The following is a 115,343-nucleotide window of genomic DNA, read 5'->3' on the forward strand; positions in this document are numbered from 1 at the left end:
TATTTGAATATGCGGTAGTGGCTCAGTGGTAGAGCATCGCCTTGCCAAGGCGAGGGTCGAGGGTTCGAATCCCTTCTACCGCTCCAATAAATGGTATTGATAGAAGATAAAATTATTATTATGATTTCATTTTTGATATCATAAAAGAACTTGGGTAGAAAACCAAGTTTTTTTTATATTTTTGATAATGTTTTCTATTACTATAAATTAAATTGTATAATTACTTTTTAGAAAAACTAACTACTAAATCGTGTTCTAAAATTTTTAAAGCTATACCTTATATAATATGCAATTTACTCATATTTATATATAGAGTATGGAATAAAAATATTAATGAATAAAAGAAATAAAAAATCTAGTAAAATATTGTTTATACATACATCATGTGGTAAAATTATAGAGAAATTTGTCAATCAAAAGGAGACTTTCATATGAAAGATATAGTTGAAAATAAAAAAAGAGCTGAGATAACAATGAGTTTATCAGAATTTGAAATTCCTCCAATGCAAGATGCTTTGATAGTTGGTAAAAATGCTCCTATAGGACCTGAAGCTGCAAGAAGAATGGTTGATATATTATCACCTAATCAATATAATATTATAAGGGTGGAACATTCAACTATTGAAGCAATCGTTATTCGTAAGAATTTGATGAATATGTTAGAAAAAGAAAAATTGATAGAGATTATTTTAGATGAAGGAGAGAAGGTTGCTGACGATTCAACAATCATTAAAGCACAACTCAATGTTGTACTACATGTTAGCAAATCCGTAGAGCTATGATTAAAAGTGTATCAGATATTATGGTAAATAATTTTAAAAATGTAAATGTCCTTGATGGCGTAAAAAAAGCCCAAGATTTCGTAATAAATAAAGGCATAGATTTTTTTCCTGTAATGGAAGAAGGAAGATTAGTAGGCATGTTAACCTATAGAGATTTAATAAGAGTACATCCAAATAGAATTGTAGCAGATGCTATGGAAAATAAAGTTATTTCTATTTCTCCATGTACTTCTATTTGGGAGGCAAGAAGTGTATTTAATAGTGAAGATGTAGAAGTTTTATTAATAGTTGGCAATGAAAAAATCAAGGGTATTGTTACAAAAACTTTAGTAAATACTGAATTAGCTAAGTGTGAAGATCCATTGACTGGTTTATATAAGAGCGATTATATATATTATCGTACTAAAGAATTAATTAATAATAAAAAGAACCCAGCAGTTATATTTATTGACATAAATGATTTTGGTTATATTGATAAAAAATATGGGCATATTCAAGGAGATATTTTGCTTAAAGAAGTTGCACTAATTTTAAAAGAATGTATGACTTCAGAAACGTTCTTATGTAGGTTTGGAGGAGATGAATTTACTATTGTAGCCCCTTATTATTTAGAAAAATGTATTGAATTTACTAAAAAAATATTGAATGAAATTTCAGCCTTTCAATTTTCTAATAGAATAGAAATTAGAGCTTCTGCAGGAATTGCATTAGATAATAATAAAGATTGTTGTACAGATATTAATTCCAGAGTTTATGAGCTTATAAATAAAGCTAGCCTTGCTTCTACCAAAGCAAAAAACGAAAAAAATTCATATTATATTGCAGGTAATGATGATATTAATGAAGTATATCAAATTGGATAGGCGTTCTAAGTAGCGTATAGAAAAAGAGAAAAAGCGACTGCAGTCGCTTTTTCTAGGGTAATAATATTTTAGGGGACAATTTTTTAAAATTCTATTTTTTAAGGTTTTATAAACATTTGTGTCCAATATGTTCTTTCATCAGAGCTTTTTGCATATCCAACACCCATTTCAGTAAAATTTTTACTTAATATATTGGCTCTATGTCCTGATGAATTCATCCAGTCCCTAACGACATCCTGGGCAGACTTTTGTCCCATAGCAATATTTTCTCCAGCAGTTGAATAATTGATTTTGAAGTCACTCATCATTTCAAATGGAGATCCATAAGTTGATGATGTATGGTTAAAATATCCTCCATTTTTCATATCTTCAGACTTATACCTTCCCACCCTAGATAACTTATAATTATGATTAAGTGGTGATAAACCATATTTTTGTCTCTCAATATTAGTTAATTTAGCAACTTCTTTTTCCATAGCTTCAGCTGTATTAAATAAAGGTACATAGACTTTATCACCAGGATATATTAAATTAGGATTTTCAAATTGTGTATTTGCAGCTATAATTTCACTGATACTTACTTTGTATCTTACTGATATCTTCCCTAGAGAATCTCCACTTTTTACTATATAGACGTCGATATCGTTGTTTTTTGATTGAGCATTGGTATTATCTATATTAAATATTACTAATAAACAAAAAACAGTAAAAATAGTTAATAAGAATCTATTTTTTTTCAATGAAAACCCTCCTTTCACATATAGCTTTTGTCATAAAAATAAAAAAATTACAAGATAATAATGGTAGTGTCTATATTGAAAGTCTAGAGTTGGTTATTTTTATAAAGAATTTGAGCAAAAAGAAAGAAAAACTTCCATTTGAAGAATTAATGCAAATTTCAAAAAATAAATAAAACTCAAGTGTTTAAAATATTTGAGTTTTAAAATTAAATATTTGGTATTTAAAGTTTATAAAGAAATATTGTACTTTACAGCTTGGAGCTTAGGATTACAAAAGCATGTAAGGATATTTTTGCTTATGCTCCAAACTTATTAAGCCTTTTAGCATTTGCTAAAAGCAAAGTCATAAGATATTTGCTTTCAAAGAAGCCAAGGCCACCTATATTACAGGCATTTTCATGGAAGCATACAACATCATCTCTTCCTGAAACTTCACTATTTAGTAGTATAGGAACAGGATGAAAACTATGGGAACGCATTAAACAAGGAGAAGAATGATCCCCAGTTATGGCAATAACATCTGGCCTATTCTTTAAAAATATAGGAAGAGCCTTGTCTACTTTTTCAATACAGCTAACTTTAGATTCAAAATTCCCATCTTCTCCAGCTTGATCAGTTCCTTTTACATGGATAAAGAAAAAATCATATTTTTGCCTGTTATTCACATAAGTTTCAAATAAACCCTCTATTGAATCAGGAGGTGGAAGAAGCTTCATACCTAAAAGAGAAGCAATTCCCCTATACATGGGATAAGAAGCTATTGCAGCAGATTCTAAGCAATATTTTTCTCTTATGCTTGGAAGAATAGGTTTTTTAGAAAATCCCCTAATTAAAAATCCATTTGTTTTAGGGTAAGCGCTTAGTTTTTCAAATCCCTTATTAATGAATTTATTAACAACGGAAGCTAGAAATTTTGAAGCTTCATTTTTTCCTTTAGCTTCTAATGGAAGTTTACCTTCCAACTGTGGATCTGTATCATTTATCAGAGAATCAATTTTTTTATCTTTACTATTGAACAAAACTACAAAGCGATGACCTTTTCCGGGTCTAATAGTTATTTCTACATTATCAATCTCCTTGATTGATTTTAAAACATTAGAAAGTTCAATATTTTTTTCCGTAGAGATTCTACCAGCTCTTCTATCAATTATTTTTCCATCACCATCTAAAGTTGCAAAGTTACATCTAGCCGCAACAGTTTTTTCTTGTAAATGTAAACCTAAGCCAACGGCTTCTAGAACACCTCTTCCTATAGTTATATTCTTGGGATCATATCCAAAGAGACCAATATGGCCAGGGCCACTTCCAGGTGTAATTCCTGGCGAAACTGGGATCATTCTTCCTACAACTGACTCAAATGCAAGTTGGTCAAGGTTTGGAGTTTTTGCATATTCGAGGGGAGTTTTATAATTAAAATCTCTATGTCTAATATCTCCTACTCCATCTAAGACAATTAAAACTATCTTTGAATTATTGCATTTAATTATACTTTTAAGAATATCTTCGTTATTCATATAATCTCCTCCTATTAAGACTCAATATTCTAGCCAAATCATGTTCTATTATTTCAAAAAAATTTATAATTATCCTTTGTGAAAGTTTACTATTACATGTAATTATAGAATATAAAACATCATTTATAGATATTCCAGTAAAACAATTAATTTATACATATCAAAATTCCTTAGAAACACTGGATATTTTGATACGTATAAATTAAGTTTTACTATGGGAAATCTATATAGATAAACAAAATTAAAACTTAAGATAAATTTCAAAGAAAATAATGAAAGCTTCTGTATTTTTTCTTTGAAATTCATTAATCTTTAAAGTTATTTATCTTTATATATTATGCAATTGTTATATTTATAAATTATGTAATTGTGTGTCTAAATATTCTTCGACAAATTTAAAGGATATAGATGTTATTTGTCAAATAATATTATTATAAATAAATACAGCATTAAACGTAATATGATATACCAATTTTGTCGAATTAAAAATTATTGACATAAAAGAATTTATAAAAGATATTTCCCAGGAAATATGATGTAAAAGAGAAAATGCAATGAATTTTTAGGGAAAATTATATATAAGTGAAGTAACAAATGGTTACAAAAACAGATATAAAATTATATCTGTTTTTGATTGTCCTTTCGTATCTTAAGCTTATTTATAATTTTTTTAATACCTTCTACGCTCATTGAGATTTCCTTTGCAAGTTCAACCTCTTGCTTGTTGTTTACAAAGCCTGTCAATGTTAATTTGCCATTTTTTACTTTATGACCTATATCCATATAACTTAGATCAGTTGTACTAAGTGCTTGAGCGACTCTACTACTTATAGTTGAATCATCATATTCTCCATATGTATCAACTTTAATATTGTTTACTACATCTTTAATACCTCTAGATTGGGAGGCAAGATTGCATGCTTCTTTAGCTTCTTTTAGAGTATGTGTAGATCCAATTAAATTAGCTACACCATCATTGACTTTTGGGCTAACTCCATCTAAATTTTTGATTTTTCTTAATTTGTCTAAAACTTCCTTTTCCATATGTTTATCGGTAATATTACTATCCATGGCTATTGTTATTTTGTTTTCTATCTTCCTTACTCCATCTATACCTCTTGCTATATCTTCTGATTTGATTTTTTCAGATAATATATCTACAAAACCTGACAAATGGACATATCCATCTTTACAAAAAACATTAATATCCATAGCACTTTCTTGCATTTTTTCTTCCAATTGATCCTTAATCTTATCAACTATTAAATTATCTTTGGAAGGCCTTTGATCATCATAAATCCAATTGCTTCTTTTATCTTGCATATTAATCATCCTTTCAGAAAATCTATCTTTTAATGATATTGTCCCACAAAGAAGCAGAATTTATAAAATAAATTTGCAGCTTTGATTTGATTTTGATTTAATATAGAGAGTTCCGAGTGAATCTTAATTAATACATCTTAAAAATACTGATGTTTCTACAATCTTCTTATATGTATTGATTTCTCTTTTAATTTGTTTCATTATAAAACGACATTTTAGATATTTAGATTGTAATAAAAAATTAATATAATTTATTCAAAAAACGACACATCATTTGTATAAAAAAATATATAATAGAACTTAGTAATTATTGATCTATTAAGTGAGTAAATTGAATAATTACTTTAAGTTTGTAAAATTAGAATTATACAATTTCTTTAATTACAAAAGTTTTTGCTTAAATTTCTATATATAAAATATTAGAAAAATAGGCTTTAAAGTTTTACAAGAATATAATACAATAGTAATATTGAAGTAGTGTCTCAAAAACTGTAAAATATAAATAATAGCATTACAAATTTTTAACTATAAGAACAGTATTTAATAGAGATTATTATTAAAATTATAAAATTCTAAATTGTTTTTACGGAAAACGGAATATGCATTTATTAAGAGGTGTTTAAAGTGGAACAACTACTGGAGATGGTGTCAAACATTGGGATACGAGATATAATTGATATGACCATCGTGGCATTTGTATTTTATAAATTGTACATGCTTATTAGAGATACAAGGGCAGAGCAGCTTATTAAAGGTTTACTTATTTTATTGGTTGCCACAAAGTTAAGCGAATGGTCAAAGCTATTTGTTGTTAATTATATTTTAAATAAGACTATTACTGTAGGATTCATAGCATTATTAATAGTTTTTCAACCTGAACTTCGAAAGGCTTTGGAGCATTTAGGAAGAAGTCGATTATTACTTACAAAAAACATAGTTGAAATAGCCCATGAAGATCTAGATAGTAGAATAAAGGAGATAAGCGATGCTGTTGCTTCTTTATCTAGACAAAAGATTGGAGCATTAATTATTTTGGAAAGAGAAACAGGAATTAGCGAGGTAATAGAAACCGGAAATTCTATTGAAGGTAAAATATCAAGTAGTTTGCTTATAAATATATTTATACCAAATACACCTCTTCATGATGGTGCTGTAATTATAAGGAAAGATAAAATCATGGCCGCTGGATGTTTTTTACCTCTTTCTGAGAATCCTAACCTTAGCAAAAAACTTGGAACAAGACATAGAGCTGCTCTAGGAATAACAGAGACCAGTGATGCTTTGGCAATAGTAGTTTCTGAAGAAACAGGAGGAATATCAGTGGCAATGGCAGGCAAACTCTCAAGATTTTTAGATATTGACACTTTGAAAACAATAATTAAAGAAGCCTTCAGTCCAGAAAAACAAAATAAACTAATGAATTTGAAGTGGAGGCATAAAAATGATTAAGTTTCTTAGGGGATTATTTGAAAGCAGTAGATTGTCAAGAAACACAACTCCCAAATTGGTTTCGATTCTATTTGCCATAGTCCTTTATATATATGTTATGGGAGAAGTAAATCCGGAAATTGAAAAGGAGTTAAACAATATTAAAGTAAATATTTTAAATAAAGAGGAAGTAGAAAATTCTGGGCTGGTATTTATTGATCAAAATGAATTTACTGTTAATGTTAAAGTTTCTGGTAAAAAGAATGAGATATATAAAATATCACCAGATGATATAAAAGTGAGTGCAGATTTAAGTGGAGCTAAGCAGGGGGAAAATATCAAGACATTACAGGTGAGTAAGCCGGTAAATATTGAGATAAAAGAGATATCCCCTCAACAGATAAATGTAAGACTAGATAAAATCATTAAAACACAGAAAACAGTTGAAATTGTAGAAAATGGTACTCCAAAGCGAGGATATGAAACAGGTACTCCTCAGATAACCCCTGATGAGATTTTAATTGAAGGGCCTGAAACAAAGGTTCAAGCTGTTGCCAAGGTTATTGGTGAAATAAATGTTGATGGAATTGACGAAAATATTAGAAGAAATGTACCAGTAAAGGCTGTTGATAGTCAAGGAAAAGATATTATTGGTGTTAAAGTAGAAACTAAGAATGCAAATGTATTTTTGCCTGTATTAAAATTAAAGAATATTAATATTACTCCAACAATAGTAGGAAAACCTAAAGAAGGATATAAAATCACAAAAATAGAAGTTACCCCCAAAAATGTAACACTACGGGGAAAAGAAGCTTTCATTGATAGTGTTAAAGAAGTTATTACTAAACCAATAAATGTAGACGATCTAGATGCTACACTAGTAGCATCAGCAAATTTAGTTATAGATAGTAATATTGAAACTCCATATTTGAATGATTTACCTAAGATTCGTATTGAAGTAGAAAAAATAGAAACAAAGGAGTTTACCTTTAAAGCTAATCAAATATCTGTTAATAATCTTAAGGGTACATTAACTACAAATATTGGAGAATTAGAGGAAGATATAAAGATTAAGATAAGTGAAGTAAGAAGTGTTTTGGAAGAAGTTAAGAGAAGTGATTTAGAATTAATTATAGATGCAGGAGGTCTTGAAGAGGGAACCCATATTCTTGACTTAAAACTTAATAAAAATCGGAGCTATGAAAATATTGAAATAACTCCTAAAGACATTGAAATAGAGATATTTAAGAAAGAAGATGAAGAAGATATAGATGGGGTTTTAAATGAGACCATACCCATAGATAGAATAATAGATATGCCTGGAAGCTAATCCGGGCAATAATTTTATTCATATTAAAAAAGTAGCAAGACATAGTAATGTACTCTAAAGATTAATAAATTTCGCTGAAAGAATGTAGAAGAGCTCATTATTTTATGCAAAAATTATATTAAATTCTAATGTTGGTTATCCATAATTGTATAATTAAAATCGGGGACAATTGTGTAATATATAGCAGTACTTTAGAGATTTAGAAACTATATGTAATAATTATTAGTTTTTATTTTAAAAGAGGTGATTATGCAATTTCCTTGACAGCATCTTAGAATGAGGTGATTGAATGAAAAAGGAAATAGAAATAATATTAAATTCTACTCATGATGCTATGATAGCTGTTGACTCAAAAGGAATAATTACTATATTCAATAGGGCAGCTGAAAAATTGACAAAATTAAGTTCGGATAAAGCTATGGGAAGATATGTTTCAGATGTAATAGAAACTACTAGACTTCCCTATATATTAAAAACTGGTGAATCGGAATTAAATAGAAAACAACCCCTTGGAGATATCAATATTGTTACAAATAGAATGCCTGTAAAGAATGAGAAAGGAAACATAATAGGTGCTATTGCTGTATTTAGAGACATAACAGAAATATTGGAGCTTGCGGAAGAAATAACAGACCTTAAGGAAATACAGATTATGCTGGAGGCTATATTTAATTCTACCCAAGATGCTATATCTGTTGTAGACCAGCATGGGATAGGTGTTCTTGTTAATCCGGCATATACTAGAATAACAGGATTGTCTAAGGAGGATGTAATAGGTAAATCTTGCTTAGTTGATATATCTGAAGGAGAAAGTATACATCTGAAGGTATTGGAATCAAAAAAACCAATTAAAGGTGCAAGAATAAAGGTAGGTCCCAAGAAAAAAGATGTAATTATAGACGCAGCTCCAATGCTTGTTAATGGTGAATTAAGGGGGAGTGTTGGAGTTATCCATGATTTGAGTGAAATAAAGAGACTCACATCGGAACTGGATGAAGCAAAACAAATAATTAGAAAGTTAGAGGCAAAGTATACCTTTGATGATATTATTGGTTCAGATAAAAAGTTAGTTAATGCTATAGAAAAGGCAAAGATTGCAGCTGCAACCCCAGCAACAGTTATATTAAGAGGAGAGAGTGGAACAGGTAAAGAATTATTTGCCCATGCCATACACAATGCCAGTAATAGAAAGCATTGTCAATTTGTTAGAGTTAATTGTGCGGCTATAAGTGAGAGTATATTGGAAAGTGAACTATTTGGATATGAAGAAGGGGCATTTACTGGGGCATTAAAAGGGGGAAAGAAAGGACTTTTTGAAAGGGCACATGGTGGAACCATATTTTTAGATGAAATTGGTGAAATTAAGATGAGTACACAAGCTAAGCTTCTTAGAGTTTTGCAGGAAAAGGAAATAGTAAGAGTAGGAGGGACAAAATCAATATCTATCGATGTAAGGATTTTAGCTGCCACAAATATAGATCTTGAGAAGGCAGTGGAAAATGGAAGGTTCAGAGAAGATTTATATTATAGACTCAATGTGATTCCAATAAGAATCCCTTCTTTAAGAGAACATAAAAAAGATATATACGAGCTTACGAGACATTTTATTAGGAAGTATAATCAAGAATATGGAAGATATGTTACTGATATTTCAAAAGAAGCTTTGGAAATACTTATGGAAAATGAGTGGCAAGGAAATGTTAGGGAGCTAGAGAATTATATTGGAAGAGCAATCATAAATATGAAGTTCAATGAGACAACAATTAAATCCTATCATTTACCCCACAATGGAGAAAGATATAGAAAGAACAATATAGAAAGCGGTTTTAATATTGTAAAAAATAAAGAGAAAACTCTTTCCCTTGAGGAAGTTGTAGGTGAGGTTGAAAAAAAATATATAGAACAAATACTAAAAAATAATAACTATAATAGGACCAAAACTGCTAATGAATTAAAGATATCAGTTAGGAACCTATATTATAAAATAAAAAAATATGGAATCTATAAATAACTCTGCAAAAAATTGCGCATTTTAATAAAATACGCATTTTTTTGCATGAAAGAAATTGCGCAAAAGAAAAATTCTAAAAAACACAAAGAATACCTATTGCAGAAAATGGGAAAAATACAATAGTTCAGTCTCATAAAAATCATATATAGCTTTGGCATATAATTTGCTTAAATAATAATAGTATAGAGTGTGAAAAAAGGAGGTGCCAGTTAAAAGTGAATCGAGAATATGTGCTAGTGATTAATCCTGGTTCCACTTCGACGAAGGTTGCAATCTTCAAAAATTCGGAAAACGTTTTACAAAAGAATTTGAGTCATGACTTGAAAGAATTAGAAAATTATAAAAAAATTACTGACCAATTCAATTATAGAAAAGAAATTATATTAAATTGGTTAAAAAATGAAGGTTATGAAACATCACAGCTAAAAGCTGTAGTAGGTAGGGGTGGAATGCTTAGGCCTATACCAAGTGGTACATATAAAGTTACAGATGATATGATAAAAGATTTAAATATTGGAATACAAGGAGAACATGCTTCAAATTTAGGTGGTATTATAGCTAGGAGTATTGCAGATATAGAAAGAATACAGTCATATATAGTGGACCCTGTTGCAGTTGATGAATTTGAAGATGTTGCAAGAATATCAGGAATACCTGATATAAAAAGACGTTCATTACTGCATGCATTAAATATAAAGGCTGTAACCCATAATGTTGCTAAAGATATGAATAAAAAAATTGATGATCTAAATCTTATTGTGGCACATCTAGGGGGAGGTATTTCAGTAGTACCTCTTAAAAAGGGAAAAATGGTAGATGCAAATAATGCTAATGAAATGGGGCCATTTTCCCCTGAAAGAACTGGTGGACTTCCAGTTGGAGATATGGCAAAAATGTGTTTTTCAGGGAATTATACTTATTCAGAAATTAAAAAGAAAATACGAGGTAAAGGTGGATTAGTGGCATATCTTGGGACAAACGATACTAGAGAAGTTGTGAAAATGATTGAAAAGGGTAATCAGAGAGCCAAGCTAGTTTTTGAAGCTATGGGATATCAGATAGCTAAAGAAATTGGAGGGGCTGGTGTAGTGTTGGCTGGAGATATCGATGCAATAGTACTTACTGGTGGTATGGCTCATTCTAAGATATTGACTGATTATATTAGGGATATGGTAAAATTCATGGCTCCTGTAATTCTTCAGCCTGGAGAAGATGAAATGAGGGCTCTAAATGAAGGAGTACTTAGAGTGTTATCGGGAGAAGAAGAAGCAAAAATCTATGAATATGAGGTGCTGAGGTAATGATTAGGAACTTTGATGATGTTTTTAAATTTGCTAAGGAAAGAGGTCCAAAAACAATAGCAATAGCATGCGCTCAAGATGCTGAGGTTCTTAATGCTATAGATGAAGCTAATAAAATTGGTATTGCAGATGCTATACTGGTTGGAGATAAGAAAAAAATTCAAGAAATTGCAAAAGAAAATAAGATAGAAATAGAAAAATATGAAATAATTGACATACAGGATTTAAGTGAAGCTTCACTTAAGGCAGTTGAATTAGTTTCTACTGGAAAAGCTCATATTGTGATGAAGGGACTTGTAGATACTTCTATAATATTAAAGGCAGTTTTAAACAAAGAAATAGGTCTGAGAAGCGGAAATGTATTAAGCCATGTAGCAGTATTCGATGTTTTAGGTTATGATAGATTATTTTTTGTAACGGATGCGGCTATGAATATAGCACCTGATTTAAACACCAAAAAGCAAATAATTGAAAATGCTGCTATAGTGGCTCATTCGTTAGATATAGAAAAACCTAAGGTTGCAGCTATATGCGCTAAGGAAAAGGTGAATCCTAAAATGCCAGCAACAGTTGAAGCAGCTGAACTTGAAAGGATGAGCAAAGACGGCGAAATATCAGGGTGTGTAGTAGGTGGACCATTTGCCTTAGATAATGCAGTATCGGTAGAAGCTGCTAAACATAAGGGAATTGATCATCCGGTTGCAGGGTATGCAGATATATTATTGGTACCAACTATAGAAGCAGGAAATGTATTATATAAATCAATGGTATATTTCTCGGGTTCAAAAAATGCAGGGATTATTGTGGGAGCCAAGGCACCAATAGTCCTTACATCAAGGGCAGACAGTGAAGAAACAAAGCTTAACTCCATAGCACTTAGTGTATTAATGGCTGCTAAACAATCATAAGTATAAAATGCTAAAATACTTAAAGTTGAATGCTTTGAGGAGCTTTAATGGGACTAAAAATAGATAAGAGAATGATATAAAACTGTCGGCTATATTAGCTAATAATAAATAATACTATAAAGGTGAAAGGCGGTATAGAAATGACTAATGTTTATAGAGTATTAGCTATAAATCCAGGTTCTACTTCTACAAAAATAGCTGTATATGATAATGAAAAACCCATTTTAGAAATTACACTTAGACATCCCTCTGAGGAAATAAACAAATATGAAAAAATATATGATCAATATGAATTTAGAAGAAATGTAATACTAGATGCATTAAATGAAAAGGAAATAAATCTAACAAAGTTAAATGCAGTAGTAGGTAGAGGAGGGCTTTTAAAGCCTATAAAAGGTGGAACCTACAGTGTAAATGATAGAATGCTTGAAGATTTGAAGGTAGGAGTTTTAGGAGAGCATGCATCTAACTTAGGCGGAATATTGGCATATGAAATAGCATCAAAACTTAATATTCCTGCATTTATAGTAGATCCAGTTGTTGTTGATGAGATGCAAGATGTTGCTAGATTATCTGGAATGCCTGAAATAGATAGAAAAAGTATATTTCATGCATTGAATCAAAAAGCAGTTGCAAGACGAGCAGCTAAGGAAATGGACAAAAGATATGAGGAAATGAACTTTATAGTTGCACATCTAGGCGGAGGAGTTTCAGTTGGAGCCCATAAGCATGGTAGAGTTATAGAGGTTAATAATGCATTGGATGGTGAAGGACCATTTTCTCCAGAAAGATCGGGAGGCTTTCCTGTAGGAGATTTAGCTAAACTTTGTTTTTCGGGCAAATACAAATATGGAGAGATAAAAAAGCTTATAAAGGGTAAGGGTGGACTAGTTGCTTACCTTAGAACAAACGATGCGAGAGAAGTTGTAAAAATGATTGAGAATGGAGATAAAAAGGCTCAGCTTATTTATGAGGCTATGGCATATCAGGTTTCTAAAGAAATAGGAAGCTGTGCAGCAGTATTGAAAGGAAAAGTTGATGCAATAGTTATAACTGGTGGTATAGCATACGATAAAATGTTTGTAGACTGGATAAAAGAAAAAGTAGGATTCATATCAAAAATATTAGTATATCCTGGAGAAGATGAAATGATAGCATTAGCCCAAGGTGGATTAAGAGTGCTTAGAAAAGAAGAATTGGCTCAAGAATATAAATAGAGTTGTTGAAGGTGATAGTATGTTAAATGATAACAGAATAAGGGTTATAATCGGACATTATGGGAGTGGAAAAACTGAATTTGCTGTAAATTATGCTATAAAACTAGCTGAAAAGGGGAAAAAGGTGGCTTTAGCTGATCTTGATATAGTAAATCCATATTTTCGATCAAGAGAGAAGCATGATATTCTTCAGACGAAGGGTATTAAAGTCATAGGAAGTTCACTTGGAATGAAATCCGGTGCTGATCTTCCAGCTATTTCTTCAAGTGTACTTGCTCCAATACAGGATGAAAGTTATGATGTTATTTTAGATGTTGGTGGAGATGCAGCTGGAGCAAGGACATTAGTTAGATATTATACTTACTTTAAAAAAGATACTTACGATATGTTCTGTATCTTAAATGCAAATAGAGCCGAAACTCAGACAGTGGATGGAGCTATAAATCATATAAAAGAAATTGAGGCTGCATCAAGAACTAAGGTTACTGGAATTGTTAACAATACACATTTACTTAGGGATACTAGTGTAGATGATGTATTAAAAGGTCAAGAGCTTGCCATGAAGGTTTCAGACAAATTAAAAATTCCAATCACATATATCAGTGCTTTGGAGAAGGTTGCCCGACAGCTTCCTGAGAATATCCAGGGACAGATTTTTCCCATTAAAATGTATATGAGGGAGGATTGGATGTAAATTTTCTGAAACTTAACATAATAAAAAATAAAGTTTAATTCAGCAAGTTTCAATTTTAAATGAGGAGGGTTGTAACAATGGCGAAGGCAAGAGGAAAGGTTTCATTTAAAGAAGATTTATGTAAAGGCTGCGAGCTTTGTACAACAGTATGTCCAGTTAATATAATAGAAATGGATAAAGAAAGAATAAATATTAAAGGTTATCATCCTGCAGCAGTGAAGGAAATGGATAAGTGCATAGGATGTGGGAACTGTGCAACTATCTGTCCCGATGTTGTTATTACTGTAGAAAGAGAAATTGAAAAGTAAGATAATTAAAGTTATAGGAGGGAAATAAGTATATGGCTAAGATATTAATGAAAGGTAATGAAGCCATTGGTGCAGCAGCTATAAAGGCTGGATGTAAGTTTTTCTTTGGTTATCCAATAACACCACAAAATGAACTTCCAGAGTATATGGCAAGGGAGTTTGGAAAGCATGGTGGAACCTTTGTTCAAGCAGAGAGTGAAGTTGCGGCTATAAATATGGTTTATGGTGCAGCTGGTAGTGGAGCGAGAGTTATGACTTCTTCATCTTCACCGGGAATTGCATTAAAACAAGAGGGAATTTCATATATAGCAGGAGCAGAACTTCCATGTGTTATTGTAAATATAGTAAGGGGAGGTCCTGGCCTTGGTGGAATTCAGCCAGCTCAATCCGATTATTATCAATCAACTAGAGGTGGAGGAAATGGAGACTATAAATTAGTAGTATATGCTCCAGCAAATCTTCAAGAGGCTGTTGATCTTACAATGGAAGCTTTTGATGTTGCTGACCAATATAGAAATCCTGTTATGGTTCTTGGTGACGGGATGATTGGACAGATGATGGAACCCATAGAATTTAAAGAACCTAAAAAACGAGAGATTCCTAAGAAGGATTGGGCCACAATTGGAACTAAAGGAAAGAGAAAGCCCAATATTATAAATTCACTTAGACTTGATCCAGGAGAATTAGAAAAATTAAATTTGAGAATACAAGATAAACTTAAAGAAATAGAGAAAAATGAAGTTAGGTATGAAAAATATAATTTGGAAGATGCACAGCTAGTATTTTGTGCATATGGAACTACTTCAAGAATAGTTAAAAATGCTATAGAATTGTTAAAGGATGAAGGTATAAAGGCAGGACTAATAAGACCTATAACATTATGGCCATTTCCACATAAAGCCTTTGATGAAATACCTGAGAGTGCAAAGGGTATCTTAACTGTTGAAATGAGCTGTGGACAAATGGTAGATGATGTAAGAATCGCAAATAATGGTAGACTACCTGTAGATTTCTTTGGTAGGATGGGTGGAATAATTCCTACGCCACAAGAAATAGTAAGCAAGGCTAAAGAAATGTTAGGGGGTGCTAAGTAATGGCTGTTGTATTTAAGAGAACAGAAGGTTTAGCAGAGATTCCTTTCCATTACTGCCCAGGATGTACACATGGTATAATCCACAGATTGGTAGGGGAAGTTTTAGAAGAGCTAGGAGTATTGGGAGATACAATTGGCGTTGCACCTGTTGGATGTTCAGTTTTAGCATATGATTATTTTAATTGTGATATGCATGAAGCTGCTCATGGCCGTGCTCCAGCAGTTGCAACCGGTATAAAGAGAGTACATCCAAATAATGTTGTATTTACTTATCAAGGTGATGGAGACCTTGCATCAATAGGTACAGCTGAAATCGTACATGCGGCCCATAGAAGTGAAAATATTACAACAATATTTGTTAATAATGCTATATATGGTATGACTGGTGGACAAATGGCTCCAACAACATTAATAGGACAAAAAGCCACTACTTCACCATATGGTAGAGATCCAAAGCTTACAGGACAGCCTCTTAGAATAGCAGAGATGCTTGCTACTATTCCAGGTGCATCCTATGTAGAAAGAGCATCAGTACACAATCCTGCAAATATAAGAAAAACTAAAAAAGCTATTAAAAAGGCATTTGAATATCAATTAGCAGGTAAAGGATTTTCAATAGTGGAGGTATTATCTACATGTCCTACAAACTGGGGTTTAAGTCCTGCAGAGTCACTTAAGTGGTTAGAAGAAAATATGATTCCATACTATCCATTAGGAAATTTCCGTACCCCAGAGGAGGTGAAGTAAGATGACAAATGAAAGAATAATTTGTGCAGGCTTTGGTGGACAGGGAGTTATGTCAATGGGACAGCTTCTTTCCTACGCTGGAATGATTGAAGGAAAGCATGTATCATGGTTACCATCTTACGGACCAGAAATGCGTGGTGGTACTGCAAACTGCAATGTAACTGTATCTGATACCCCAATAGGGTCTCCAATAATAGCTAAGAATGCTACAGCAGCTGTAGTTATGAATTTGCCATCATTAATAAAGTTTGAATCTGAATTACAAAAAGATGGAATAATGCTTATAAATAGCTCACTAATAGAAAAAAAACCAGAAAGAGATGATATAAAGACTTACTATATACCTGCTAATGAAATAGCAGGAGAAGTAGGAAATGGAAAGGTTGCAAATATGGTAATGCTAGGAGCATATTTGGAGATTACAAACGTAGTTAAGTTTGAAACTATTTTAGAAGCCTTTAAAAAAGTATTTGGTCCTTCTAAGGAGCATTTAATACCATTAAATCAAGAGGCTCTTAAAAAGGGAGCAGAAGCAGTAAAAGCATAATATAAGTGGGTATTTTATTAAAAGAGTAGGCAGAAAAATTTGCTTGCTCTTTTGTTTTGTATAGTAAAATTATTCAACTTAGGAAATTCCATAATTACCCCTTGTAAAAAATATCTAGTATATATATTATGCAATTTTCTCAAATTCAAATTATTCAATTATATATAAACAATATTAAGACTTAAAATGAATTTGAAAGAAAGTAATCAACGCTTTTGCATTTTTTATTTCAAATTTATTAAACCTCAAAGCTGCTTATCTTTATACCAACTAATAGTCTATCGAAAACAGAGTAAGGGAATATAGAAAAATAATAAATTGGTAGAATTATAAAGCTCGGTTGTTTATAATATATTATAAAGTATTATGATTTTTGATGGTGATTATTTACATTAACAAGAATATATAGAAGGTGAGTTATTTGGATAAAAAGTTTTCTTTGGGTATTTCAAGTAAAATAGAAACATTATTTAATCAGCTTGTATCTATAAAAAGTGATACTGGTACTATATTGGAAGTGGATATAGAAAATTATATATGGCAATGGATTGGGAAAATAGATTATTTTAAGAAAAATCCTAGTATGTATGGTAAATATCTATTAAAAGGTGATCCTTTAGAAAGGTTTGTTGTTTGGGCATTACTAAAGGGAAAGGGCAAAAAAACTACTATCTTATTACATCATCATGATGTAGTTGATTCATTGGATTATGGTATTCTAAGGGAATATGCTTATAATCCTGATTTACTGCAAAAAAAATTACAAAAGTTCAATCTTTCTGAAGATGTGAAATATGACTTAAAAAGTGGAAAATGGATTTTTGGTAGAGGAACAGCGGATATGAAGGCGGGTGCTGCAATTCAGCTTGTGCTACTAGAAGAATATTCAAAATTAAAGGAATTTGATGGCAATTTAGTATTATTATCTGTTCCAGATGAAGAATCTTTATCCTTTGGTATGAGAGAAGGGATAAACTTATTAATGAAGCTTAAAAATGAATTTGAACTTGATTATAAAATAATCATAAATTCAGAGCCCCACGAAAGAGAAGAAGATAGCACTGGGAGCTTATACGTAGGTTCGGTGGGGAAAATTATGCCAACAATTTATGTGAGGGGAAGAAAAGCTCATATAAAAGATGCCTTTAGTGGATTTAACCCTATTATTTTATTATCAAAAATAGTGGAAAAAACTGATTTGAATCCCTATTTTTCAGATGTTGTAGGCGATGAAATTTCACCTCCACCTTCTTGGATTTATGCTAGAGACCGAAAGAAATATTATGATGTTTCTATACCGGAAGCTGCTGGGGGATATTTTAATATACTTACACTAAAAAGAACTCCTAAAAAAATTTTAAATGAATTGAAAGAAATATGTGAAGAAGCTTCTAAAGATATAATGGATTATATAGATAATAATTATAAAGACTTCAAAAGCAGGACTAATATAGAAGATAATGAGCTGGGATTAGATGTCAAAGTAAAAATATTTTCTGAGTTATATGATCAAGCAATAAAGGATTCAGGAAACAAATTTTTGGAAGAGTATAATAGTTTAATGGAAAAGATTAAAAAAGATATAGAATACAATAGAGCAAGTGTTCCTGAAAGTACATTTGTTATTATAGAAAAAACCCTTGAATATATAAAAGATTTGTCTCCTATGGTTATAATATCATTTTCGCCCCCTTATTATCCTCATATTTCCAACATTGATTTTAAAGAATTACCAATGTCAGTATTAACTTTGGCAGATAAAATAAATGACTTTTCAAAAGACTCTTGGAATGAGGAATATAAAAAATATAACTATTTCATGGGAATATCTGATATGAGTTATGGAGCATTAAATGCAAGTGAAGAAATAGCTCCATATATAGGACCTAATATGCCATTATGGGGAAATATATATAAAATACCCTTAGAAAATATGGAGAATTTATCTATTCCTTCAATAAATATTGGACCATGGGGAAAGGATTTACATAAGCTTAGTGAAAGAGTTCTTAAAAGAGATTTATTGGAAAGAACCTCAAAATTAATTCAGTTTGCCATTGATCATGTATTAAGATGTAATAAACAGTATTAATTTTGAATATAAAAATTAGGATTAAAGACCTAAAAATTATGAAGCCACTGCACTAAAAGGCATGAAAACATTGAGTTTTCTTGCTTTTTTTTATAATAATCATTTTTGAAAAAAAATGTAAAATAGTGTAGTATTATAGTATAGTAAAATTAACAAAATGTAGAAAAATATAGATAACATATCATTTCATATTTATTTAAAGTTCTATCTTAAATCTATAGAAATAAACAACTTTAAAGATTGATAAATTTCAAAGGAAAAGCACAGGATTTTCATTAGCTTTTTGAAATTTATCTGATATTTTTTTGTTGTTTATATAAAATTATTCATAATAATGCTTTACATTATAATAGTGACTAATTTTATAATTGACTTGTAGGGGGATAAATTTATGGACAAAGTAAAATTAAATGAAAACCAAAAAAAGAAAGGGATTAAAAAGAAAAGAAGCAAGGGAAGCAATATGGGAATTAAAACAAAATTAATAGTTTTTTTATTAGTAATAACTATAATACCAATTATGGTTATTAGCACATATTCTGTTCAAAGTTTCAAAAAATCAATTGAAGATAAGGTAGGTTTTTTAACTGAACATTTAGCCAAAAGGGATCTTGAGATACTAGATTCAAAGTTAGAGGAAATTGAAAAAGCTTCCACTTTAGTAATAACCGATCAAGACTTGATAAGATCCATCACAACAGATGAATTTAAAGATCAGTATGACAAGTTTACGAACACCTTAAAAATCAGGCAAAACTTTACTTCTATAATGGTATCTTATCCTGATATAAAATCCATAACCTTTTACGGGGACAGTGAAAAAATCATAGGTAATGGAGATACTAAAGATATAACCAAATTTATGAAATCGGGAGAATTTGAAAAGACTGAAATGTATAAAGAAGTTTTAGAATCAAAAGGAAGAGTGCATTGGGTTACTGGACTGATGGGGGATTTTAATAATATCTATTTAATGCGTACAATAGTAAGTAATCTGGAACCCCAGGGTATTTTAGTATATCAAATAGATATGGAAACAATAAAATCATTATATTATAATACAAAAATAAGTAATGGCTCCAATACTTTAATTATAGATGATGAGAATAACATAATTTATCATACTAATGAAGAAAATATTGGCAATAAGGTAAATGAATCCTACATAGTAAATATTTCAGAAGATAAAAATTCAGATAGCTATACCCTAGATAATGAGCTGGTGGTGTATAGTAAATGCGATAATGGATGGAAGCAAATAACTACTATTCCATCAAAATATCTTTTTCAGGAAATATACGATATTAGACAAATGACAATGGGAATAGGAATTGTATGTATAATTATTTCAATATTTTTATCAATATATCTGGCCCTTAATATATCTAAGCCATTGAATAAAATATTAGGACTAATGAAAAGGGTTGAAGATGGAGACCTAACTGTTTCTTGTAATATAAAGGGGAACAATGAAATTGGAAGATTAGCCAAAGGCTTTAATAGTATGGTAGATAGTATGAAGAAATTAATAAATAGTACAAAGATGACTGTTGACGGAGTAAAATATAGTACAAAAACAGTAAATGAGATAGCAGAGCAGTATTCAGCTGTATCTGAACAGGTAGCAGTTTCAATGGGAGAAATAGCAAATGGAGCTTCAGAGCAAGCAAAGGAAGCTGAGAATACAACAGATATAATGGGACAACTGTCTGATAGAATAGATAGTATGGAAAGTAATCTAAAGATTGTAAAGGAAACTACAGACAAGACCAAAGAAATAAGTAATCATGCTACAGAAACAGTAAGAACCCTTTATGAAAAAACTGAGGAATATGCAAAGAACTCTGCGACAACAAAGGAAACTATAATAAAACTTAAGGATAGAGTTTCAGAAATAATTAATATTGTTGAATTAATCCAAAATATAAGTGAACAAACAAATCTTTTAGCCTTAAATGCAGCTATAGAAGCTGCTAGATCCGGTGAAGCAGGTAGAGGTTTTGCAGTGGTGGCCGAGGAAATAAGAAAATTAGCTGAACAATCAAAGGATGCTTCAAATAAAATAACCAATTTAGCAAATAGTATAAATTCTGATGTTGTAAATACAGTCGAATCTGTAGATGAAGGTGAAAAGATATTTGGAGAGCAGCATCTTGCGGTTTTTGATACGGATACTGCATTTAAAGATATAGAAACCTCTGTAGGATCCATAATAAAGGAAGTAATCCAGGTAAAGAATGCTGTTGAAGATATAGTTGAGTATAGAAATACTACTATTGCTTCTATACAAAATATTTCAGCTGTTACAGAAGAGTCTGCAGCATCAACTGAGGAGATAATGGCCTCAACAGAAGAGCAAGCTAGTTCTGCAGAACAATTAAAGGATATATCAAGAGAGCTTATTTCATTAGTAAATGAATTAAATCAGTCAATGGATAAATTTAAATTAGATGATGAAAGCCTTAGCAGTAAAAAGAAAAATATCTATGAAACAAAAAATAATCTAAATATTGAAGGTATTAGAGAAAATGAATTAGAGAATAAAAAAATAGTAGATAAAAATTTCATAGATAGTAATTCAAAGAATGAAGAATATAAAGAAAAAGATGAGGAATTAATTGAAGATAATAAAGAACTAAATAATAAAAATTTATATGATGAGGATATACATGAGGAAGGCTTAGAAAATGAGGAGAATGATGAAGATAAGGATGGGGATAATTTAGCATAGTAAAAAACTATCATAACAGGGAAAATATTATGTTTTTCCTGTTGTTTTTTTATAATAGGAGAGATTCTTATATGAAAAATATAGAATATGTATTTTTAAAACTCAAGGAACTAACATTAAAAACAATTAAGGAAAAGAAAGAATTTTTAGGTGCTAGTACCCAGGACTTAGTAGAAAATACAGGCCTCCATAGGACATATATAAGCCACTGTTTAAATATCCTCAATAAAGAAAAAAAAGTAATAAAAATAAATACAAGACCTGTATATTTCATTGAACTTGAAAGCTTTGAAGAAAATTTTAAAATCCATTTAAATGGGGAAGTATCCTATCGTAACTTTAAAGAATTAATGGAGGAAAAAAATAAATATAATAGAAGAAATGATTTTACAAAGGAAGAAACATTTAAGGATTTAATAGGATATGATGGAAGTTTAGAATATCAAATAGATCAATGTATAGCTGGTGTTAAATATCCACCAAGTGGTTTATCTATATTAATTACTGGCCCTACGGGATGTGGGAAAAGCTTTTTAGGAAGTAAATTATATAAGTATGCTAAAAATGAAGGATATATAAAGAAGGATGCTAAGCTTACAGTTTTTAACTGTGCTAAATATTCTAATAATAAAGAACTTCTTTCATCAAGTATTTTTGGACATAAAAAGGGAGCTTTTACAGGGGCTGATGAAGATAGAAGTGGAATTATTGAAAGTTCAAATGGAGGTTTTGTTATTTTAGATGAAATACATAGACTACCTCCAGAGGGTCAGGAATTACTTTTCTATTTTATGGATACAGGTCTTTTTAAAAGGATTGGTGAAAGCGATAGGTATAGAAAATCTGAGGTAAGATTTGTATTTGCAACAACAGAAAAGCCTAATAGTGTTTTGCTTAGTACTTTTTTAAGAAGAATACCAATTGTCATAAAAGTTCCTGCCCTTAAAGATAGACCATTAAATGAAAAAATAAAGATGATTTGTTTATTTTTTAAGGAAGAAGCAAAGTCTATTGGATGTGATATTAAGCTAACCAAGCATTCTCTTAGAACCTTTTTATATGCTGATTTCAAAGGAAATATTGGTCAGCTTAAAAATGATATAAAATTCAGCTGCGCTAGAGCTTATAGTAATTATACTATGGATATTGAAGGGAAAAAAACAATAAATATTAATTTTATGTCTTTGCCTGAATATTTAATTAACGATGTTGTAAACAAAAACGGAAGGTATTTTGATGACTTATTAAGGGGGTATATGATTGAGGATATACTAATAACCTGTAATGAAAACCAAAATATAAATCTATGTTCTTTTAATAAATCTGAAGTGAAAATCCATGAAAGGTTTTGTGATGAATTATTAAAACTAATTTCTCAAATAAAAGAAAAAAATCAGGATGAAATATTACTGTTAAAAATTCGAAAGCTTATTGATGATTATTTTGGAAAACTGGTTCTTAATATTAATTCATATTGTAAGGATGATATGAGGCATACCAGGTTTGATACTTTATATAAATGCATTCAAGATATCTTTTTAGTATTAAAGGATAAGTATGATTTAAAATACTATGATAATAATATATATAAACTTGCATGTTTCATACAAAAATCAATTGAAAATTATTATAATTTAGCACTAAAGGATTATGAGAAAAAAATAGCTGGGCATTTCAGATTTTTAAGAGAATATTATATGGAAGAATATGAACTAGCCTATAAGGTTGTAAGCTTTATTAAATCTAGCTTAGATTTGTCCATTGGTAATCTAGAAATAATTATTATAATGCTATATTTAATTAGTTTAAATAATAATAGCATATCCTGTAAAATTAAAGCAATTATCGTTGCCCACGGCTATTCTACCGCTAGCAGTATTGCAAATGTTTCAAACCATCTTTTGGAAAGTAATGTTTTTGAATCCTTTGATATGCCTATAGAAACAAGTACTAAAGATATTATTAATAAGTTAGAGGAGTATTTTAGTGAGGTTAATACCTCTAGGGGAGTAATGATATTAGTGGATATGGGTTCATTAGAAGAAATATATAAGGGGTTAGAAGGAATACTTCATGGAACCATAGGAATTGTAAATAATATAACAACTAAGCTTGCATTAAAGGTAGGAAATTGTATATTAAAGGATTTAGAAGTTGAAGAAATAGTAAAGGATATAAAAACTCTGGATAATTTTAAGTGTAAAGTAATATTTCCTGTAGAAAAAAAGAAAAGAGCACTTATTGTAACTTGTATGACAGGTATAGGTACTGCAAAGAAAATTAAAAGCTTATTGGCAAAAAGTTTAGGGGGATATGCAAAGAGCATCGAAATTATACCCTACGGTTATCTTAAACTTTATAAAAATAAACATAAAGATATCATTTTTAATAATTATGATGTTCAAGCTATTATTGGTACAGAGGATCCAAATATATTAGAAGTTCCCTTTCTATATATTGATGATTTAATTTCATCATATGATACATATATTTTTAATGAAGTATTAAAAAATATTATTCCTAAAGAAAAAATATACAGGGTAAAACAATCTATACTAAAATATTTTACACTAGAAAGTGTATTAAGCTATATCACCATTTTAAATCCCAATCTTATAATAGACCAATTAGAAGTGGCTATAGAAGCATTACAATATGAGTTGAAGCGTAATTTTTCAAATGATACAAAAATATGTTTATATATTCATTTAAGCTGTTTAATTGAAAGATTAATTACTAAAACCCATTTAGAAGAAGAGCATATTGAAAATATTGATGAGTTTAAAATTGGTAATAAGGATTTTATTAGTGTTATAAAAAGAAGCTTTAGTGTTATAGAAAACTATTATAGTGTTAAATTACCTATAACAGAAATATATTATTTGTATGAAATTTTAAGTGTAAAACTTGAGAAAAAGGTGTAAATATCAATTTTAAATAGACCATGCCATAAAAAAGTATCACTTTATGGCATGGTCTTTGCTCTTATTAAGTAGTGAATAAACAAGAACTAATTTAGGAGGGGTTATCTTTGATAGGGATAATAATTGTTAGCCATTCAAATATGGCAAATGGAATAAAGGATGCAGTAGAAATGATAGTAGGAGAGCAGGAAAATCTATTTTCAGTTGGATATTATATAGAGGATTCCCTAGAGGATTTAAGCAATAATATTACTAATATAATTGACAATGGAGAATGTGATGAATGGATTATTTTTACGGATATGTTTGGAGATACGCCATCAAATGTATCAGCTGTAGTTACAACGCAAAAAAATGCAGATGTAATAACTGGAGTGAATTTAGTTATGATATTAGAAATTTTAAACATGAGAAAAAATCATAATAAAAATGAAATAATAGATCAAATAGTAAATATAGGTAAATCTGGAATAACAACTATAACTAAAGATGAGATTATGAAAAATATTAAATAGGATAAATTGGTCAAATAAAAAACTAAGGAGTAGATTTATAAGTCATATTTCTTAGAAGTGTTTTTACTAAAACAGCAATTTTTTGATATACATATTAATTTAAACCAATAGGATTATTCGAGGATTATATAAAATCTTTGATAATACTGAAGAAGGAAAGGTGGTGAAAATATGAGTATAAATATTTTTAGATGTGACGACAGATTAATTCATGGTCAATGTATAGTAAAGGTTTTAAATGATTTCCATGTAAAAAGGATTTTATTAGTAGACAAATTTACAGCATCCAATCCAGTAATAAAAAGTGTATATCAAATGGCTGTTCCTCCAAGTGTGAAGGTTGAAATTTACAGTCCAAATGAAGCACTTGATAAAATCAAAGAAGCTATAGGAAATGATGAAAGTACACTGCTATTAATAAAGGAACCTAAGGTTGCAGTTGAAATCTTTAATGATGTAGAAAATCTAAAAAAAGAACTAAATATTGGTCCTATGAGCAACAGAAAACAAACTGTTAAGGCAACATATTTTTCAAACTTATTAAAGGAAGAGGCTTTAGCAATAAAAGAGCTTCAAGACATGGGAGTAAGAATATATTTTCAACAGACAACAGATCAAAAAGCAATAGAATGGAATTCCATTAGCAAAAAAGTTTTATCAAGCTTTAAATAAAATATAAGGAGGAGGTATATATGAGCTTTTTTCAAGCTTTTCTAATTGCTCTTATAGGATATAGTGCTTCTATATATAGTCCATGGCTGTTAGGCCTAATGGGAGGCTGGTATACTATCGGAAGACCTTTAATAGCTGGGACTATTATTGGAGCTATTCTTGGAGATATAAAGACGGGCATATTAATTGGAGCTGCTATACAAGCATTATATGTAGGATTAGTTACTCCTGGACTTTCAATGCCTGGAGATGTGAATTTTGCTGCTTATATTGGAATACCTTTAGCTATTGTTAGTGGAGCCACTCCTGAATATGCAGTAAGTTTATCGGTTCCATTAAGCTTCCTTGGGGTAGCATTAGTTTATTTAGTTGTTACCGTAAATGTTCTATTTGTCCATAAGCAAGAAAAATGGATAGAAGAGGGTAAGCTCAGCTTGGCTAATAAAATACCAATTATAGGAAATACAACTCAATTTATTGTTAGATTTTTCCCAATATTTTTAGCTAACTATTTTGGAGCTTCCTATGTAACTAAATTAGTAAGTATAATTCCTGAGCCCGTAGGAAATGTATTTCTTGTATTAGGAGGAATATTGCCAGCAGTAGGTTTTGGATTATTACTTAAATTCATATTAAAAGAAAATATTGAAATAATCTATTTCTTATTTGGCTTTGTATTAATAGCTGTATTAAAAACATCTATAATACCAGCCACTATAATTGCTGTATTATTTGCATATATAGATGTTAAATATAATAAAAATTCTGATAGGAAGGAGGCAGCTTAATGACTAAGGGAAAATTATCAAAAAAGGATATAGTAAAAGTATATATAAATTGGCTTATGTATAGTTTATCTTGTCAGAATATGGAACGTATGGAAGCACCGGCATTTGCTAGGTCAATGGGGATAGTAGCTGATAAATTATATGATGATGAAGAAGATAAGAAAAATTTAATGAAAAGACATACACAATTTTTTAATACTGAACCCCTTATTGGGACTATAATTCCAGGTATTGTTTTAGGAATGGAAGAACAAAAAGCCTCTGGAGAAGAAATACCCGATGAATTAATAAATGGTATTAAAACTGCTTTAATGGGGCCTTTTGCTGGAATTGGAGATTCCCTTATGGCAGGAACTTTGGTTCCTATACTATTAAGCATAGCCCTTGGACTGTCTAAGGATTCTGGAAGTATAGCTGGGCCCATATTCTATGTGGTAGCATACCTAGGAATAATGATACCAACAACTTGGTTTTTATTTAAGAAAGGTTATACTACAGGAATTAAATCAGCGGAGACAGTACTTTCTGGTGGTACCAAGGACATGCTAACTCGGGCTGCTAATATTGTAGGATTAATAGTCTTAGGAGCAATTTCAGCCCAATATGTTGCTGCTAAAGTGGGGCTAAGCTATACATCAGGGGATTTATCAATAGAGCTTAAACCTATGCTTGACAATATTTTTCCATCCTTAGTTCCACTTATTCTTACAATTATGAGCTGGTATTTATTAGATAAGAAGAAAATAAATATAGGCTGGGTATTCTTAATATTTATAATTATAGCTGCTATTTGTTCTGTAACTGGTATATTAATACCTTAGGATAATATGCACCTCATATACCTCAGTATCTTGATACTGAGGTATAAAATTTAACTTTGGATCGACAAATTTTATTTGTTAAATATAGGAGGAATATAGTGAAGAAAATATTAAATAAATTGAGAAATGGATTAATAGTTTCCTGTCAAGCCTTTGAAAATGAGCCTTTATATGGTTCAGAAATTATGGCTAAAATGGCTAAGTCTGCTGATATTGGCGGTGCTGTAGGACTGAGAGCTTGCTGGCCCCAGGATATAAGGGCTATAAAAAAAGTTACCAATTTACCTATAGTGGGAATTAACAAGGTTGTGACAAAGGATACGGATTTAATAGAGGATATAATTATAACACCAACCTTTGAAGCGGCAAAATCAATTTATGAAGCTGGAGCTGATATTATTGCCCTAGATTGTACAAATAGAAAAAGAGAAGGACTTAGTGTCAAAGAGCTAATTTATAAAATAAAAAATGAATTAAATGTTTTAGTTATGGCTGATATTAGCAATTTGGAGGAAGGTATAAATGCTGCTAAATACGGTGCAGATATAATATCAACAACCTTGTCGGGTTACACAAAATATAGTCCACAAATAAAAAAACCCGATTATAGATTATTAGAAGAATTAGTTGATAAAATAGATAAGCCAATAAATGCCGAAGGGAGATATTGGTCCCCTGAAGAAATGATAAAGGCCTTTGAAAAAGGTGCTTGGATGATAACAATTGGAGGTGCTATTACTAGGCCCCATTTAATAACTAAGAGATTTTCTGACGCATTAAAATCATATAAAGAGAGTTTATAAAAAGGAGAAATTAGGATGCTAAGATGTGCAATTTTTGATATGGATGGAGTTATTGTAAATACAGAGCCCTTGTATGTCGAAGAAGGAAGAAAAATCTTTAATAAATTTAATCTTGATATTAGTGAAAAAGAACACTATTCATATTGTGGAGGTTCTATGGGTAATATGTGGAGTAGTATAAGAAAAAATCATGATTTCAATGAACTTTCAGTTGAAGAATTGTGCAATATTTTTCTTAAGCAGATAAAAGATAGAATAATTAATGAAAAAAATTTAAAGATTAGTACAGACCTAATTGATTTATTGAAGGATTTAAGAAAAAACAAGGTAAAAACTGCTTTAGCGTCATCTTCTTCAATGGATGTTATAAGAATGATTTTAAATAAATTTAAATTAGAAAAATTATTTGACTATGTAATTTCAGGGGAGATGATTGAAAAAAGCAAGCCTGAGCCTGACATTTTTTTAAATGTCATTAAGGTGTTAAAAGTAAGGGATAAAGAAGCTTTAGTCTTTGAGGATTCAAGTAATGGAATAATAGCTTCTAAAAAAGCAAATATAAAAGTCATAGGATATAAGAAATACACTTTAAATGCTAAGGGCATGGATTTAGCTGATTGGGTTATTGATGATTTTTCACAAGTCAGCTTTAAAAAATTAAATTATTTTATAAAGTTAAATTAATATTTTAATGGAGGGATAAAAATGTCAGTAACAAAATATGTAGGGGAAATACAAAAACTAATAATAAAAGTAGAAGAAACACAAATAGATAAAATAAAAAAGGCAGCAGAGATATTCGCAGAAACCATAAAAAATGATAAACTAATACATGTTTTTGGCACAGGTCATTCCCATATGATAGGAATAGAAATGTTTGTAAGGGCAGGGGGCCTTGCTCCAATAAATGCTATGTTAGATGATACTATTATAACTAATTTTGGAGCAAGAAAGGGAAGTAAGATGGAAAGACTGTCAGGACTTGCAGAAATCATATGGGATGAGTATTATATAAATAAGGGAGATATAATGCTAATAATATCAAACTCTGGTAGAAATAATGTACCAGTTGAAATGGCAAAATTAGCAAAGGAAAGGGGAATATATTTAATAGCTATTACATCATTAAATCATTCAAAAACATGTGAATCAAGACATTCAAGTGGCAGGAGACTTTTTGAAATAGCAGATTTAGTAATAGATAATTGTGTACCAAAGGGAGATAGCTTAATAGATTTTAATGGGATTACATCGGGCCCAGCATCAACAATATCAGGCTCATTAATTGTAAACAGTATAGTTGCAGAAACCCTAAGAATTTTATCAAAGGAAGGATATAAATTACCAGTTTATACTAGTCAAAATGTTGATGGATATAATAATGATGATTTATATGAAAAATATGAAGGTAGAATTAAGCATATATAAGTTTATATAAAATTCAAAGGGAAAAGAGAGAAATATTATTAAATGACTAGGATGTGAAAAAATGAGAACTTTAGTGAAGAATTCAAGGATAATAACCCCATATGAAATAAAGGTAGGATATTCTTTGGTTGTAGAGGATGATAAAATAGAAGATATGATTAAAAACGAGAATATAGATGAATCTGTATTTGACAAGGTTATTGATTTAAAAGGAAAATATCTATCTTCAGGTTTTATAGACATACATAATCACGGGAATTATGGTCATGATGCTATGGAAGGTACCTACGATGCACTAGAATCAATGGGCAATTATCATATAAAAAATGGAGTAACAGGATATTTAGCAACAACCATGACAAATTCTACAGAAAATACAATAAGAGCCATAAAAAATGTGGCAAGCTATATTCATGAAAAAAACAAAGAAGGTTCGAAGGTTTTAGGACTATACCTAGAAGGACCATACTTTTCCCAAGAAAAGAAAGGAGCGCAGCCTCCAGAATATATAAAAGCTCCCGATATAGAAGAATTAGAAATGCTTCTAAAAGAAGGAAAGGATACTGTGAAGGTAGTTGCCATAGCTCCAGAGCTAAAAAATGCAAAGGAAGCAATAAGGTATCTTAAAAAACAAGGTATTACAATTTCAGCAGGCCATACAAATGCAAACTACCAAGAAGCAATGAAAGGAATAGAAAGAGGTATTACCCAGGCAACCCATCTATATAATGGAATGAGAGGCTTTAGCCACAGGGAGCCAGGGGTTCTAGGAGCAGTTTTAACAGATGAAAGAGTTGCATGTGAAATGATATGTGATGGCATACATATTCATAAGGCAGCTATGAATATGGCTGTAAAGCTCAAGGGAAAAGATAAAATAATACTCATATCCGATGCAATGATGGCAGCGGGATTGAAGGATGGTAAATATCAGCTAGGGGGGCAGGATGTATTTGTCAAAGATAGGGAAGCCAGATTAGAAAGTGGAGCTTTAGCAGGATCTACGTTGACCCTAAACAAAGCTGTATATAATATGGTGCACTTAGTAGGAGTATCATTAAATGAAGCTGTACAAATGGCAAGCTTAAATCCAGCTAAAGCAATAGGTATAGATAATTACAAGGGAAGCATAGAAATAGGGAAGGATGCAGATATTATAGCCTTCAATGAGAATTTAGATGTTTCTTTTGTAATGGTGGAAGGACATGTTATAGATAGCCAACTCTAAAGTATTATAAATTCTAATTTTACTTATCCATAAGCAACTGAAATCTTTAAAGATAAAGTTTAAATTTACTTTATGGATTTATATTAATAAGGAAAAGTATGTAAGTTTTACCTTGTTGCCCACACATTTATATTGTGATAGAATATAATAGATTAACAGTCTTTTATTTTGGAGGTTTAATATGGGAAAACTTTTTGGAACAGATGGAGTTAGAGGAATAGCAAATACAGAGCTCACTTGTGAGTTGGCATATAAATTAGGTAGAATAGGCGCATATTTATTAACAGAAGGTAAGAAAAAAGCTAAGATAGTTGTGGGAAAGGATACAAGGGTATCAGGAGACATGTTAGAGGCCTCCCTTATAGCTGGAATATTATCAGTAGGCTCTGATGCCTTGTGCTTAGGAGTAATACCTACTCCTGCAGTTGCATATCTTACAAGAAAGTACAATGCCGATGCAGGAATAGTAATATCAGCATCTCACAATCCTGTTGAGTACAATGGTATAAAATTTTTTAATAGAGATGGATTTAAATTAGCTGATGAAGTAGAAGAAAAAATAGAAGATTACATATTAAATAATAAGGATATAGATTATAAACCAATTGGAAATGAAGTAGGGAAGAAAATAAATGTAGAAACTGCAATAGATGATTATTCACAATTTTTAAAATCAACTATAGATGTTAATTTAATGGGAATGAAAGTTGCTATTGATTGTTCCAATGGAGCATCCTATATGACGGCACCAAAAACCCTAAGAGAACTTGGCGCAGAAATAGATGTAATAAATCACAACCCCGATGGATATAACATAAACTATAATTGTGGATCTACCCACCCGGAAATTATACAGCAGCACGTTTTAGAAACTAAAGCGGATTTGGGATTGGCCTTTGATGGTGACGCAGATAGGCTTATTGCAGTTGATGAAAAGGGAAATATTGTAGACGGAGATAAAATAATGGCTGTATGCGGGGCATATTTATTAGAAGAAGGTAAACTAAAGGACAATACTCTTGTGGCAACGGTAATGAGTAATATAGGATTAGAAAAGGCATTAGATAAATACAATTGTAATATAGTTAAAACTAAAGTTGGAGATAGATATGTTCTTGAGGAAATGAAGAAAAGTGGATATGTTTTAGGTGGAGAACAATCAGGTCACATAATATTTTTAGAACATAATACAACAGGTGATGGCCTTTTATCGGCACTTCAGCTTATTTCTGTAGTCAAGAAGAAAAATAAACCATTGTCGGAACTAGCTTCAATCATGAAGGTTTATCCTCAAGTTTTAAAGAATGCTAGGGTAAGCAATGATAAAAAGAAAAAGTATCTTAAAGATGAAAAAATAGCTTCAAGAATACAGGAAATAGAAGAAATCTTTCATGGTGAAGGAAGGGTACTTATAAGACCTTCAGGAACAGAGCCTCTAGTAAGAGTAATGCTTGAAGGTAGTAATGAAGAAATGCTTGAAAGACATTCAAAGGAATTAGTTGAGCTTATAGAAGCAAGACTTGGATAGATGTTAGATGGCAGGTAACAGGGTTAAGGATATATTTATGAGAATGAAAATGATAGTGTATTTGTACCCTGTTATCTGGAATCTAATGGCAATATTTGAAAGGAGTGATGCTTATTGATGGGATGATGTAGTATAAAAATTTAATAGTGATATAATCAAAGCGCCAGGACTTAAATCAGATCGGACTAAAAAGGATTTAAGTTGACGAGGTCAGGGTTAATCGAAGATTCGGCGGGTGCCCTGCGGTGTAACTCACCACCGATAAAGGCTTAACAAAATCTGCAAGTGATTGTGGAAACAAATAGGCTGGGTGAGAAAGGGTTTCTTTTTGTCTTTTTTGAGAGAATTAGAGAAAGATGTATATAATTATTACGGTTTGTTAAAAAAATAACAATAATACGTTAGAGATTTTTATATCTTAATTGTATATAAGAAATGGAGGACAGTATAAATGTGTGGAATAGTTGGATATATTGGAGATAAAAAAGCAACACCTATATTAATTGATGGATTATCAAGACTTGAATATAGAGGTTATGATTCAGCAGGTATAGCAGTATTTAAAGATGATGACATATATGTAGAAAAACATGAAGGTAGGTTAAAGGTTCTTGCAGAAAATTTAAAGGATAAGGATTTAAACGGTTCAATAGGAATAGGCCATACAAGATGGGCCACCCATGGTGCTCCATCTGATAGGAATGCTCATCCTCATACAAATTGTTCCGGTAATATAGCGGTGATTCATAATGGTATAATAGAAAACTATATGAAATTAAAGGAATGGCTCATAGAAGTAAATGGGAATGGGTTTAAATCAGAAACTGACACAGAGGTTATTGCCCATTTAATTGATTATTTTTATGAGGGAGATCTCCTAGATGCAGTATATAAAGCAGTAGAAAAAATGGAAGGTGCATATGCTATAGCTGTTATATGTAAGGATGAGCCCGATAAGATAGTGGCAGTTAGAAAGGACAGTCCCCTTATAGTTGGTCTTGGAAAAGAAGAAAAATTTCTTGCTTCTGATATTCCTGCTATACTAAAGCATACAAGGGACATATTTTTAATAGAAAATGACGAAGTAGTTCTTTTAACTAAGGAAAAGGTAACTATTTTTAATGAACTTAAACAGCCTCAAGCTAGAGAAGTATATAAGGTTACTTGGGATGTGGAAGCTGCAGAAAAAGAAGGATATGCCCATTTTATGATTAAAGAAATAAATGAGCAGCCAAAGGGGGTATCCGAAACACTAAACAGAAGATTAAATAAAGAAGGAAATATAGAGCTTGATAGTATTAAGATAACAAAGGAAGACTTGGATAAAATAGATAAGGTATATATAGTGGCTTGTGGTACTGCATACCACGCAGGTTTAGTTGGTAAATATGCCATAGAGAAATATGCAAAAATACCTGTAATATGTGATATAGCATCAGAATTTAGATATAGTGATCCATTTATAGATGAAAATACATTGTTTATAGCTATTAGTCAATCTGGAGAAACTCTGGATACACTGGCAGCCCTTAGAGAAGCAAAAAGAAAGGGCGCACGAATTCTTTCAGTAGTAAACGTAGTAGGTAGCTCCGTTGCCAGAGAATCCCATGATGTATTTTACACATGGGCAGGGCCTGAAATAGCAGTTGCATCAACAAAAGCCTATACAACACAGTTAACAGCAATGTATATGATAGCACTTCATATGGCTATAACTAAAGAATCAATGAGTAAAGAAAAATATGATTCTATAATAGAAGAGCTTAAGAACATGCCAGAAAAAATACAAAAAATATTGGATGATTATGTAATAGCTCAACATCTAGCAGATACACAATTCAATAATGAAAGTGTATTTTTCATGGGAAGAGGTTTAGATATAAATGCAGCATATGAAGGGTCTTTAAAGCTAAAAGAAATATCATATATCAATTCCTTTGCAATAGCAGCAGGAGAATTAAAGCATGGAACTATTGCATTGATAGAAGATGATACTCTAGTAATAGCCCTTGCAACCCAAGACAGATTATATGAAAAAATGCTTTCAAACATAAAGGAAGTAAAAGCTAGGGGGGCATATGTAGTGGCTATAGCTAAAGAAGGAAATAAGGAAATAGAAAAGTCTGCGGATACAGTTATATATATACCAGATACAATGGATGAATTGACTCCTATACTAAGCGTAGTACCACAGCAATTGTTCTCATATTATATGGCAGTTGCTAGGGGCTGCGATGTTGATAAGCCTAGAAATTTGGCTAAGAGTGTTACGGTTGAGTAGGTGAGAGAGGAAGTATCACATTTGTTGATCCAACAAAATAAACTCGTGAGAAAAATAATAAAGTCGTACTAAGGATAATAAAGTTGTAATAAAAGTCATGTGATTTTGGACTAAAAATGCCAAGATTGCATGGCTTTTTGTATGAGGGGAATATCGAGGAAATGGTTCACCAAACATGGTTAAGTAAAAAGAAAATACAAAAAATAGAAAAAAGAACAGATAAAAAACTTTTGAATCCTTGAGTTGAAATATATTAAAAACTACTAATATACCTATTTATGTGATTTAGCTCTTGGATAAGGAGATTTTTCATCTGTTAAGCCAACCAAATAATCAATACTGGTATTGTAAAACTTTGCAAGAGTCAGCAATGATTCTATAGAAATATTTCTTTTGCCAGTTTCGTAATGGGAATATGTTCTTTCAGCAATATTTAATATTTTTGCTACATGCCTTTGCAATAAATCATTATCTTCTCGAAGATTTCTTAAACGTTCATATTTCAAAAAAATCACCTCATGGAAATTATATTATAGACCATATAGGACTATTAACATTAAGTCCAAAAAGGACTATAATTAATAAAATAGTCCTTTTTGGACTATAAAACTTCCCATATATTTAGTATTGTCGAAATATTAGTTTAAATATTATTGGAAAATTAGTTTATTACATTAAAAAGAATTACATTGAATTTAAAATGTAGATGAGGTGAAAAAGTGAAAGTTAAAAAGAAATTTTTACAACAAGAGATTAATGATAAAATAAATAGTCTACGTTTTAAATTAAATGAAATGTATAAAATAAAAGGACATACAAAAGAAGTAGTTGATATAAGTCAAGAATTAGATAAGTATATTGCTATTGTGCAGCAGGAACTTGTAAAGAAAATAAACATTCATTAATAATTCAATTTAGACGAGAATGAGGTAGTGGACTTAATCTCAAATTCCTGAGAGGAATTTAAAATTATGGAAGATTTTTTAAAAAGAGTTTATTATAAGTCTAGATTTGTTCTAATAATTCATCTAATATGACAAATTTTTCCCAGTTTTTGACTGATACATTTTTTCATCTGCTAATTTAATAGAATTATAAATTTCTTGTGTATCATATATTTCTTGAATTCCATAGGAAAATTCTATAGGGAACTCAAATTCTTTATTATTTTTCAACTTTTCTTTAACTCTATTTATAATAGTATGACTTGATTCTTTGTCACAATTTTGGAGTATAAGTAGAAATTCATCTCCACCATATCTAATCACAAAATCGTCTTTACGAATATAGGACTTTAATACTTCTACCACTTTTTTTAATACTTTGTCTCCTACTATATGTCCAAAATTATCATTAATGCTTTTAAATTTATCTATATCAATGACTACTACTAATAATATTACTTCATTACTATTTGATTTGTTTTTTTCATGTTCTATTAATTTATCTAAAAACAATCTTGAATAGGCTCCAGTTAAACTATCATAATTAGCAAGTTTTTTATATTTTTCTTTACTTAGGAATAGTACGGCTATAAGGAAGAAAAACAAAGTGAAAATCCCCAAAAACAAATATTTGGATATTCTACGACTTCGCTCCAATGATTGTTCTAATAATACTCTTTCTGTAATATCTATAACAACTGAATATAGTGTCTCCTTTCCTTCTTCCAATACTGGGTATGAATGCACTTCAACATTTCTTATTTCACCATTTGCAAGACGGTGCTTAAAAACAAAATAATTTCGCTCTTCTCTAAATGCTGCTTCCATTTCTTTTTTGATTTGTATTAAATCAAGGGTGTTAATATCCTGAATAGACATTTTTAGTAATTTTTCTTTTGGGTATCCATAAAAATCAATTGCTGCTTTATTGGCATATCTAATTGAACCTGTCTCAGCATCAATAATCAATCTTATTAAGCCATGATTGTCAAAAATTTTACTGAAATCAACTTGTGAATCCTCTGCATATACTGGATTTATAGATAGCAATATCATTATTATAATTAGGTAATATAAAAGTTTTTTTCTAATCAATTATTTCTCCTCCTTATATATCCAATATATGAAGCTTTAACATTCTATTCTAAGTATTTTTAGCTTTAAAAGAGGCTGATTTATACTTTTAAATGACTCACAAGACTAGTGTAAATTGTATTTTGAATCTTTTCTATATTCGTTAAATCAATTATACTATAATTACATATCTGACACAATAATGCATATTTCGCTAATTATAGACATATATGGACTTGAAGAAAATTTTTATTCTTTCAAATTGTTCACCTTTATTTAACCCATATTAGAATAATGATTTTTTATGTAAAGAAACTAGAGAAGAACTAAGTAAACTTTTAAATAGAAAAATAAAGTAGAAAGAAGAATAAAAAGACCCTTGAAAATAATGAAATTTAATCTGAATTTTCCGAAAATATATATCAAAGAATGATTTTATTTATTATAGTGAATATAAGAGAATATCTAATTAAAGATAATCTAATCATTTTTGTGCTTTAAAGACTGAGAAAGGAATGATATTTAGTATGAAATGTGAAAAGAAAAAAGTGAAGGAATTGCTGCCAAAAATAATTGATTTAGAATTAACTGATCCTAAGATAACAGATTATCTCATAGAAAACCACAATGAAATAATATATTTTAATTTTTCACAATTTATTAGAGGCCTAAATAACATAAGCTTGTACTAAAGCGTACATAGCATAATTGATTGTTTTATCTGGATATAGCTGAAAAAAGGGTACCACTGAATATGAGGAATATTACAGGATATTGGATGAATTAAAAGTTCTTCCTATCATAAGTAAGTTTGGTAAGACCCCTGTAGGTGTTTACAAGAGAAACCTAGTAGACATTCATGGGGGATTATTTTAGCTTATATTTTTTGATTCTATACTGCAAACTTTGTCTACTCATTCCTAATTCAGCTGCCGATTTTGATATATTTCCCTTATTCTTTTTTATAATATCAATAATACGATTCCTTTCTTCAATTTTTATTTGGTCAAATAAATGAATATTCTCAAAGGAGGCATTTGAATGATTATTAATAGTATTACTAATAGAAGTATTCAGTTTTGGAAAGATATTTAAATACTTGGGGATATGACATTTTTCGATATAAGGTTCATTGGCGGTAACAATATTCATTGCACACTCAATGGTATGTTTTAATTGTCGAATATTACCAGGCCAATGGAATTTTTTGAAAGCTAATAAAATTTCTTTGCTTAGACATTGGATATTTTTCTTTAAATATTTGTTGTAATAATCAATAAAATGGTTAGATAATAATTCTATGTCATCTGTACGCTGGCGTAATGGTGGAATGTCAATATAGACAACGGCTAAGCGATAGAATAAATCTGCTCGGAGCATTTGTTTTTCGATGGCTGTAGTTGGTTCGAGATTGCAGCTGCTAATAATTCGTGTATCAATTGAAATTTCTTCCTTAGCTCCTAACCTTCTTATTTTTTTATTCTCCAGTACTCTAAGTAATTTAGCCTGCAATGCTAAAGGCATAGAATTTACTTCGTCTAAAAACAAAGTACCACTATTAGCTTGTTCTAGCAAGCCAGCTCTATCGATTGCACCGGTAAAAGCACCTTTAGTAGTTCCAAACAAAATTCCTTCCAATAGATTTTCTGGTATAGCTGCACAGTTAATAGCTAGAAAAGGTCCTTTCGAACGTATGCCCTTACTATGAATGCTTTGAGCAAAGAGTTCCTTTCCAGTGCCAGTTTCTCCATAGATGAGTACAGGAGATTCTGTAGCTGCAGCAGCTTTTGCCCAATTAATACTTTCTATAAATTGCTTATTTTTACCTAAAATTTCATATTTAGTATCATGCTTTTTTTCTGAAGTTTGATTGTTAGTATTTAGTTTTTTATTATGTAATTGCTCCTGTAAATCTAGAACCTGCTCAGCCATTTTTTTGAAATTAGTAAAATCCTTCAAAATTGCAGCAGCTCCTATAATTTTATCTTTAGAATATAAAGGTACTATACTGGTCATTACGTCTACCCATTTACCGTTTGTAGTAGTATAACTTTGATGAAAGTCAAAAATAGGCTTTCCCTCCTTAAGGACCTTTAATAATAAACTCGTTTTCCAGTCTAAATTGTAAACTTCCGTAACATGTTTTCCTATAATTTCAGAAGCCTTATAGCCTTCTAATTTTTCTATAGATGAATTATAAACAAATAATTTCCCTGAAGTATCAATTGCATGTATCCCTTCATCGATAGAATTTATAATGTTTTCATACATTTCTTTATAAAATTTCACTTCAGAATCCTTTTCTATTATGTTCGAATCAGGATAATAATTGGATACTTTTACTATTGTAAATGATGCATTTTCTACACATATTGTCTTACTGTCAATTTTTAAATTTTTCTTAAGATCCTCAACAAAATAGAAGTTTTGGCTGCTATTTTGTTCATAATTAGGAATAATCTTTTGTAAAGACAGACCCAATAAACTTGTTTTAGAGTTAAAAATCTCTCTAAAGGAATCATTATGTTTAATTATTATGTTTTTATCATCTATGATTGCTAAACCTTTATCTATGGAATTAAAAAAGTATTCAATAATTTCTATAGCAGCATCTGGATATTGAGATAGTATACTAAATATATTTTCATGCTCATATTTAATATTCATAAAATCCCGCCTTATCCTTTTTTATATGTAATTCTATATAAGTAAAAGTTTACCTTCCAAAATTTAAATATGAAGTAGATATAAGTAAATAAAATTTATAATTTTTAAAATATTCCATTTTTTTCTTTTGTGTGCTTTTATTTTCATTTTTTTGCACTTATTAATCTATATCAATTTTGTTTATGAGCAAATACCAGCTTTAAATGCTTTGGCATGGGCCTTGCTATTATAGTACTACAACCTCAATAAAGCAAGGAGAGTGATTTACAATGTTGTAAATAGGTTATTGACACGAGTTCCAAATTAAATATCTGGGAGGTATTTTATGAAAAAAGCAGAAAAAACAAGCTTTTTTAAAATGATTAACAAATCTGTTTTTATTCCTCCAGCATTAGTGGTTGTTGCTGCAGTTTTATTTGGACTATTAAATTCAAAAGCATTTGAAAAAGGAGCAGCTATTGCATTAAATTGGACATTGAAATATTTTAGTTGGTTTTATGCTTTTGGAGCCACAGTTCTTTTAGCATTTTGCCTTTGGGCAGGGTTAAGCAGGTATGGCAATATTAGATTAGGAGGTCCTGATGCAAAGCCAGAATTAAGTAATTTCAGTTGGTTTGCAATTTCACTATGTGCTGGAATTGCAGTGGGTATTGTATTTTATGGAGTAGCTGAACCCATGGCCCATTATACTAATCCTCCTTCTTTTTTAGGTTTTGAGCCAAGATCCCTTGAATCAGGACGTCATGCTATACGTCTTTCTATGTTCCATTGGACATTACATACTTATGGAATATACGTGAGTGCTGCCATTCCCTGTGCTTATTTTTTCTATAATTGTAAAAAGCCTTTCAGAGTGAGTACTAGTTTATATCCTTTAGTTGGTGAAAAAATATTTACTAATTTTGGTAACTATATAGATGGATTAGCCATATTTGCTATTGTAGGCGGCATAGCTACTTCCCTTGGTTTTGGAACCATGCAAATTGGTGGAGGGCTTAATTTTTTATGGGGAATAGAGCCTACAAAATTTACTTGGCTTGCAATTATTTTAATTTTAACTTTTGTTTATACAATGTCAAGTTATACTGGTCTGCAAAGAGGTATCAAATTTTTAGGTGAAATCAATGCTTATTTATACTTTTTTTTAATTCTTTTTATAATATTCTTTGGTCCTACGGTTCATATTCTTGATAGTATTGTGACTTCTATTGGTGACTATCTGTCTAATCTGACCTTTATGTCCTTTAACTTAGATCCTATGGGCAAAAGTACTTGGCCAAGTGATTATAGTATATTCTATTGGGCCTGGTGGCTGGCTTTTGCTCCAATTGTAGGTTTGTTCCTGGTGAGATGTGCATATGGACGCACGATTAGAGAAATGGTTCTTGTAAATCTAATTGCTCCTTCTGCCTTCGGATTAATTTGGTTTGGGGTATTTGGAAGCTCAAGCATATATTTAGAGCATTTTAAAAATGCAGGAATTGAGAAAATAATTTCTGAGAAAGGTCTTGAAGTATCCTTATTTGCATTACTTGAGCAATTTCCCTTAGCTTCTTTCACCATGATAATAGGTATGCTTGCTGTTGCTATTTCATTTATAACCTTAGCAAATGGGATGACTTCTACCATTGCAGCTATGACTACAATTGGATTCGGAAAATCAAAAGAGGATGTAGAAGCACCTGCTCCTATGAAAATATTCTGGGGCTGTTCAATGGGATTGCTTTCTTATGTACTTTTAATAAGTGGCGGAGCTTCTGCTCTACAGACATCAGTAATAGTTTGTGGATTACCGATGTTAATACTGCAATTAGCAATGGGTATTGGTTTTATAAAAACAATGAAAAATCTTAAAAGCTCTGATTTAACTTCAGAATTTATAGTGAAACGTGATACTGCTGGTATGTAAAGGAAATGTAAAGTTTTCACCTATTATAATACAACAAATTAAATAAGGAGGGATATAAATAATGTATTATATGGGAAGGGATTTAGGGATTAATTTAATTAGAGCAAGAAAGAATCATAGCTGCTATGGTATGGGCTTAGGAATTATGATACTAGATGAAGTTTATCCAGGATTTCCTGGGGATTTGAGAAATGCCAGTGGATTTCAATATCCTATACAATATGAAATTATAAAAAATGTAGATATCAACAAATTAGTTTTTGGGAAAGACAAATCACCTTGTCTACAACCCATACTTGATGCAGCTAAGAAACTTGAAAGTATGGGTTGTAAAGCTATAGCAGCTGAGTGTGGATATTTTGCATACTTCCAAAAAGATGTGGCTGGATATGTGGATATACCCGTATTCATGTCAAGTTTACTTCAGGTTCCATTTATTCAGAAGCTAATAGGGCCCAATAAATCAGTAGGTATTGTGTGCGCTTTTCAGAAATACTTGACAGATGTACATTTGAAAAATGTTGGCATAGATTTGAATAGCAACTTCGTAATTCAAGGAGCTGCTGAATATGGATGCACACAATTTGATAATTTATGGGATTATAAAAAGAGACCAGCAGTACCCCAGGCTTACTATGATAAAGCAGAGGAAGATATGGTGAGTTTATGTAAAGAGCTTGTTGAGAAAAATCCCAATATAGGAGCAATAATGTTAGAATGTACTGGAATGCAGCCCTTTGGAAGAGCCATACAAAGGGAAGTTGATTTACCGGTATTTAGTTGGGGAACCTTGCTGGATTATGCTTATTCAGCTGTAAACCATAGAGATTATTATGGTCATGTATAAAAATTAAAGTTATGTGAGATATTAGTGGATTAATATTTCAATTTAATTGACATGAGGAGATATTTAAATCTAAAGGGGGATTTAGAATGAGTGATATGAACTATAGATCGTGGATTAAAGAAAGATTGGAAATTGGTAAGGAGATCATTTATTTAACCAGGGAAGATGCAAGAAATATGGGAGTTACAAATCAGAAAATCATTGATTTAACTGAGAAGTCCATGATATCCTACAGCAAGAAAATATCAGAAATGCCAGCAAAAATAGGTATACATCCTTATAAAAATACTTTTTTCCATGCTATGCCAGCAGACCTTCCAGAACAATCTGCAAGTGGCATGAAGTGGATTTCTTGTTTTCCAGAAAATCAAAATAAGTTTGGAATACCACAGACTGTAGGACTGTTAGTTTACAATGATAGGTTAACAGGTATGCCCCTAGGAGTAATGGATTGTGTTTGGATTACAGAAAAGAGAACACCTGCTGCAGCGGCAGTATCTGCAAAACACCTTGCCAATAAAAATGCAGATACATTTGGTATGATAGGATGCGGTGTACAAGGAAGAGCACATGTAGAAATAATAGAACTGGTAATGCCCAATCTAAAGACCATATATATTTATGATATTTTCGAATCTGCTATGGATAAATTAATCAAAGAGGTACAACCCAAAGTAAAAGCTAAAATTGTAAAAACAAAATCCTTTGAAGAAATTGTAAAAAGTGCTGAAGTTATAGCATCAGCTACAATTATTACAGAACAACCTGAACCGAAAATAAAGGATGAATGGATTTCAAAAGGTCAAACACTGTTATTATCTGATGCACATTCATTATATGAAGATCAGACCATGAAAAGAGCCGATAAATATATCCTAGATAGCATTGAGCAACATGAACTGCTTTTAGGTCATGGATATTATCCCCATGGACTTCCAAAGATTTATGCTGAAACTGGTGAAGTAGCAGCTGGGCTGAAGAAAGCAAGAGAAAATAAGGATGAATTTATTGTTGTCAATAATATTGGAATGGCAGTAGAAGACATTATTGTAGCCAAAGAAATATTCGATAAAGCCTTAATAGAAGGCAAAGGAATAAGATTACCATTATAGCTAACTATAGACCATTTATTAGATCTATTATGAGTAGAATAGATTTTTAGATTATATATTTTTAAATTATCAAACTTAAAGGGGTGTTATTTATGGCAAGGAGAAGAAAAAGAGTGAATCAATATAGTGATAAGCTAGATCATAGTATAAGGAGCAATCAAGTAAATAATGATTCTGTTCAATTTAGCGTACTTTCAAAGACTCAATGTGAACGTATATTTAATGGTGTTTTAGAAGTATTAGAACATGTAGGTGTAGATATACATCATAAAGAGGCAGTAGAATTACTTAGAAAGGCAGGTTGTTGGGTTGAGAATGATGGAATAAGGGTAAAAATACCTTCATATGTCGTAAAACAAGCTATTTCTACAGCACCATCCCGTATTGTTTTATCCGATAGAAACAAGAAGAGAACAATGTTTATGGAGGGTAACAATTCATATTTTGGCCCTGGACCAACAAATCTAAACTTTATAGATGTATATACAGGAGAAAGACGGCCTGTTACAAAAAATGATGTTTTTAATACAGCAAAAGTTGTAGATGCATTACCAAATATGGACTACTGTATGTCTTTAGCAAATATAACGGACTGTACACCACAGCTAGCTGATGTACATGAGATCCATGCTATGCTTCAAAATACGGAAAAACCCATTTGTGCTTGGTCCTTTGACTTAGAAAATCTTAAGACCATTATTAAAATGTTTGAAGCTGTGGCAGGAGGAGCTGAAGAGTTACAAAAGAACCCGAATATTATCTTTTATTCAGAGCCCACAACACCTATGGTACATACAAAAGAGGCTGTTGACAAATTATTGTACATGGCAGAAAAACGATTGCCTCAACTATATACGCCAGCAGTTCAAGCAGGTGCCACAGGCCCTGCAACAAGAGCAGGCACCCTTATTATTAATACAGTAGATACCTTGACTGGCTTAGTAATTGCGCAAGTAAAAAGTCCAGGAGCTCCATGTGTGTGCGGTGGTGTTATAACAAATATGGATATGAAAACTACAGCATGCTGTTATGGTTCTTCACCTGAATTTACACTTATGCATGCTGCTGCTGTTGAATTAATAAGATATCTGGGAATACCCACATGGAGTACTGCCGGCTGCAGTGATGCAAAAATAGTAGATGAACAGGTTAGTATTGAGGAAGCTATAACTATATTTGGTGCAGCATTAAGTGGGGCCAATATAATCCATGACGTAGGTTTCTTGAATTCAGGATTATGTGGTTCCTTAGAGGGTGTAGTTATGGGGGATGAAATTATTGGGATGGTACGTAGTATTATGAGAGGTGTAAGAGTAGATGATGAGTCCTTGGCATTAGATGTAATTGAAAAAGTTGGTCCTGGAGGACATTTCCTAGCAGAGGAACATACCATGAAGAATTTCAGAAGGGAATTTTGGCAGCCGGTGTGCATGAGTAGAGAGAATTATGAAAAATGGCTGAAAGATGGAAAATTAACTTATAAACAAAAGGTAAATATGAGAGCAAGAAAAATATTAGAAACTCATAATCCGCAGAAATTACCCGATGATATAGTGGCAAAATTGGATGAATTGGTGGCAAAAGCAGAAATAAAATACAAAAAATAATAAAAAAACGATACAGTAGGTATGAAAATATTAAAGGATTCATAAGAAGGGGGAAGAGATGTGAGCGTATTATTTGAGCAAATAGCAGATAGTATAATCGATGGAATGATAGAGGAAGCGAGAGATTCAGTGCAAAAAGCATTGGATGATGGCTGTGAAGGGAAAGATATTTTAAATGAAGGTTTAATAGCTGGAATGAATGAAGTAGGTGTATTATTTAAAGAGGGGGAAGTATTTGTACCTGAAGTGTTAATATCAGCTAAGGCGATGAATGCTGGCATGGAAGTCTTAAAACCATATTTACAAGAAGGAGATGTAAAAAAAGTAGGCAAGGCTGTATTTGCTACTGTAAAGGGAGACCTTCATGATATTGGTAAAAAACTCGTGGCATTAATGATGGAAGGTGCAGGATATGAAATTATAGATCTTGGTGTAGATGTTAGTCCTGAAAAAATTGTTGAAGCAGTGAAACAGTATAATCCTGATATTATAGGAATGTCAGCTATGCTTACCACTACAATGGTGGCGATGAAAGAAACTATTGAAACATTGAAAGAAGAAGGTTTATATGAAAAAGTGAAAATTATGATTGGTGGTGCCCCAGTATCCGATAAATATGCAAAACAAATAGGAGCAAACTATTCATCGGATGCCTCTGCAGCAGTAGACCTTGCTAATCAATTAATGGCAGTATAGAAGACAAGTATTGAAAAATTAGCAAAACTAATTTATACAGACATATCAATGGGATAGAGTTATGAATTTGGTATGTCTGTATTCTTATTTTTGTTTAGTTTATCATGTTGACTATAATTTAAATAAAAAATTAAGAGTAATAAGGAGTAAGACAATTAAAGAGTATATTATCTTTTATAAAATACTGATTAAGTTAAGAGGTGGGAAGAAAATTGAACAGATTCAAAGGTATTATACTAATAATTTTAGCATCAGCAAGCTTTGGATGTATTCCCTTGTTTGCTAAAATAGCATATGCTAATGGTTTTAATCCATATACCTTTATTTTATTCAGATCAGTTTTTGCCGTTATTGAAATTTTTATTTTTTTAAAATTGAAAAATATAATATATAAGGTTGAAAAAGAACAGTATTATACACTATTTAAAGCAAGTTTTTTTGGTTATGCTTTAATGATGTTATTACTTTTTATATCCTATAATTATTTAGCAACAGGTCTTGCAACCACGTTGCATTTTATTTATCCTGTTGTAGTTATGATAGGTTCAACATTAATTTTTAAGGAAAAAGTTGATTGGAAAAAGATAATAGCCCTGATTATTTCAATAACAGGAATCTATTTTTTAATTGGTTTTGGTTCATTAAATTCTATAAATTTTGTAGGCATTATTTTAGCATTGGTGTCGGGGCTTCTTTATCCTTACTATGTATTTAAAGTGGCCTATGGAAATATAAAAGATCTAAACTCTTTTGTCATAACCTTTTATATATCTCTTTTTAATGCAATTACCTTACTATTTGGAAGTATTATTACAGGAAATTTTGATTTGGAATTTAATTATAAAGGTTTATTAAGTACTGTATTAGTTGCATTAATCTGTAATATGATGGGGATGGTGGCATTTCAAGCTGGATTAAAAATAATTAGCCCTACAACGGCTACTATATTAAGTACTTTTGAACCAATAACAAGCTTGATTATTGGTGTAATTGTATTAAGGGAACCGTTGTTTTGGCATCATGGGGTAGGAAGTATATTAATTATGATTTCTGTTATAGTTGTGGCATTTGCAGAAAAGAAAAATTTAATAGGAGCTGATGATACCAATAATATTATTAATAGTTAAATTATTTTAAAATGTCCCTAAAATATGAAGTAGATCCCAAATGCTAGGCAAAAAAGTCGATATTTGGGGTGGGCTTCATATTTTTTTATGAAAAATATCTATAGAAACAACGATTACTTAGATATTTTATCAATTATCTATTCAAAAAGAGTACCTTAAAATATCAGTTATTTTTAAAAATTCGGTAAAATGTAGATTCATATGCTATATAAATGCTTCTATAGTATTACAATGTGTCTCCTTTTTGAATCACATGTTTCAAAATATATAATATTATATGTTTTTTGTCGAAATATTCCTTAGAACTTTCAAATTACTACTATATAAGTATATTATTTTAATTAAATTATCAATGGCATTAATTTTTTTGTCTCAAAAATGATAATTTCAATATATATTTTTAAAGAAGTATTAATGTTTTTATATTTTCTTAATAAAATATAAGCTCCAATAAATTAATATAACTAAAATACATTGATTAAGCTTAAAATAACCTTTTAAGACAGATTAATCACAAAAATAGGAAGATAATTTATCTTTTCTCTTCTATAAAAATTCATTTTGTTATTTTTTTGGCAAGGTTATTGCAAGTATATACAAGTATGAACTTAGAATTATTTCAGCGGGAGCTTTTACTTCTACTGAATATAAAATCTATCATTCACAGACTATTCAATTCCTGCATCCAAATGAAATAGAAGGATTGGAATTGCAAGTTATGAGATAAAAATATAGGAGGATGATTTTATGAAGAAAGTAGTGTTAAAAAATTTAAACCTTAAAAACATTAAATTACAGGTTGAAGGATCAGTTGCAATTATCACGATGAATAGACCAAAGGCATTAAATGCACTAAATAATGAAACTTTAGATGAGTTAAATACTATTATTGATGGCATAAGTGAAGATAAGGAAATTTTAGGTGCTATTATAACCGGTTCAGGAAAGGGCTTTGTTGCAGGTGCAGACATTGTTCAAATGAAACCATATAAAGCAGAAGAAGGTAGAAATTATGCAGAATATGCCCAAAATATATTCAATAAAATTGAATCTTTAGGAAAGCCTGTAATTGCAGCAGTGAATGGTTATGCTCTAGGGGGAGGCTGTGAACTGGCATTGAGCTGTGATTTAAGGATTGCCTCTGAAAAAGCTGTTTTTGGACAACCGGAGGCAAATTTAGGTGTTATTCCTTGCTTTGGAGGAACCCAAAGATTACCTAGGCTTATAGGTAGTGGAAGGGCTAAGGATCTCATTTTTACTGGAAGAATGGTAAAGGCTAATGAGGCATTTTCTATGGGTCTTGTTAATAAGGTTGTTCCTGCTGATGAGCTTTTAAATGAAGCTAAAAATATTATGACAACTATAATTTCAAAGGCTCCAATGGCTATTAAATATTCTAAGATATCCATCAATAAAGGTGCTGATTTAGACCTTAGTAATGCCCTTGAGCTGGAAAAAGATTTAGCAGCCCTTACATTTGCTTCTGAGGATAAGGATGAAGGGATGAAGGCATTTCTTGAAAAAAGGGATCCAAAGTTTATTAATAAATAAACTGGAAATATATTTTCTATTGGAATTCCTACACAATCAAATGTTAATAAAATATCAAAAAATGCAAATATGAAAGGAAGGCAAGTATATGGGAGGGCAAGAGTTAGTAAGTTTAATTGGTATTATATTTGCACTTACACTATTAATAATTTTAGTTATGAAAGGTGTAAATATTTTCATTATAGCTATAACTTGTTCAGCTATTGTTGCTTTAACAGGTGGAATAAACTTATATAGTGCATTAAAGTTAGACTATATGGAGGGCTTTGTTGGATTTTTTAAAAATAATTTTCTAATCTTTTTAACTGGGACTTTAATGGGGAAAATGTATGAAATTACAAACGGGGCAAAAGCAATAGCAAAAATGATTGTTGGAGTTTTTGGTGAAAAAATGGCTTTAATATCAATCCCCTTAGCCTGTGGAATAATTGCCTATGGTGGAGTAAGTGTTTTCGTTGCAAGCTTTGCAGTTTTTCCTATAGCTATTGAGGTTTTTAAAGAAGCTGATCTGCCTAGAAGATTTATTCCAGCTGCACTTACCTTTGGATGTTCTACCTTTGCCATGGTTGCACCAGGGGCTCCACAAATTCACAATGCCATTCCAGCCCAAGCATTAGGGACAGATTTAATGGCGGGGACAGTAGTTGGATTTATATCATGTGGTTTTATTCTTCTAATGGGAGCATTTATTTTATATGGCATGGTATATAAGGCAAAGTCTAGGGGTGAACATTTCATAGCAAAGCATGTGGATAATTTTAAGGATGATATAAATCTTCCCAGTGGAATTATGGCTTTAATACCATTAATAATTACAATAATACTAATCAATTTTAAGGTTGGAGGAAAACCTTTACTCCCATTAGAAACAGGTGTGTTTGCTGGTTCTGTCCTAGTATTTATTATTTTAAATAAATATCAGGATAATGAAAAAATTTTAAACAATGTTGGAGAAGCCTGTAAAACATCTATATTTTCCATAAGCAATACCTGCGCCGTTGTTGGCTTTGGTGCAGTGGTAAAGGCCTCCCTAGCCTTTCCAATTGTTGTAGATGCAATGGTCAATATTCCCGGTCCAGAATTTGTAGGAATTGCAGTAGGCACAACAGTTATAGCAGGTATAACTGGTTCCGCATCGGGGGGTTTAGGAATTGCAGCTCCATTATTGGGACCTGTTTATTTGGCTAAAGGGGTTGCAGCAGGGGCAATACATAGAACAATGTCCATTTCATCGGCAGCCTTAGATTCATTACCCCATAATGGATATATAGTTACAGTTACAAATGGCTTATGTAATGAAACCCATAAAGATGCATATGCACCAATATTTTGGCTCACAGTATTTACTCCTGCAGTTGGAACTGTAGTGGCAGTAATTCTATTTTCAATATTTTCAGCCCTTGGGTAATTAAGGATTGATATAAAAATAGTATTTTTAAAATTGAAGGAGGTTTTTAATATGAGTAAGGTAATTACACGTGAAGAAGCTGCAGAAAAGGTAAAGGATAATATGACCATAGGCATTGGTGGGTTTGTGGGATTTGGAGTTCCAGAGGATTTGCTTGTGGCCCTGCAAAATAGATATATAGAAACTAAATCTCCTAGGGATCTTACGGTTATCCACTGTGCAGCTGTTGGTGATGCAGGTGAAAGGGGAGCAAATCGTCTTGGGGAAGAGGGGTTAGTTAAAAAACTTATTTGTGGACATATTGGGCTGGAGCCAAGGTTAAATAAATTAACTGTAGAAAATAAATTGGCATCTTATATGCTTCCCCAAGGAGTTATCAGTCATCTATTAAGGGCCATTGCAGGAGGAAAACCAGGAGTTTTAACCCATATTGGCTTAAAAACCTTTGCCGATCCTAGACTGGAAGGTTGTAAAGCAAATCAGATGGCTGTGGATTCAGGAGAAGAGGTTGTATCCTTAGTAAATATAGAAGGAAAAGAGTACCTTCTATACAAATCATTTTCAATGGATGTCTGCTTTATTAAAGGTTCAATAGCCGATGAAAGTGGAAATGTTTCTTTATGCAAAGAAGCGGTTTTTTCTGATCAATTAGAAATGGCTGCTGCGGTTTATAATTCTGGAGGTACTGTAATTGTTCAAGTTGATCAAATTGTAGAAAAAGGTACTTTAAAGGCAAAGGATGTTCAAATTCATGGCTTTATGGTTGATTATCTTGTAGAAGGTAGCAAAGAAAATAGTTTTCAATCCTTTATATGTAATTATTATAAACCGGAATTAGCTGGAGAAACAAAGGTTCCTCTAAAGGCTGTTAAACCTATGAAATTGGATCAAAGAAAAATTTGTGGCAGAAGAGGTGCTCTAGAATTAAAACCCAATACTTTGATTAATTTAGGAATTGGTATACCAGAAGCAGTTGGAGCAGTGGCTGGCGAGGAAGGGTTTTCAGATAAAATAACACTTTCTATTGAATCAGGTGTTTTAGGTGGCGTGCCCACAGGGGGACTGGGTATCGGTGGCACAGTGAATCCTGAAGCTATTTATAAACAACCCGACATATTTGACATCTATGATGGTGGAGGAATAGATATGTCATTTCTAGGAGCTGCTGAAATTGATTCAATGGGAAATGTTAATGTTTCCAAATTTGCGGGAAGAGTTGTAGGACCAGGAGGATTTATAAATATTTCTCAAAATGCTAAAAAAGTCTATTTTACAGGAACCTTTAAAGCAGGAAAAATGAAAGTGGAAATTAAAGATGGAAAGCTTAATATTTTAAAGGATGGTAAAGCAGTCAAATTCAAAAAAGAGTTAGAGCAAGTAACCTTTTCAGCCGAATATGCAAATAAAATTGGGCAGCAGGTTTATTACATTACAGAAAGGGCAGTCTTCAAGCTAACTGACAAGGGGATTATGTTAATAGAGATTGCCCCGGGAATCGATTTGGAGAAAGACATACTTCAAAATATGGAGTTTAAACCACTAATAGCAGAAGATTTAAAATTAATGGATGAAAGAATATTTAAGGATGAAAAAATGGGGCTAAAATTTTAAAATTTACAAATAGATGGCGAGGAGGATTAATATGGATTTTAATTTTACAGATGGACAATTGATGCTGCAAAAAGTTGCAAGAGAATTTGCTGAAAAGGAAGTTGAGCCAATTTCAGCAGAAATTGACAAAACAGGTAGATTTCCGAGGGAAACCTTTGAAAAAATGGTTGAAATAGGCTTTACAGGCATAGGTACTCCAGTAGAATATGGGGGGAGCGCTGGAAATGATATAGATAAGGTTATAGTTGTTAGTGAAATTGCTAAACAGTGTGCAGCAACGGCAGCAATTTTGTCAATACATTCGATTTTTGCTCAAGTTATTAATAAATTTGGTACAAAGGAACAAAAAGAAAAATATCTAACACAAGTAACAAGTGGAGGCTCTCTTGCAGCCTTTGCATTGACAGAGCCCAATGCAGGATCCGATGCAGGTGCTGCAAAAACAACAGCTATATTGGATGGAGATGAATATGTTCTCAATGGAACTAAGTGTTTTATATCAAACGGCGGTCAGGCACAGTATTTACTTATATTTGCATTAACAGATCCTTCAAAGGGGCTTAAAGGATTATCTTGTATCCTTGTTGAAAAAGGAACTCCAGGCTTTACAATAGGTAAAATTGAGGACAAGATGGGTATTAATGGTTCAGAAACAGTAGAGCTCATATTTGATAATTGCCGTGTTCCAAAGGAAAATCTTATAGGTAAAGAGGGTAAAGGTTTTATGATAGCCATGACTGCCCTTGATGGTGCAAGGATTGGAGTAGGGGCTCAGGCCCTTGGAATATCAGAGGCTGCCTTGGAAAAAAGTGTTAAGTATATGAAGGAAAGGGTTCAATTTGGAAAACCTCTTACAGCACTTCAAGGACTTACTTGGTATATATCCGATATGGCAACTAAAATTGAAGCTGCCAAATGGCTAGTATATTATGCTGCCCATCTAAAAGCAACTGGACAAAAGCATACTAAGGAAGCTGCTATGGCTAAATTAAATGCATCAGAGACAGCAAGACATGTTACAAATCTGGCATTGCAGATTCATGGAGGTTATGGTTATATGAAGGATTACCCCTTAGAAAGAATGTATCGTGATGCAAAGATTACCGAAATATATGAAGGTACTTCTGAAATACATAAACTAGTAATTTCAAGAGCTGTATTACGTTAGGAGGGAAAATAATGAATATCATTGTATGTGTAAAACAAGTTCCAGATACAAATGAAGTCAGGATTAACCAAGAGACAGGAACACTTATAAGGGAAGGTGTACCTAGTATTATTAATCCCGATGATAAAAATGCCCTTGAGGCAGCCCTTAAAATCAAAGATGAAAAGGGTGGAAAGGTTACTGTAATAAGTATGGGACCTCCCCAGGCAAAGGAAGCCTTAAAGGAAGCCCTTGCAATGGGAGCAGATGAAGCTATTCTTGTAAGTGATAGGGCCTTTGGCGGTTCTGATACATGGGCTACTGCCACTATTATTTCTTCTGCCATTGAAAGGGTTGGAAACTATGATATTATACTTTGCGGCAGGCAAGCTATCGATGGTGATACAGCACAGGTTGGACCAGAAATTGCTGAATTTTTAAGAATTCCACAAATTACATATGCAAAGGAAATAAAGGTTGAGAAAGATAAGGTAACAGTAACAAGATATACGGAAACGGGAGACTATATAATAGAATCCAGATTACCTGTACTTTTAACTGCTATTAAAGAACTAAATGTTCCAAGATATCCAAGTGTTAGAGGTATTTTTAAGGCATATGATACAAATACAAATGAAGTCAAGGTGTGGAGTAGTAAGGATTTAGAAGTTGACCATACACAAATCGGTCTAAAGGGTTCTCCTACTAACGTATATAAATCCTTTGTGCCAACAAAATCAAAAACATCAGAAACTATTGAAGGAATAAATGAAAAAGAAAAAGCGGCTATTTTAATAGGTAAGCTTTCCGATCTTAAGCTTATATAGGGGGTAGGTGTGAATATGAAGAGAGCAAAAGTAAATCAAAATATTAATTTAAAGGAATATAGTGATATTTGGATAATAGGAGAACAAAGAGAAGGGAAAATTCATCCTGTAACTATTGAATTGATTGGTGAAGGAAAGAAACTAGCAAAGGGAATAGATAACAAAGTAGTAGTCGTTGTTGCAGGCTATGAAATAGATGAAGAAATTAATAAACTCCTTTATTATGGAGTGGATAAGATTATATATATATCTAGTCCATTGTTAAAAAACTTTTCAACAGATGGATATGCAAGTTCTATTTCTAGACTTATTCTTGAGAGAAAGCCGGAAATTGTTTTAGTTGGAGCTACATCAATTGGGAGGGATATAGGGCCTAGAATTGCAGCAAAGGTTGGAACTGGTTTAACTGCCGATTGTACAAAGCTTGATATCGATAAAGAAGATGGTAAGCTTCTTCAGACAAGACCCGCCTTTGGCGGTAACCTTATGGCAACCATTATATGTCCTAAAAACAGACCCCAAATGGCCACTGTAAGACCAGGGGTTATGAAAAAAGCAGCCCATGTAGATAATCCATCGGGGTATGTAGAAGTAGTAGAAGCTGATATTACAGAAGTTGACATCAAAGCTAAGGTTGTTAAAATATTAAAGAGCAGTAAAAAAACGGTGGATCTTACAGAAGCAAAAATTATTGTATCCGGTGGACGTGGTGTAAAGGGACCTGAGGGCTTTGAATTAATTAAAGCCTTTGCAGAAAAACTAGGTGGAGAGGTTGGTGCTTCTAGGGCCTGTGTCGATTCAGGTTGGATTGATAGTATGCATCAGGTAGGACAAACAGGGACAACAGTAAGGCCTGAAATTTATTTTGCCTGTGGTATATCCGGTGCTATTCAACACTTAGCTGGTATGAGTGATTCAAAATATATTGTGGCAATTAATACTGATCCTACAGCTCCTATTTTTAAGGTCTGCGATTTTGGTATTGTAGGAGATTTAAAAAAAGTTATTCCTGCTATGATTGAAGAAGTTGAAAGGAATAAGGAATTTGAGATATAAGATATAGTATGAGTAATATGAATCGAATGATTAAATAAGCTTTTGCAAGTTATATTTTATTGTAAATATCTTAGTTTAAAAGTATACTATATATAGTAGTTCATTTTTTAAACTCACAAACAGGCAGGTGTGTAACGATACTATGAAGGATAATTTAGATAGATATAAATATATATTCGATGAAATACTTAGAATGACCGACGATGGTTTTATTGTTGTCGACAAAGAAGGTATAGTTACAGACATTAACGACCAGTATTGTGATTTTTTAGGTACAAGGAAAGAAAAGGTTGTGGGTAGAAATATAAAAGAAACTATATCAAATTCAAAGATGATTGATATTATGCAAAATGCTTGTAGGGAAGAAGGAGCTATACACAAGTTTGTAGAAGGTGAGACTAAGGAAGCCGACAATAAATTTCTTTTGGTAAGCAGATCCTGTGTTTACAATGAAGAACATGAAGTGATTGCCAGTGTAGCTCAAGTAAAATTTAGACTACAGACCCTTGATTGCGCAAAGAAGTTGATGAAGGAATACTCAGAGCTTGAATTTTATAAAGAAGAGTATAATAAAATAAGTACAAAGTATTATACCTTTGATGGAATGATAGGGAGTAGTAAAAATTTTTTATGCATTAAAAAAATCGCTATGAGGGCAGCAAAAAATTCTTTTCCAGTTTTGTTAACTGGAGAGACTGGAACGGGTAAGGAAGTGTTTGCAAGAGCTATACATAATGGCAGTGATAGAAAAGACAAACCTATGGTTAGTATTAACTGCGGAGCAATTCCCTCTGAACTTTTAGAGTCAGAACTATTTGGATATGAAGAAGGTTCTTTTACAGGAGCAAAAAAAGGTGGGAAAATAGGAAAACTCATTCATGCTGATGGAGGAACTGTTTTTTTAGATGAGATTGGAGATATGCCTAAAGATATGCAGGTTAAGCTTTTGAGAGTATTACAGGAAAAGGAAGTTGATAAAATAGGAGGAACGACACCGGTTTCTGTAGATATAAGAGTAATAGCTGCCACAAGACAAAATTTAGCTAAAATGGTTATTGAAGGACAATTTAGAGAAGATTTATACTATAGACTCAATGTAATTAATATTGAGATGATTCCTTTGAGAGATCGAAGAGAAGATATACTAGTATTTGCAAATTGTTTTTTAAATAAAATCAATGATGAATACAAGACCTCTACTACTTTAAGTAAAGAGGTGAAAAAATGTTTTCAAGGTTATTCATGGCCTGGGAATATAAGAGAGCTAGATAATGTTATTAGGAGCTCATATGCATCCTGTGATGAATTTGTAATACAACTGACAGATTTACCTACTAAAATGGCTTCTAGTCATAATGTAAACATTTTTTCTGGTTCTGATGAAAAAATGTTAAAGAATATGGTGAATAGCTATGAATGCTCTATAATAAAAGAGGTATTAAAAAAATGTAATTGGAATTGTCAATTAACAGCTAATAGACTTGGTATACATAGAAGTCTTTTATATAAGAAGATGAAAAAGTTCGGGATTAAGATAAAGAAAACAATTTAAATTTAACACTTAAAAGTTGTTTATTTTAGCATCCACATATATTATTAGGATGTAAGTGTACAAAATGAAGTTTTTAGCTAAAGATACGTAATTAAGATTGAAAATCTAGTTACGTGTCTTTTTTATTATTTTTAAATAAATAAAATATTAACTATGTGTCTTAAAGACACTATAATTATAGTTAAAAATGTAAAATCAAATAGTTTATCCTATAAGAAAATATTTTGTTAATAATTGAGGAAATTAATAGAAAAATAAATTATTTTCGTTATAAATTAAATGAAGCATATAAAACAAAAGGACATACAAGAGAAGTAGTAGATATGAGTAAAGAATTAGATAAATATATTATTATTGTTAAGCAGGAGCTGATAAAGAGAATAGGTGATAAAAATGATTAATTGGAAATGAGGTCGAGTTGATATTTTAGAGAAGTATTAAATCGTTAAAATGATAACTATTCTAATATAGGTTTTTAGTTACCTCTATTAATAGTCAAGGTAAGCAATGTCAAGATTCTATTGTTTTACTACTTTCTGTTCAAAAAAAAAGTTTCATATAAAGTTAAAGGAACAGTGTAATCAAATTTCAAGCAAATAATTGTTTAATGAGCTCATATTTTTTATTACAATAAAACCGTCTTGTTTATCGATTATTCCCTCGGATGTAAGCTTGAGCATTATGTTGGAAACTGATACCCTTGATAGGCCTGTTATGTTTGCCATTTCTTGATGTGTAAATTTAATTTTTAGTTTGTGGTAACCTTCTGGGGTTTGGGAGCTATACTGTTTTACAAGATTTCCTAGAGCAGAACATACTCTGTAGTTGGAATCGTTAAAATAAAGCTGTTTTATTTGGGTTGTTATTAGCCTTATTTTTTTTGCCATCATTTTAAGTATATTGAGAGAAAATTCATAATTGGTATTAAGTTCTTCTATAAATCGGGTTTTTGGTATATTATAGAGGATTGAATAGGTAGCGGCGGTTGCACTGCACATATTTGGAAGCAAGTCTATAGGAGAAATTTCTCCTAAAAATGTACCTGCTTCTGCAACAAATAAGCTGTAAATTTCTCCATTTATTCCGTAAATATCAAGCCTTACCCTTCCTTTTTTAACCAGATAGACATAATCTGGATCATCATATTGATTATATATTATTTCATTCTTGTTGTAAGCCTTTGGAGTATAGCCTTTTGTTATACAGGTCCAGTCAATATAACTCATTTCTATCCATGGTGAATTATTAAGAGCATTCATTTTTTCTTTCTTGTTAACCATATTAATTATAATCACCCCACAATTAAAAAATATAACATAGTATGAATATTCAATATATTTGTAAAATGATTTACAGATTTATTATACCATAACTGCTATAATTTTTAGCAAGAAGTTAGACTTTTTCAACTATCATACTTATTTAATAGAGGAGGAAAAGAAACGATGGATTCATATGGTTTTATTGAAACAATAGGTTTTGTAGGTAGTGTTGAAGCGGCTGATGCCATGGTAAAAACAGCAAATATTCAAGTAGTAGGGAAATTTGAAATCGGTGGAGGCTATGTTACTGTTATTATCAAAGGAGATGTGGGGGCAGTAAAAGCTGCAGTTGATGCTGGTATAGAAGCAGCTCAAAAAGTTGGAGAGCTTATTTCAGCCCATGTAATTCCAAGACCCAGTCAGGAATTGATGGAGATGTTTATACCATCAGCGGAATAATTAATAGTAGCTAAAAGTCATTAGAAAGGAGTCATATGAGGTGAGAAAATTTTATACGGCACAGGATGTAGCTTCTTGTGCTTCTAAAGGTGAGAGTGTAATTGCAATAAATAGAGAAGATGTTGTTACTTCTGTTGCAAAAGAAGCAGCAGCAAAAGAAGGAATTAAGTTTGTTTATAAAGATGAAACTTCACAGACAAATATAGGTAATTCATCCCTTGTACAACAGTATACACCAAAGTCTACTTTAGTAAATACAACTTACAAAATAGAAACACCAAACTATGAGCAGGTTAAGACACTTCCTTATAATGGATTAATCACTGAAGCAGAAGTTGATAAGTGGAGAGAAGAATTCCCAATTCTAAAAAATGTAGCTCATCTGGGCAACTGTTCACAAAGTGCACAGTCAAAGAGGGTTTTGGATGGCATAAACAGATATCTGGAAAATTGGGGCGGTATAGGAATGGATTGGGATTCATGGTGTCAAGAGGTTGATGAGGCCAAGGCTGAATTTGCCAAGCTGATAAATGCTGATCCTGAGGAGATTGCAGTGGCTTCTTCAGTTTCGGATTTAGTAAGCTCAATTGCAAATTCCCTTGATTATACAGGGAAAAGAAAAAAAGTTGTTATTACAGATGCTGAATTCCCAACTGTTGCCTATATTTGGCTTGCAAATCAAAGGTATGGAGCAAAGGTTGATTTTGTTTCTGTAAATGAAAATCATCAAATAGATATAAGTGAATATGAAAGATATATTGATGAAAATACATTATTAACATCTATAACACAGGTTTATTATTTAAATGGTTTCAAACAGGATATTTCGAGGATTGCTGAAATAGCCCATAGTAAAGGCTCACTTATTTTGGTGGATGCTTACCAGAGTTTAGGAACAGATCCAGTCGATGTTAAGGCAATGAATATTGATATATTGGTTTCAGGCTGTCTGAAATATTTATTTGGTATCCCAGGTATTGCATTTATGTATGTAAATAAGAAGCTTGTTCAAGATTTAAAGCCTTCTGTAACAGGCTGGTTTTCCCAGACAAACCCATTCCTATTCCAAACAAGATATCTGGACTGGGCCAACAAGGCAAGTCGTTTTGATACAGGAACACCTCCCGTGCTCAATGCTTATGCCTGTAAAGCAGGTCTTGAAATTATAAATGAGGTAGGAGATAGAAGAATTAAGGATAGAATTGATATGCTTAGTGCCCATGCATTAAAGGGGGTTATTGCAAGAGGACTTACAACATGGAGTCCCTTTGATGTAAGTATGAAGGGTGGTACAACAGCTATTCAATGTGGACATAAAGTAGATTCCCATACTATGGAAGGGCTTTTACGGAAAAGGAATATTATCGGTTCAGGTCGTGGAGATGTGATTAGAATAGCTCCTCATTTTTACACAAAACCTGATGAAATTGACTATGCTTTAGATTCTATTAAGGATATTTTAGAGGGAAGGTAGATACTCTTATGTATATCTGTAAAGTTCAGGGTAAATGTGTTTCAACCATTAAAAACAAAGCCTTAATGGGTTGTAGTCTAGTGACTACACAGAGATTAAATGAGTCTGGAAATCCTACAGGGGAAATTATGGTTGCCGTTGATACCATAGGCTGCAGTGTAGGGGAAATTGTTCTTGTAACAGCAGGCTCCAGTGCTAGATGTGCTTTAGGTCACACCAATTCACCTGCGGATTCAGCAATTATAGGGATTGTTGATACATGCGATTTAAATCAGATAAAGGGAGGAAAATAAAAATGAAATCAAAGGGATTTATTGAAACTAAAGGCTTGGTTGCAGCTATTGAGGCAGCAGATGCAATGGTTAAAGCAGCTAATATTGAAATAGTAGGAAAGAAATTAGTAGGTGGCGGATTTGTAACAGTCATTATTGAGGGGGATGTTGGAGCAGTCAAGGCAGCCGTTGATGCTGGTACAGATGCAGCTAAGAAGGTTGGAGAGCTTGTAAGTGTCCATGTAATAGCAAGACCAAATGAAGAAACAGAAAATCTTCTAAAATAAGTCTTTAAGGTATGACTACCGAACTATAGGAGAGGATTAGCCTATGAGAGAAAATTTAGATATTAGGACCTTTATAATTGTAGATAATATGCAGCCACAATACGCTGCTATTACTGGTACAGTTGCTAGGGGAGATATACCTTTGGCTGGTATGAGTGAATTGTATATAGAACTGGCTCCTGGAAGTGGAGTCTATAATCTCCTTGATGCAGCATTGAAGCAAACAAATGCAAAGCCTGGCTTTCAGATGGTTGAAAGAGAATATGGAGAAATAGAGCTCCATTCCTATTCCCATGAGGACATAAAGCAGGCAGGGCAGGTGATTCTTGATGTCTGTGGATTTGATATAAAGGATAGAATGAAGCCAAAAGTGGTATCACAGCAGATTATTTCTAATATAGATCCTTATCAGGCCCAGTTAGTTAACCGTGACGGACGTTTAGGCTCGATACTTGTTCCCGGTGAAAGCCTTTTTATAATGGAGGTTGAACCTGCAGCATATATTTCAATTGCAGTAAATGAAGCGGAAAAGAATGCTCAGATTAAGATAATTACCTTTGATCCCGTGGGCCGTTTTGGGAGGATGTATATTTCTGGAAAAGAGGCTGAGGTAAGGTCTGCAAGAGATGCTGCGCTTGCTGCAATAGAAAATGTAGAAGGAAGGTAATAATCTATGGAACGGGATATTTTTTCATCATATATAAAAAGCCAGATAAGTAGTGATAGAAGGGAAGAAGAAAAAGCATATTCTTCAGAGCAGATATCCTGGGAAGAGGACAGAGAATCCTTAAATATTTTAAGAGAGATCAGTTCAAAATTAGACAAGCTTGACAAATTTACCCTATCACAGCCTGTAGCGGGAACTTCTATAGCTTTTCCCCAGAGCCAGACTATGATTCAAAACCCATCTAATATAGACATTGCAATTATTAATGGCATTGTTGTATTGCCAGACAATGGAATTTTTAATATGAATGTTTATATCAAGGATGGAAAAATTCATTCCATCGGGAGAAATGATTCGATAAAAGCAGCAAAAACTATAGATGCAACAGGAAAGTATGTAATACCTGGAATAATAGATCCCCATGTTCATCTTGGACTTTTTGCTCCCCTTAAAACAGAGCTTGTAACAGAAACGAAGTCAGCACTTATGGGTGGAGTCACAACAATAGGCTGCTATTTTGGGGGACCACAGTCACACTTTACATCCTTTCCTCAAATAATGGAAGATGCAAAAAGACTTTCCTATATAGATATTATTCCGCATCTTGTTATTGCAAATGATGAGCAAAAAAGTGAAATTCAGGATTATATACAGCATCTTGGTATAACATCTTTTAAGATTTATATGAATGGTATTCCAGGACTTATACCAGATGTTGATGATGGATTTATACTTGATGTTCTTGAGGAAATAAAAAAGAGTAATAAGGATTGTATACTGTGTTCCCATGCAGAAAATCGATATATTGTGAGGCGCGCAAGTGCAAGAATAAGGGCAGAAAAGGGTGAAAATGCAACTGTTTTAGATTTTACAGATACACATCCTGACATGGCTGAAGAGGAAGCAGTAATGAGACTTTCATATTTAGCTGAAAAAAGTAGAGTTCCTGTTTATTTTGTACACATGTCATCGAAGGCGGCTATAGAAAGATTAAGAAATATTAAACCTAAAAACAAATATGTTCATGTTGAGACAACAAGCCCCTATCTTTCAATCACAAAGCAGGGTATTAAAGGAAATGAATTCAAAATGGAACCTCCCTTTAGAGATGTGGAGGATATGGAGGAGCTGTGGAAGGCTGTAGAAGATGGTATTGTTGATACAATAGGAACAGACAATGTAACTCAGACAAGAAAAGAAAAAAATAATGATGGACCTATGTGGGAAGCTATTGCTGGTTATCCTGCACTGGAGACCCATCTTACGTCGGTGCTTACTGAAGGTGTTGTAAAAAGAGGAATACCTATTGAAAAAATCATTAGTCATATGACAAAAAAACCTGCGGAAATCTTCGGAGTATATCCAAAGAAGGGAACAATACTTCCAAGAAGCGATGCAGATGTGGTAATAGTTGATATAAATACTGCTAAGGAGGTTAGAGCTCATCAATTGAACTCACGCTCAGATTTCTCAATTTTTGAGGGAAGAAGATTACAGGGATGGCCTGTTACAACGATTAAAAATGGTGAAATAGTTGTTGAAAATGGTGTATTTGTTGCAAATCATTCCACAGGAAAATGTCTTAGCAGATAAAGCTTGAAGGGATTAGTATTATACTGTAAAAAATCCCGTGATGATCTAAGAGATTATTTAAGGAGGTAAGGATTTTGAAAGAAATAAGAATACACGGCAGGGGCGGAATGGGTTCTGTTAAAGCCGCTGAAGTATTGGTATATGCATCTGTTATGGACGGCAAGTATGGAAATTCTATTCCTTTTTTCGGGTTTGAAAGGCAGGGTGCTCCCGTTACTGCTTTTGTAAGGATTAGCTCTAATCCTATCAGACCTAAAAATAGAGTTTATAATCCGGATATAGTAATTGTTCTTGATCCTACTATCATGAATGCCGTTGATGTTTTTGAAGGAATTAAGGAGAATGGTACTTTGGTAATAAATACGACTTGTAAACCCGAGAACTTAAAATTACCTAAAAACGTTAAAGGAGTGGCATTTCTTAATGCTACAGAAATAGCTCTTGAAACCATTGGAAAAGCCATTACGAATACAGTTATGTTAGGGGCTTTCTGTAAGGCAACAGACCTTGTTTCAATTGATAAAATTGCTGAAAAGGTTGAAGAATTTTGGGGTTCTAAGAATAGAGAGGCTTTGTACAGGGGCTATGAAGATGTTCAAGTTATAGAATTTTAGTTAAGGGGAGAATAAAATGAAATTTAAGAGTAAATATATTGCTCCCATTGGAGCAGATGGAATTCATGTTTTAAACACAGGAGACTGGAGAACACAAAGGCCTGTTATAGATCATGAGAAATGTATAAAATGCGGTATATGTTTTTTATATTGTCCTGTTAACTCAATTAATAAAATTGAAGGAGAATTTGTAATTTCATATGATTATTGTAAGGGCTGTGGTATCTGTGCACATGAATGTCCTAAAAAAGCAATTAATATGGCAGTCGAGGAGGGAAAATGATGCAGAAATTTGATGTTTTAAATGGCAATAAGGCTGCTGCCATTGGTGCTGCCCTTGCAAGACCCAATGTTATTGCAGCTTATCCTATAACGCCACAAACACCTGTTGTTGAGTATTTAACAGAATTTGCGGCAAATGATGAAATCGATGCAGCTATGAGTGAGGTTGAATCAGAGCTTTCAGCTATGAGTATTGTTACAGGGGCATCCCTTGCAGGCTCAAGAACATTTACTGCCACTGCTTCTCAAGGACTTTCTTTAATGTATGAGCCATACTTCAGAGCTTCTACATTAAGACTTCCTATCGTTATGGCAGTAGTTAATAGAGAAATGATTTCTCCTCAAAGTGTTTGGGGTGGACAGCAAGATTCTATGAGTGTAAGAGATGCAGGCTGGATGCAGATTTATGCTGAAGATAATCAGGAAATTCTTGATCTTATTGTTCAGGCATTTAAAATTGCCGAGGATAAAAGAGTTCTTCTTCCAATCAATATATGCTATGATGGCTTTTATCTTTCACACATGACTGAAAAGGTTTTCATTCCAGAGCAGGAAAAGGTTGATAATTTCTTGGGAACATATAAACCTGATCATATTTTACTTGATCCTAAAAGACCAATGGCTGTTGATCCTCTTACAAATGGAGATCTTTTAATGGAATATAGATATAAACATTTGAAGGGACAGCAGGCAGCCCTTGATGTTATAGAAGAAGTTGATAGAGACTATGGTCAATTATTCGGAAGAACATATGGGGGAGCTATTGAAGAATATAAAATAGATGATGCTGAATATGCTTTGGTAACAACTGGTTCAATGACAGGTGCAGCTAAAGAGGCTGTTGATCTTAAGAGGGCAGAGGGCATAAGAATTGGTCTTATAAAAATGAGAATGATAAGACCATTTCCTAAGGATAGAGTTTGTAAAGCATTATCTAAAGTTAAATCATTTGGAGTCGTTGACAGGAACGTATCCTTTGGATGGGATACAGGTATTGTCTATCAAGAGGTTAAATCAGCTCTTTATGAGGGAGATAATTATGTTCCTTCCGTTCCTATTGTTGGAGGACTAGGAGGAGAAGATATCACAATTAATATGATGATGGATTCAATAGATGCCATTGTTAAGGCAGCGGAAGAAAGAATAAGTAGTGGAACTATTTGGATGATGGTATAGAAGGGTAGGTGGAGAAGATATGAATATAATAGATAAATTAGGAGCAATGGAGGACGTGGTTTCTCCTGGTATATCTGCCTGTGTAGGCTGTAATGTTGAGTTGACGTTGAGAACCTGTATGAAGGTTTTGGGAACGAATACAATCTATGCTATTCCTCCGGGATGCATGGGAGGTGTTGGTGTTGTTGGATGGGATAAAAAATCAGGTTCAAAGATACCTGTATTCTTTCCTCTTTTGGATAATGTGGCTTCTATGCTTGCAGGTATCAAGATGCATTATGAAAAGGTTGGAAGAAAGGTTAATGTTGTTGCCTTTGCAGGTGATGGTGCAACAACTGATGCAGGTATGCAATGCCTTTCAGGGGCTGCAGAAAGAGGAGATAAATTAATCTATATCTGCTATGATAACGAAGGATATATGAATACAGGTTATCAGAGAAGTAGTGCTACTACGAAGTATTCATGGACAACGACTACTCCTGTAAGTGAGGAGGGCAGGGGAGGAAAGAGACAGCATAAAAAGGATTTTCCGATGATTATGGCTATGCATGATATTCCATATATGGCCACATGTTCACCTGCTTTTATTCCTGATATGGTTACTAAAGTTGAAAAAGCTATGGAGGCTTCTGAAAGAGGTCTTGCATATATACATGTGTATAATCCCTGTCTTACAGGCTGGGGAATTAAGCCTAATATGAGTATAGAAGTCTCAAGACTGGCCGTTGAAACTAATTTCTTTCCCCTTTATGAGGTTATTAATGGTAAATTTGTAATTAATAAGGAGTACAAAAAGCCTAAGCCCCTTATGGAATACCTTAAACATATAAAGAAGTTTAAACACATAGACGAAGATGAAATATCTGATATACAAAAATTGGTAGATAATAAGTGGCAAAGGCTCAAGCAGCTTAGTACTTTATAAGAAAAGGGTGATTGAGTAATGGGTAATAATTTGGATGCTTTATTTAATCCTGAAAATATTGCAGTGGTTGGAGCAAGCTCCAACCCCCTTAAAGCAGGGTATATTATATTAGATAATTTATTAAGTATTGGCTATTCTAAGAAAATATTTCCCATTAACATTTTTAAAAAGGAAATATTAGGACTTAAATGTTATAAAAAACTTTCAGATATAGAAGATAAGATTGAGCTTATAGTTCTTATCACTCCTTCAAAGGCAATTTTCCATATCATGGAGGATTTAGAGATAAGAATGGCAAAGAAAAAGGATGTTAAGGTTATAGTTTGTGCTGCAGCAAACTACGGAGAAACTAAAACCAGGGAAGGCATTAAGAGGCAGGACTGCCTTATCAATACAGCAAAACGTCATGGTGTTCGTGTTGTAGGTCCTAACTGTATTGGTATTATTGATAATATAAACCGTGTTGATACAACCTTTGTGGAAACTCTTCTTCCAAGGGAGAGTAGAGGAAAAAAAGGTGGGATAAGCTTTATTTCCCAAAGTGGTGCCCTTGCAGCTTCTATCCTTATGATGGGTGCTTCACAGCCTGAGCCTATTTCAATGAATAAATTCATTTCCATTGGTAATATGGCTGATGTTGATTTTATCGATCTTCTTGAATATTTTGAAAGAGATGAGAATACAAAGGTTATCGGCATGTATATGGAGGGTTACCACAATGGAAGAAAGCTCATTGATACCCTTGCAAGAATTACAAAGAAAAAACCTGTTGTTGTACTTAAGGTGGGTAGGAGTGAAATTGGTGCAAAGGCAGCTAATTCACACACTGGCTCACTGGCAGGAGCAGATGCGGTTTATGATGCTGCATTCAGACAATACGGTATTATAAGAGTATATACCATAGAGGAAATGATGGATACATTACAATCCCTTGATGGGTGTATACTTCCTAAGGGCAACAATGTATTTATTCTTACTCAAGCAGGTGGACCAGGTATATATTGTACCGATGCCTATATGGATGAAAAGATATTAAAGCTTCCCTTGATAAGCAGTGAAACAAAGAAGAAATTAAAAGAATTGCTTCCAGATATGGCTAATGTTTGTTCGCCGGAAGGCTATGCTGATATTACAGCAGCAGCAGATGTTCACCATCATGTTGAAAGTCTTCGCATGGTTATGGAGGATGATGCAGTTGACAGCGTTATATTTATAACTGTTGTACCTACATTTTTACCGAGGAAAAAGTTAGCAGATGAACTTGTCAGACTTTTGAAGGATGAGGGCTATGGAAAGAAGAAACCGTTATATATTTGTATTATGGCAGGAAATTATGTTTGGGAATGCAGAGAAATTTTAGAGAAAAATGGAATTAGAACATATGATACACCTTTACACTGTGTTAAAGCAGCAGCAAATATGGTTAAATACAAAGGGTTTTTAAACAGTATGGGAGGAGTAGAGTAGTATGAGTAGATTTTTAAATGAATTGGATGGAAAGAATCTTCTCTCCCAATATGATATTCCTATGGCAAAAGGCTTTCTTTCGAAAACAGTGGATGAAGCAAAAGAGATAGCTAAAAAGCTTAAATTTCCCGTGGTTATGAAGATATTATCATCGGATATCCTGCATAAAACAGAGGCAGGTTGTGTTTTTACAAATGTCAAAACAGAGGATGAGCTGGTAGAGATTTTTGATAAAATCCTTTATAATGCTAAGTTTTATAAAACTGATGCAAAAATCGATGGAATTCTTATTCAAGAGATGGTGCCGGTAGGGCTTGAGGTTATTATAGGCATGAAGAAGGATCCTCAATTTGGACCAGTTATTATGGTGGGAAGTGGAGGCGTTTATGTTGAGGTCTTCAAGGATATTTCATTAAGACTTCTTCCTATTACAAAACTTGATGCCAACAAAATGCTGGCTGAGACAAAGCTTTTTGAGATAATAAAGGGCGTAAGAGGTACTGTCTATGACAAGGAAGCTTTAATTAATATACTTCTAAAGGTTTCAAAATTAATAATAGAAAATTCAACAATTGAAGAAATAGACATTAATCCTATTTTTCTATATGAGGAGGGGAAGGGTGCAAAAGGGGTAGATGCACTTATAAAGCTTTAAATTTTCTACAAATTTTTAACTGGCTCCGAAATTTTATTGACTAATTAAAAGAGGTTTATAAGAGGAGCGAAAAAGGGTTCTCAGTGGATACTGGATAAATTAAAATTTAAAAACGTATATCTATACATAAATGAGGAAATTGCATAACTCTAATTTTGCACAATTGCATAATATATACGGTATGGCTTTGAAGATTTTAAAACTGTATGTAGCAGATAATTTTGAGAGAAGGTAATTATGCAATTTGCTCAAATAATTATTTGAATATTTTTTATAATTTAAATATACTGAAAATACCTTCGTTTTGTAAAACAGTTTACAGATTTTAAAATGGCTTCAATATATCATAATAATAGATTAATTAATCTTTAAGATGTCTAAAGAAAAATAATGTTATTATTAAAAAATCAAAAGAAATCATATGGATGAGCTCATTTCCAATTATTAGGCCTAGGTAAAAAACAGCACTAAATATTATTTAAAGAACGGAGGAAGCATTATGGATAAAGAAATATTAGAATTTAAGAGAACTAATTTATTTTCACTTATTCCACTTATTATTTTTGTGATATTTTGTGTAGCCTTTTTCGTGGTTTTTAAAGTATTTGAAATGGAAGCTCTCTGTATGGGTGGAATTCTTGCCATTATTATTGGAAGTCTCTTTGCAAAAAATTGGTCAAATTATTGGAAAGCAATCGTTAATGGAATGGCTTCTCCAATGATGAATACACTTGCACTTATTCTTTTAGTGGTTGGAGTTTTTGCAAAGCTTATGTCTAGAGGCGGTGTTGCACAAGGATTTGTTTGGCTTGGGGATTCTATGGGGCTTCAGGGCGGAATGTTTGTAGTATTTACATTCGTAGCCACCAGTATTATTTCCATGGCAACAGGAACTTCTATTGGAACACTTTTTTCAGGATTTCCTATTTTATATCCATCAGGTATTCTTTTAGGAGCTCATCCTTTATATCTTGCAGGTGCTATTTTAAGTGGTGCCATTTTTGGTGATAATATAGCTCCTATTTCAGATACAACCATTGCATCAGCAGCGTCACAGAGATATTATCATAAAGATGGAACTGCTGACATCGCTGGTGTTGTGGGAACAAGAATGAAATATGCTTTAACGTCGGGTCTTATTGCTTGCGTATTATTTTACTTAATGGGCGATGCAGGAAAAGCAAATGTTGCTGGCAAAGAGATTCTTATACAATATATGGATCCAAAGGGACTTATAATGTTAATTCCAGTTGTTGTATTACTTGTAGTTGCAGTTACTAAGAGGGATATTTTTATTGCCATAACATGGGGAATTATTTCAGGTACAGTTATAGGACTTGTAACAGGCATTATTGGACCTAAGGATATTATTTCAGTTGAAAATGGAACATTGCAGGGCTTTGCCATTGATGGTATCAAGAATATGCTTGGTACAGTAGGCTATCTTTATGCAGTTGCAGGTATTATGGGTGTCCTTAATGCAAGTGGTACTATGGATAAGATAATTGAAGGACTTTTAAGCAGTAGGTTCAACAATACAATTATAGGTTCAGAGTTTATTATGGGTATAGGTATAATGGTATCATCTATGTGCTTAGGTGCAGCCAATGGTCCTGCAATCATTATGTTTGGACCTATTGCAGATAAAATTGGTCAGTCAAGGGAGCTTCACCCATATAGAAGAGCAAACCTTCTTGATGGTTTTGCAAGTACATTGCCTGTTATAATTCCTTTTACAAGTTCTTTTATATTTATAGTTATTACTTGTGTAAACGGGCTTATGGCTGATTATAGTTTCATTAAAGCCATTAACCCAATACAGCTTTCATTTGCCACCTTTCATTGTATAATTTTATTCTTTGTATTTGTATTTTCAGTTATTACAGGATGGGGACGTGAATATGAAGGGGAAAAGGGTGAGAGAATTAAGAGAAAACAAAGATTAATAAATAATGTGACTAATTAATATATTTCACTATAAACAAAAATATGAATTGATTTTCTTAAAATATAAAAAATTCAAGTTCTAAATATTTAGAACTTGAATTTTTTATATTTTACATTTATTATTCTAGGATTTATTAGAAATATATTTAGTTCTTATATATTGGATATAGTCTTTAGTTAAGCCTATATATACCTAGTCGTTATCTGAGATATAGACTAAAATATCTTCTTCTCTTGACAAAGTAGTCTACAAGTTGTAAACTGTAGCATATTGGTTTACAGTTTGTAGACTGAAAGGAGATGTTTTATATGGTTGAGTATAGACTCACCGATATGGAAGGGAAATTTGCAGATATTATTTGGGAAAGTGAACCCATTAAATCCTCTGAGCTAGTTAAAATTTGTAAGGTAGAGTTTAACTGGAAAAAATCAACTACTTACACTATGCTAAAACGGCTTGAGGATAAAAAAATTTTTCAAAACAAAAATAGCATTGTATCTGCTTTAATCAAAAGAGAGGATTTTTATGCTCAGCAAAGTAAGCTATTTGTTGAAGAAAATTTTGAGGGCTCACTTCCAAGGTTTTTGGCTGCATTTACAAGAAGTAAAAAGTTAAGCCACAAGGAAATTGATGAGCTTCAAAGACTAATTATGGAACATAAGGAGGAATAGCTATGGATAAAGTGTTTTTACAAATTATCAATATGAGTATTACATCCTCCTATGTTATTTTGTTTGTCATAGTTGCCAGGTTATTCTTAAAAAAGGTACCTAAAATTTTCTCCTACGTTCTTTGGTCTGTGGTTTTATTTCGACTTGTATGTCCATTTTCATTTGAAAGTATATTTAGCCTAATACCATTTAATAAACAAACCGTGCCTCAAAATATAATGTATTTGGAATCACCACAAATTGATAGTGGTTTTAGAGCAATTGATAAAACAGTAAATAAATCATTACCAGCTCAAATTGTCGGTACCGCTAGTGCAAATCCAATGGAAATTTGGATTACTCTAGGTGAATTCATATGGCTTTTGGGTATTGTGGCTTTAGTAATATATAGTGTTTTTACTACTATAAGACTTTATAAGAAGATTAAATTTGCAGAGTTTATTTCAGATAATATTTATGAAATGGATGAAATTAAAACACCCTTTGTTTTTGGTATCATAGAACCCAAAATTTATCTTCCTATAAATCTTTTTAAAACTGAAAGAGATTATGTAATTAAGCATGAACAAATCCATATTAGAAGATTTGACCATATAATAAAACCATTTGCATTTTTTGTACTATGTATTCATTGGTTCAATCCCCTTGTTTGGATTGCCTTCTTCCTAATGGGTGAAGATATGGAGTTATCATGTGATGAAAGTGTTATAAAGGAGATGGGCAATGATATTAAAAAGGATTATTCCACATCTCTTTTATCTATGTCCACGGGAAAACGCATTATTGGTGGTTCTCCCCTTACTTTTGGAGAAAACAATATAAAAGGTAGAATAAAGAATATATTAAGCTATAAAAAGCCTAGGTTTTGGGTTGTTGTAGTTGTAATTATTTCAGTGGTAATAGTTTCCATTGGACTTATAAGTGATCCACACAAAAAGCAATTGACAGTAGTAGACTATGCAAATCAATTTGTAGAAGAAGAAATCAGAGATTTTGAAAATATAAAAGGATCAGATGTTAAGATTGTAGACAGGAAAATTACAAAGCTAGAAAAAATGGATACATTTTATGATATGCTCCCATATCCCATAGAGATTTGGAGACTTGAATATCACTTGAAACCCGATGATATAAATAAGGTTATGATAGCAGGGGGGCTGAGTGAAGTTGATGGATGGATTACTGAATATGCTAGCGGTGGAGGTAAAGTAATGTTAATTTTTTCTTATGAACATTCAAAACCTCATTATTTAGGTAATCTTTGGGGTGTAGAAAGGGATCTTACTACAATTGCAGGACGGGAAACAGAGCTTCGCAGTTTTCTTGAAGGTATGAATCTACTACCCCATGAAACATATAAGGGAAAGCATATCCTTGTAAAATTTCCAATATCAACAGGGGAAACCTGTCAATTGTTTTTATCTCAACCAGTTATTAAGGGAGATTCAGGGATATGGTGTGTAGAGAGATGGATGGATGGAAATGGCAATATTTATTATGTTACCCCTGATGCTAAGGGGATAATAGGAGATTATTATAAGGAACTACAAAAACAATGTGACGATGGACATAAACAATTTCTTCTAGATCCTTTACAGGTGGCTTTTCAATATATAAATAATGACATTGGTCTTGGGCAAAATGTTTCTCTTGATGAACTTGTTGTTCAGTATTATGCAAAGATTGAAGATTTTCAAGAAGTTCCAGAAAGTCATTTTATAGGATTTATATCAGACTTTAATATTGAAAAAGCTCTTTTTCATTTAGATAGGATTGAATGGTTAACGGATAATGATACAGAGAGACTGAGGGAATTGAATATAGATGCCAATGATATGCCAAATGGATTTTACATACACAATCCTAATAAATACCCAATGTATTGTGAAGTAACAGATCAAACCCAATATAGTATTATAAATTGGGGTGAGGAAATCACCCATAAATCTGTTACTTTGGAGGAGTTTATCCAATATCTTGAGCAATATTCAGAATTTGCACCACCCTTTAGAATTGTCACAAAGGAGGGGTATGTAAAAAGCATTATAGAGCAATATGTTCCATAAGCTTCAGTTGATTTTAGGGTGTAAAATACAATTTTAAAGGGCAGAAGTATTAATATTTTCTAAAAAAATCACTTCTTTCGTAACAATTGATACCGAAATATTTTTAAAATTATATTATTATAATTTTAGAAAGTCAATTTAGTTATGAGGAGTGTTAATAATGAAAAGAAATATAATTTCTATTAATGAAGAAAAATGTGTAGGTTGTGGATTATGTGTAAATGCATGTCACCAAGGTGCTCTAAAGCTAATAGATGGAAAAGCAAAATTAATATCAGAATCATATTGTGATGGATTGGGAATGTGTTTACCAAAATGTCCTACAGGTGCACTAAGAGTAATTGAGAAGGATGTAGAAGAATTTGATAATAGTAAGAGAAATGAAGAAAGCAAAATAAAAGGAAAAGATAGATTGGCTTGTGGATGCCCCTCTACCCATTCAAAGGAATTAAAAAGAAATACTACAGAGACAGATAATAAACAGTCATTGGAAATTCAATCTGAGTTAAGGCAGTGGCCATGTCAGATAAAACTTGTACCAACAAATGCACCTTATTTTAAAGGGGCTAGACTGTTAATTGCAGCAGACTGTACGGCCTTTGCAAATGCAAATATTCATAGTAAATTTATGAAAAATAGAATTACTTTAATTGGTTGTCCTAAGTTGGATAGTGTTGACTATTCAGAGAAATTAACTGAAATAATTAAGAATAACGATATAAAAAGTGTCGACGTGCTAAGAATGAGTGTTCCATGCTGTGGTGGAATTGAAAATGCAGTGAAGCAAGCTTTAATAAATAGTGGTAAGATGATTCCTTGGAGAGTTATAGTTGTTTCAACTAATGGAGATATAATAGAATAATTGGGGTGCTTGTACCTTTAGTAGGCAGGCTAAACTATAAGCTTTATTTTGACCAATAAGGCTTATAGTTTAGCCTGCCTACTTTCTTTTACTTGAAATATTTTCAAATAAATATTATTATTTTAATGAGATAAATGAATTAAATAATTGGAGGAGTAAGGATGAAAAAAATAAATATATTAATAATTATATTTATAATTATTTTTACGGCATGCTCAAGACCTGAAAATATTCAGGCTAGTAAAGATATAAAAGAATTCCAAAATACGAGGATTGAGGAATCTAAAGAGAAATCTCAATTAAGTAAAGAAGTTCAGGAAAATAACAATTCTAATAAATGGAATGGTCAATGGAGAGGTAAAAGCTCCAGTTATTATAGTGGTTCAGAACTAAATATTAAAGCTTTAGATAAAAATTTAATTGAATTTGAAATAACTGCTTTTAATGGTTGTCATACGGGCGGATACAGTGGTGATGCAAAAATAGAAAATGGAAAGGCTATTCATGAAACAGAGGATGAAATAGAATTTATATTTAATCTAGATGAAAAGGGGGAAATGCAGCTAGAAAGTAATGATTATACCTATTATTGCGGTCAGAACGTTTCATTTGATTCGAAATATGTAAAAGAACTTGATATACAGCAACCTACAGGGGTAAATGTAGGTTTAGTAGATACTAGTGATCAGGAAAAAATATTTAAGGATTTAACTGGAGATATGTATGATGTCTTTATAGATTATGCTCAATACTATTCAGATGAAGAGAATTATTATAAGAATTATAGGATAAGAACCTTTGGACTGTTAGGATATAGTAATGCAGCAGTTGTTATGCTGGATAATGAAAAAAATAATATTATAGCTGCTGTAGATTCTGGTTCAGGTGTTCATTATTACACTAATGATGAAGAACATGAGAATGGGTTACCGAAGTTTATAGAAGAATGGCTAGGAGGAAGAGAAATTGTTAATATAGATTCTAATACAAAAGAAGATAGTAATCAAATTGGTATAGAGGATATTCCAGAAATATATATAAACCATATAAAAGAAAAATTCCCTGATGATAATATTATGTTCTATGAAAAAGAAGATATTGATAGCAATGGAAAAGCAGAGGTTATTATTGGTACTGGGAAAGAAGATGATGATTCACTGGACTTTGCCATATTCAACCATATATATTTATTTAAAGAAGATGAAGGCAAAATTCATTATCTAAGTGAGAATTTGGCACAGAATGCCTATGAGGTAAATCAAGTTAAGCTAGTTGAATTAGAAGGCTTAGATGGGAAATTTATTTACTGTCGTTTAACTAATGGTGCAAGATTAAGTGGCTTTCAACTTTATCAATTTCTAGATGATGAAGTTAGATTATTTGCCGACAGCTGTTCAGCCACAGGGGTAGGTGAAGATATCTTAAAGGATTTTAATGGGAATGGACAGTTTGATGGATATGTTTCAATACGCTCTAGCTATGATACTTTATATTATCACCTTGTTTCCAATTATATATTAAAAGAGAATGCATTCGTACTAGAGAAAACAATAATAGAAAATATGCCTCCTTATCCTAATGAAATACAAGAGGTAATAAGTCAGTATTTGGAACTGCGAATTTTAGATAATGGAAAGAGTGAGGATATAAAAAAGCGCTTGGAAGAATTAACTCTTAATAATGAAGTCAATCAAATTGAAATTAAAAGTAAACAGTGGTATAAACCCTTACTCAATACAATATTAGATATAGAAGAAGTAATAGAATTTAAAATTAAAGAAGAAGAATCCAAGAAATTTGTTGAAACTACATATCAAGAAGAAGAAGAGCAAATGGGGTTAATATTTTATATAATTAAAAAGGATGGAAAATGGTGTATTAGTAGTATAAAAGCTTCATAATTAAACTCATTCTCAGGAAGTAGAATATCGGAGATTTATTATGGAGATTTTACTCCACTTGAAGAAAATCCTATGGTGATGTGGGAAAATAAAAGATTGTTAATCATTTTTTTATAAAAATTATATATTCAAGTAAAACTTTTTCATTTATCGATCCCTTCTTTTTTTAAAAAGCAAAAGGAAAAAATTAAGAATTTTTGTAAATTTATTAAAAGATAATGAATATAATTGAAATTTGTCGAATTTTGCTGTAAAATAACCTATAAGATAGAATTTTCTTAACAATATAAGTTTTTCCTTTTCTTAAACCACAAGTATGCATTACTTTAAGAAAAAATGTATTATTCAAACCTAAAAAAGTATCATATATTCAACATTCAGGTGAAAAGAACAATATAAGTAAATTGTAATATAAGAAACTTATATTTGTGAAAGAGGGTGTATAAATTGAAAATACTTGTTGTTGATGATTCGATTTTTATGCAAAAAACACTTACAAGAATAATTGAAAATCATTTCTCTCAAGTTACATTATTTACTGGAAGTAATGGTTTACAAGGGTTAAAGGTTTATGAAAGCGAAAAGCCCGATATAATTATTGTGGATTTACTTATGCCTGTTATGACAGGCTTAGAAATGATTGAGACTGTAAGAAAATCTGATAATAAAGTAAAAATTATAGTGCTTACTGCCGATGTACAAAAATCTGTTTTTAATGAAATAGAACTTTTATCTGTTGAAGCTTTAATAAATAAGCCATTAAATGATGAAAAAATTGAAAAACTGATTAATATTATAGGAGGTAGTAATGATGCTTAGTCCTATGCAAAAGGATGTATTAACAGAAATTATTAATGTACATATTGGACTAGCAGCTAAATCATTGTCTGAAATGATTAATCAAAGAGTATTATTATCTGTTCCTGAAATAGAATTTATACAGCACTCTGATACAGATGTCTTTGATAGGATACATCATGAATTTTTAATGGGAGAAAAAGTGATATGTTCTATTAAATTTGGTCCTGACTTTGTTGGAAAAGTATTTTTAGTATTACCCATAGAAAATGCAAAGATTTTATCGAATGCATGTATTGGAATTAATGAAGTTAAGGAAAGAGAAAGCCAATCCTTTTCTTTAAACGAAATGGATTTAGATATTATAAAAGAAGTAAGTAATGTTATTTTTAATGTATTAATTGGAGAATTTGGTAATCTTCTTGAAACTAAGTTAAAATATACTATTCCTAATATAAATACATTGACAATTTCAGAATCTGATAAGTATCTTTTATTCCCCAAGGAAGTAAATGCATTAATACTTCATACAAAGTTCTTATTTACAAATAGTCAGCTTTCATCAACTATACTTATTGCACTATTTGGAGATTCAATTTCCCTGCTAATAGACAAAATAGACACAATGTTGGAGGATTTAACTTAAATGTTTGACTTGATTTATAAATCTTTAGATATGGTTAATATAGGAGTTATTGTTATTGACGAGGATTATAACATATTAATATGGAATTTTATAATAGAAAAAATATCAAAGATATCAAAGAATTATGCTATTAACAAAAAATTATGTCAGGTTTGCCCTACTTTTTCACAAAAAAAATATAAGGATATTATAAATCAATCTCTTATTCACGGTCAAAGTAGATTTTGTTCAGGTATATTGCATAAGGCTTTTGTATATCCTTCGAATGGTAAACAAAACACTGAACCAATACGTCAAAATATGATTGTAGCACCTATATATATCAAAGATAATAAATATGCTCTAATACAGATTATGGATATTACAAATTTACTAGATAATGAATTAAAATTGAAAACGGTTATAAAAGATTTAGAATCTGCCTATGTAGATGTAAAAGCTTCGGAAGCAAATACAAAACGTATTGCATATATTGATTCCCTTACGGGTTTATCAAATAGGCTGTCCTTTCACAATGAACTTTCAAATTCTATTTTATCTACTAATATTAATAAATACATGCTTGGAATATTATTCTTGGATCTTGATGGTTTTAAAGAAGTAAATGATACATTTGGACATGCTAGCGGAGATGATGTGCTAAAGGAAGTTGCAAACAGGCTCAAGTCCAATTTAAGAACCATCGATGTTATTGCACGAAGAAGTGGAGACGAATTTACTGTTATTTTAAAAAATATAAAATTTGAAAGAGATATTGCTGCAATAGCAAAAAAACTAATTTATGAAATAGGCCGTCCTTATTTTTTAGATAATGGAGTGGCAAATATTTCTGTAAGTATAGGTATTAGTGTTTGGTCTAAAGATGGTAATGATGCAGAAGAATTAATAAGCAAAGCTGATGAGGCTATGTATCATGTGAAAAAGACAACTAAGAATTGGTTTCATTTTTATGAAGAATAGTATAACTGGATCAGGCTAAACTATAAACTCTATTTTAAGAAATAAAGTTTATAGTTTAGCCTGATCTTTTTTTGTTTTACTGTGATTTTAACTCTAGTATTGCTAAATACATAGAGCAAATATATTATATATATAGAGTTTACATAGTAAAACTTAGTCATACTTAAAATTTTTAGAAATCCTTATGGGAAATATATCAAATATTATGGGGTGTAATCATGTACAATGTAGTAAAAAAAATTATAAATAATTATAAAGAACAAGGAAGGAAAACCTTTAATATTAAATATATTGAGGATATGGTAATTAAAAGTATAGGTGGATATACAAAATATCACAATAAGGGAGGCTATGGGAGCTTTTATAATGCTATAATTAAAATGAAAAAAGAAGGTCTTATTAATGAAATGAAAACCCTAGGCTTTAATAATGTGAATCCTCCTTTAAAGCTAAAATGGAATATAATTTATGATGCTGTTATTAGTAAATGGACAGATAAAGACATATTAAAACTATCTGATCTATTGGATATGGGCAAATATATTAAAAATCCTAAGCTTCAAACAAAGAGTGAATTAAAATATGTTAGAATCATATATGATTTTATAAAAAATAGAGAAAATAGGGAATGGGCAACCCTAGAAGAAAGATCCTTGGAATTATTTAATAATGAAAAATATTTAAAATCTGGGAAAAAGGGCAATAATCATGAAATAAAAAAGGGAATATTAAAGAGATTGAATCTAAGCCTTGAGGATTTAAAAATAAAAAGATATGGAGAAATGTTTGTTTATTGGAATAGAGGAGTTAAGGAAATTAAAGATGTGGCTGTAGTTGAAAATTATTCTACCTTTTATTCATATAAGAGAACTGTAGAAGAAAACAGAAGTATATTTGGATTTTTTCCCGATATTATTATCTTTGGAGGAGGCAAGAAAATTATTAAAAGCTTATCCTTTATAGAGGAAATAGCATATCTCCATAAAGTGAAGCTCAAATATTTTGGAGATATTGATCCAGAAGGACTAATGATATATGATTCTATAAAAAGAAAGTATTCAGACTTGAATATAAAGTTGCATATAAAGGCATATAAGGAATTAATAAATTATTACGACAAAAATCAGCCAATTGATAATCAAAGAAAAAATAAAGAGGTTTTAAATAATGTTTTAAATGAAATAAGAAATATAGGTGAAGAAAAATTAGCAGATATAATTCTAAAGCTGTGGGAATCTAATTTTAGACTGCCCCAGGAATACATTACTTACGAATATATTAAAAAAAACACAGGTGATATTAATGGATAGAGTAGATAAGGACTTTAAGGAAAGATTAAAGAAAACTCAGGCTGTAAGAATGCTTGGGACAGGTATGGATGTTGGGGAGTTAAATGAATATGCCCATGAAATATGTTTGCTGCTTTTATTAAATATATTTAGAAGGGAAATAACCGACAATTCCAATAGGAGCAGGCAGGATTTAATAAGTATAGTTTATGGAATAACAAAGGATATGAATATAAATTCTAGTAGAGAAAATATCGAAAGATTAGTAGATGGAGTAATATGGTACAAGGACCCTAAAAATCAAGACCCTTTTAGATGCAGGATATTTAATGAGGAAACCGGCAAGCATGAAATATATAAATTTAAATATCTTAAGGTAGACAAAGAACATACCCATTGGGAAAAGGGTGGACAATCCATATATATGCTGACGGAGGTTTCTCAGGAAATAGTTTTTCTGACAAGGGAAATATTAGAGGAGTTTGGCTTTGACCTAGAGCAGTTTTATACCCTCCAATTAATAAAAACAGGTAATTTCAACAAGGCACAGAGTTCTGTAGATAATTTGATTATGAGAGTAAGAACATTAATAAAAAGGGAGAGAGAATATAAAGAAGATATTATAAGGAATCCTCAGGTAATATTCTTTGATAAAAATAGGGATAAAAAAAGGAGCCAGGAGGAAATTAAAAGACAATTTGAAGAAGAGCAAAAAATATTTGATGATATGTTTCTTTGGAAGGAGCGTATAGATACCTTTCCAGAGGAGGAAAGAATTGATGCTAACCATGTATTTGAAAAATTGGAAAGAGCTAGAATTATGCATAATCATTTGGCAAAATTAGTTGTCCAAAATCTGGCCTATGAAGTTGAGATTAGAGTAAAATATCCCGAGACCTTTTGGAGCACTTCAAATATATCCTTCAAAAAAGACATATGGCAAAATTTAATCTTAAAAAAGGGCTTGCCAAGGCTTGATATACTTGAGAATATATTAAATCCTCTATTTTCACCAGAAATTGAATTTATCTATCCCTTAGACTGGGCATGGGAGGAACAAAGATTAAAGAGAAAATTAGATTTTGATGAAATAGCCCTAGATGCAATAATAGAAGATGAATTTATTGTGGAAGAAATCAATTGGGAATTGGTAATTGATTTGTGGAAAGATATATTCTATGAGCTTCTAAAAAAGGGCTGCTTTTCCATAACAAAGCTACAAAATATAAATCCTGAGGAAAAATCAAGATGGCTTTCCCAAAGTATTAATATAGATATATTTATGATGTTTGTTATAACTGATATAGATTTGGAAATATCAGTGGAGGCCGATTACGATGGAGAAGTAGATGAGGCCTTAGAGCTATTTAGAAGATTATGTGAATACGATGAAAAGTATAAAAAACTTATTGGGAAAAAAGTATTATCAAGGATAAATTATAATAATCCCCCTTTAAAATGGGATGGCCTTTTTATATCACCCTATGAATTATATATAGAAGGAGAGTCTTAATATGTATACAAATCAACAGCTCCAAAAAGGGTCTGAAATATTTTTTCATTTATTAAAAAACAAAACAATATCTTGTAAGGACACCTTGGCCTTTGATTATATTGATGATCCCGATATTCGTCAGATTGTAAATACCCTTGCAGCAGAGGGGGGACTTAGGGTGTTCAATACCCTTGAAAATATCCATCTTGTCAGTAATTCCTATGGATCTATGTTTTCAAATTCCTATACTCAAATGAAGGAAAAGTATAGGGGACTTAAAAAGAAAAAATATTTTTATTTAGCTAATATAATTATATGCATCTTTATAGCGGAAGTAGATAAGGAAAAAAACATAAGGATTAGGTGGGAAGAAGAGGGAATAACCTATTATAAACTCGAATCCATAATAACAAGCACCTTGGAATCCTGGAAAAAAAGAAATGACGAAAGTCAAGATTTTTCAAAGGATTGGGGCATAGCCATCGAAGAAATATATGATCTATGGAATAATGACTTTTCAGATTATAAGCAATCCCAAAGTGGAGAAATAGAAGTTACCAGGACCACCAATAATAAATTCAACTTTATATATCAATCATTTAAGCCTTTAGTAGACCAGGGTTTGGTCATCGATAATAGAAAAGAGCTTAAGATAATACCCAAAATAGAACTTTATGAAAGACTGGATAATATATATCATAATCAAGACCGCTACGATGAGATAATGAAGCTCATAGGAGCCACAAGTGAGGAGGTAGAAAATGCCTAGAATTTCCAAGATAAGAATAGTAGGTTGTAAATATGATAAATTCAGGAAAAGACATGAGGACTCCTTATTTGATCTGACTAGAGGGAATATACCAGATCATGCACTTTTTACCTTGAAAAACCAAGGAGGTAAAGGGGTTTTAATGCAGCTTATATCACAAATTGCCTTGCCGGAAACCAAATGGGGTAAAAGAAATGGAAATAAGCTTATAAGTATGTTTTATGATCAAAGGGAAATTTTACATAATTACACATTTCATATTCTGCTTGAGTGGAAGCTTGATGAAGTACCGGATAAATGGCTGATAACAGGCATGTGTATAACCTCTGTTAAAAGAAATACAGTAAAGGATGATGAATTAGAAGAAAGGGCAGGTCTTAATTATTTTTTATATACTCATGAGCATAATTACAGTGGACCCTATTATATAGAAAATATACCTGTATATGATAAGCAAAATAGAGAAGCTCTTGATTATAAGGATTTTGAAGGCTTTATAAACGATAATTCCAGAGATTTTATTAAATTTAGTAAGACATCAACAAAGAGATATGATTCAAACTATTATAATTATTTGAAAAGCAAAGGAATTAATCGTTCTGAATGGGAAATTTTAAAGGAAATAAACAGGGTTGAAGGAGGTATTGGGGAATATTTTTCAAGGGCAGTTGACAATAAATCCATATTCGATAAATTAATAATACCTGCAATAACTCAAAACATGAAAAATTTTCTTCAAGATGAGGATAATACTTTAGTAGATATGTTTAAAAGTGAATTGTCCATAACAAAAAACCTTCCTCAACTATTGGCAAGGGAAGTAGATTATAAAAATCTTATATTTCATATAGACCCTTTAATTAAGGATGCAGAAACGGGAATGAAGAGAAGGGATATGCTTAAAAGAAATATTATACAGGGAAATAATTTATATAAAGTTTTTAATGAAAGACTGATAAATAGCGAAAATGAGCTTCAAAAATGGATAAATGAAGAAGAAACTGCATATAAGCTTAAAGAGGAGCTGGCTTTTAAAAAGAGGAATTTAGAATATGCTGTGAAACAAAGGGAAATAGAAACCCTGAAAATTAAGGAAAGGGACTTGATTTCCAGGGAGAGCCAATTGAATCTTGAACTTAACAATACTCTTATGGAAATCAGTAAATATAAGATAAATAGACTTTTTTTAGATAAGAAGGAATATTTATTAGGCTTAGAAAAAAAGAAGCTTGAAAAAAATAAATTAATAGAAAATTTAAATATAAAAGATATAAAAAAAGAAATTAGTAATATTGAAAATGAGATAAAAAGAAAATGGTCAGATACCAAAAAAAAATGGTCAAATATAGAGATAAATCATATTTCATATAATAAATATCTAAAAGATGAGATAGAAAGGTTAAATGATGAGGATTATAAGCTTAGAGAAGCTATAGGAAATATTAATCTAGAAATTAAATCCTATAAAGATAGAAGGGATAAGCTTTCTAAAAGGGAAAATAAGCTGGCCCAAAAACATGGAATGTTTTTAATGAGTTTTCCGGAAAAGCTTTTAAAGGAATTAGAGGAAAAAAACAATAGTGAAAAAGAAAATATAGATAATACTGAAGATAAAATTGAGAAGTTAAAGGACAAAATAAATGAAAAGAAAATTAGTAATAATAAAATTGATTTAGAGATAAAGGCCTTAGAAAGGGATATTGAAAATTATACCCAGGAATATAATTCTGTCAGCAAAGAGGAAAGAAAAATTGAAAGTAGTATTATGTCTGCATTAAATATAAATGAAAATATAACTTATAGTGAAGGTTGGGTGAAGTCCCAAAAAAATCAATTAATCAAGCTTATTAAGGATAAAGAAGAAAGAATAATAAATTTAAATAGGGAATTATGGGAGAACAATATAGATAAGGTCCTAAATAATGAGGATTTTTGGATAGCCAATAATGACATAATTATACTAAAAGAGGAGATAGTCAATCTTGGGATACCCGTTCAATTGGGGACAGAATTTCTAAAAACAGAAAGTTCAGAGAAATGTCAAAAGCTAGTTAATACATACCCTTCACTGATTTATGGATTAGTAATTCCAGGAGATAATGATTGGAATACTATTAAAAGGAATATTAGTACAGATATATTATTACATAATCCGGTGCCTATTTTTATTCGTAATAATATGAATAAAGACTATAAAGAGAGCTTTAAAATTATTGAAAATCAAGGAACAAAGCTTGTAATAGATGAGTTTGCCTATGATATATGGAAAAAGGATTTAATGAAAAATGAAAATAATATAAAATCTTCAATTGAGGTATTAAAGGAAAAGGTTAAAAATATTAGGAATATTATAGAGAATATAAATATAGTCTTGAATAAAAAAAGCTCCCAGACCTTAATGGATATTATCAATCAAGCCAAGTATGATTTAGATGAGTTTAAGACCGAAAAATCCCATATATTGGATCAAATAAACAAAACAAAGGATAAAATATCTACAGAGAAACAGAATTTAAAAGATATAAAAAAAATAAATGAAATAACTGAAAAGGATATCAATGAATTATGTGATTTTATAGAGGAAAAAGAAGAGCTGGACAATTTATTTGATAAAATGGAGAAAAACAGAGAATTAGTTAAAAAATTAAATAATGAAATAGAAGATATTGCTAAAAAATCTAAATCAAATAGAGACTTGATATTAGATGATAATATAAAATATAATAATTGGAAATCAAAAATTGATATCTACCTTGATAATATAAGGGGAATTATGGGACATGCTAAAATAGTAATTCCTAAAGAAATTGAAAAAAACCATATAATTCCTAATTATAGTTTAGCAGACGAAGAAATAATAATAGATTTAAATTTAAGGAAAAAGCTTCATGATGACATAAATAATATGAATGCAGAAATAAGAATTATAGACAAGGATATAGAAATAATAGAGGGAAAAATAAGTGAAGTAGAAGAAAAATTAAAGAAGATAGATGATTCGTGGTTTAATTTTATTTTAGAGGATATAACAATTACGGAGGCTGAAGAAAATCTTTCTATTTATAAGAATAGGAAAAGTAATATAGGTATTACATTGGAGAATATAAAGACTCAAAGAGTAAAGGTTAAAGCCACCCTAGATGAAAAAATAAAAAATATGGATAGTATCAAGACTAAAATAAATGAGGAATATCCTAATAAAGCTTTGATTGAATTAAAGGAAGAAAATTTAGGGGAGCTGGAATATAAAATTAATAGGAGCATTATCGACAATAAAAGATATATTAAAGAAATAAAAAGTATATTAAAGGATGCAAGAAATAAGGTCGATGTAAATAGACAGCTTCTTTCAGAGATAAAGAGCTATAAGGAACTAAATATAAACGCAGGAAAGGTAGATAAGGAAATTTTAGAAAAGGTAAATGCTGACCCTCAGTACGAACTTGAAAAATGGATTGAAGCAAATAGAGATATACGAGAAAGAATGACAAGGGATTTGGAAGAATCTAAGAAAAATATGGATGAGTTTTCTAAGCATGTAAAAAGTAAAGTTAAGGACGATATATTGAAAAATAAAATATTGATTGATGTAGAAGGGTTAGTAATTGATAATTACAAAAGCAATTATATATCCTTTAATAGCATGAAGGAATATTTTAATATTGAGATAAATACTATACACGGAGATAAGGAAAAGGCCGAGGAAGCTAGAGATAGATGGGCAAATAGGGCAGCTATCCATGGTATTAAAATGGTTAATGCTTTAAAGGAAATGGTTTCAAGTGTAGTCTATCTAAATGAAAGGGGATATTCATTCCCTCTTGTTAAGTTAAAAGGAGAAGAGCTTTTGCCAAAGGATGAGGATGAGATAATAATGGCTCTTAGGGACTATTTTGTACAATGTATAGAGAAACTCCTTAAAGAGTATGAAGATATAGATAATATAGAAGATGGGACTATAGAGAAACTGATGAACGATAAAGCTATTTTTTCAAAAACTGTAGGGGGTAGATATCCAAAGCTTATGGTATATAAAATGACGGAGAAAAATGAATTTAAATATTCAAAACCAAGGGATTATTATTATGAGTCTTGGGAGGCAATAAATAAGGGAGAAGGAGTAATGACCGAGGGCAGCGGTGGTCAAACCCTATCCATAAGCACCTTTGTCATAATGATGCTAATGAACTATAAAAAAAGATACATAGGAAATAATAATCCATGGACTGTACTCATGATAGACAATATATTCGGAAAGGCGTCAGGCAGGCATGTACTTGACCCAATATTTGAAATTGCAAATCAGCTTAATTTCCAGCTAATAGCTTTTGCAGCCCCAGAGATAATTAAAGCTGAAATCAGCGAAAGATTCCCGGTGTTTTGGGCTCTAAATATTGCAGATGGAGGAGATGATATGGCAGGCAGTGTTAAGGGAAAGGTTATACATGGGGGAAGGATTATTGGATAAAATCAGTATTGGATTTATTGAGAGGGAAGATAATGATTAATTATGAAGATAAAATCTTACGGGAACTGGGAAGATGGAAGATTAAAATGACTAAAAAACCTTCCATTACAAATCGTATCAGCAAGGGAATACAAAATAAAACAAACAATCTTATACCAGATAAGGTTCATAAAATAATAACTGAAGCAATTAAGAATATGACCAAATTAGTAATAAGTGGATCAAAATTTATAACTAATAATCCGAAGAAATCTGGAAGCCTAGAGGAAAGAGAGCTTTTAGTAAAAGAGAGATTAAAATTTTATAAAAAAGCTGCAACTGCCAGTGGCGCTGGCACAGGTGCCGGTGGAATTTTAATTGGACTGGCAGACTTTCCTTTACTTTTAAGCTTAAAAATGAAATTTCTCTTTGATGTTGCAAGTATTTATGGCTTTGATGTTAGAGAGTATAAAGAAAGGCTGTATATTCTTTATATATTTCAGTTAGCCTTTTGCAGTCAAAAGAAACGAATAGAGACATACCGGCTAATAGCTAATTGGGGGAAATATACAAAGGAGCTTCCGGAAAATATTAATGATTTTAATTGGAGAAGTTTTCAGCAGGAATATAGGGACTATTTGGATTTAGCTAAATTACTACAGCTAGTACCCGGCATTGGTGCAGTAGTAGGGGCCTATGCTAATTATAAATTAATGGATAAACTTGGAGAAACAGCTATTAATGCCTATAGATTAAGGATATTAGATAATAAATGATGGAATCTAAAATAGCTCTTGTAAAAAAGGACTAATCTCAAAATGAGAGAAAAGTCTTTTTTTCATTATTGGGTAAAAAAGAATAAAGAAAAATGAAATATATGGTTGAAGAAATTTTGGGGAAACAAAGAATTTAATTATGATTTTAATAATCTAATTTAGCAATTAGATTATTAAAATCATAATTTTTTATGAAAAAGCTTCAGCATTAATGAATTTAATAATTATTCCATAGTTATGATTTGTCATTGAAAAGTAAAAACTGGCATAAAAATTGCTTGTTATAATATATGAAAATAAATTTAATTTAAAAGAGATATTTAACTGGAGGTGGAATTGTGAAGAAAGTATTAGTTACAGAACCTATTCACGAAGAGGGTTTAAAAATATTAAAAGAAGGCAAAGTGGAAGTTGTTATGGGAAAGAGTACTAAAATAGAAAAATTAATGGATCAAGCTATTGGATGTCATGGTATTCTTATACGTTCTGCACAAATACCAGGGGAATTGATAAAAAATATACCTGCTTTAAAGGTGATTGCAAAGCATGGAGTTGGTGTCGATAACATTGATGTAAAGACTGCCACCGATCAGGGGGTATTAGTTGTTAATGCTCCTGAGTCAAATATAAATGCAGTTGCTGAGCATGCTTTAGGTATGATTTTATCACTTTCTAAGAATTTACTTCCCTTAGATTCAAAGGTCCGTGAAGGAAAATTTGGAATCAGAAGAGAAGTTGTTAATTTAGAAATGAAGGGTAAAACAGTAGGGTTGATTGGATTAGGAAAGATTGCAACTCTTTTAGCAGAAAAATTAAAGGCTCTGGGAGTTAAATTAATTGCCTTTGATCCTTTTGTAAATTCTGATATGGCTCATAAAATGGGTATAGAACTTGTTGATAATATAGATAAGATTTTTTCAAAATCAGATTTTATCTCTGTTCATGTTCCATTAAATGAAAAAACTAAGGGGATGATTGGGAAACAAGAATTTTCAAAGATGAAGAAAGATGCTTATTTTATAAATGTTGCAAGGGGGCCTATTGTGAACGAAAAGGATTTATACGAGGCTTTAAAAGAAAAAGTTATTAAAGGGGCAGCCATTGATGTTTTTGAACAAGAGCCTCCAGCTTCAAATAATCCTTTGTTTCAATTAGAAAACATACTTATATCACCCCATAATGCAGCATTAACAGATGAAGCTCTTATTGCTATGGCAACCCATTCTGCCCAGGGGGTTGTAGATTATTTAAATGGAAAGAAACCTAAGTATATTGTTAATCCTGAAGTTTTAAATAAATAAAATTAAATTTTGTTAAAAATTTATAAATTTGAAAGGAGATATTAAGATGCAGCGTACAAGTTTACATCGATTTAATAAGGAAGAAGGATATGAGAAGGTAATTACAAGGGGAAATTCATCATTAAAATATTTGGGTTTTGACCGTATGGTAATTAAACCTGGTGAAAAAATTGAGTATGAGGTTAAAGGAGAAGAAATAGCAATTGTATTACAGGAAGGAGATTTTAAGGCTACAGTAGATTGGAATGGAAAAAAATTTTTTGATGAGATAAGTGGTACAAGAAAGGATGTATTTGATGAGCTTCCTACATCAGTATATCTTCCTCCAAATAGTAAGATTACAATAGAAAGTGCTAATGGAATGGAGGCCCGTATATTTACAGCGCCTTGTGATGAGGGAAATGAGCCTTATTTCTGCGGACCCGATGATGTTGAAGAAGGGGCTCCAGGTGCTCATATTTGGAAAAGAAAATATCGCTTTATTTTTGGACCTGGATCAAAGCATAATGGGAATATTACTAAAAAACTAATAGTTGGAGAATCGGTTTCTGTACCAGGAGGATGGATTGGATTTCCTGGACACAGACATGATCTCAATAATGAAAATGAATATCCCTTAGAAGAAATATTCTCAATTAGAGTTAAGGGACCAAATGGTGGACCAGGAACCGTAATACAATATTCCTCTGATATTGAAGATGGAGAAAGATGGAATGAATTTTTTGTAATTGAAGATGATAATAATGCAATAGCTTTACCAGTAGGATTCCATACTTCCTTTGCTGTACCAGGATGTACAGAATACCTATTATGGGGATTAGCTGGAAAAGAAAAAATATATAAAGTCCAATTTGATGAAAGATATACGAGTCTAGAAAATGCACTATACTAGTATATTTTATATACAATTATAAGCTTTAAAGGGAATTTTATTCCCTTTAAAGCCTATAAAAAATTAACAATATAGAATCATGTTGGTAAGTTAATCCTATATTTGAGCTTAAATTTTATCCTCTTTAATTACTTATCGTTAAATGTTATACTGAAAATGATTGTAATAATGTAATTTAGCGACTAAGGAGGAAAAAAATAATGTCTGTTCGTGAAAAAGAATATGTTTTGGGTAGTGACAGAAAACCAGATTTTAAATTATCGGGAGAAATGAAGCAAATATTGGAGTACTCTTACGATGGCATTTGGATTACTGATGGGCAGAGTCGTATTTTATATATGAATAGAGGAAATGAAAGAATTTCAGGTATAAAAAGAGAAGATGTGTTGGGCAAATATACTCAAGAGCTGCTTGATCAAAAACTGTTTTCTAAATCTGCAGTTCTTCAGGTTTTAAAAACATGTAAAAGAGTAACGATGATGGGATACAATTACAATACAAAAAAACATGTTCTTATTACAGGTAATCCTATTTTAGATAAAGATGGAAATATTAAATATGTACTAAATAATGTTAGAGATATTACAGATCTGGAAAACATGTCAAGAAAGCTAAAAAATAAAGAAAATATAATTAATCAGCAAAGGCTGGAGATTGAACAATTAAAAGCTCTGAAAAATGATAAAAATCCTAGACAAAGACAGGGTATTATAGCTAATAGTCCTAAAATGCGTAGAGTTTTTGAATTAGTAAAACGTGTTGGGAAATTCGATTCAACGGTACTTATACTTGGTGAATCCGGTGTTGGAAAAGAGGTAGTAGCTGATAGCGTAGTTTATTACAGTGAGCGGAGTAAATCCCCATTTATAAAAGTTAATTGTGGTGCTATTCCAGATAATCTTTTAGAATCAGAATTCTTTGGTTATGAAAAAGGGGCCTTTACAGGAGCTAATCAAAAGGGAAAAATAGGACTATTTGAGATGGCAAATGGTGGGACTATTCTTTTGGATGAAATAGCTGAACTTCCATTAAATCTTCAAGTTAAGATTTTAAGAGTGCTTCAAGAGAAAAAAATAACTCGGGTTGGAGGAACAAAGCCTATTGATTTAGATATCCGCATTATTGCAGCTACAAATAAAAATATTGAAAAAATGGTGTCTGAGGGAAGATTTCGAGAGGACCTTTTTTATCGCTTGAATGTAGTTACAGTTCCTGTACCTCCTTTAAGAGAGCGGCCAGAGGATATTCCAGCTCTCATTAATTTATTTTTGAGGAAATTTAATAAAAAATACAATTTAGATAAAGTCATATCTACTGAAGTTATAGATGTTTTTGTTGACTATCCTTGGCCAGGAAATGTGAGGGAATTAGTAAATGTTATAGAAAATATTGTTATATTATCACAAGAGCAGCAAATTACTACCCAACATATTCCAACTAAAATATTTAATGGACTAAGCTCTGAAAATAATAAAGTTAAAGTTGATGGGATACTGCCTTTAAAAAAAGCTGTAGACCTGCTGGAAGAAGAATTAATTAAAAAAGCTTTGAAAAAGTATGGAACAACACGTAAAGCTGCTTCTGTGTTAAAGGTGGACCAATCTACTATTGTTAGAAAGATGAAAAAATTTAGGTCGGATGTATTACAACATGACTCATAGAGAAAGGCATGATACAATGAATTTGCAGCTTAAAATAATAAGTGAAAAAGTAAAAGAAAATGAAATTGCATTATTTTGGCTAGGCCAGGCTGGATTTGTTATTAAAAATAGTGACGACAAGATTATTGCCCTTGATCCCTATTTAACTGATTGTGGTGAAAGAATAAAGGGCTTTAAAAGATTAAGTCCTAAACTTATTTTACCAAGTGAATTACAGCCAGATATATATATAACAACACATATTCATTTTGATCATTTTGATTTTGATGCAATACCTATTGTTGCATCTTGTCCAAAAACAAAATTTTATGGACCTAAATCCTGTGTAGATAAATATATTGAAATAGGTATTGATAAAGACAGAATTACAGAATTACAATTAGGGGAAGAAATAAACTTTAATAATATGATGATTAAACCAGTATATGCAGACCATGGGAGTTTAGCTCCCGATGCAGTTGGAATATTAATGAATATTAGTGGAGTAAAATTATATTTTTCAGGGGATACAGCATATCATCCAGAGAAAATGGATGATGTAGTAAAGTTTCAACCAGACATAGCTGTATTATCAGTTAATGGAAAATTTGGAAATTTAAATTCTACTGAAGGAGCAAAATTAGCCAATATTGTAAAAACAAAAGTAGCTATTCCTTGTCATTTTTGGACATTTAGAGAGCATGGTGGAGATCCTTTGCTTTTTGAAAAAGAAATGGAGAAATACGCATCAAAAAGCAAAGTTAAATTTATGACTCAAGGTGAAATGTTTAAATATGCTAAATAATAAAGCTTTTATTTAAATTTCTATATATCAAAATATCCAATGCTTCTAGGGAGTTTTGATTTGTATAAGTTAATTATTTTGTTAGAATATATATTTATTTAATACTAAGTTTCAGTGAAAGATAAATCTCATTCTGAAGCTTAGTATTTTTTATTAAAATTAAAACAGATGCTGTGCTGCATATAAACGATGAGCAAATGCATCAAAATTATAATATCTTAGGAGGTTGAATAATTTTAAAACCTTAATCCTATTTTCTTGGTATGAAATTTGCTTATTTTATATTTAATGTAAATATATTTCTAAATGATATTTTATAAATTTTTCGATTTTTTATAAAAAAGTATTTGCTCTAGATTTTGTTAAGGATTTTAATATACACAGATTAAGAACCTTCTATATTGAACAATTCCCTAAAAATATAATTCATAAGGAGGGAGAAAATGGCTAGTCTTACATCGAGAGAAAGGATAATTAGGGCATTAAATCATCAAGAAACTGATATAATACCAATTGATATTGGTGGAATATATAATCAAACGACATTACATAAAGATGCCTATACAAAGCTGCAAAGATATTTAGGATATGAAAATGAAATAACTATATCATCTATACTTTCACAATCTGCTTTTCCTGACGAATATATTAGAAAGCGTTTTAAAGCTGATTGTTACCCTTTGTATGTTTCACTTGATAGAGTGGAATACAAAATAGAAAAAAACGAAAATGGAGTAATTTCATATAAAGATGAATGGGGAGTAAGATGGGAATGTCCCCAAAATGGGGTCTGCTTTAATCCCGTAGGACATCCATTAGAGGGTTGTACATTAGATGACATTGATAAATTCCCTTGGCCAGATCCAAAGGATAAAAGAAAATGGAGTGGAATGGGAGAAAAAGCGAAAGAAATCTATGAAAATACAGATTATGCCCTTGTAGTAAATGGTCCCCTTGATGGAGGGATTTATGTTCCTTGTCAATGGTTAATGGGATATGAGAGTTTTTTCATTAAAATGATGACAGAACCTGAGATTGTTGAAGCAATGCTTGAAAAAATAGTAAAGTATCATATAGGGCAGTGGAATGTTATACTTGATGAGGTTGGAAAATATTCTCAGGTGGTAGTTTTATCAGATGATTTAGGAACTCAAAATTCTCCGTTAATGAGACCATCCCTATACAAAGAAATAATAAAACCTGCCCAAGCTAAGGTAGTTAACTTTATTAAATCTAAGGCTGATGTTAAGATAGTTTATCATTGTGATGGGGCTGTACATAAATTTATACCTGATTTTATAGAACTTGGAATGGATGCTTGGAATCCTGTACAAATTTCTGCTGATGGTATGGATGATACAGCTTATTTTAATAAAAAATTCGGAGATAAATTAGCTTTTTGGGGAGCTGGCTGTGATAGTGAAACAATTCTTTCAACAAAAGCTCCTGAAGAAATTCGACAAGAGGTAAAAAGAAGAATTAATGATTTAGCTCCTGGAGGAGGATTAGTTTTAGGATCAATTAATAATATAGAGAAGAATGTTCCAGTTGAAAATATTGTAACCTTTTATGATGCCCTTTATGAATTTGGCTCAAGGTTTTATGGTTAATTGGGTTATAAGATCTTGCCGATGAAATCTTATAATATAAGTTTTTTTCTATATTTAACCTTAGCTGATGTTTCAAATAATGTTTTAGTAAAAGGTAAAATAAAAAACTATTGCAAAGGAGAGGTATAAATGTCTATTGAAAAGAGATTAGAAGAGAGAAATAAGCTTTTGGAATATGTTGATAATTGTGAATTGAAAACTCCAGAAGAAGTTGCAAGATTATTTGAGGAATATACAAAATTGATTTGGGACCATAAATTAGTGGGGAAAATCTATGACTTCTATTGTGATGATGCTGTAATCCATAGTGGAAATGGCAATGATGTTACAGGGGTTGATAATGTTTTTGCTGGTACACTTCAATTCATATCCTCTTTTCCTGATTTAAAATTTAAATTTCTTGACATATTTGCAGAAGGTGATGAAGAAAGTGGATATAAATTCGTTCAGGCCGTATATTATGATGGGATTAATACAGGATACAGTCAATTTGGAAAGCCAACGGGAAAACCCTTAAGTGAAGATGATTATTGTATGAGTGTATGTGAATGTTTAGTGAAAAAGGTTAATGGAAGGTGGAAAATTGTAGAGGAATGGTTGGTTAGAAGCTCTGAATCACTTGAAAATACTATGAAGTCTTTTATTCAATCAGAAGAAAATGATTTTGAAGAAACAGCGGCTTGTGAAGAAATAGAGTGTGAATAGTATTTTAAAATAATTTGTTTTTAGGAGGTTGTCATTATGTTAACTGATATATATGCCGATGAAATGAATAAATTGTTAAAAGATATAAAAAATGTAGATCTAGAAGAAAAGTCCGATGTTCTTGACTTTGTTAAAAAGTATACAGAATTAATTTATAATTATAATATGGTTGGTCTTATTTACGATTACTATAAAGAGGATGTAGAGGTTTTAAAGGAAAATAAGTTAAGATTAAAAGGTGTAGATGCAGTTGTAAAGGATATTCTTCAGCTGCAGGCAGCATTTCCTGACTTAAAGGTGAGTATTGAAAATACTATTATATATGGAAATGCACAGGAGGGATATAAGGTATATAGAAGAATGAAGTATAAAGGAACAAATACTGGATACAGTAGATATGGTGTTGCTACTGGTAGGAAATTAGGAAATAATTGTTTAGCTTTAAGTATATTTTACATAAGGAATATAGATGGTAGGTGGAAGATAACTAATGAAATTGAAATGAGAAGTGCAGGACTTATTAACTGTAGATAAAAGCTGATTGAGTTATTAAAAGGGATATAGGGAAAATAAATAGGCTGCTAGAAAATACCTACGGTTATTCAAGTGTAGGTATTTCCTATTTGTAATTGATGTATATGTACATAGTTATGATGTAAAAACACATCAAAATAAAATTTCACACTAATTTTTACAGAATATACCCCTTTGGTAAGTGTTTATAAATTATCTTAATTATAGGGATGATTTTGATGAAATAGGTCTATAGAAGATGTTTTGGGATTGCCAGGAAGAGAAATTAATGCTAATATGCAAATAGTGGATTTTTACTGTTGCCAGAAAGAAAAGCTTTCAGAAAACTGGTTATTTATTGACATACCCTACTGGCTAAAGCAGCAGAGCTTAGATATATTTAAGGGTACTCAAGAAGTATTAAATTCTAGACTATAAATTTTTCTTATTAAAATTATAGAGAGAGGTTTATGAAATAGCAAAAACATAATAAGTGAGGAAATTATATAACTCTAACTTGTCTAAGTTACATAATATATATAGTATGACTTTGTAGATTCTAAAACCATATATAGTAGATAGTTTTTATGAAAGGTAATTATTCAATTTGCTCAATTAAGTATTTTGACTTGGCATAGTATTTGCTTTAAATAAATATAGAAATACTGTTTGAACAATAAAAAAGTCAAACAATAACTTTATATAATTTAGGAGGTAATTAATCAATGGCAAAAAAATTGAAATTAGGAAACAGAGATTCCATATGGTTTCATGAGAATTCTGGAAAAGTAAATGTTGAATATGCAAAAAATGTTTGTGACGTGGCTATTTTACCTATAGGAGCAATAGAGCAGCATGGACCCCATTGTCCTTGTGGTTCAGATACCTTTAATGCCATAGGTATAGCAGAAAAAGTAGCGGAAAAATCAGGAGCTATGCTTTTACCTAGTCCAATGTATGGATCCCATCCATATATGCACTGGGGAATGGAAGGAACGATTCCTTTAAAATATGAAACCCATATAGCTTTATTAGAGGACATTATAAGGGGAGCAGCTGTTGCAGGATATAATAAATTCATCATTATATCAGCCCATGGACAAGTTTCATCAACAATTGTGGCAGTTCATAAATTAGGACTTGAAGGATATTTTACACTTGCATCCACATGGTATGATTTCCTAAGGGATAATAAAAATGTGTTAGAGGACTATATGTGGCATGCCGATGAAGCAGAAACATCCCTAGCACTTCATTTGTATCCAGAATTAGTTGATATGGATCTTGCTGTTGAAGGTGGAGGAACACCATTACTTGATTCAAAATGGAAGATAGCTCCAGGAGAAGGAACAGCACCGGGATCAATGTATCACTTTGAGGGAACCTTTGCATTACTTGAAAAGGATGACCTTGATGAAGGAGTAATAGGAAATCCTAAAAAGGCAACAGCGGAAAAGGGAGAAAAATTAGTATCTGCTGCTGTGAATTATTATGCTGAATTAATTGAAGAAATTAAAGAAAAATATAAATGTGGAGTTAATCCATTAGGTTTTAGAAATCCAGCCAGCTATGCAGGAACTAATAATATACAATATGATAATGACCATGATGAAAAGGGTAGATTAAAAAAATAAATAGAAGTAAATAAGAAATACCTAGGGTTGTTTAATCCTAGGTATTTTTCTATTATCGACAATTAATGATGCAAATCTACATAAATTGATGAAAAAATACATTTATTGAATCTTTTAGATATGAATATTTTAAGGATTGATAAAACAAAAAAATAATTGACATATTTTTTCTATTGATTAAAAATTCAATAAACTAACCCATTTCTTTTAAAGGAGTGTTTCCTACTTTTCATTTACATGGCATAAATATTGCATATAACATGTTTGTGTATTAATTATCAAAGAAAATTTAATTTGTTGTGCCAGTTTAATTGGGTATTTTGGGAAATTTCATAATTAAAATTTTATATAAAAGAAAAAAGTTATGGGGGAATATTCTTTGAAGAAAAAAAGGAATGAAATAAGCCAAAGAGCAAAATATCTTAATGAAGAATCTACTTTTGTAGACGTTCACAATCATATGATGTTTGAATTTGCAATTCGTAAGGCCTTAGGAGAAAAAAATATTTTTGATACCCATTATGCTCCCAAGTTAAGAGAAGGAAAAATTAATGTAATTGCAACTAGTGTAGGCGCAAATTCTCCATGTCTTTGTAATTTAACTGATGATTTAGAGTTCGGCTGTTTTGAACAAATAGATATGCTCCGATGTGAAGAAAAAATCAGTAATACATTTAGAATTTGTACTAATGTAAAAGAAATAGAAAAAACCCTTGCAGAGGATAAAATTGCTGTTCTTCTTGCCTTTGAAGGGGCAAGGGCCCTTGAAGGCCGTTATGGAGAAGAAAGTCTTGTAATGCTTCGTACTTTTTATGAATTGGGGTTGAGGGTTAATTGTATTTGTGGTGCTGCTCGTACTGCTTTTGCTGATGGTATGGGTGAAGCAATTGCTGATGGAGGTCTTACAACCTTTGGGGTAAAGCTAATAGAAGAAATGAATAGAATAGGGATGCTCATAGATTTAACCCATATGAATGATAGAAGTTTTTTTGATTCCTTAGAAGTTTCTAATAAACCAGTAATTGTATCCCATATAGGAGTTCAAAAGATTTGCAAAAACCCTAATAATTTAAGTGATGAAAGAATAAAGGCAATAGGGAGAAATAAAGGAGTTATTGGTCTTGAAATGGTTAAAACAGAAATAAAATATAAAGCAGAGGAAACAGGGGAAAGGGTTACCTTTGATGATGTAGTAGACCATATAGACCATATTTCTTCATTGATAGGACCAGAGCATGTGGGAATTGGACTTGATTTTGATAATTTTGATTTGGTACACAATATTCACCGTGCCATGTGTCCCTTTCCTGGATCAATAGAAGGCTTTTATACAGGAATTCCAAAGGGGGACCATATGCTTGATGATCCAAAAAATATCTCGAAGGCCTATGTTATTGCTGATTATTTAGTTAGACGAGGCTATTCGGATAAAGAAATAAAGGGGATTTTAGGTAAAAATCTAATGCGGGTATTCAAAGAAGCAATTGGTTAAGGAGTGGGAAAAATGTCGAATCATCAAAAAATAATTAATGATTATGTGGTAGTAGATGGACATCAAGAAATCCTAGATGAATATGTTTATGAGTTTTTAAAAAATGAAGAGAAGGCTGTTTTAGGTGAAATTCATGTTTTTGATAAAATTTATAAACCTATTTTAGAAAAACAAGGAGTTAATCTAGTAAATATGTCAGTTGGAGGGGATCATGTTGCCCAGGTTATGTATAGTGCAACAGATACTTTAAGATTTTGGGATGCCCATAAAAAATTAGATATACTTAACTGTGAATTAGAGGGAGGATGTAAATCCTTTATTCTTTGTCGAAATGCATCGGATATTGATTATGCATTACAAAATAATAAAATAGCTGTTTTAGCAACTTTATCTGGAGGTAGGCCCTTAGAGGGAAAGCCAAATTTGAACTTGCTTTCAAGTTTACGCTCTTTATATAGAATGGGACTTAGGGGGCTTCAGTTAACAGGAAACAGTAGAAACAGATTAGGGGATGGTGTGGCCCAGACTAGAACAAAGGGTAAACTGACAGGCTTTGGAAAGAAAATTGTCAAAGAAGCAGATAGACTTGGTATTGTCCTTGATACGGCTCAGTTATCAGATTATGGATTTTTTGACTTGATTGAAGAAACTAAAAATCCAGTTATAGATTCCCATAGCTGTGCAAAGGCTGTATATAATCATCCTCGTAATATTAGTGATGAAAGGATAAAAACAATAGCTCAAAGTGGTGGAGTAATAGCAGTAAGCTTTTGGTCAGCTTTAGTGGCTGGTGATAAGGAAGCTCCAGATGCAGAGGATTTATTTAGACATATCGATCATATAGTGGAAATAGCTGGTATTAATCATGTAGCATTGGGTCCGGATTATTCTGCCTATAAAACACCTAAAGATAGGAAAATAGTTAAGGGATTTGCCAATTTAGGACCTGATTATTGTGGAACTGATAGACTTACACCGGTACAAAGTGAAAAATATCCAGGCTGGATTGATGGGATTTGGTATGGAATAAGAAAGAATGATTTTATTGAAGGTCCAAGCTGTCATGAAAGTTTTTCTGGAATTATAAAAGAGCTTTTAAACCATGGTTATACTGAAAACGATTGCAAAAAAATTCTAGGAAATAATTTTATTCGCGTATATAAAGAGATATTAAAATGATTTTAATATATAAAAAATAAATTATATTGAAATGAAAAAGTATAATTAAAATTTTAAAGGAGGGGTTATAGTTTCGTATCATTATTTTAAATTTGTTTCACTAAAAAAGAGGAGGATATTATATGCATGCTTTAGATCTTGTTATTCTTGTTGTTTATATGGCTGCAATTATGTATTTAGGTTATGCACTGGGAAAATCCAATAAAAATTCTGAGGATTACTTTGTGGCAGGTAGATCATTGCCCTGGTATGGAATTGGCTTATCTGTTGGAGTTACTATGATAAGCGCCAACTCATTTATTGGTGGACCTGGTTGGGGATGTAAAGACGGAATTATTGCAGCAATGGTTAATATTACAGTACCCCTTGCTATATTATTTGTTACATATACTATATTACCGGTTTTATACAATTCAAATGTAACTACTATTTACGAGTATATAAACCTTAGGCTTGGGTCTAAGTCAAGGCTTCTCAATGTTATTATATGGCTATGTCAATCCCTTATACTTATGGGAGGATTTGTTTATACTCCAGCCTTAGTATTAAGTAAAATTACTAATCTTACATTTGGGCAGTGGGTTCCTATTATAGTTATATTTGCTATTATATATACAGCTATTGGGGGAATTAAGGCTGTTGTTTGGACAGATGCTATACAAGCCCTTATATTGTTTGCGGGATTAGTTTTTGCAATATTTTATGCTACAGGAAAACTACCTATGGGATTTGGAGAATTAATGACTGTGGCAAAGGAATCTGATAAGTTAATTTCTTTTGATTTTTTATTTGATAGAAATAGTCTTAATATCTGGTGTGTAGGTATCGGTGGATTTGCTATGTGGATTGGATATTTTGGATTTGATCAAGGGCAGGTTCAAAGATATTTGACAGCAAAGAATATTACTAATGTCAAAAAAAGTGGTATAATGAGTTCGATTTCAATGCAGTTTATTTATTGGGCTTGTATGTTTTTAGGTGTTATTTTGTTTATATTTTATAAAACGAATCCCCATACCCTTGATTTTAATAATGCAAATCTTATTATGACAGATTTTTTAGTTAATTATGTACCAACTGGGCTTTTAGGAATATTGCTAGCTGCAACCTTTGCTGCTGCAATGTCAAGTGTCGATTCTATACTTAATTCTTTAACTGCAGTATTTACAAAGGATATTTATGAGCCCTATATAAGTAAAAAAGAAGATACTCCTTTATCAACAACGATTTTGTTTTCTGTAATATTTGGTGTTGTAATCATTGGCTTTGTTTATGCAGGGCTTAGTGGAAATACTAAATCAATATTAGATACAATAGCAGGATATATTTCCCCCTTTGGTTCTCTTTTAACAGGTATAATGATTGTATGTGTATTTATACCTAGGGTTAATGATAATGGGGCTTTTATTGGGACAATATTAGCTGGAACAGCTGCTTTTTTAACTCAAAGATATTTCCAAATGCATTGGCTGTGGATTTATGCTATAGGGTCTATTTACTGTATTGCACTATCTTATATTTGCAGCTTATTCTTTAAGGATGAAAGTGATAAAAATAGAAAATACACTGCTTTAGGAGTAAAGGAAGTTCTTGGAGATGCCACTGATGAAGAGGGCTCTGGACTAGCCCCCCTAGTAATGGATAAATACGGCTGGATAATACTAGGAATATTTGCAGCACAATGTATATTACTTTTACTATTACAAATTTAGAAAGGATAAAAAATATGAGTACAAAATTAGAAAGCAAGAAAATAGTTAAAGATTTTAATGATAAAATATATGATGCTTCTGTCAATACAATTGAAGATATTGTAAATAAGTATTATCATGAGGATTTATGCTGGAATGGACCTCAACCCATTAATACTTTAAATGGAAGAAATGAATTAATCAATAAATTTTGGAAGCCCTTTTTAAAAGCATTTCCTGATTTACAAAAAAATTCATTTATGCATTTAGCTGGTAACAATCATTTTGCCAAGGATCAACAGTGGGTTGTAACATCGGGCCATTATGTAGGAACCTTTGAAAATGATTGGTTGGATATACCTGCTTCTAAGGGTATTGCATGGATAACCTATATAGAATTTAATAGGCTTGTAGATAATAAAATAGTAGAAACCTATACAATAATTGATATATTGGATTTGATGCGTCAAGTGGGCCTTAGATTTATTCCTTCATTGGCGCCGGAGGTGATAATCCCTGGACCAGCTACTAATGATGGAGTAATAATGGGAGAATGTGAAGAAAAGGAAACTAAAAAAACCTTCCAAATTATATATGATATGATTTATAAGGGTTTGGCAGCCTATAAAGATGTAGGTATTGGAAAAATGGGATTAGAACATTATTTTAGTAAGGACTTTATTTGGTATGGTCCCTGTGGAATAGGAACAACTAGGGGAATTAAAGGATTTGAGAAATACCATCAAAAACCCTTTTTAAATGCTGTTCCCGATAGAAGAAATGTAGAAGGTGAATACAGGATATATTTTGCGGAGGGAGAATATGGAGCTTTAATCGAATGGACAGGCTTTAGAGCAACACATACTGGAAATGATTGGCTGGGTCTTCCGGCAACAGGTAAGCCCTTAATAATGCGTGATGCGGATTTGTATAGAAGAGAAGGAGATAAAATAGTTGAAAATTGGTGCTATATGGATGTAATTGATGTTCTTCTTCAATTGGGAGTAGATATTTTTGATAGGGTAAGAAATAAAAAATATATTTTATTATAGAAAAGAAATGCCTATGGTTATTTAATCATAGGTATTTTTTAATATTATAGTACAATCGATGCAATTTTGCATAATTTGATGGACCGATGCAATTTACTCAAGTATAAAAGCAAAGAATGATTTTCCTATTTAAGAAGAAAAGATATCCTGCTTAAGCATTATTTTAAAGGATATCTGGAGAAAAAGAATAAAATTTATAAAGCTGGCATGGGTTTTGCTTTACTAATAAATCAAATATTAATAAAGAAATTCATCAGTTATAGAGAAAGGATGTTATGTATGGCTTTAATGACAGGAAATGAGTATATAGAAAGCATAAGAAAATTGAAATTAAATGTCTATATGCTTGGAGAAAAAATTGATAATGTGGTAGATAATCCAATTCTTAGGCCTTCACTAAATTCAGTTAAAATGACCTATGATTTAGCCCAAATGCCAGAATATGAGGATTTAATGACATCAAAATCAATTTTCACAGGTGAAAAAATAAATAGATTCACCCATGTACATCAAAATACAGAGGATTTAGTTAAAAAAGTAAAAATGCAGAGATTACTAGGACAAAAAACTGCATCTTGTTTTCAAAGATGTGTGGGGATGGATGCCTTTAATTCAGTATTTAGTACAACCTATGAAACAGATGAAAAATATGAAACAAATTATCATGAAAACTTTAGAAAATTCCTTCAATATGTTCAACAAAATGATTTAACAGTAGATGGAGCCATGACAGATCCTAAAGGAGATAGAAGCTTATCACCAAGTAAGCAGGAGGATAAGGATTTATATTTGAGAATTGTAGAAAGAAGAAAAGACGGGATTGTAGTAAGGGGAGCTAAGGCTCATCAAACAGGAATTACAAACTCCCATGAAGTTCTGGTTATGCCGACTATTGCAATGAAAGATGATGATAAGGATTATGCAGTATCCTTTGCTGTTCCAACTGACTCTGAAGGAATAACTATTGTTGTTGGAAGGCAGTCCTGCGATACAAGGAAACTTGAAAAGGATGCTGATATAGATGTTGGCAATAAGAATTTTGGTGGAATGGAAGCCCTAGTCGTATTTGATGATGTTTTTGTTCCAAAGGATAGGATTTTCCTAAATGGAGAAACTGAGTTTGCTGGAATGATGGTGGAAAGATTTGCTGGATACCATAGACAAAGTTATGGTGGATGTAAAGTTGGAGTTGGAGATGTTTTAATAGGGGCATCTGCTTTATCGGCAGAGTATAATGGAGTTCCTAAGGTATCCCATATAAAGGATAAATTAATAGAAATGACACATTTAAATGAAACTTTATATTCATGTGGCATTGCTTGTTCTGCTGAAGGATATAAAACAAAATCAGGTAATTATCAGATAGACTTATTGCTGGCAAATGTATGTAAGCAAAATGTAACAAGATTTCCCTATGAAATAGCAAGACTTGCAGAAGATATTGCCGGCGGCTTAATGGTGACTATGCCCTCTGAAAAGGATTATAAAAATCCTGTAACAGGTAAATATATTGAGAAATATTTAGTTGGAGCTTCAAATGTTTCTGCAGAAAAGAGAATGAAGGTCCTCAGACTTATAGAAAATATAACTTTAGGTACAGCCGCTGTGGGATATAGAACTGAATCGATGCATGGTGCAGGATCTCCCCAAGCCCAGAGAATAATGATAGCTAGGCAAGGGAATTTAGAACTAAAGAAGAAACTGGCTAAAAATATAGCTAGAATTGAAGAGGATTAATTTGAGGTGCTGTAAATGCTTAAAGAAAAAATAAATAAAGTAATAAATTCAAAGGTTAGACCCTATTTAAAAAGTCATGGTGGGGATTTGGAGATTGTTAGTATAGAAGATAAAATTGTAAAAATAAAATTTCTAGGACAGTGTAAAAACTGTATTTCAGCTGAATCCACCGCTGAAAACATTATAAAAACTACATTAAAAGAGGAAATTCCTGATTTAGAAAAGGTAATAGTAGATAATTACACAAATCCCGAGATATTAGATATTGCTAGAAAGTTATTAAGGAAAAGGGCTTGAAGGTGGTTAACTTGGACATAGGCGTTAAGTATTGCGGAGGGTGTAATGTTAAATATGATAGAAAAAAGTTTTTAGAATCATTGAAAAAAGAATATCCCTTTTTAAAATTTCATTATGCAAAAGAAAATGTAGAGTATAATATTATTCTCATTTTATGTGGATGTTTTAGCTGCTGTGCCGATTATAAAAAATTAAAATATAAGGATAAAAGAATAATTGTTAAGGAAGAAAGGGATTATGAAAAGGTTGTTAAAGCTTTAAATGAATTTTTAACATAATAAAAAATGGAGGGGAAATATATGGATAAGGTTTTGTTGGAAAAACAAGGAAATATTGCTATTTTAACTTTAAACAATCCAAAAACCTTGAATGCTTTAAATGGGGAATTTATGTCTCAGATTGATAAGGCTATTGATGAAGTAAATGAGGATCCTAATATATATGTGCTCATTATTACTGGAACAAAAAAGGCCTTTATTGCAGGGGCAGATATTAAAGAAATGCTGCCGTTGACTGCTGCTCAAACCTTAGAATGGGGTAAAATTGGCAGTGATTTAAATACAAAAATTGAAAATTTAAGAATACCTGTTATTGCAGGATTAAATGGTTTTGCATTAGGTGGCGGCTGTGAATTAGCTATGGCCTGTGATATAAGAATAGCCTCTGAAAAAGCAAAGTTTGGACAACCTGAATGTGGTCTAGGTATTACACCGGGGGCAGGAGGGACCCAAAGACTGCCAAGGATAGTAGGGGTAGGAAAGGCCAAGGAGCTGCTCTACACCGGAAAGATTATAAATGCTAAAGAAGCCTTTGAAATCGGTTTAGTAAATAAAGTTGTAGACCATGAGGATTTACTTGATGAATGTCTAAAAATGGCAGAGGAAATAGGGGCAAATGCTCAAATTGCTGTACAACAAATTAAGCGTTCTGTAAATATGGGAGTTGAAACAGATATTGAAACAGGCCTTGCCTATGAATTACAGGCTTTTAGTGTTTGTAATGCAACAGAAGATAAAAAAATTGGTATGGAGGCCTTTTTAAATAAATCCAAGGAGAAAAAGTTTATATATAAATAAAATCTTTTATTTTTCCTTTGAGTTGGTTTTAAGAGTAAGAGGAGGACTGTAGTTTATGAATAATAAACGAGTTTTAACTGCCAAAGAAGCAGTTGATTTAATTGAAAATGGTCAAACAGTTGTAACTGGAGGTTTTGTCAGCAGCTGCTGTCCTGAAGCTTTAACAAGTGCTTTAGAGGAAAGATTTATTAATACTGGTTTACCTAAGGATTTGACTTTAGTATTTGCAGCCGGTCAAGGTAAAAGAGATGGAAGAGGAAATGACCATTTTGCCCATGAGAAAATGGTGAAAAAAGTTATTGGAGGACATTGGGACAGGGGACCTAAGCTTGGAGCAATGGCCATTGAAAATAAAATTGAGGCATATAATTTTCCCCAAGGGGTAATATCCCATTTATTTAGAGATATTGCGGCTAAAAAAATTGGGACCATAACCCATGTTGGGCTTAATACCTTCGTAGATCCACGAAATGGTGGGGGAAAATTGAACTCTAAAACTAAGGAAGACCTTGTAAAGCTTATTGAAATTGAAGGGCAGGAGCGTCTTTTATATAAGAGCTTTCCTATAGACATATGCCTTATAAGGGGAACCTATGCCGATGAATCCGGCAATGTCACTGTAGAAAAGGAAATTGGGTCTTTAGATTCAACTGCAATGGCCCAGGCCTGCAAAAACAGTGGTGGAAAAGTTATTGTTCAAGTTGAAAAAATAGTAAAAAATGGCTCTTTAGATCCCAAATTAGTTAAAATCCCAAGGATCTATGTAGATGCATTGGTAATAGGAGATAAGGAAAGCAGTTTGCAATGCTTGGGCTGTGAATACGATCCTTCCTTAACGGGAGAATTAAGGGTTCCTTTAGATGGATTAAACCCGGCTCCATTAAATGCTAGAAAGGTTATTGCTAGAAGGGCTGCAATGGAGCTAAAAAAGGATGCCGTGGTGAATTTAGGAGTAGGGGTTCCTGAGCTAATTTCATCGGTGGCTGCTGAGGAAGGAATAGAAGACTATATGACCCTTACGGTAGAAGCCGGTGCTATTGGAGGAATGCCCATGCCGGGAGCACAATTTGGAGCTTCTTCAAATGTGGAAAGTATTTTAGACCAAAATGTTTTATTTGACTTTTATGATGGTGGAGGACTTGATATAGCTTACTTAGGTATGGCTCAAATTGATGAAATAGGAAATATAAACGTAAGTAAGTTTGGTACAAGACTTGCAGGATGTGGTGGATTTATAAATATTACACAGAATGCAAAAAAGGTAGTTTTCTGTGGAACCTTTACAGCAGGTGGATTAAAAACTGAAATCAAGGATGGTAAACTTCATATTATTAAAGAAGGCAAAATGAAGAAATTCATAAAAAATATAGAGCAAATTACCTTTAGTGGAATATATGCAAATAAGGTAAAGCAACCGGTTATGTACATAACCGAAAGGGCTGTTTTTGAGCTTAGGGAAGAGGGTTTATATTTAACAGAAATTGCCCCTGGTATTGATATTCAAACACAGATTTTAGACAAAATGGAATTTAAGCCTAAAATAGAAAAAGAGCCAAAACTTATGGATGAAAGACTTTTTAGCAAGGATATTATGGGTTTGGCTAAGGATAGGATTTAAAATTATAGCTGAAGAAATTCAAAAATAAATTTATTTTACTATAGGAAATCTATATTACAAAATAAAGAAGTATAGGAGGAAATATAATGGATTTCAATTTACCAAAGGAACATTTATTGGCAAAGAAAATGTTTAAAGAATTTGCAGAAAATGAGGTGAAGCCATTAGCTGCTGAAATAGATGAAGAAGAAAGGTTTCCAGAAGAAACTGTTGAAAAATTAGTTAAATATGGATTTATGGGAATACCAATGCCAAAGGAATATGGTGGTCAAGGAGCAGATACCCTTGCCTATGTAATGTCGGTAGAGGAAATAGCAAAGGTGTGTTTAACAACAACAACTATTTATACAGCCCATACCTCTCTTTGTTCTTATCCTATATCTAAATATGGAACAAATGAGCAAAAAGAAAAATACTTAAAACCACTTTGTAGAGGTGAAAGACTTGGAGCCTTTGGCCTGACCGAGCCGGGAGCAGGTTCCGATGCAGCTATGCAGACAACAACAGCTGTTTTAAAGGATGACCACTATGTTTTAAATGGATCAAAAATATTTATAACAAATTCTGGATATGCAGATACCTATATAATAATAGCTATGACAGATAAGTCCAAGGGAACAAGGGGCTGCTCGGCTTTTATAGTGGAAAGTAATTTCCCAGGCTTTTCAGTTGGTAAAAAGGAAAAGAAAATGGGCATAAGGGGATCTACAGCCTGTGAATTAATATTTGATAATTGCATTGTTCCTAAGGAAAATCTTCTTGGAAAAGAAGGACAAGGATTTAAGATTGCTATGAAGGCTTTAGATGTAGGACGTATTGGGATAGCTGCCCAGGCATTGGGTCTTGCAGAAGGAGCCTTTGAAGAAACTTGTAATTATGTAAAAGAAAGAAAGCAATTTGGAAGAAGTATTTCTAAGTTTCAAAATACAAAATTTGAATTGGCGGATATGAGAATGAAATTAGAAGCTGCTCAACTTATGGTTTACAAAGTAGCCCGTCTTAAGGATGAAGGTAAACCCTTTACTGTTAATGCAGCTATGGCAAAATTATATTGTTCACAATTATCTAGTGAGATAACAACTAGATGTTTACAATTATTTGGAGGGTACGGATATACAAGGGAATATCCTATTGAAAGAATGATGCGTGATGCAAGAATAACTGAAATCTATGAAGGGACATCTGAGGTTCAAAAAATGGTAATTGCAGGATCTTTAAAACTTTAGATAATTAAGGAAATTTCCATAGTTGAAATTGTTAGTTTTAAAAGGCAATATTGAATACTATTAAATTATTCATTTTAATTTATCAAAAAGAAAATCAATTTATCTCTATTTTAGAATTTGAAAGGAGAAATATATCAATGAATATAGTTGTTTGTATAAAACAGGTACCTGATACAACAGAAGTAAAACTTGATCCAAAAACAAATACCCTTATTAGAGAAGGTGTTCCTAGTATTATAAATCCCGATGATAAATCTGGAATTGAAGCAGCTCTACAATTAAAAGAAAAAGTAGGAGGAAAGGTTACATTAGTATCTATGGGACCACCCCAGGCAGAAGTTGCCCTTAGAGAGGGATTGGCCATGGGTGCCGATGAAGCTATTCTTATTACCGATAGGGCCTTTGGAGGATCTGATACCTGGGCTACATCATCAACAATTGCAGGGGCCCTTAAAAAGCTAGATTATGATGTTATAATTACAGGCCGTCAAGCTATTGATGGAGATACAGCACAGGTTGGACCTCAAATAGCAGAGCATCTAGGGATTCCACAGGTGAGTTATGCAGAAGAAATTAATGTGGAAGAAAATAAAATTGTTGTTAAAAGACAATTTGAAGACAGATATCATATAGTAGAAGTTAATACCCCTTGTTTATTAACTGCATTAACTGAATTATCAGAGCCAAGATATATGACAGTTGGTGGAGCCTTTGATGCATATAGGGAAAAGGAAGTTAAAATATGGACCTTGGAGGAAATCAAGGATACTGTTAATTCCGATGATCTAGGACTCAAAGGGTCTCCAACTAGAGTTAAAAAATCCTTTACAAAACAAGCAAAGGGTGCTGGAAAAATTTTAGATGATATTTCAACCGATGAAGCAGTAAAAGCCATTGTAGATACTTTAAAGGAAAAGCATATAATTTAATATTTTTATTATTTTCAAAGGAACTAAAAAATACAAGAAAAAATTATTGTGAAATATCAAATATGAATTAAGAAAGGATTGTTAAGCTAATGAGTAAAGATATATTTGTATTAGCAGAACAAAGAGATGGAGATATCCAAAAAGTAAGTATTGAGCTTATTGGTGAAGCTAAAAGGCTTTCTAAATCTTTGGATGAAAAGGTAGTAGCAGTTTTACTAGGATCAGAAATTAAAGACAAGGCTTCAATTTTAACAGCATATGGGGCGGATAAGGTTATAGTTGTAGAGGATCCAATTCTTGGTGAATATGCTACAGAGCCCTATGCTAAAGCGGTATGTAAAATAATTAAGGAATATGATCCGGAAATTGTACTTTGTGGTGCAACTTCAATTGGCCGTGATTTAGCTCCTAGGGTGTCAGCTAGAGTTCATACTGGATTAACAGCTGATTGTACTTCCTTAGATATCGATGAAGAAACAAAATTACTAATGATGACCCGTCCAGCCTTTGGTGGAAATATAATGGCTACTATTGTTTGTGATAGACATAAGCCTCAGATGGCAACGGTAAGACCTGGTGTTATGAAATCCCTTGAAAAGGATGAATCAAAAAAAGGTGAGATAGAATATTTTGATATTAAATTTACTAAAGAGGATATGAATATAAAAATAAGAGAAGTTGTGAAAGAAACTAAAGAAGTTGCCGATATTACTGAATCTAAAGTACTTGTATCTGGAGGAAGAGGTATTGGTAAAGCAGAAGGGTTTAAAATGCTTAAGGGACTAGCAGATGTTCTTGGGGGAGAAATTTCTTCATCTAGGGCAAATGTTGATGCAGGATGGATTGAAAAGGATTATCAAGTTGGCCAGACTGGAAAAACAGTTAAGCCTAGTCTTTATATTGCTGCTGGTATATCGGGAGCTATTCAGCATATTGCTGGTATGGAGGAGTCGGATTTAATTCTTGCCATTAACAAGGATAAAGGAGCACCAATATTTGATATAGCTGATTTAGGTATAGTTGGAGATGTTAACACTATTATACCTAAATTAAAAGAAGCAATTGAAAGTGAAAAGTCCAATTCTAAAGTTGCTAAGTAAGAAAATTCTATAGATATTTAAATAATTATGAGTTTTGATCTTAATTTTCTATACTGGGAGGTGAAGCTGATTCTAATTAAATTGGGATCAGATTAATATGGGAATAAAGAAAATTACAGTTTTAGGTGCTGGAACAATGGGCCATGGAATTGCACAGCTTTGTGCAGAAGCAGGATTATATGTGAATCTATTTGATATATCAAAGGAAAACTTAAAAATTGGACTTGATAAAATCAAGGAAAATCTTACAAGTCTTGTAAATAAGCAGAAGATTACAAAGAAGGAAGCTGATGAGGCTGTATCAAGAGTAAGCTTAGTAGATGACTTAAAGGAAGCAGTTAAGGGCATAGAATTGGTAATAGAATGTATAGTTGAAAATTTAGAAGTGAAACAAAAAGTTTATAAAGAGCTTGATTCATTATGTGATCCATCTGTTATTCTTGCATCTAATACTTCAGGACTTAGTCCAACCCAAATATCTAAATATTTAAAGCATCCTGAAAGAATGGTAGTGGCTCATTTTTGGTGCCCTCCAGAATTAATTCCATTAGTGGAAGTGGTACCAGGAGAAAAAACATCTATAGCTACAGTTGAAAAAACTGTTCAGTGGGTTAAGCAAATTAAAAAGCAGCCGGTAAAAATGAAAAAAGAATGCCTTGGATTTATAGGAAATAGAATGCAGTATGCCCTTTTAAGAGAAGCCATATATATAGTTGAACAGGGCTGGGCAGATATAGAAGAAGTTGATAAGGCTGTAGAATATGGATTTGGACGAAGACTTCCAATAACAGGACCTATAAAGACTGCTGATCTTGGAGGATTAGATGTGTTTTATAATATTTGCTCTTATCTTTTTAAGGATCTTTGCAGTTCAGATACTCCTTCTAATATCATGAAGGAAATAGTAGAAGCCAAAAAATATGGTAGTAAAACTGGGGAAGGATTTTATAAATGGGATGAAAATACCCTTAAGGAAGTAGAGGATAAAAGACGAAAGGTATTACTTCATTTTTTAAATGAAGATAAATCTTGATTTGGAGGAAAGTATGATGAAAGCAGCAAGATTCATAGGACCAGAAAAGATTGAATACAGTGATGTTCCAAAGCCACAGATTGAAAAGGATGAAGTGCTAATTAAAGTTAAAGCAGTTGGAATTTGTGGATCGGATATGGAACTTTATTATGGTGAACATAATTATATAAAGAAGGGTTTAACAAAATATCCACTCATACCGGGACATGAGTGGTCTGGACAAATTGAAGAAGTAGGGTCTGATGTTTCAGATTTTAAAGTAGGAGATAGGGTAACCGGTGATGTAAGCTTAGGCTGTGGAAAATGTAATATGTGTAAATCCGGTAGATTTAATCTTTGTCCTAATAGAGTGGTTATAGGATCCTATAAGAACAGAGATGGAGCATTTGCTGAGTATATAAAGCTGCCTTATAAAAATGTCTATAAAATACCCGATAATATAAGCTATGAAGAAGCCGCAATGGTTGAGCCAGCTGCAACCGCTGCCTATGGAGTAATTAAAGGAAAGGTAGGCTATGGAGATACGGTTTTAGTTATAGGCGATGGTTCAATAGGACAGCTTTCTATGCAGTGTGCAAAAATTGCTGGGGCAAGTAAAGTATTTGTAGTGGGAAGCTGGGATGAAAAACTTGAGATAGCAAAATCAACTGGTGCAGATGCTGTTATGAGCTATAAAAAGGATGACGTTTTGGCTAAAGTAGATGAATTGACCGGTGGAGTAGGTGTTGATGTAGTTATAGAAAGTTCAGGAAATATAAAAACAGTGAATCAGTCTTTACATGCTATGAAACCTGGTGGAAAAGTTATTCTTTTAAGTCTTTATACAACTCCTGAATTTATGGCAGAAATCAACTTAATTATTACGAAGGACGCTGAGGTAATAGGGGTCCTTGCTAGTCCTAATACCTTTAAACCGACTCTTGATTTGATGGAAAGTGGAAGAATTAATGTGAGGCCTCTAATAACCCAGAAATTCCCCTTGTCAAAAGCACAGGAAGCTATAGATACCATAGCAGATAGAAGTATATGTACAATAAAGCCAGTACTAATTCCTTAGATAATTGGAGGTAATGAATATGATGAGAGAAAATAAAGTTAAAAAGATTATTAAAGAGGGGGGATATGTAGTAGGTACATTTGTTAAATTTAGCGACCCTTCTATATCAGAAATATTAGGACTTATAGGATATGACTTTTTTGTATTAGATAATGAGCATGTTTCTATGAATAAGGAAAGTATGGTTAATATTATAAGAGGTGCAGATGCAACGGATATTGTACCTATTGTAAGGGTTAGGAAGAATGAAGATGTAGAGGTCCTTCAGGCATTGGATTCAGGGGCTCTAGGGGTTCAAGTTCCTAATGTGGATACTGCAAAGCAGGCAAAGGATCTTGTGTCCTATGTTAAATATACCCCAGTAGGAAAAAGAGGTTTCTCTCCTTCTGTTAGGGCTGCACATTATGGAATGCTTGATAAAAAGGAATATGTGAAAGCTGCCAATGAAAATACATTGATAGTATCCCATTGTGAGACTGTAGAATGTGTTAATAATTTAGATGAAATTCTAAAGATTCCTGAAATAGATGTAATATTTATTGGACCTATGGATTTATCACAATCATTAGGGGTTATAGGAGATGCTGCCCATCCAAAGGTTATTAAGTGTATTGATACCATTATAGAAAAGACAAAAGAAGCAGGAAAGGCAGTAGGCATTGTTTCATCACCGGCTAAGGCCCATGAATATATTAAAAGAGGGGTACAATATTTACTTGTAAGCACAGATCAGGGCATGATAATATCAACAGGAAAACAAGTAATAAAAGATATAAGAGGAAACAAAAAGTAGAGTTTGATGTTTTATTAAATCATATTGGAATTCTTCTTTTGAATGTTTTAATATTAAAACATTCAGTGAAAATATAGGAGAATTCCTTATTTTTTGCTATATAATAGGTGTGCTTAAGTTCCTGTAATACTATTCTAATAATTGAGGAAATTGCATAACTCTAATTTTACTATAAATGATGCTTGTAAGCATCAAAGAGATGGGGATTTACATCGTTTATTGTAAAATTCATCCTCATTTTATGATATGCTATTATTTATGCAAATTAGAAAAAAAGGAAAATATGACATAAGGGGAAAAATTAAAACTTTTGATATAGGAATAAGCCCAATAAATTAGACTAATTTGAAATAGTTTTCTTTATAGATATAATAGTTAAAAAAATATCAATCCTGATAGAATTTTAGTTAAAAAAAACTGTGAAAAATTATTTTTGGTATGGAATTTGCTTTATTATTAGTATAAATGACAAAAAAATCTATACATCGACATTCATTATAAATATATTTATAATAAATATTGGAAGTTTTTTTATTGAAAAGGGGAAAACGTTACTAGATCATAGTAGATGCACTATACTAGATTTAGTAGCTGTAAAATATATTAAAATTTTGAAATAGCACTATAATTTATTGAAAGGAGATGATTTGACTTTATTAAAGCTAAGTAAGTGAAAAATAAAATTAATTATATGGAGGGTAAATATGTTTGGGAAAAAAGTATTAGTTTGGGTAATTATTGTCGTATTAGTAGGTGGTTTGTTTGCAGGATGCTCTCAAGAGACTGATGGAAAGGAAACGACAAGTGCTAAGAAAATAGAAATAAATATTGGTCATGAAAGTAATGTGCAAACCCCATGTCATAAAGCTTTATTAGAGTTTGAAAAATCTGTTGAAGAGAAATCGGATGGAAGGATTGATATAAAAATATTTCCAGCTTCTCAATTAGGTAAAGCAATGGATATGATGGAGCAGGTTCGTAGAGGGGATATTCAAATGAGTTTAGGTGCTACTACACTTTTTACTCAAACAATCCCTGAATTTGCCGTTTGGGACAGCTTCTATTTATTTGATGATGAAGCCCACGCCCATAGAGTATTAGATGGTAAAGCAGGTAAAGAGCTATTAAAGCCATTAGAACCAATGGGTCTAACTGGTTTAGGATATATGGAAATTGGCTTTAGAAATTTTTCTAATAGTAAACAACCTATTAAAACTGCAGAGGATGTTCAAGGAATAAAAATAAGAGGATATAATCCAATTCAAATAAAGGCCTGGGAAGCAGCAGGAGCCACATTAACTAATTTATCCTGGACTGAAGTATTTACTTCATTACAGCAAAACTTAATTGATGGTCAGGAATGTGCTACTACAAGTTTTTACACTGCTAAATTTTATGAAGCACAAAAATACTGGTCCTTGACAAAACATATATATACAAATTATTTATGGTATGCAAATACAAAATTTATGGATAGCTTATCCGATGAAGATAGAGGACTTATAGAGGAAGAAATTGAAGCGGCTATTAAATTAGAAAGAGACTTAATGAAAAAACAAGAAGAAGAAACTTTAGCACAGCTTCCTGATTTAGGAATTGAAGTGAATGAAGTTCCACTTGAGGAAAGAAAAAAGATGGCTGAGCTTATGAATGCTGCTGTAAAGGAAGATATAATATCTAAATGTGGACAAGAAATATATAATATGGTAATGAAAGAAGTAGAAGCTGAGAGAAAATAGTATTTATAAAGTGGTTATACACGGTGAAACAATCTCAAAATTTAATCTATATATCTTAAAAATATCCATGTTTCTGGGAGTTTTTAAGATATATAAATCCACCTTTGAATTTGTTTCACTATAATAACCTTTAGCTTAAGTTTAAGCCCTTTATTTTCAGTGATTACAGCAAAAAAGATACTAAGGAGTTGAGGTCTAAAATGAAAAAAGTATTTGCTTGGGTGGATAAAAATTTTGAACCTGTTTTAATGACTGTTTTGTTCTATTCTATGACAATTTTAGTTACATTACAAGTTGTTTTAAGATTTGTATTTAACTCTGGGTTTTCCTGGGGAGAAGAAGTATCTAGATTCATATTTGTTTGGTTAATGTATTTTAGTATTTCTTATACTACTCGAAATCACAGACATATCAAAGTAAGTTTTCTTGTTAATAAATTTAATGAAAAAGTTCAAAAAATTATTATGCTCATTGTAGATTTTCTATTTTTAATTTTTTCTTCTGTTATATTTATATCTGCAATAAAAATATGTCAATCAGTTATTGAATACAATGATAGAGCTGTAACTATAGATGTTTCAATGAATATTATTTATGGTGCCGGGTTTATAGGCTTTGCTTTAATGATAATTCGTCTTATACAAGGTATATTGTGGAAATTCAAGAATTTTTCACGATCATTAGAATACTTTGAGAATTATACTGGGATTTATACTGGAGCAAAGGAAATTTGCTTTATGCCAAGGGAAAAGGAGGTTAAGTAAAATATGACTGTTACTTTATTATTCGGGAGCTTTATATTTTTTTTGATTTTATCTGTTCCTATTGCCATAGCTATAGGACTTGCATCAATTTTAACTATTTTTGTTGTACAACCTATAAGTATAGAATGTTTTACTCAAACTATGATTCAAGGATTAAACTCCTTTCCCTTAATGGCTGTTCCCCTATTTACCTTTGCTGGGGATATTATGGGTAGAGGGGGTATATCTAAGCGACTACTTAATGTAGCAGCTGTATTTTTTGGACGTTGGACTGGGGGCCTTGGTGTAGTTTCAATTGTTACTTGTTTATTTTTTGCTGCTATATCAGGGACTGGCTCAGCTACAGTTGCGGCAATTGGAGTTATTATGATTCCTGCTATGTTAGCTAAAAATTATAATAAATCCTTTGCTGGAGCCCTTGTTGCTACGGCTGGAACAGTAGGTACTATTATTCCACCAAGCATCTGCATGGTAATTTATGCTGTATCTGCTGGAGTATCTGTAACGGGAATGTTTACTGCGGGAATTGGACCAGGACTATTAGTCGGATTAGCCTTAATTATTTATTCAATTATTTATTCAATAAAACATGGATATAAAGGTGATGACCGTAGGTATACTTTTAAGGAAATTGTTTCGATTTTTATAGATGCTATTCCTGCCCTACTGGTTCCAGTAATAATTTTAGGTGGAATTTATGGGGGACTATTTACTCCAACTGAAGCTGCTGCAGTGGCTTGTGTATATGGAATTTTTGTAAGTGTTTTCATATATAAAGAAGTTAAAATTAGTGAATTACCCTTTATTGGATTTAATGCTTGTTTACTTTGTGCTGCTGTTTTAGTTATTATTGGAATATCCTCAGGCTTTGGCCGTATTCTTACTATTACCCAGGTTCCTATAACAATTGCCAATTTTATCTTAAGCATTACTTCAAATAAAATACTTATACTCTTATTAATAAATATTTTATTACTATTAGTAGGTACATTTATGGAAACAAATGCTGCTATTATTATTCTTGTGCCTATACTTTTGCCTGTTGTTACTTCATTAGGTATGAATCCAATACAATTTGGTCTTGTTATGGTACTTAATTTAGCAATTGGATTTATTACTCCACCTTTAGGGGCGAACTTGTTTATGGCATGTCAAATAAGTGATATTAAATTTGATGATTTGGCTAAGGCGATTATGCCGTGGATAGTTGTTATGATAATTGTACTGCTATTAGTTACTTTTATTCCTGAAATAACATTGACCCTTCCAAGGATATTAAATATACCAGTTTAATTTAATTTGAATGAAAGAGTAGTTTCTTAGAATGTTTAGGAGCTACTTTTTTTGTTTGTATCTCTTTTTAGATTGAGTTTGCAAATATGTTATAATGTATAATGAATTAAATTCAAAAGTTAGAATTATGCAATTTATTCAAATTTCAATATAGAAAGGAAGATATAAATGTATCCTATAAAATTTAAGCCCCATTATGTTGAAAAAGTATGGGGAGGAAGAAACCTGTCTTCCATAGGGAAGGATTTACCTAAGGGAAATATTGGAGAAAGCTGGGAGATATCCTGTAGAAAAGACGTTGATAGTATTATATCAAATGGAAAATATAAGGGCAAAACCCTTGGATTTTTATTGTCAGAAAGGGGAAAAGCAATAGTTGGTAATGAAATAGAGCCTCAAAATTTTCCTCTTTTAATAAAATTTTTAGATGCACAAAAAGAGCTCTCTATACAAGTTCACCCTGATGATGAATATGGAAAAAAAGAAGGGGATTTAGGGAAAACCGAGGCTTGGATAGTTTTAGAAGCAAATAAAGAAGCTAATATGGTTTTGGGAGTTAAAGACTGCACAAAGAAAGTTTTCTATAAGGGAATTCAGGAAAATAATTTAGAACCCTATTTAAATCGCATACCTATAAAAAAGGGAGATGTATTT

Annotated in this window: 102 protein-coding genes and 1 tRNA gene (1 of these 103 cut by a window edge); 96 read left to right on the plus strand and 7 right to left on the minus strand. The window is 31.8% G+C overall.

Features of this window, described 5'->3' with window-relative positions; all coding sequences use genetic code 11:
* Positions 1-11 precede the first annotated feature (11 nt).
* From B5X81_RS00245 to B5X81_RS00255, 3 genes are all read left to right on the plus strand, one after another.
* Positions 12-86, plus strand: a tRNA-Gly gene (locus tag B5X81_RS00245).
* Between the two features lie 345 nt (positions 87-431).
* Positions 432-782 (plus strand): hypothetical protein, encoded by a 351-nt coding sequence (locus B5X81_RS00250; protein ID WP_079488465.1) that lies wholly within the window; start codon positions 432-434, stop codon positions 780-782.
* Positions 779-1,645 carry a GGDEF domain-containing protein gene (locus tag B5X81_RS00255; protein ID WP_079488466.1) on the plus strand — a complete coding sequence of 289 codons (867 nt, stop codon included), beginning with the start codon at positions 779-781 and terminating at the stop codon, positions 1,643-1,645. The genes B5X81_RS00250 and B5X81_RS00255 overlap by 4 nt, the downstream gene beginning before the upstream one ends.
* Positions 1,646-1,743: 98 nt before the next feature.
* On the opposite strand, the gene B5X81_RS00260 is transcribed toward B5X81_RS00255, so the two are convergent.
* The 3 genes from B5X81_RS00260 to B5X81_RS00270 form a co-directional block, all read right to left on the minus strand.
* Positions 1,744-2,385, minus strand: coding sequence for a CAP domain-containing protein (locus B5X81_RS00260; protein ID WP_079488468.1), 642 nt, complete (start codon positions 2,383-2,385; stop codon positions 1,744-1,746).
* 296 nt (positions 2,386-2,681) lie between these two features.
* Positions 2,682-3,899, minus strand: coding sequence for a 2,3-bisphosphoglycerate-independent phosphoglycerate mutase (locus tag B5X81_RS00265; protein ID WP_079488469.1), 1,218 nt, complete (start codon positions 3,897-3,899; stop codon positions 2,682-2,684).
* Between the two features lie 618 nt (positions 3,900-4,517).
* Positions 4,518-5,222 (minus strand): BON domain-containing protein, encoded by a 705-nt coding sequence (locus B5X81_RS00270; protein ID WP_170917209.1) that lies wholly within the window; start codon positions 5,220-5,222, stop codon positions 4,518-4,520.
* 624 nt (positions 5,223-5,846) lie between these two features.
* Here B5X81_RS00270 and cdaA point away from each other — a divergent pair.
* From cdaA to glmS, 24 genes are all read left to right on the plus strand, one after another.
* On the plus strand, positions 5,847-6,671 hold the full coding sequence (gene cdaA / locus B5X81_RS00275; RefSeq protein WP_208984953.1) for a diadenylate cyclase CdaA: 825 nt from the start codon (positions 5,847-5,849) through the stop codon (positions 6,669-6,671).
* Positions 6,664-7,980: a CdaR family protein gene (locus B5X81_RS00280; protein ID WP_079488473.1), complete on the plus strand. Its 1,317-nt coding sequence runs from the start codon at positions 6,664-6,666 to the stop codon at positions 7,978-7,980. The genes cdaA and B5X81_RS00280 overlap by 8 nt, the downstream gene beginning before the upstream one ends.
* 289 nt (positions 7,981-8,269) lie before the next feature.
* Positions 8,270-9,991, plus strand: a complete 1,722-nt coding sequence (locus tag B5X81_RS00285) for a sigma-54 interaction domain-containing protein (RefSeq protein ID WP_079488474.1) — start codon at positions 8,270-8,272, stop codon at positions 9,989-9,991.
* A 215-nt stretch (positions 9,992-10,206) separates the two neighbouring features.
* The gene (gene buk, locus B5X81_RS00290; protein ID WP_079488476.1) at positions 10,207-11,292 is read left to right on the plus strand and encodes a butyrate kinase; all 1,086 of its coding nucleotides are present in this window, start codon (positions 10,207-10,209) and stop codon (positions 11,290-11,292) included.
* Positions 11,292-12,200, plus strand: a complete 909-nt coding sequence (gene ptb, locus B5X81_RS00295; RefSeq protein ID WP_079488477.1) for a phosphate butyryltransferase — start codon at positions 11,292-11,294, stop codon at positions 12,198-12,200. The genes buk (B5X81_RS00290) and ptb overlap by 1 nt, the downstream gene beginning before the upstream one ends.
* Positions 12,201-12,340: 140 nt before the next feature.
* A complete protein-coding gene (gene buk / locus B5X81_RS00300; RefSeq protein WP_079488479.1) occupies positions 12,341-13,417 on the plus strand; it encodes a butyrate kinase in 1,077 nt (358 codons plus the stop codon).
* A gap of 19 nt (positions 13,418-13,436) precedes the next feature.
* A complete protein-coding gene (locus B5X81_RS00305) occupies positions 13,437-14,111 on the plus strand; it encodes a nucleotide-binding protein (protein WP_079488480.1) in 675 nt (224 codons plus the stop codon).
* Between the two features lie 77 nt (positions 14,112-14,188).
* Positions 14,189-14,419, plus strand: coding sequence for a 4Fe-4S dicluster domain-containing protein (locus B5X81_RS00310; protein WP_079488482.1), 231 nt, complete (start codon positions 14,189-14,191; stop codon positions 14,417-14,419).
* Between the two features lie 32 nt (positions 14,420-14,451).
* Positions 14,452-15,513 carry a 3-methyl-2-oxobutanoate dehydrogenase subunit VorB gene (locus B5X81_RS00315; protein ID WP_079488483.1) on the plus strand — a complete coding sequence of 354 codons (1,062 nt, stop codon included), beginning with the start codon at positions 14,452-14,454 and terminating at the stop codon, positions 15,511-15,513.
* Positions 15,513-16,259 carry a thiamine pyrophosphate-dependent enzyme gene (locus B5X81_RS00320; RefSeq protein ID WP_079488485.1) on the plus strand — a complete coding sequence of 249 codons (747 nt, stop codon included), beginning with the start codon at positions 15,513-15,515 and terminating at the stop codon, positions 16,257-16,259. Before B5X81_RS00315 ends, B5X81_RS00320 begins: the two co-directional genes overlap by 1 nt.
* A gap of 1 nt (position 16,260) precedes the next feature.
* Positions 16,261-16,806: a 2-oxoacid:acceptor oxidoreductase family protein gene (locus B5X81_RS00325; RefSeq protein WP_079488486.1), complete on the plus strand. Its 546-nt coding sequence runs from the start codon at positions 16,261-16,263 to the stop codon at positions 16,804-16,806.
* Positions 16,807-17,227: 421 nt separating this feature from the next.
* Complete coding sequence (locus tag B5X81_RS00330; RefSeq protein ID WP_079488488.1) at positions 17,228-18,898, plus strand: M20/M25/M40 family metallo-hydrolase; 1,671 nt, start codon at positions 17,228-17,230, stop codon at positions 18,896-18,898.
* Positions 18,899-19,289: 391 nt separating this feature from the next.
* Positions 19,290-21,629, plus strand: a complete 2,340-nt coding sequence (locus B5X81_RS00335; protein ID WP_079488490.1) for a methyl-accepting chemotaxis protein — start codon at positions 19,290-19,292, stop codon at positions 21,627-21,629.
* A gap of 71 nt (positions 21,630-21,700) precedes the next feature.
* A complete protein-coding gene (locus B5X81_RS00340) occupies positions 21,701-24,553 on the plus strand; it encodes a sigma 54-interacting transcriptional regulator (protein ID WP_170917210.1) in 2,853 nt (950 codons plus the stop codon).
* 107 nt (positions 24,554-24,660) lie between these two features.
* Positions 24,661-25,068, plus strand: coding sequence for a PTS sugar transporter subunit IIA (locus tag B5X81_RS00345; protein WP_079488493.1), 408 nt, complete (start codon positions 24,661-24,663; stop codon positions 25,066-25,068).
* A gap of 171 nt (positions 25,069-25,239) precedes the next feature.
* Entirely contained in the window at positions 25,240-25,740 is a 501-nt protein-coding gene (locus B5X81_RS00350) for a PTS system mannose/fructose/N-acetylgalactosamine-transporter subunit IIB (RefSeq protein ID WP_079488494.1), read from the plus strand.
* A gap of 20 nt (positions 25,741-25,760) precedes the next feature.
* Complete coding sequence (locus tag B5X81_RS00355; RefSeq protein ID WP_079488496.1) at positions 25,761-26,528, plus strand: PTS mannose/fructose/sorbose/N-acetylgalactosamine transporter subunit IIC; 768 nt, start codon at positions 25,761-25,763, stop codon at positions 26,526-26,528.
* On the plus strand, positions 26,528-27,349 hold the full coding sequence (locus B5X81_RS00360; RefSeq protein ID WP_079488497.1) for a PTS system mannose/fructose/sorbose family transporter subunit IID: 822 nt from the start codon (positions 26,528-26,530) through the stop codon (positions 27,347-27,349). Before B5X81_RS00355 ends, B5X81_RS00360 begins: the two co-directional genes overlap by 1 nt.
* A gap of 98 nt (positions 27,350-27,447) precedes the next feature.
* Positions 27,448-28,152 carry an N-acetylmannosamine-6-phosphate 2-epimerase gene (locus B5X81_RS00365; RefSeq protein WP_079488499.1) on the plus strand — a complete coding sequence of 235 codons (705 nt, stop codon included), beginning with the start codon at positions 27,448-27,450 and terminating at the stop codon, positions 28,150-28,152.
* Positions 28,153-28,167: 15 nt separating this feature from the next.
* The gene (locus B5X81_RS00370; protein ID WP_079488500.1) at positions 28,168-28,836 is read left to right on the plus strand and encodes an HAD family hydrolase; all 669 of its coding nucleotides are present in this window, start codon (positions 28,168-28,170) and stop codon (positions 28,834-28,836) included.
* 21 nt (positions 28,837-28,857) lie between these two features.
* Positions 28,858-29,580, plus strand: coding sequence for a sugar isomerase domain-containing protein (locus tag B5X81_RS00375; RefSeq protein WP_079488502.1), 723 nt, complete (start codon positions 28,858-28,860; stop codon positions 29,578-29,580).
* A gap of 61 nt (positions 29,581-29,641) precedes the next feature.
* Positions 29,642-30,808 (plus strand): N-acetylglucosamine-6-phosphate deacetylase, encoded by a 1,167-nt coding sequence (nagA, locus tag B5X81_RS00380; protein WP_079488503.1) that lies wholly within the window; start codon positions 29,642-29,644, stop codon positions 30,806-30,808.
* A 181-nt stretch (positions 30,809-30,989) separates the two neighbouring features.
* Positions 30,990-32,336, plus strand: coding sequence for a phosphoglucosamine mutase (gene glmM, locus B5X81_RS00385; RefSeq protein ID WP_079488505.1), 1,347 nt, complete (start codon positions 30,990-30,992; stop codon positions 32,334-32,336).
* Positions 32,337-32,787: 451 nt separating this feature from the next.
* Complete coding sequence (glmS, locus tag B5X81_RS00390) at positions 32,788-34,617, plus strand: glutamine--fructose-6-phosphate transaminase (isomerizing) (RefSeq protein WP_079488506.1); 1,830 nt, start codon at positions 32,788-32,790, stop codon at positions 34,615-34,617.
* A 272-nt stretch (positions 34,618-34,889) separates the two neighbouring features.
* Here glmS and B5X81_RS00395 read toward each other — a convergent pair whose 3' ends face one another.
* Complete coding sequence (locus B5X81_RS00395) at positions 34,890-35,123, minus strand: helix-turn-helix domain-containing protein (protein WP_079488508.1); 234 nt, start codon at positions 35,121-35,123, stop codon at positions 34,890-34,892.
* A gap of 213 nt (positions 35,124-35,336) precedes the next feature.
* Here B5X81_RS00395 and B5X81_RS00400 point away from each other — a divergent pair, with 213 nt between their 5' ends.
* Complete coding sequence (locus B5X81_RS00400) at positions 35,337-35,522, plus strand: aspartyl-phosphate phosphatase Spo0E family protein (protein WP_079488509.1); 186 nt, start codon at positions 35,337-35,339, stop codon at positions 35,520-35,522.
* 123 nt (positions 35,523-35,645) lie between these two features.
* Here the strand turns inward: B5X81_RS00400 and B5X81_RS00405 are convergent, their stop codons facing one another.
* Positions 35,646-36,656: a GGDEF domain-containing protein gene (locus B5X81_RS00405; protein WP_079488511.1), complete on the minus strand. Its 1,011-nt coding sequence runs from the start codon at positions 36,654-36,656 to the stop codon at positions 35,646-35,648.
* 506 nt (positions 36,657-37,162) lie between these two features.
* Here B5X81_RS00405 and B5X81_RS27695 point away from each other — a divergent pair.
* On the plus strand, positions 37,163-37,327 hold the full coding sequence (locus B5X81_RS27695) for a hypothetical protein (RefSeq protein WP_208984954.1): 165 nt from the start codon (positions 37,163-37,165) through the stop codon (positions 37,325-37,327).
* A 175-nt stretch (positions 37,328-37,502) separates the two neighbouring features.
* Here the strand turns inward: B5X81_RS27695 and B5X81_RS00410 are convergent, their stop codons facing one another.
* Positions 37,503-39,302, minus strand: coding sequence for a sigma-54 interaction domain-containing protein (locus B5X81_RS00410; RefSeq protein WP_079488512.1), 1,800 nt, complete (start codon positions 39,300-39,302; stop codon positions 37,503-37,505).
* Positions 39,303-39,627: 325 nt separating this feature from the next.
* Here B5X81_RS00410 and B5X81_RS00415 point away from each other — a divergent pair, with 325 nt between their 5' ends.
* The 14 genes from B5X81_RS00415 (at position 39,628) to B5X81_RS00480 (ending at position 56,153) form a co-directional block, all read left to right on the plus strand.
* Positions 39,628-41,211 (plus strand): BCCT family transporter, encoded by a 1,584-nt coding sequence (locus B5X81_RS00415; RefSeq protein WP_079488514.1) that lies wholly within the window; start codon positions 39,628-39,630, stop codon positions 41,209-41,211.
* A gap of 61 nt (positions 41,212-41,272) precedes the next feature.
* The gene (locus tag B5X81_RS00420) at positions 41,273-42,058 is read left to right on the plus strand and encodes an aspartate/glutamate racemase family protein (protein ID WP_244281968.1); all 786 of its coding nucleotides are present in this window, start codon (positions 41,273-41,275) and stop codon (positions 42,056-42,058) included.
* An 86-nt stretch (positions 42,059-42,144) separates the two neighbouring features.
* Entirely contained in the window at positions 42,145-43,170 is a 1,026-nt protein-coding gene (locus tag B5X81_RS00425) for an ornithine cyclodeaminase family protein (RefSeq protein ID WP_139380217.1), read from the plus strand.
* A gap of 92 nt (positions 43,171-43,262) precedes the next feature.
* Positions 43,263-44,777 carry a trimethylamine methyltransferase family protein gene (locus B5X81_RS00430; RefSeq protein WP_079488515.1) on the plus strand — a complete coding sequence of 505 codons (1,515 nt, stop codon included), beginning with the start codon at positions 43,263-43,265 and terminating at the stop codon, positions 44,775-44,777.
* 60 nt (positions 44,778-44,837) lie between these two features.
* Positions 44,838-45,473: a cobalamin B12-binding domain-containing protein gene (locus B5X81_RS00435; RefSeq protein WP_079488517.1), complete on the plus strand. Its 636-nt coding sequence runs from the start codon at positions 44,838-44,840 to the stop codon at positions 45,471-45,473.
* A gap of 212 nt (positions 45,474-45,685) precedes the next feature.
* Positions 45,686-46,600 (plus strand): DMT family transporter, encoded by a 915-nt coding sequence (locus B5X81_RS00440; RefSeq protein WP_170917211.1) that lies wholly within the window; start codon positions 45,686-45,688, stop codon positions 46,598-46,600.
* Between the two features lie 747 nt (positions 46,601-47,347).
* Positions 47,348-48,151, plus strand: a complete 804-nt coding sequence (locus B5X81_RS00445; protein ID WP_079488520.1) for an enoyl-CoA hydratase-related protein — start codon at positions 47,348-47,350, stop codon at positions 48,149-48,151.
* 88 nt (positions 48,152-48,239) lie between these two features.
* Positions 48,240-49,559: a GntP family permease gene (locus tag B5X81_RS00450; RefSeq protein WP_079488521.1), complete on the plus strand. Its 1,320-nt coding sequence runs from the start codon at positions 48,240-48,242 to the stop codon at positions 49,557-49,559.
* A gap of 51 nt (positions 49,560-49,610) precedes the next feature.
* Positions 49,611-51,170, plus strand: coding sequence for an acyl CoA:acetate/3-ketoacid CoA transferase (locus B5X81_RS00455; protein WP_079488523.1), 1,560 nt, complete (start codon positions 49,611-49,613; stop codon positions 51,168-51,170).
* A 31-nt stretch (positions 51,171-51,201) separates the two neighbouring features.
* Complete coding sequence (gene acrC, locus B5X81_RS00460; protein ID WP_079488524.1) at positions 51,202-52,338, plus strand: acryloyl-CoA reductase; 1,137 nt, start codon at positions 51,202-51,204, stop codon at positions 52,336-52,338.
* A gap of 11 nt (positions 52,339-52,349) precedes the next feature.
* The gene (locus tag B5X81_RS00465; protein WP_079488526.1) at positions 52,350-53,144 is read left to right on the plus strand and encodes an electron transfer flavoprotein subunit beta/FixA family protein; all 795 of its coding nucleotides are present in this window, start codon (positions 52,350-52,352) and stop codon (positions 53,142-53,144) included.
* Between the two features lie 15 nt (positions 53,145-53,159).
* Positions 53,160-54,200, plus strand: a complete 1,041-nt coding sequence (locus tag B5X81_RS00470; RefSeq protein WP_079488527.1) for an electron transfer flavoprotein subunit alpha/FixB family protein — start codon at positions 53,160-53,162, stop codon at positions 54,198-54,200.
* A gap of 142 nt (positions 54,201-54,342) precedes the next feature.
* On the plus strand, positions 54,343-55,752 hold the full coding sequence (locus B5X81_RS00475) for a sigma-54 interaction domain-containing protein (RefSeq protein WP_079488529.1): 1,410 nt from the start codon (positions 54,343-54,345) through the stop codon (positions 55,750-55,752).
* A gap of 224 nt (positions 55,753-55,976) precedes the next feature.
* Positions 55,977-56,153, plus strand: coding sequence for a Spo0E family sporulation regulatory protein-aspartic acid phosphatase (locus B5X81_RS00480; protein ID WP_170917212.1), 177 nt, complete (start codon positions 55,977-55,979; stop codon positions 56,151-56,153).
* Positions 56,154-56,333: 180 nt separating this feature from the next.
* On the opposite strand, the gene B5X81_RS00485 is transcribed toward B5X81_RS00480, so the two are convergent.
* Positions 56,334-57,032: a Crp/Fnr family transcriptional regulator gene (locus B5X81_RS00485; RefSeq protein WP_079488532.1), complete on the minus strand. Its 699-nt coding sequence runs from the start codon at positions 57,030-57,032 to the stop codon at positions 56,334-56,336.
* Between the two features lie 165 nt (positions 57,033-57,197).
* Here B5X81_RS00485 and B5X81_RS00490 point away from each other — a divergent pair, with 165 nt between their 5' ends.
* The 53 genes from B5X81_RS00490 to B5X81_RS00745 form a co-directional block, all read left to right on the plus strand.
* Complete coding sequence (locus tag B5X81_RS00490) at positions 57,198-57,473, plus strand: BMC domain-containing protein (RefSeq protein ID WP_079488533.1); 276 nt, start codon at positions 57,198-57,200, stop codon at positions 57,471-57,473.
* Positions 57,474-57,513: 40 nt separating this feature from the next.
* Positions 57,514-58,947: an aminotransferase class V-fold PLP-dependent enzyme gene (locus B5X81_RS00495; RefSeq protein ID WP_208984955.1), complete on the plus strand. Its 1,434-nt coding sequence runs from the start codon at positions 57,514-57,516 to the stop codon at positions 58,945-58,947.
* Between the two features lie 8 nt (positions 58,948-58,955).
* Entirely contained in the window at positions 58,956-59,240 is a 285-nt protein-coding gene (locus tag B5X81_RS00500) for a EutN/CcmL family microcompartment protein (protein ID WP_079488535.1), read from the plus strand.
* A 2-nt stretch (positions 59,241-59,242) separates the two neighbouring features.
* A complete protein-coding gene (locus tag B5X81_RS00505) occupies positions 59,243-59,506 on the plus strand; it encodes a BMC domain-containing protein (RefSeq protein ID WP_079488536.1) in 264 nt (87 codons plus the stop codon).
* A gap of 43 nt (positions 59,507-59,549) precedes the next feature.
* On the plus strand, positions 59,550-60,173 hold the full coding sequence (locus B5X81_RS00510; RefSeq protein ID WP_079488538.1) for a hypothetical protein: 624 nt from the start codon (positions 59,550-59,552) through the stop codon (positions 60,171-60,173).
* A gap of 6 nt (positions 60,174-60,179) precedes the next feature.
* Positions 60,180-61,766 (plus strand): dihydroorotase, encoded by a 1,587-nt coding sequence (locus tag B5X81_RS00515; RefSeq protein WP_244281969.1) that lies wholly within the window; start codon positions 60,180-60,182, stop codon positions 61,764-61,766.
* 74 nt (positions 61,767-61,840) lie between these two features.
* A complete protein-coding gene (locus tag B5X81_RS00520) occupies positions 61,841-62,380 on the plus strand; it encodes a 2-oxoacid:acceptor oxidoreductase family protein (RefSeq protein WP_079488539.1) in 540 nt (179 codons plus the stop codon).
* Between the two features lie 16 nt (positions 62,381-62,396).
* A complete protein-coding gene (locus B5X81_RS00525) occupies positions 62,397-62,663 on the plus strand; it encodes a 4Fe-4S binding protein (RefSeq protein ID WP_079488541.1) in 267 nt (88 codons plus the stop codon).
* Positions 62,663-63,838 (plus strand): transketolase C-terminal domain-containing protein, encoded by a 1,176-nt coding sequence (locus tag B5X81_RS00530; RefSeq protein WP_079488542.1) that lies wholly within the window; start codon positions 62,663-62,665, stop codon positions 63,836-63,838. Before B5X81_RS00525 ends, B5X81_RS00530 begins: the two co-directional genes overlap by 1 nt.
* 19 nt (positions 63,839-63,857) lie before the next feature.
* Positions 63,858-64,763, plus strand: coding sequence for a thiamine pyrophosphate-dependent enzyme (locus B5X81_RS00535; protein ID WP_079488544.1), 906 nt, complete (start codon positions 63,858-63,860; stop codon positions 64,761-64,763).
* Between the two features lie 18 nt (positions 64,764-64,781).
* The gene (locus tag B5X81_RS00540) at positions 64,782-66,230 is read left to right on the plus strand and encodes an acetate--CoA ligase family protein (protein ID WP_079488545.1); all 1,449 of its coding nucleotides are present in this window, start codon (positions 64,782-64,784) and stop codon (positions 66,228-66,230) included.
* A 1-nt stretch (position 66,231) separates the two neighbouring features.
* Positions 66,232-66,885 carry an acetate--CoA ligase family protein gene (locus B5X81_RS00545; protein WP_079488547.1) on the plus strand — a complete coding sequence of 218 codons (654 nt, stop codon included), beginning with the start codon at positions 66,232-66,234 and terminating at the stop codon, positions 66,883-66,885.
* A gap of 499 nt (positions 66,886-67,384) precedes the next feature.
* A complete protein-coding gene (locus B5X81_RS00550; protein ID WP_079488548.1) occupies positions 67,385-68,851 on the plus strand; it encodes a Na+/H+ antiporter NhaC family protein in 1,467 nt (488 codons plus the stop codon).
* 290 nt (positions 68,852-69,141) lie between these two features.
* Entirely contained in the window at positions 69,142-69,504 is a 363-nt protein-coding gene (locus B5X81_RS00555) for a BlaI/MecI/CopY family transcriptional regulator (protein WP_079488550.1), read from the plus strand.
* Between the two features lie 2 nt (positions 69,505-69,506).
* The gene (locus B5X81_RS00560; protein ID WP_079488552.1) at positions 69,507-71,570 is read left to right on the plus strand and encodes a M56 family metallopeptidase; all 2,064 of its coding nucleotides are present in this window, start codon (positions 69,507-69,509) and stop codon (positions 71,568-71,570) included.
* Between the two features lie 160 nt (positions 71,571-71,730).
* Positions 71,731-72,432, plus strand: coding sequence for an ATP-binding protein (locus B5X81_RS00565; protein ID WP_079488553.1), 702 nt, complete (start codon positions 71,731-71,733; stop codon positions 72,430-72,432).
* A 161-nt stretch (positions 72,433-72,593) separates the two neighbouring features.
* On the plus strand, positions 72,594-74,333 hold the full coding sequence (locus B5X81_RS00570; RefSeq protein ID WP_079488555.1) for a hypothetical protein: 1,740 nt from the start codon (positions 72,594-72,596) through the stop codon (positions 74,331-74,333).
* A gap of 447 nt (positions 74,334-74,780) precedes the next feature.
* Positions 74,781-75,152 carry a response regulator transcription factor gene (locus B5X81_RS00575; protein ID WP_079488556.1) on the plus strand — a complete coding sequence of 124 codons (372 nt, stop codon included), beginning with the start codon at positions 74,781-74,783 and terminating at the stop codon, positions 75,150-75,152.
* On the plus strand, positions 75,145-75,777 hold the full coding sequence (locus tag B5X81_RS00580; RefSeq protein ID WP_079488558.1) for a hypothetical protein: 633 nt from the start codon (positions 75,145-75,147) through the stop codon (positions 75,775-75,777). Before B5X81_RS00575 ends, B5X81_RS00580 begins: the two co-directional genes overlap by 8 nt.
* The gene (locus tag B5X81_RS00585; RefSeq protein ID WP_079488559.1) at positions 75,778-76,737 is read left to right on the plus strand and encodes a GGDEF domain-containing protein; all 960 of its coding nucleotides are present in this window, start codon (positions 75,778-75,780) and stop codon (positions 76,735-76,737) included.
* Positions 76,738-76,955: 218 nt separating this feature from the next.
* Positions 76,956-78,047 (plus strand): Wadjet anti-phage system protein JetD domain-containing protein, encoded by a 1,092-nt coding sequence (locus tag B5X81_RS00590; protein WP_079488561.1) that lies wholly within the window; start codon positions 76,956-76,958, stop codon positions 78,045-78,047.
* Positions 78,040-79,539 carry a hypothetical protein gene (locus tag B5X81_RS00595; protein ID WP_079488562.1) on the plus strand — a complete coding sequence of 500 codons (1,500 nt, stop codon included), beginning with the start codon at positions 78,040-78,042 and terminating at the stop codon, positions 79,537-79,539. The genes B5X81_RS00590 and B5X81_RS00595 overlap by 8 nt, the downstream gene beginning before the upstream one ends.
* Before the next feature lies 1 nt (position 79,540).
* On the plus strand, positions 79,541-80,290 hold the full coding sequence (locus B5X81_RS00600) for a DUF6063 family protein (protein ID WP_079488564.1): 750 nt from the start codon (positions 79,541-79,543) through the stop codon (positions 80,288-80,290).
* Entirely contained in the window at positions 80,283-84,758 is a 4,476-nt protein-coding gene (locus B5X81_RS00605) for a coiled-coil domain-containing protein (RefSeq protein ID WP_079488565.1), read from the plus strand. The genes B5X81_RS00600 and B5X81_RS00605 overlap by 8 nt, the downstream gene beginning before the upstream one ends.
* A 32-nt stretch (positions 84,759-84,790) precedes the next feature.
* Positions 84,791-85,513 (plus strand): EcsC family protein, encoded by a 723-nt coding sequence (locus B5X81_RS00610; protein WP_079488566.1) that lies wholly within the window; start codon positions 84,791-84,793, stop codon positions 85,511-85,513.
* Between the two features lie 338 nt (positions 85,514-85,851).
* On the plus strand, positions 85,852-86,814 hold the full coding sequence (locus B5X81_RS00615; RefSeq protein ID WP_170917213.1) for a hydroxyacid dehydrogenase: 963 nt from the start codon (positions 85,852-85,854) through the stop codon (positions 86,812-86,814).
* Between the two features lie 46 nt (positions 86,815-86,860).
* Positions 86,861-87,706 carry a 5-deoxy-glucuronate isomerase gene (locus tag B5X81_RS00620; RefSeq protein ID WP_079488569.1) on the plus strand — a complete coding sequence of 282 codons (846 nt, stop codon included), beginning with the start codon at positions 86,861-86,863 and terminating at the stop codon, positions 87,704-87,706.
* Between the two features lie 200 nt (positions 87,707-87,906).
* Positions 87,907-89,367, plus strand: a complete 1,461-nt coding sequence (locus B5X81_RS00625) for a sigma-54 interaction domain-containing protein (RefSeq protein ID WP_079488571.1) — start codon at positions 87,907-87,909, stop codon at positions 89,365-89,367.
* A complete protein-coding gene (locus B5X81_RS00630; protein ID WP_170917214.1) occupies positions 89,357-90,151 on the plus strand; it encodes an MBL fold metallo-hydrolase in 795 nt (264 codons plus the stop codon). The genes B5X81_RS00625 and B5X81_RS00630 overlap by 11 nt, the downstream gene beginning before the upstream one ends.
* A 443-nt stretch (positions 90,152-90,594) precedes the next feature.
* The gene (locus B5X81_RS00635; protein ID WP_079488574.1) at positions 90,595-91,761 is read left to right on the plus strand and encodes a uroporphyrinogen decarboxylase family protein; all 1,167 of its coding nucleotides are present in this window, start codon (positions 90,595-90,597) and stop codon (positions 91,759-91,761) included.
* A 129-nt stretch (positions 91,762-91,890) separates the two neighbouring features.
* The gene (locus tag B5X81_RS00640; protein WP_079488575.1) at positions 91,891-92,466 is read left to right on the plus strand and encodes a nuclear transport factor 2 family protein; all 576 of its coding nucleotides are present in this window, start codon (positions 91,891-91,893) and stop codon (positions 92,464-92,466) included.
* 36 nt (positions 92,467-92,502) lie between these two features.
* Positions 92,503-93,000, plus strand: a complete 498-nt coding sequence (locus tag B5X81_RS00645; protein ID WP_079488577.1) for an ester cyclase — start codon at positions 92,503-92,505, stop codon at positions 92,998-93,000.
* A gap of 285 nt (positions 93,001-93,285) precedes the next feature.
* Positions 93,286-93,417, plus strand: a complete 132-nt coding sequence (locus tag B5X81_RS28305) for a hypothetical protein (protein WP_280175237.1) — start codon at positions 93,286-93,288, stop codon at positions 93,415-93,417.
* A 287-nt stretch (positions 93,418-93,704) separates the two neighbouring features.
* Positions 93,705-94,613: a creatininase family protein gene (locus B5X81_RS00650; RefSeq protein ID WP_079488578.1), complete on the plus strand. Its 909-nt coding sequence runs from the start codon at positions 93,705-93,707 to the stop codon at positions 94,611-94,613.
* Positions 94,614-94,992: 379 nt separating this feature from the next.
* Positions 94,993-96,105 (plus strand): dipeptidase, encoded by a 1,113-nt coding sequence (locus tag B5X81_RS00655; RefSeq protein WP_170917216.1) that lies wholly within the window; start codon positions 94,993-94,995, stop codon positions 96,103-96,105.
* A gap of 12 nt (positions 96,106-96,117) precedes the next feature.
* Positions 96,118-97,284, plus strand: coding sequence for a dipeptidase (locus B5X81_RS00660; protein ID WP_079488581.1), 1,167 nt, complete (start codon positions 96,118-96,120; stop codon positions 97,282-97,284).
* A gap of 122 nt (positions 97,285-97,406) precedes the next feature.
* Positions 97,407-98,996, plus strand: a complete 1,590-nt coding sequence (locus B5X81_RS00665) for a sodium:solute symporter family transporter (protein WP_079488583.1) — start codon at positions 97,407-97,409, stop codon at positions 98,994-98,996.
* Between the two features lie 14 nt (positions 98,997-99,010).
* Positions 99,011-100,027 carry an ester cyclase gene (locus B5X81_RS00670; RefSeq protein WP_170917217.1) on the plus strand — a complete coding sequence of 339 codons (1,017 nt, stop codon included), beginning with the start codon at positions 99,011-99,013 and terminating at the stop codon, positions 100,025-100,027.
* A 279-nt stretch (positions 100,028-100,306) separates the two neighbouring features.
* Positions 100,307-101,764, plus strand: a complete 1,458-nt coding sequence (locus tag B5X81_RS00675) for a 4-hydroxyphenylacetate 3-hydroxylase family protein (RefSeq protein WP_079488586.1) — start codon at positions 100,307-100,309, stop codon at positions 101,762-101,764.
* A gap of 15 nt (positions 101,765-101,779) precedes the next feature.
* Positions 101,780-102,061, plus strand: coding sequence for a NifU family protein (locus B5X81_RS00680; RefSeq protein WP_079488587.1), 282 nt, complete (start codon positions 101,780-101,782; stop codon positions 102,059-102,061).
* Positions 102,062-102,072: 11 nt separating this feature from the next.
* Complete coding sequence (locus tag B5X81_RS00685; RefSeq protein ID WP_079488589.1) at positions 102,073-102,339, plus strand: hypothetical protein; 267 nt, start codon at positions 102,073-102,075, stop codon at positions 102,337-102,339.
* 21 nt (positions 102,340-102,360) lie between these two features.
* Positions 102,361-103,137, plus strand: coding sequence for an enoyl-CoA hydratase-related protein (locus B5X81_RS00690; RefSeq protein WP_139380218.1), 777 nt, complete (start codon positions 102,361-102,363; stop codon positions 103,135-103,137).
* 55 nt (positions 103,138-103,192) lie between these two features.
* On the plus strand, positions 103,193-104,755 hold the full coding sequence (locus tag B5X81_RS00695; protein ID WP_079488592.1) for an acyl CoA:acetate/3-ketoacid CoA transferase: 1,563 nt from the start codon (positions 103,193-103,195) through the stop codon (positions 104,753-104,755).
* An 86-nt stretch (positions 104,756-104,841) separates the two neighbouring features.
* A complete protein-coding gene (locus B5X81_RS00700; protein ID WP_079488593.1) occupies positions 104,842-105,981 on the plus strand; it encodes an acyl-CoA dehydrogenase in 1,140 nt (379 codons plus the stop codon).
* Between the two features lie 137 nt (positions 105,982-106,118).
* Positions 106,119-106,910 (plus strand): electron transfer flavoprotein subunit beta/FixA family protein, encoded by a 792-nt coding sequence (locus B5X81_RS00705; RefSeq protein WP_079488595.1) that lies wholly within the window; start codon positions 106,119-106,121, stop codon positions 106,908-106,910.
* A gap of 89 nt (positions 106,911-106,999) precedes the next feature.
* Positions 107,000-108,010 (plus strand): electron transfer flavoprotein subunit alpha/FixB family protein, encoded by a 1,011-nt coding sequence (locus B5X81_RS00710; protein WP_079488596.1) that lies wholly within the window; start codon positions 107,000-107,002, stop codon positions 108,008-108,010.
* 97 nt (positions 108,011-108,107) lie between these two features.
* The gene (locus tag B5X81_RS00715; protein ID WP_079488598.1) at positions 108,108-109,043 is read left to right on the plus strand and encodes a 3-hydroxyacyl-CoA dehydrogenase family protein; all 936 of its coding nucleotides are present in this window, start codon (positions 108,108-108,110) and stop codon (positions 109,041-109,043) included.
* A 13-nt stretch (positions 109,044-109,056) separates the two neighbouring features.
* Positions 109,057-110,100, plus strand: coding sequence for a zinc-dependent alcohol dehydrogenase (locus tag B5X81_RS00720; RefSeq protein ID WP_170917218.1), 1,044 nt, complete (start codon positions 109,057-109,059; stop codon positions 110,098-110,100).
* Between the two features lie 19 nt (positions 110,101-110,119).
* The gene (locus B5X81_RS00725; protein ID WP_079488601.1) at positions 110,120-110,893 is read left to right on the plus strand and encodes an HpcH/HpaI aldolase family protein; all 774 of its coding nucleotides are present in this window, start codon (positions 110,120-110,122) and stop codon (positions 110,891-110,893) included.
* 704 nt (positions 110,894-111,597) lie between these two features.
* On the plus strand, positions 111,598-112,632 hold the full coding sequence (locus B5X81_RS00730) for a TRAP transporter substrate-binding protein (protein ID WP_079488603.1): 1,035 nt from the start codon (positions 111,598-111,600) through the stop codon (positions 112,630-112,632).
* Between the two features lie 200 nt (positions 112,633-112,832).
* Entirely contained in the window at positions 112,833-113,396 is a 564-nt protein-coding gene (locus tag B5X81_RS00735; RefSeq protein WP_079488604.1) for a TRAP transporter small permease, read from the plus strand.
* A 3-nt stretch (positions 113,397-113,399) separates the two neighbouring features.
* Positions 113,400-114,689: a TRAP transporter large permease gene (locus tag B5X81_RS00740; protein ID WP_079488606.1), complete on the plus strand. Its 1,290-nt coding sequence runs from the start codon at positions 113,400-113,402 to the stop codon at positions 114,687-114,689.
* Positions 114,690-114,857: 168 nt separating this feature from the next.
* Positions 114,858-115,343, plus strand: the 5' end (the start) of a protein-coding gene (locus B5X81_RS00745) for a type I phosphomannose isomerase catalytic subunit (RefSeq protein WP_079488607.1). It continues 489 nt past the right edge of the window; only the first 486 of its 975 coding nucleotides appear in the window; the start codon lies at positions 114,858-114,860; its stop codon lies off the right edge, out of view.

It is taken from the genome of Maledivibacter halophilus, assembly GCF_900167445.1.
Classification (GTDB): domain Bacteria; phylum Bacillota; class Clostridia; order Peptostreptococcales; family Caminicellaceae; genus Maledivibacter; species Maledivibacter halophilus.

Bases quoted from the DNA above. Each gene is read 5' to 3' on its own strand.
- B5X81_RS00250 (WP_079488465.1), top strand. From the start codon at position 432: ATGAAAGATATAGTTGAAAATAAAAAAAGAGCTGAGATAACAATGAGT.
- B5X81_RS00255 (WP_079488466.1), top strand. From the start codon at position 779: ATGATTAAAAGTGTATCAGATATTATGGTAAATAATTTTAAAAATGTA.
- B5X81_RS00265 (WP_079488469.1), bottom strand. From the start codon at position 3,899: ATGAATAACGAAGATATTCTTAAAAGTATAATTAAATGCAATAATTCA.
- B5X81_RS00270 (WP_170917209.1), bottom strand. From the start codon at position 5,222: ATGCAAGATAAAAGAAGCAATTGGATTTATGATGATCAAAGGCCTTCC.
- B5X81_RS00280 (WP_079488473.1), top strand. From the start codon at position 6,664: ATGATTAAGTTTCTTAGGGGATTATTTGAAAGCAGTAGATTGTCAAGA.
- B5X81_RS00285 (WP_079488474.1), top strand. From the start codon at position 8,270: ATGAAAAAGGAAATAGAAATAATATTAAATTCTACTCATGATGCTATG.
- ptb (WP_079488477.1), top strand. From the start codon at position 11,292: ATGATTAGGAACTTTGATGATGTTTTTAAATTTGCTAAGGAAAGAGGT.
- buk (WP_079488479.1), top strand. From the start codon at position 12,341: ATGACTAATGTTTATAGAGTATTAGCTATAAATCCAGGTTCTACTTCT.
- B5X81_RS00305 (WP_079488480.1), top strand. From the start codon at position 13,437: ATGTTAAATGATAACAGAATAAGGGTTATAATCGGACATTATGGGAGT.
- B5X81_RS00310 (WP_079488482.1), top strand. From the start codon at position 14,189: ATGGCGAAGGCAAGAGGAAAGGTTTCATTTAAAGAAGATTTATGTAAA.
- B5X81_RS00315 (WP_079488483.1), top strand. From the start codon at position 14,452: ATGGCTAAGATATTAATGAAAGGTAATGAAGCCATTGGTGCAGCAGCT.
- B5X81_RS00320 (WP_079488485.1), top strand. From the start codon at position 15,513: ATGGCTGTTGTATTTAAGAGAACAGAAGGTTTAGCAGAGATTCCTTTC.
- B5X81_RS00325 (WP_079488486.1), top strand. From the start codon at position 16,261: ATGACAAATGAAAGAATAATTTGTGCAGGCTTTGGTGGACAGGGAGTT.
- B5X81_RS00335 (WP_079488490.1), top strand. From the start codon at position 19,290: ATGGACAAAGTAAAATTAAATGAAAACCAAAAAAAGAAAGGGATTAAA.
- B5X81_RS00340 (WP_170917210.1), top strand. From the start codon at position 21,701: ATGAAAAATATAGAATATGTATTTTTAAAACTCAAGGAACTAACATTA.
- B5X81_RS00350 (WP_079488494.1), top strand. From the start codon at position 25,240: ATGAGTATAAATATTTTTAGATGTGACGACAGATTAATTCATGGTCAA.
- B5X81_RS00355 (WP_079488496.1), top strand. From the start codon at position 25,761: ATGAGCTTTTTTCAAGCTTTTCTAATTGCTCTTATAGGATATAGTGCT.
- B5X81_RS00360 (WP_079488497.1), top strand. From the start codon at position 26,528: ATGACTAAGGGAAAATTATCAAAAAAGGATATAGTAAAAGTATATATA.
- B5X81_RS00370 (WP_079488500.1), top strand. From the start codon at position 28,168: ATGCTAAGATGTGCAATTTTTGATATGGATGGAGTTATTGTAAATACA.
- B5X81_RS00375 (WP_079488502.1), top strand. From the start codon at position 28,858: ATGTCAGTAACAAAATATGTAGGGGAAATACAAAAACTAATAATAAAA.
- nagA (WP_079488503.1), top strand. From the start codon at position 29,642: ATGAGAACTTTAGTGAAGAATTCAAGGATAATAACCCCATATGAAATA.
- glmM (WP_079488505.1), top strand. From the start codon at position 30,990: ATGGGAAAACTTTTTGGAACAGATGGAGTTAGAGGAATAGCAAATACA.
- glmS (WP_079488506.1), top strand. From the start codon at position 32,788: ATGTGTGGAATAGTTGGATATATTGGAGATAAAAAAGCAACACCTATA.
- B5X81_RS27695 (WP_208984954.1), top strand. From the start codon at position 37,163: ATGAAATGTGAAAAGAAAAAAGTGAAGGAATTGCTGCCAAAAATAATT.
- B5X81_RS00410 (WP_079488512.1), bottom strand. From the start codon at position 39,302: ATGAATATTAAATATGAGCATGAAAATATATTTAGTATACTATCTCAA.
- B5X81_RS00415 (WP_079488514.1), top strand. From the start codon at position 39,628: ATGAAAAAAGCAGAAAAAACAAGCTTTTTTAAAATGATTAACAAATCT.
- B5X81_RS00420 (WP_244281968.1), top strand. From the start codon at position 41,273: ATGTATTATATGGGAAGGGATTTAGGGATTAATTTAATTAGAGCAAGA.
- B5X81_RS00425 (WP_139380217.1), top strand. From the start codon at position 42,145: ATGAGTGATATGAACTATAGATCGTGGATTAAAGAAAGATTGGAAATT.
- B5X81_RS00430 (WP_079488515.1), top strand. From the start codon at position 43,263: ATGGCAAGGAGAAGAAAAAGAGTGAATCAATATAGTGATAAGCTAGAT.
- B5X81_RS00445 (WP_079488520.1), top strand. From the start codon at position 47,348: ATGAAGAAAGTAGTGTTAAAAAATTTAAACCTTAAAAACATTAAATTA.
- B5X81_RS00450 (WP_079488521.1), top strand. From the start codon at position 48,240: ATGGGAGGGCAAGAGTTAGTAAGTTTAATTGGTATTATATTTGCACTT.
- B5X81_RS00455 (WP_079488523.1), top strand. From the start codon at position 49,611: ATGAGTAAGGTAATTACACGTGAAGAAGCTGCAGAAAAGGTAAAGGAT.
- acrC (WP_079488524.1), top strand. From the start codon at position 51,202: ATGGATTTTAATTTTACAGATGGACAATTGATGCTGCAAAAAGTTGCA.
- B5X81_RS00465 (WP_079488526.1), top strand. From the start codon at position 52,350: ATGAATATCATTGTATGTGTAAAACAAGTTCCAGATACAAATGAAGTC.
- B5X81_RS00470 (WP_079488527.1), top strand. From the start codon at position 53,160: ATGAAGAGAGCAAAAGTAAATCAAAATATTAATTTAAAGGAATATAGT.
- B5X81_RS00475 (WP_079488529.1), top strand. From the start codon at position 54,343: ATGAAGGATAATTTAGATAGATATAAATATATATTCGATGAAATACTT.
- B5X81_RS00485 (WP_079488532.1), bottom strand. From the start codon at position 57,032: ATGGTTAACAAGAAAGAAAAAATGAATGCTCTTAATAATTCACCATGG.
- B5X81_RS00490 (WP_079488533.1), top strand. From the start codon at position 57,198: ATGGATTCATATGGTTTTATTGAAACAATAGGTTTTGTAGGTAGTGTT.
- B5X81_RS00500 (WP_079488535.1), top strand. From the start codon at position 58,956: ATGTATATCTGTAAAGTTCAGGGTAAATGTGTTTCAACCATTAAAAAC.
- B5X81_RS00505 (WP_079488536.1), top strand. From the start codon at position 59,243: ATGAAATCAAAGGGATTTATTGAAACTAAAGGCTTGGTTGCAGCTATT.
- B5X81_RS00510 (WP_079488538.1), top strand. From the start codon at position 59,550: ATGAGAGAAAATTTAGATATTAGGACCTTTATAATTGTAGATAATATG.
- B5X81_RS00515 (WP_244281969.1), top strand. From the start codon at position 60,180: ATGGAACGGGATATTTTTTCATCATATATAAAAAGCCAGATAAGTAGT.
- B5X81_RS00525 (WP_079488541.1), top strand. From the start codon at position 62,397: ATGAAATTTAAGAGTAAATATATTGCTCCCATTGGAGCAGATGGAATT.
- B5X81_RS00530 (WP_079488542.1), top strand. From the start codon at position 62,663: ATGCAGAAATTTGATGTTTTAAATGGCAATAAGGCTGCTGCCATTGGT.
- B5X81_RS00535 (WP_079488544.1), top strand. From the start codon at position 63,858: ATGAATATAATAGATAAATTAGGAGCAATGGAGGACGTGGTTTCTCCT.
- B5X81_RS00540 (WP_079488545.1), top strand. From the start codon at position 64,782: ATGGGTAATAATTTGGATGCTTTATTTAATCCTGAAAATATTGCAGTG.
- B5X81_RS00545 (WP_079488547.1), top strand. From the start codon at position 66,232: ATGAGTAGATTTTTAAATGAATTGGATGGAAAGAATCTTCTCTCCCAA.
- B5X81_RS00550 (WP_079488548.1), top strand. From the start codon at position 67,385: ATGGATAAAGAAATATTAGAATTTAAGAGAACTAATTTATTTTCACTT.
- B5X81_RS00555 (WP_079488550.1), top strand. From the start codon at position 69,142: ATGGTTGAGTATAGACTCACCGATATGGAAGGGAAATTTGCAGATATT.
- B5X81_RS00560 (WP_079488552.1), top strand. From the start codon at position 69,507: ATGGATAAAGTGTTTTTACAAATTATCAATATGAGTATTACATCCTCC.
- B5X81_RS00565 (WP_079488553.1), top strand. From the start codon at position 71,731: ATGAAAAGAAATATAATTTCTATTAATGAAGAAAAATGTGTAGGTTGT.
- B5X81_RS00570 (WP_079488555.1), top strand. From the start codon at position 72,594: ATGAAAAAAATAAATATATTAATAATTATATTTATAATTATTTTTACG.
- B5X81_RS00580 (WP_079488558.1), top strand. From the start codon at position 75,145: ATGCTTAGTCCTATGCAAAAGGATGTATTAACAGAAATTATTAATGTA.
- B5X81_RS00585 (WP_079488559.1), top strand. From the start codon at position 75,778: ATGTTTGACTTGATTTATAAATCTTTAGATATGGTTAATATAGGAGTT.
- B5X81_RS00590 (WP_079488561.1), top strand. From the start codon at position 76,956: ATGTACAATGTAGTAAAAAAAATTATAAATAATTATAAAGAACAAGGA.
- B5X81_RS00595 (WP_079488562.1), top strand. From the start codon at position 78,040: ATGGATAGAGTAGATAAGGACTTTAAGGAAAGATTAAAGAAAACTCAG.
- B5X81_RS00600 (WP_079488564.1), top strand. From the start codon at position 79,541: ATGTATACAAATCAACAGCTCCAAAAAGGGTCTGAAATATTTTTTCAT.
- B5X81_RS00605 (WP_079488565.1), top strand. From the start codon at position 80,283: ATGCCTAGAATTTCCAAGATAAGAATAGTAGGTTGTAAATATGATAAA.
- B5X81_RS00610 (WP_079488566.1), top strand. From the start codon at position 84,791: ATGATTAATTATGAAGATAAAATCTTACGGGAACTGGGAAGATGGAAG.
- B5X81_RS00620 (WP_079488569.1), top strand. From the start codon at position 86,861: ATGCAGCGTACAAGTTTACATCGATTTAATAAGGAAGAAGGATATGAG.
- B5X81_RS00625 (WP_079488571.1), top strand. From the start codon at position 87,907: ATGTCTGTTCGTGAAAAAGAATATGTTTTGGGTAGTGACAGAAAACCA.
- B5X81_RS00630 (WP_170917214.1), top strand. From the start codon at position 89,357: ATGACTCATAGAGAAAGGCATGATACAATGAATTTGCAGCTTAAAATA.
- B5X81_RS00635 (WP_079488574.1), top strand. From the start codon at position 90,595: ATGGCTAGTCTTACATCGAGAGAAAGGATAATTAGGGCATTAAATCAT.
- B5X81_RS00640 (WP_079488575.1), top strand. From the start codon at position 91,891: ATGTCTATTGAAAAGAGATTAGAAGAGAGAAATAAGCTTTTGGAATAT.
- B5X81_RS00645 (WP_079488577.1), top strand. From the start codon at position 92,503: ATGTTAACTGATATATATGCCGATGAAATGAATAAATTGTTAAAAGAT.
- B5X81_RS00650 (WP_079488578.1), top strand. From the start codon at position 93,705: ATGGCAAAAAAATTGAAATTAGGAAACAGAGATTCCATATGGTTTCAT.
- B5X81_RS00660 (WP_079488581.1), top strand. From the start codon at position 96,118: ATGTCGAATCATCAAAAAATAATTAATGATTATGTGGTAGTAGATGGA.
- B5X81_RS00665 (WP_079488583.1), top strand. From the start codon at position 97,407: ATGCATGCTTTAGATCTTGTTATTCTTGTTGTTTATATGGCTGCAATT.
- B5X81_RS00670 (WP_170917217.1), top strand. From the start codon at position 99,011: ATGAGTACAAAATTAGAAAGCAAGAAAATAGTTAAAGATTTTAATGAT.
- B5X81_RS00675 (WP_079488586.1), top strand. From the start codon at position 100,307: ATGGCTTTAATGACAGGAAATGAGTATATAGAAAGCATAAGAAAATTG.
- B5X81_RS00680 (WP_079488587.1), top strand. From the start codon at position 101,780: ATGCTTAAAGAAAAAATAAATAAAGTAATAAATTCAAAGGTTAGACCC.
- B5X81_RS00690 (WP_139380218.1), top strand. From the start codon at position 102,361: ATGGATAAGGTTTTGTTGGAAAAACAAGGAAATATTGCTATTTTAACT.
- B5X81_RS00695 (WP_079488592.1), top strand. From the start codon at position 103,193: ATGAATAATAAACGAGTTTTAACTGCCAAAGAAGCAGTTGATTTAATT.
- B5X81_RS00700 (WP_079488593.1), top strand. From the start codon at position 104,842: ATGGATTTCAATTTACCAAAGGAACATTTATTGGCAAAGAAAATGTTT.
- B5X81_RS00705 (WP_079488595.1), top strand. From the start codon at position 106,119: ATGAATATAGTTGTTTGTATAAAACAGGTACCTGATACAACAGAAGTA.
- B5X81_RS00710 (WP_079488596.1), top strand. From the start codon at position 107,000: ATGAGTAAAGATATATTTGTATTAGCAGAACAAAGAGATGGAGATATC.
- B5X81_RS00715 (WP_079488598.1), top strand. From the start codon at position 108,108: ATGGGAATAAAGAAAATTACAGTTTTAGGTGCTGGAACAATGGGCCAT.
- B5X81_RS00720 (WP_170917218.1), top strand. From the start codon at position 109,057: ATGATGAAAGCAGCAAGATTCATAGGACCAGAAAAGATTGAATACAGT.
- B5X81_RS00725 (WP_079488601.1), top strand. From the start codon at position 110,120: ATGATGAGAGAAAATAAAGTTAAAAAGATTATTAAAGAGGGGGGATAT.
- B5X81_RS00730 (WP_079488603.1), top strand. From the start codon at position 111,598: ATGTTTGGGAAAAAAGTATTAGTTTGGGTAATTATTGTCGTATTAGTA.
- B5X81_RS00735 (WP_079488604.1), top strand. From the start codon at position 112,833: ATGAAAAAAGTATTTGCTTGGGTGGATAAAAATTTTGAACCTGTTTTA.
- B5X81_RS00740 (WP_079488606.1), top strand. From the start codon at position 113,400: ATGACTGTTACTTTATTATTCGGGAGCTTTATATTTTTTTTGATTTTA.